General features: G+C 54.6%; 104 protein-coding genes, 4 tRNA genes and 1 pseudogene (1 of these 109 running past the window's edge). 43 read left to right on the top strand and 66 right to left on the bottom strand.

Features of this window, described 5'->3' with window-relative positions:
• From QRN24_RS11230 to syd, 6 genes are all read right to left on the bottom strand, one after another.
• On the bottom strand, window positions 1-1,244 hold the 5' portion of the coding sequence (locus tag QRN24_RS11230; RefSeq protein WP_284942714.1) for an enolase C-terminal domain-like protein. 97 nt of this gene lie to the left of the window's left edge; 1,244 of the gene's 1,341 nt are visible here — the first part of the coding sequence; its start codon is at window positions 1,242-1,244; its stop codon lies off the left edge, out of view.
• Window positions 1,244-2,599: an MFS transporter gene (locus tag QRN24_RS11225; RefSeq protein ID WP_020883799.1), complete on the bottom strand. Its 1,356-nt coding sequence runs from the start codon at window positions 2,597-2,599 to the stop codon at window positions 1,244-1,246. Before QRN24_RS11225 ends, QRN24_RS11230 begins: the two co-directional genes overlap by 1 nt.
• A gap of 372 nt (window positions 2,600-2,971) precedes the next feature.
• Complete coding sequence (locus QRN24_RS11220) at window positions 2,972-3,421, bottom strand: flavodoxin (RefSeq protein WP_014171421.1); 450 nt, start codon at window positions 3,419-3,421, stop codon at window positions 2,972-2,974.
• Between the two features lie 15 nt (window positions 3,422-3,436).
• Window positions 3,437-4,222, bottom strand: coding sequence for a tRNA pseudouridine(65) synthase TruC (gene truC, locus QRN24_RS11215; RefSeq protein WP_014171422.1), 786 nt, complete (start codon window positions 4,220-4,222; stop codon window positions 3,437-3,439).
• A complete protein-coding gene (locus tag QRN24_RS11210) occupies window positions 4,219-4,548 on the bottom strand; it encodes a YqcC family protein (RefSeq protein WP_047956040.1) in 330 nt (109 codons plus the stop codon). Before QRN24_RS11210 ends, truC begins: the two co-directional genes overlap by 4 nt.
• 630 nt (window positions 4,549-5,178) lie before the next feature.
• Window positions 5,179-5,724: a SecY-interacting protein gene (gene syd, locus QRN24_RS11205; RefSeq protein ID WP_032678878.1), complete on the bottom strand. Its 546-nt coding sequence runs from the start codon at window positions 5,722-5,724 to the stop codon at window positions 5,179-5,181.
• Between the two features lie 69 nt (window positions 5,725-5,793).
• On the opposite strand from syd, the gene queF reads away from it, so the two are divergent.
• The 5 genes from queF (at window position 5,794) to xni (ending at window position 12,229) form a co-directional block, all read left to right on the top strand.
• Entirely contained in the window at window positions 5,794-6,636 is an 843-nt protein-coding gene (queF, locus tag QRN24_RS11200) for an NADPH-dependent 7-cyano-7-deazaguanine reductase QueF (protein WP_020883795.1), read from the top strand.
• Window positions 6,637-6,752: 116 nt separating this feature from the next.
• Complete coding sequence (gene ppnN / locus QRN24_RS11195) at window positions 6,753-8,117, top strand: nucleotide 5'-monophosphate nucleosidase PpnN (RefSeq protein ID WP_014171428.1); 1,365 nt, start codon at window positions 6,753-6,755, stop codon at window positions 8,115-8,117.
• A gap of 515 nt (window positions 8,118-8,632) precedes the next feature.
• Window positions 8,633-9,928, top strand: a complete 1,296-nt coding sequence (locus QRN24_RS11190) for an HAAAP family serine/threonine permease (protein WP_020883794.1) — start codon at window positions 8,633-8,635, stop codon at window positions 9,926-9,928.
• Window positions 9,929-9,993: 65 nt separating this feature from the next.
• A complete protein-coding gene (locus tag QRN24_RS11185; protein ID WP_032680378.1) occupies window positions 9,994-11,361 on the top strand; it encodes an L-serine ammonia-lyase in 1,368 nt (455 codons plus the stop codon).
• Between the two features lie 112 nt (window positions 11,362-11,473).
• Window positions 11,474-12,229, top strand: coding sequence for a flap endonuclease Xni (gene xni, locus QRN24_RS11180; protein ID WP_284942713.1), 756 nt, complete (start codon window positions 11,474-11,476; stop codon window positions 12,227-12,229).
• A 57-nt stretch (window positions 12,230-12,286) separates the two neighbouring features.
• Here xni and rlmM read toward each other — a convergent pair whose 3' ends face one another.
• From rlmM to QRN24_RS11160, 4 genes are all read right to left on the bottom strand, one after another.
• Window positions 12,287-13,387 carry a 23S rRNA (cytidine(2498)-2'-O)-methyltransferase RlmM gene (rlmM, locus tag QRN24_RS11175; protein WP_025203351.1) on the bottom strand — a complete coding sequence of 367 codons (1,101 nt, stop codon included), beginning with the start codon at window positions 13,385-13,387 and terminating at the stop codon, window positions 12,287-12,289.
• Window positions 13,380-13,775, bottom strand: a complete 396-nt coding sequence (locus QRN24_RS11170) for a DUF423 domain-containing protein (protein WP_008499646.1) — start codon at window positions 13,773-13,775, stop codon at window positions 13,380-13,382. The genes rlmM and QRN24_RS11170 overlap by 8 nt, the downstream gene beginning before the upstream one ends.
• Before the next feature lie 39 nt (window positions 13,776-13,814).
• The gene (gcvA, locus tag QRN24_RS11165; RefSeq protein ID WP_014171433.1) at window positions 13,815-14,732 is read right to left on the bottom strand and encodes a glycine cleavage system transcriptional regulator GcvA; all 918 of its coding nucleotides are present in this window, start codon (window positions 14,730-14,732) and stop codon (window positions 13,815-13,817) included.
• Between the two features lie 349 nt (window positions 14,733-15,081).
• A complete protein-coding gene (locus tag QRN24_RS11160) occupies window positions 15,082-15,309 on the bottom strand; it encodes a YgdI/YgdR family lipoprotein (RefSeq protein ID WP_003862759.1) in 228 nt (75 codons plus the stop codon).
• Between the two features lie 202 nt (window positions 15,310-15,511).
• On the opposite strand from QRN24_RS11160, the gene csdA reads away from it, so the two are divergent.
• Complete coding sequence (gene csdA, locus QRN24_RS11155; protein ID WP_284942712.1) at window positions 15,512-16,717, top strand: cysteine desulfurase CsdA; 1,206 nt, start codon at window positions 15,512-15,514, stop codon at window positions 16,715-16,717.
• Complete coding sequence (gene csdE / locus QRN24_RS11150; protein WP_284942711.1) at window positions 16,717-17,163, top strand: cysteine desulfurase sulfur acceptor subunit CsdE; 447 nt, start codon at window positions 16,717-16,719, stop codon at window positions 17,161-17,163. The genes csdA and csdE overlap by 1 nt, the downstream gene beginning before the upstream one ends.
• On the opposite strand, the gene tcdA is transcribed toward csdE, so the two are convergent.
• Both tcdA and mltA read right to left on the bottom strand, forming a co-directional pair.
• Complete coding sequence (gene tcdA, locus QRN24_RS11145) at window positions 17,154-17,960, bottom strand: tRNA cyclic N6-threonylcarbamoyladenosine(37) synthase TcdA (RefSeq protein ID WP_006811804.1); 807 nt, start codon at window positions 17,958-17,960, stop codon at window positions 17,154-17,156. The genes csdE and tcdA overlap by 10 nt on opposite strands.
• A gap of 76 nt (window positions 17,961-18,036) precedes the next feature.
• On the bottom strand, window positions 18,037-19,134 hold the full coding sequence (gene mltA, locus QRN24_RS11140; protein ID WP_025203349.1) for a murein transglycosylase A: 1,098 nt from the start codon (window positions 19,132-19,134) through the stop codon (window positions 18,037-18,039).
• Between the two features lie 209 nt (window positions 19,135-19,343).
• Here mltA and QRN24_RS11135 point away from each other — a divergent pair.
• From QRN24_RS11135 to QRN24_RS11125, 3 genes are all read left to right on the top strand, one after another.
• Window positions 19,344-19,420: transfer RNA gene (locus QRN24_RS11135), tRNA-Met, on the top strand.
• 44 nt (window positions 19,421-19,464) lie between these two features.
• A tRNA-Met gene (locus QRN24_RS11130) sits at window positions 19,465-19,541 on the top strand.
• 43 nt (window positions 19,542-19,584) lie between these two features.
• Window positions 19,585-19,661, top strand: a tRNA-Met gene (locus tag QRN24_RS11125).
• Window positions 19,662-19,749: 88 nt separating this feature from the next.
• Here QRN24_RS11125 and amiC read toward each other — a convergent pair.
• Complete coding sequence (amiC, locus tag QRN24_RS11120; protein ID WP_020883787.1) at window positions 19,750-21,003, bottom strand: N-acetylmuramoyl-L-alanine amidase AmiC; 1,254 nt, start codon at window positions 21,001-21,003, stop codon at window positions 19,750-19,752.
• A gap of 227 nt (window positions 21,004-21,230) precedes the next feature.
• On the opposite strand from amiC, the gene argA reads away from it, so the two are divergent.
• Window positions 21,231-22,562, top strand: a complete 1,332-nt coding sequence (gene argA, locus QRN24_RS11115) for an amino-acid N-acetyltransferase (RefSeq protein WP_020883786.1) — start codon at window positions 21,231-21,233, stop codon at window positions 22,560-22,562.
• A 34-nt stretch (window positions 22,563-22,596) separates the two neighbouring features.
• Here argA and recD read toward each other — a convergent pair whose 3' ends face one another.
• From recD to rppH, 12 genes are all read right to left on the bottom strand, one after another.
• Window positions 22,597-24,417 (bottom strand): exodeoxyribonuclease V subunit alpha, encoded by a 1,821-nt coding sequence (recD, locus tag QRN24_RS11110; RefSeq protein ID WP_032680375.1) that lies wholly within the window; start codon window positions 24,415-24,417, stop codon window positions 22,597-22,599.
• Window positions 24,414-27,956, bottom strand: a complete 3,543-nt coding sequence (gene recB, locus QRN24_RS11105; protein ID WP_284942710.1) for an exodeoxyribonuclease V subunit beta — start codon at window positions 27,954-27,956, stop codon at window positions 24,414-24,416. Before recB ends, recD begins: the two co-directional genes overlap by 4 nt.
• Window positions 27,953-30,835 carry a pitrilysin gene (gene ptrA / locus QRN24_RS11100; RefSeq protein WP_020883783.1) on the bottom strand — a complete coding sequence of 961 codons (2,883 nt, stop codon included), beginning with the start codon at window positions 30,833-30,835 and terminating at the stop codon, window positions 27,953-27,955. Before ptrA ends, recB begins: the two co-directional genes overlap by 4 nt.
• A gap of 139 nt (window positions 30,836-30,974) precedes the next feature.
• Window positions 30,975-34,349 carry an exodeoxyribonuclease V subunit gamma gene (gene recC, locus QRN24_RS11095; RefSeq protein ID WP_150342949.1) on the bottom strand — a complete coding sequence of 1,125 codons (3,375 nt, stop codon included), beginning with the start codon at window positions 34,347-34,349 and terminating at the stop codon, window positions 30,975-30,977.
• Window positions 34,350-34,361: 12 nt separating this feature from the next.
• Window positions 34,362-34,685, bottom strand: coding sequence for a prepilin-type N-terminal cleavage/methylation domain-containing protein (locus tag QRN24_RS11090; protein ID WP_014171443.1), 324 nt, complete (start codon window positions 34,683-34,685; stop codon window positions 34,362-34,364).
• Window positions 34,670-35,071, bottom strand: coding sequence for a DUF2509 family protein (locus QRN24_RS11085; RefSeq protein WP_032680370.1), 402 nt, complete (start codon window positions 35,069-35,071; stop codon window positions 34,670-34,672). Before QRN24_RS11085 ends, QRN24_RS11090 begins: the two co-directional genes overlap by 16 nt.
• Window positions 35,068-35,628 (bottom strand): prepilin peptidase-dependent protein, encoded by a 561-nt coding sequence (locus tag QRN24_RS11080; protein ID WP_025203343.1) that lies wholly within the window; start codon window positions 35,626-35,628, stop codon window positions 35,068-35,070. The genes QRN24_RS11085 and QRN24_RS11080 overlap by 4 nt, the downstream gene beginning before the upstream one ends.
• Window positions 35,619-36,083, bottom strand: a complete 465-nt coding sequence (locus QRN24_RS11075) for a prepilin peptidase-dependent protein (RefSeq protein WP_032680368.1) — start codon at window positions 36,081-36,083, stop codon at window positions 35,619-35,621. Before QRN24_RS11075 ends, QRN24_RS11080 begins: the two co-directional genes overlap by 10 nt.
• A 184-nt stretch (window positions 36,084-36,267) precedes the next feature.
• A complete protein-coding gene (gene thyA / locus QRN24_RS11070) occupies window positions 36,268-37,062 on the bottom strand; it encodes a thymidylate synthase (RefSeq protein ID WP_014171447.1) in 795 nt (264 codons plus the stop codon).
• A 6-nt stretch (window positions 37,063-37,068) separates the two neighbouring features.
• Window positions 37,069-37,944, bottom strand: a complete 876-nt coding sequence (lgt, locus tag QRN24_RS11065) for a prolipoprotein diacylglyceryl transferase (RefSeq protein WP_284942709.1) — start codon at window positions 37,942-37,944, stop codon at window positions 37,069-37,071.
• 213 nt (window positions 37,945-38,157) lie between these two features.
• A complete protein-coding gene (ptsP, locus tag QRN24_RS11060) occupies window positions 38,158-40,404 on the bottom strand; it encodes a phosphoenolpyruvate--protein phosphotransferase (protein ID WP_014171450.1) in 2,247 nt (748 codons plus the stop codon).
• 12 nt (window positions 40,405-40,416) lie between these two features.
• On the bottom strand, window positions 40,417-40,947 hold the full coding sequence (rppH, locus tag QRN24_RS11055) for an RNA pyrophosphohydrolase (protein ID WP_013098553.1): 531 nt from the start codon (window positions 40,945-40,947) through the stop codon (window positions 40,417-40,419).
• Window positions 40,948-41,410: 463 nt separating this feature from the next.
• Here rppH and QRN24_RS11050 point away from each other — a divergent pair.
• The 4 genes and pseudogenes from QRN24_RS11050 to QRN24_RS11035 all read left to right on the top strand — a co-directional run.
• A pseudogene (locus QRN24_RS11050) lies at window positions 41,411-41,476 on the top strand (hypothetical protein); the annotation flags it as partial.
• Window positions 41,477-41,630: 154 nt separating this feature from the next.
• A complete protein-coding gene (gene mutH, locus QRN24_RS11045; RefSeq protein ID WP_032678891.1) occupies window positions 41,631-42,323 on the top strand; it encodes a DNA mismatch repair endonuclease MutH in 693 nt (230 codons plus the stop codon).
• 128 nt (window positions 42,324-42,451) lie between these two features.
• Window positions 42,452-42,670: a YgdI/YgdR family lipoprotein gene (locus tag QRN24_RS11040; protein WP_020883776.1), complete on the top strand. Its 219-nt coding sequence runs from the start codon at window positions 42,452-42,454 to the stop codon at window positions 42,668-42,670.
• 132 nt (window positions 42,671-42,802) lie between these two features.
• Window positions 42,803-43,843, top strand: a complete 1,041-nt coding sequence (locus tag QRN24_RS11035) for an NADP(H)-dependent aldo-keto reductase (RefSeq protein ID WP_284942708.1) — start codon at window positions 42,803-42,805, stop codon at window positions 43,841-43,843.
• A gap of 78 nt (window positions 43,844-43,921) precedes the next feature.
• Here QRN24_RS11035 and lplT read toward each other — a convergent pair whose 3' ends face one another.
• Window positions 43,922-45,115, bottom strand: a complete 1,194-nt coding sequence (gene lplT, locus QRN24_RS11030) for a lysophospholipid transporter LplT (RefSeq protein WP_025203340.1) — start codon at window positions 45,113-45,115, stop codon at window positions 43,922-43,924.
• Window positions 45,108-47,267 (bottom strand): bifunctional acyl-ACP--phospholipid O-acyltransferase/long-chain-fatty-acid--ACP ligase, encoded by a 2,160-nt coding sequence (gene aas, locus QRN24_RS11025; RefSeq protein ID WP_020883773.1) that lies wholly within the window; start codon window positions 47,265-47,267, stop codon window positions 45,108-45,110. Before aas ends, lplT begins: the two co-directional genes overlap by 8 nt.
• Window positions 47,268-47,691: 424 nt before the next feature.
• On the opposite strand from aas, the gene galR reads away from it, so the two are divergent.
• On the top strand, window positions 47,692-48,708 hold the full coding sequence (gene galR, locus QRN24_RS11020) for an HTH-type transcriptional regulator GalR (protein ID WP_020883772.1): 1,017 nt from the start codon (window positions 47,692-47,694) through the stop codon (window positions 48,706-48,708).
• Here the strand turns inward: galR and QRN24_RS11015 are convergent.
• The 4 genes from QRN24_RS11015 to QRN24_RS11000 all read right to left on the bottom strand — a co-directional run bounded on the left by QRN24_RS11015 (window position 48,669) and on the right by QRN24_RS11000 (window position 52,766).
• The gene (locus QRN24_RS11015; protein ID WP_025203338.1) at window positions 48,669-49,145 is read right to left on the bottom strand and encodes a GNAT family N-acetyltransferase; all 477 of its coding nucleotides are present in this window, start codon (window positions 49,143-49,145) and stop codon (window positions 48,669-48,671) included. The genes galR and QRN24_RS11015 overlap by 40 nt on opposite strands.
• A complete protein-coding gene (locus QRN24_RS11010; RefSeq protein ID WP_014171459.1) occupies window positions 49,142-49,915 on the bottom strand; it encodes a GntR family transcriptional regulator in 774 nt (257 codons plus the stop codon). The genes QRN24_RS11015 and QRN24_RS11010 overlap by 4 nt, the downstream gene beginning before the upstream one ends.
• Before the next feature lie 90 nt (window positions 49,916-50,005).
• Entirely contained in the window at window positions 50,006-51,433 is a 1,428-nt protein-coding gene (locus tag QRN24_RS11005) for a glycoside hydrolase family 1 protein (RefSeq protein WP_284942707.1), read from the bottom strand.
• A 7-nt stretch (window positions 51,434-51,440) separates the two neighbouring features.
• Window positions 51,441-52,766, bottom strand: coding sequence for a PTS sugar transporter subunit IIC (locus QRN24_RS11000; RefSeq protein WP_020883770.1), 1,326 nt, complete (start codon window positions 52,764-52,766; stop codon window positions 51,441-51,443).
• A 300-nt stretch (window positions 52,767-53,066) separates the two neighbouring features.
• Here QRN24_RS11000 and QRN24_RS10995 point away from each other — a divergent pair, with 300 nt between their 5' ends.
• Complete coding sequence (locus QRN24_RS10995; RefSeq protein WP_044858498.1) at window positions 53,067-54,104, top strand: LacI family DNA-binding transcriptional regulator; 1,038 nt, start codon at window positions 53,067-53,069, stop codon at window positions 54,102-54,104.
• Here the strand turns inward: QRN24_RS10995 and lysA are convergent.
• Window positions 54,074-55,336, bottom strand: coding sequence for a diaminopimelate decarboxylase (lysA, locus tag QRN24_RS10990; protein WP_284942706.1), 1,263 nt, complete (start codon window positions 55,334-55,336; stop codon window positions 54,074-54,076). The two genes, QRN24_RS10995 and lysA, sit on opposite strands and share 31 nt — an antisense overlap.
• Before the next feature lie 122 nt (window positions 55,337-55,458).
• On the opposite strand from lysA, the gene QRN24_RS10985 reads away from it, so the two are divergent.
• Window positions 55,459-56,382, top strand: a complete 924-nt coding sequence (locus QRN24_RS10985) for a LysR family transcriptional regulator (RefSeq protein WP_014171464.1) — start codon at window positions 55,459-55,461, stop codon at window positions 56,380-56,382.
• Here QRN24_RS10985 and QRN24_RS10980 read toward each other — a convergent pair.
• The gene (locus QRN24_RS10980) at window positions 56,377-57,069 is read right to left on the bottom strand and encodes an aspartate/glutamate racemase (protein ID WP_032678900.1); all 693 of its coding nucleotides are present in this window, start codon (window positions 57,067-57,069) and stop codon (window positions 56,377-56,379) included. The genes QRN24_RS10985 and QRN24_RS10980 overlap by 6 nt on opposite strands.
• 136 nt (window positions 57,070-57,205) lie before the next feature.
• Here QRN24_RS10980 and QRN24_RS10975 point away from each other — a divergent pair, with 136 nt between their 5' ends.
• Window positions 57,206-57,529, top strand: coding sequence for a cupin domain-containing protein (locus QRN24_RS10975; protein WP_020883766.1), 324 nt, complete (start codon window positions 57,206-57,208; stop codon window positions 57,527-57,529).
• Window positions 57,530-57,570: 41 nt separating this feature from the next.
• On the opposite strand, the gene wzz(fepE) is transcribed toward QRN24_RS10975, so the two are convergent.
• Window positions 57,571-58,695 (bottom strand): LPS O-antigen length regulator Wzz(fepE), encoded by a 1,125-nt coding sequence (gene wzz(fepE), locus QRN24_RS10970; RefSeq protein ID WP_032670189.1) that lies wholly within the window; start codon window positions 58,693-58,695, stop codon window positions 57,571-57,573.
• A 540-nt stretch (window positions 58,696-59,235) separates the two neighbouring features.
• On the opposite strand from wzz(fepE), the gene QRN24_RS10965 reads away from it, so the two are divergent.
• Genes QRN24_RS10965 through QRN24_RS10950 form a run of 4 tightly spaced genes read left to right on the top strand, consistent with a single transcriptional unit; the run spans window position 59,236 to window position 63,462 of the window.
• A complete protein-coding gene (locus QRN24_RS10965; RefSeq protein WP_014171468.1) occupies window positions 59,236-60,126 on the top strand; it encodes a carbohydrate ABC transporter permease in 891 nt (296 codons plus the stop codon).
• Window positions 60,119-61,021: a carbohydrate ABC transporter permease gene (locus QRN24_RS10960; RefSeq protein WP_025203331.1), complete on the top strand. Its 903-nt coding sequence runs from the start codon at window positions 60,119-60,121 to the stop codon at window positions 61,019-61,021. Before QRN24_RS10965 ends, QRN24_RS10960 begins: the two co-directional genes overlap by 8 nt.
• Window positions 61,022-61,033: 12 nt before the next feature.
• Complete coding sequence (locus tag QRN24_RS10955; protein WP_014171470.1) at window positions 61,034-62,161, top strand: ABC transporter ATP-binding protein; 1,128 nt, start codon at window positions 61,034-61,036, stop codon at window positions 62,159-62,161.
• 14 nt (window positions 62,162-62,175) lie between these two features.
• Window positions 62,176-63,462, top strand: a complete 1,287-nt coding sequence (locus QRN24_RS10950) for an ABC transporter substrate-binding protein (RefSeq protein ID WP_020883762.1) — start codon at window positions 62,176-62,178, stop codon at window positions 63,460-63,462.
• Window positions 63,463-63,500: 38 nt separating this feature from the next.
• Here the strand turns inward: QRN24_RS10950 and araE are convergent, their stop codons facing one another.
• From araE to kduI, 3 genes are all read right to left on the bottom strand, one after another.
• Complete coding sequence (gene araE / locus QRN24_RS10945) at window positions 63,501-64,934, bottom strand: arabinose-proton symporter AraE (RefSeq protein WP_223862521.1); 1,434 nt, start codon at window positions 64,932-64,934, stop codon at window positions 63,501-63,503.
• 295 nt (window positions 64,935-65,229) lie between these two features.
• Complete coding sequence (gene kduD / locus QRN24_RS10940) at window positions 65,230-65,991, bottom strand: 2-dehydro-3-deoxy-D-gluconate 5-dehydrogenase KduD (RefSeq protein ID WP_014171473.1); 762 nt, start codon at window positions 65,989-65,991, stop codon at window positions 65,230-65,232.
• 63 nt (window positions 65,992-66,054) lie between these two features.
• Entirely contained in the window at window positions 66,055-66,891 is an 837-nt protein-coding gene (gene kduI, locus QRN24_RS10935) for a 5-dehydro-4-deoxy-D-glucuronate isomerase (protein ID WP_020883761.1), read from the bottom strand.
• Window positions 66,892-67,189: 298 nt separating this feature from the next.
• On the opposite strand from kduI, the gene QRN24_RS10930 reads away from it, so the two are divergent.
• Entirely contained in the window at window positions 67,190-68,365 is a 1,176-nt protein-coding gene (locus QRN24_RS10930; protein WP_040018881.1) for an oligogalacturonate lyase family protein, read from the top strand.
• A gap of 152 nt (window positions 68,366-68,517) precedes the next feature.
• Here the strand turns inward: QRN24_RS10930 and QRN24_RS10925 are convergent, their stop codons facing one another.
• From QRN24_RS10925 to QRN24_RS10915, 3 genes are all read right to left on the bottom strand, one after another.
• Window positions 68,518-69,201 (bottom strand): porin, encoded by a 684-nt coding sequence (locus tag QRN24_RS10925; protein WP_014171477.1) that lies wholly within the window; start codon window positions 69,199-69,201, stop codon window positions 68,518-68,520.
• 316 nt (window positions 69,202-69,517) lie between these two features.
• Window positions 69,518-70,696: an acetyl-CoA C-acetyltransferase gene (locus tag QRN24_RS10920; protein WP_032680352.1), complete on the bottom strand. Its 1,179-nt coding sequence runs from the start codon at window positions 70,694-70,696 to the stop codon at window positions 69,518-69,520.
• A gap of 93 nt (window positions 70,697-70,789) precedes the next feature.
• A complete protein-coding gene (locus tag QRN24_RS10915) occupies window positions 70,790-71,656 on the bottom strand; it encodes a LysR family transcriptional regulator (RefSeq protein WP_032680351.1) in 867 nt (288 codons plus the stop codon).
• Window positions 71,657-71,759: 103 nt separating this feature from the next.
• On the opposite strand from QRN24_RS10915, the gene QRN24_RS10910 reads away from it, so the two are divergent.
• Window positions 71,760-72,221 (top strand): multidrug/biocide efflux PACE transporter, encoded by a 462-nt coding sequence (locus QRN24_RS10910; RefSeq protein ID WP_014171480.1) that lies wholly within the window; start codon window positions 71,760-71,762, stop codon window positions 72,219-72,221.
• A 118-nt stretch (window positions 72,222-72,339) separates the two neighbouring features.
• Window positions 72,340-73,569, top strand: coding sequence for an amino acid permease (locus tag QRN24_RS10905; protein WP_032678908.1), 1,230 nt, complete (start codon window positions 72,340-72,342; stop codon window positions 73,567-73,569).
• A 32-nt stretch (window positions 73,570-73,601) separates the two neighbouring features.
• Here QRN24_RS10905 and QRN24_RS10900 read toward each other — a convergent pair whose 3' ends face one another.
• Window positions 73,602-74,075 (bottom strand): Lrp/AsnC family transcriptional regulator, encoded by a 474-nt coding sequence (locus QRN24_RS10900; RefSeq protein WP_032670215.1) that lies wholly within the window; start codon window positions 74,073-74,075, stop codon window positions 73,602-73,604.
• Window positions 74,076-74,191: 116 nt separating this feature from the next.
• Between QRN24_RS10900 and QRN24_RS10895 the strand changes: the two genes are divergently transcribed.
• Window positions 74,192-74,803, top strand: coding sequence for a LysE family translocator (locus tag QRN24_RS10895; protein WP_020883757.1), 612 nt, complete (start codon window positions 74,192-74,194; stop codon window positions 74,801-74,803).
• Between the two features lie 28 nt (window positions 74,804-74,831).
• On the opposite strand, the gene QRN24_RS10890 is transcribed toward QRN24_RS10895, so the two are convergent.
• Entirely contained in the window at window positions 74,832-75,104 is a 273-nt protein-coding gene (locus tag QRN24_RS10890) for a GNAT family N-acetyltransferase (RefSeq protein WP_014171484.1), read from the bottom strand.
• A gap of 10 nt (window positions 75,105-75,114) precedes the next feature.
• Window positions 75,115-75,345: a 4Fe-4S mono-cluster protein YjdI gene (yjdI, locus tag QRN24_RS10885; protein WP_020883756.1), complete on the bottom strand. Its 231-nt coding sequence runs from the start codon at window positions 75,343-75,345 to the stop codon at window positions 75,115-75,117.
• A 178-nt stretch (window positions 75,346-75,523) separates the two neighbouring features.
• On the opposite strand from yjdI, the gene QRN24_RS10880 reads away from it, so the two are divergent.
• The 5 genes from QRN24_RS10880 to QRN24_RS10860 all read left to right on the top strand — a co-directional run bounded on the left by QRN24_RS10880 (window position 75,524) and on the right by QRN24_RS10860 (window position 82,034).
• Window positions 75,524-77,161, top strand: coding sequence for an ATP-binding protein (locus QRN24_RS10880; protein WP_284942705.1), 1,638 nt, complete (start codon window positions 75,524-75,526; stop codon window positions 77,159-77,161).
• A gap of 3 nt (window positions 77,162-77,164) precedes the next feature.
• Window positions 77,165-77,866, top strand: a complete 702-nt coding sequence (locus tag QRN24_RS10875) for a response regulator (RefSeq protein WP_014171487.1) — start codon at window positions 77,165-77,167, stop codon at window positions 77,864-77,866.
• A gap of 168 nt (window positions 77,867-78,034) precedes the next feature.
• Window positions 78,035-79,123: an ABC transporter substrate-binding protein gene (locus QRN24_RS10870; RefSeq protein WP_020883753.1), complete on the top strand. Its 1,089-nt coding sequence runs from the start codon at window positions 78,035-78,037 to the stop codon at window positions 79,121-79,123.
• A gap of 78 nt (window positions 79,124-79,201) precedes the next feature.
• Window positions 79,202-80,971, top strand: a complete 1,770-nt coding sequence (locus QRN24_RS10865; protein WP_284942704.1) for an ABC transporter permease — start codon at window positions 79,202-79,204, stop codon at window positions 80,969-80,971.
• Complete coding sequence (locus tag QRN24_RS10860) at window positions 80,964-82,034, top strand: ABC transporter ATP-binding protein (protein WP_104440347.1); 1,071 nt, start codon at window positions 80,964-80,966, stop codon at window positions 82,032-82,034. Before QRN24_RS10865 ends, QRN24_RS10860 begins: the two co-directional genes overlap by 8 nt.
• Window positions 82,035-82,111: 77 nt before the next feature.
• Here QRN24_RS10860 and manA read toward each other — a convergent pair whose 3' ends face one another.
• From manA to QRN24_RS10835, 5 genes are all read right to left on the bottom strand, one after another.
• The gene (manA, locus tag QRN24_RS10855) at window positions 82,112-83,278 is read right to left on the bottom strand and encodes a mannose-6-phosphate isomerase, class I (protein ID WP_284942703.1); all 1,167 of its coding nucleotides are present in this window, start codon (window positions 83,276-83,278) and stop codon (window positions 82,112-82,114) included.
• On the bottom strand, window positions 83,275-84,693 hold the full coding sequence (locus QRN24_RS10850; RefSeq protein WP_284942702.1) for a glycoside hydrolase family 1 protein: 1,419 nt from the start codon (window positions 84,691-84,693) through the stop codon (window positions 83,275-83,277). Before QRN24_RS10850 ends, manA begins: the two co-directional genes overlap by 4 nt.
• A gap of 51 nt (window positions 84,694-84,744) precedes the next feature.
• Window positions 84,745-86,940: a CBM35 domain-containing protein gene (locus tag QRN24_RS10845; RefSeq protein WP_284942701.1), complete on the bottom strand. Its 2,196-nt coding sequence runs from the start codon at window positions 86,938-86,940 to the stop codon at window positions 84,745-84,747.
• Between the two features lie 11 nt (window positions 86,941-86,951).
• Window positions 86,952-88,289, bottom strand: a complete 1,338-nt coding sequence (locus tag QRN24_RS10840; RefSeq protein WP_284942700.1) for a maltoporin — start codon at window positions 88,287-88,289, stop codon at window positions 86,952-86,954.
• Window positions 88,290-88,497: 208 nt separating this feature from the next.
• Window positions 88,498-89,769, bottom strand: coding sequence for a PTS sugar transporter subunit IIC (locus QRN24_RS10835; RefSeq protein ID WP_020883745.1), 1,272 nt, complete (start codon window positions 89,767-89,769; stop codon window positions 88,498-88,500).
• 169 nt (window positions 89,770-89,938) lie between these two features.
• Between QRN24_RS10835 and QRN24_RS10830 the strand changes: the two genes are divergently transcribed.
• The 6 genes from QRN24_RS10830 (at window position 89,939) to QRN24_RS10805 (ending at window position 94,185) form a co-directional block, all read left to right on the top strand.
• On the top strand, window positions 89,939-90,250 hold the full coding sequence (locus tag QRN24_RS10830) for a PTS sugar transporter subunit IIB (protein ID WP_014171497.1): 312 nt from the start codon (window positions 89,939-89,941) through the stop codon (window positions 90,248-90,250).
• 14 nt (window positions 90,251-90,264) lie between these two features.
• The gene (locus QRN24_RS10825; RefSeq protein WP_014171498.1) at window positions 90,265-91,587 is read left to right on the top strand and encodes a PTS sugar transporter subunit IIC; all 1,323 of its coding nucleotides are present in this window, start codon (window positions 90,265-90,267) and stop codon (window positions 91,585-91,587) included.
• The gene (locus tag QRN24_RS10820) at window positions 91,587-91,919 is read left to right on the top strand and encodes a PTS lactose/cellobiose transporter subunit IIA (protein WP_254915524.1); all 333 of its coding nucleotides are present in this window, start codon (window positions 91,587-91,589) and stop codon (window positions 91,917-91,919) included. Before QRN24_RS10825 ends, QRN24_RS10820 begins: the two co-directional genes overlap by 1 nt.
• A 41-nt stretch (window positions 91,920-91,960) precedes the next feature.
• Window positions 91,961-92,866 (top strand): ROK family protein, encoded by a 906-nt coding sequence (locus QRN24_RS10815; RefSeq protein WP_032678914.1) that lies wholly within the window; start codon window positions 91,961-91,963, stop codon window positions 92,864-92,866.
• A gap of 77 nt (window positions 92,867-92,943) precedes the next feature.
• Window positions 92,944-93,903 (top strand): LacI family DNA-binding transcriptional regulator, encoded by a 960-nt coding sequence (locus QRN24_RS10810; RefSeq protein WP_025203317.1) that lies wholly within the window; start codon window positions 92,944-92,946, stop codon window positions 93,901-93,903.
• A gap of 69 nt (window positions 93,904-93,972) precedes the next feature.
• Window positions 93,973-94,185 carry a hypothetical protein gene (locus QRN24_RS10805; RefSeq protein ID WP_080765218.1) on the top strand — a complete coding sequence of 71 codons (213 nt, stop codon included), beginning with the start codon at window positions 93,973-93,975 and terminating at the stop codon, window positions 94,183-94,185.
• A 571-nt stretch (window positions 94,186-94,756) separates the two neighbouring features.
• Here QRN24_RS10805 and QRN24_RS10800 read toward each other — a convergent pair.
• The 6 genes from QRN24_RS10800 to QRN24_RS10775 form a co-directional block, all read right to left on the bottom strand.
• Entirely contained in the window at window positions 94,757-95,113 is a 357-nt protein-coding gene (locus QRN24_RS10800) for a putative T6SS immunity periplasmic lipoprotein (RefSeq protein ID WP_025203316.1), read from the bottom strand.
• 2 nt (window positions 95,114-95,115) lie between these two features.
• Complete coding sequence (locus QRN24_RS10795; protein ID WP_284942699.1) at window positions 95,116-95,658, bottom strand: type IV secretion protein Rhs; 543 nt, start codon at window positions 95,656-95,658, stop codon at window positions 95,116-95,118.
• A 103-nt stretch (window positions 95,659-95,761) separates the two neighbouring features.
• Complete coding sequence (locus QRN24_RS10790) at window positions 95,762-95,995, bottom strand: hypothetical protein (protein WP_284942698.1); 234 nt, start codon at window positions 95,993-95,995, stop codon at window positions 95,762-95,764.
• A gap of 373 nt (window positions 95,996-96,368) precedes the next feature.
• Window positions 96,369-96,442 (bottom strand) — tRNA-Gly (locus tag QRN24_RS10785).
• Between the two features lie 80 nt (window positions 96,443-96,522).
• Entirely contained in the window at window positions 96,523-97,263 is a 741-nt protein-coding gene (gene actS / locus QRN24_RS10780; protein ID WP_204305437.1) for an amidase activator ActS, read from the bottom strand.
• The gene (locus tag QRN24_RS10775; protein WP_193162736.1) at window positions 97,245-97,400 is read right to left on the bottom strand and encodes a hypothetical protein; all 156 of its coding nucleotides are present in this window, start codon (window positions 97,398-97,400) and stop codon (window positions 97,245-97,247) included. The genes actS and QRN24_RS10775 overlap by 19 nt, the downstream gene beginning before the upstream one ends.
• Before the next feature lie 25 nt (window positions 97,401-97,425).
• On the opposite strand from QRN24_RS10775, the gene idi reads away from it, so the two are divergent.
• Window positions 97,426-97,968, top strand: a complete 543-nt coding sequence (gene idi / locus QRN24_RS10770; RefSeq protein WP_113656428.1) for an isopentenyl-diphosphate Delta-isomerase — start codon at window positions 97,426-97,428, stop codon at window positions 97,966-97,968.
• A gap of 39 nt (window positions 97,969-98,007) precedes the next feature.
• On the opposite strand, the gene lysS is transcribed toward idi, so the two are convergent.
• From lysS to xerD, 5 genes are all read right to left on the bottom strand, one after another.
• Complete coding sequence (lysS, locus tag QRN24_RS10765; protein ID WP_025203283.1) at window positions 98,008-99,525, bottom strand: lysine--tRNA ligase; 1,518 nt, start codon at window positions 99,523-99,525, stop codon at window positions 98,008-98,010.
• 9 nt (window positions 99,526-99,534) lie between these two features.
• Window positions 99,535-100,633 (bottom strand): peptide chain release factor 2 gene (prfB, locus tag QRN24_RS10760; protein ID WP_104440355.1). Its coding sequence is split into 2 segments (ribosomal slippage): window positions 99,535-100,557 and window positions 100,559-100,633, totalling 1,098 coding nucleotides; the frame shifts between segments, so codons are not numbered across the junction.
• A gap of 90 nt (window positions 100,634-100,723) precedes the next feature.
• Window positions 100,724-102,457 (bottom strand): single-stranded-DNA-specific exonuclease RecJ, encoded by a 1,734-nt coding sequence (recJ, locus tag QRN24_RS10755; protein WP_040018865.1) that lies wholly within the window; start codon window positions 102,455-102,457, stop codon window positions 100,724-100,726.
• A 5-nt stretch (window positions 102,458-102,462) separates the two neighbouring features.
• Complete coding sequence (gene dsbC / locus QRN24_RS10750) at window positions 102,463-103,176, bottom strand: bifunctional protein-disulfide isomerase/oxidoreductase DsbC (RefSeq protein WP_020883731.1); 714 nt, start codon at window positions 103,174-103,176, stop codon at window positions 102,463-102,465.
• A gap of 23 nt (window positions 103,177-103,199) precedes the next feature.
• On the bottom strand, window positions 103,200-104,096 hold the full coding sequence (gene xerD, locus QRN24_RS10745; protein WP_149376033.1) for a site-specific tyrosine recombinase XerD: 897 nt from the start codon (window positions 104,094-104,096) through the stop codon (window positions 103,200-103,202).
• Window positions 104,097-104,197: 101 nt separating this feature from the next.
• Between xerD and fldB the strand changes: the two genes are divergently transcribed.
• The gene (gene fldB, locus QRN24_RS10740) at window positions 104,198-104,719 is read left to right on the top strand and encodes a flavodoxin FldB (RefSeq protein ID WP_014171513.1); all 522 of its coding nucleotides are present in this window, start codon (window positions 104,198-104,200) and stop codon (window positions 104,717-104,719) included.
• A 6-nt stretch (window positions 104,720-104,725) separates the two neighbouring features.
• On the opposite strand, the gene QRN24_RS10735 is transcribed toward fldB, so the two are convergent.
• Together QRN24_RS10735 and sdhE are read right to left on the bottom strand one after the other, a co-directional pair.
• A complete protein-coding gene (locus QRN24_RS10735; RefSeq protein ID WP_014171514.1) occupies window positions 104,726-105,136 on the bottom strand; it encodes a protein YgfX in 411 nt (136 codons plus the stop codon).
• Window positions 105,117-105,383, bottom strand: coding sequence for an FAD assembly factor SdhE (gene sdhE, locus QRN24_RS10730; RefSeq protein WP_003863437.1), 267 nt, complete (start codon window positions 105,381-105,383; stop codon window positions 105,117-105,119). Before sdhE ends, QRN24_RS10735 begins: the two co-directional genes overlap by 20 nt.
• 294 nt (window positions 105,384-105,677) lie before the next feature.
• On the opposite strand from sdhE, the gene ygfZ reads away from it, so the two are divergent.
• Window positions 105,678-106,658 (top strand): tRNA-modifying protein YgfZ, encoded by a 981-nt coding sequence (gene ygfZ, locus QRN24_RS10725; protein ID WP_020883730.1) that lies wholly within the window; start codon window positions 105,678-105,680, stop codon window positions 106,656-106,658.
• A 110-nt stretch (window positions 106,659-106,768) separates the two neighbouring features.
• Here ygfZ and trhA read toward each other — a convergent pair whose 3' ends face one another.
• Window positions 106,769-107,428 carry a PAQR family membrane homeostasis protein TrhA gene (trhA, locus tag QRN24_RS10720; protein WP_014171517.1) on the bottom strand — a complete coding sequence of 220 codons (660 nt, stop codon included), beginning with the start codon at window positions 107,426-107,428 and terminating at the stop codon, window positions 106,769-106,771.
• Between the two features lie 266 nt (window positions 107,429-107,694).
• On the opposite strand from trhA, the gene QRN24_RS10715 reads away from it, so the two are divergent.
• Together QRN24_RS10715 and bglA are read left to right on the top strand one after the other, a co-directional pair.
• Window positions 107,695-108,426: a MurR/RpiR family transcriptional regulator gene (locus tag QRN24_RS10715; RefSeq protein ID WP_284942736.1), complete on the top strand. Its 732-nt coding sequence runs from the start codon at window positions 107,695-107,697 to the stop codon at window positions 108,424-108,426.
• Between the two features lie 116 nt (window positions 108,427-108,542).
• The gene (bglA, locus tag QRN24_RS10710; protein WP_032678925.1) at window positions 108,543-109,976 is read left to right on the top strand and encodes a 6-phospho-beta-glucosidase BglA; all 1,434 of its coding nucleotides are present in this window, start codon (window positions 108,543-108,545) and stop codon (window positions 109,974-109,976) included.
• A 36-nt stretch (window positions 109,977-110,012) separates the two neighbouring features.
• On the opposite strand, the gene QRN24_RS10705 is transcribed toward bglA, so the two are convergent.
• The 4 genes from QRN24_RS10705 to gcvT form a co-directional block, all read right to left on the bottom strand.
• Window positions 110,013-110,756: an SDR family oxidoreductase gene (locus QRN24_RS10705; RefSeq protein WP_014171520.1), complete on the bottom strand. Its 744-nt coding sequence runs from the start codon at window positions 110,754-110,756 to the stop codon at window positions 110,013-110,015.
• A 75-nt stretch (window positions 110,757-110,831) separates the two neighbouring features.
• Entirely contained in the window at window positions 110,832-113,705 is a 2,874-nt protein-coding gene (gene gcvP, locus QRN24_RS10700) for an aminomethyl-transferring glycine dehydrogenase (protein WP_138014143.1), read from the bottom strand.
• Window positions 113,706-113,830: 125 nt separating this feature from the next.
• The gene (gcvH, locus tag QRN24_RS10695; protein WP_014171522.1) at window positions 113,831-114,220 is read right to left on the bottom strand and encodes a glycine cleavage system protein GcvH; all 390 of its coding nucleotides are present in this window, start codon (window positions 114,218-114,220) and stop codon (window positions 113,831-113,833) included.
• Between the two features lie 23 nt (window positions 114,221-114,243).
• A complete protein-coding gene (gene gcvT, locus QRN24_RS10690) occupies window positions 114,244-115,338 on the bottom strand; it encodes a glycine cleavage system aminomethyltransferase GcvT (RefSeq protein ID WP_020883724.1) in 1,095 nt (364 codons plus the stop codon).
• Between the last annotated feature and the right edge of the window lie 5 nt (window positions 115,339-115,343).

Genomic DNA, 115,343 nt, shown 5'->3' with positions numbered 1-115,343 from the left:
TTTTTATACGCCTCATGCGCGTGATGAACCTGATCCCAGTCAAGCTCAACGCCCAGCCCCGGTGCATCTGGTACGGCAATCTTGCCATTTTTGATTACCAGCGGTTCTTTCGTCAGGCGGGCTTCTCCCTCCTGCCAAATCCAGTGGGTATCAATGGCGGTCGGGTTGCCCGGAGCCGCCGCGCCAACGTGCGTAAACATCGCCAGCGAAATGTCGAAATGGTTGTTGGAGTGACAACCCCAGGTCAGTCCCCAGTCGTCGCAGAGCTGTGCGACGCGAACGGCACCTGAGAGTGTCCAGAAATGCGGGTCCGCCAGCGGAATATCGACCGCGTTCAGCATCACCGCGTGGCCCATTTCACGCCAGTTGGTGGCGATCATATTGGTGGCCACCGGCAGACCGGTGGCACGCCGGAATTCCGCCATCACTTCACGACCGGAGAAGCCCTGCTCGGCCCCGCATGGGTCCTCCGCGTAGGTCAACACGTCGTCCAGCCCTTTGCATAAGGCAATGGCCTCATCCAGTAGCCATGCACCGTTCGGATCCACCGTGATGCGCGCATCCGGGAAGCGTTTTTTGAGCACGCGGGCAGTTTCAATCTCCTGCTCGCCGGGCAATACGCCGCCTTTCAGCTTGAAATCTTTAAATCCGTAGCGATCCTGCGCGGCTTCCGCCAGCCGAACCACCGCCTCACCGGAAAGCGCCTCCTGGTGACGCAGGTGATACCACTCGTGGTCGCCAGGGGAATGCGCCAGATAAGGCAGGTCGGTTTTGTTGCGATCGCCAACGTAAAACAGATAACCGAGCACCGTCACCGCGTCGCGCTGTTTTCCTGGCCCCAGCAGTTCGCAGACCGGGACCTTCAGCGCCTTACCCAGTAAATCAAGCAGAGCAGCCTCTAGCGCGGCGACAGCGTTGACGCGCAGTTCGAACGTCCAGGCGCCTTTACCGAACGTGTCAAAGTCTGCCGACTGATTGCCCTTATGCACCCGCTGCACCACGTTATTGAGGCGAGCGACCTCCTTCCCGACGACCAGCGGAATGGCGTCTACCAGCGTCTGGTGGATAACCTCGCCACCCGGCGCTTCCCCAACGCCGGTGTGGCCCGCGGAGTCCGTCAGCACCACGATATTACGGGTAAACCAGGCGTTATGTGCGCCACCGATGTTGAGCAGCATACTGTCCTGTCCGGCCACCGGTATGACCTTCATGTCGGTAATCACCGGGCTTGATTGAGTCGTCATCAGCCGCGCTCCACTACAGGTTTAAGTTCCACGCGCTTGATATCACCCACCAGAACCAGGTAGCTCAGGACCGCCACCAGCGCGTGTACGCCAACGTAAATCAGCGCGCCGTTGAAGGAGCCGGTGGTTCCCACGATGTAGCCGATGGCAATGGGGGTCACAATCCCGGAGATGTTGCCAAACATATTGAACAGTCCACCGCTCAGGCCGCTGATCTCTTTCGGTGCGGTATCCGCCATGACCGCCCAGCCGAGGGCACCGATCCCTTTACCGAAGAAGGCCATCGCCATAAAGCCAATAATCATCCACTCAGCGCTGACGTAGTTACAGAACACCATGGTCATGGAGAGCAGCATGCCGAGCACAATCGGCGTTTTACGCGCGATATTCAAAGAGCCTGTACGACGCATCAGCCAGTCGGAAATCACGCCCCCCAGCACACCCCCTACAAAACCGCAGATAGCCGGGACTGACGCCACAAAGCCCGCTTTCAGGATCGACATCCCGCGCGCCTGCACCAGGTAAACCGGGAACCAGGTGATGAAGAAGTAAGTTAAGGCGTTAATGCAATACTGGCCCAGATAGATGCCGATCATCATGCGCGAGCCGACGAGCTGTTTGATCTGCGCCCATTTCTGGCTGAACGGCACTTTTGCTTTTGCCGATTTCTGATCCATGTTGATCAGCGCCCCGCCTTCAGCAATGTACTCCAGCTCTTTTTTATTCACGCCGGGATGCTGGTTAGGTTCGTGGATCACTTTCAGCCAGACGAAGCTAATGATGATCCCAAGCCCACCCATAAAGAAGAAGACATGTGACCAGCCCACTTCATGCGTCAGCCAGCCCATAATGGGGGCAAAGATCACCGTCGCAAAGTATTGCGCAGAGTTAAAAATTGCCACCGCCGTTCCCCTCTCCTGCGCCGGGAACCACGCCGCCACAATACGGCTGTTACCGGGGAAGGAAGGTGCTTCGGCTAAGCCCACCAGGAAGCGCAGGGTGAAGAGCGCAACGATGATGCCAAATCCGTTGAACACATCGACGAAGCCCTGCAACAGGGTAAATGCCGACCAGATGAAGATGGACCAGAAATAGACGCGTTTGGAGCCAAAACGATCAAGCAGCCAGCCGCCAGGAATTTGGCCGATAACGTAGGCCCATGAAAATGCGGAGAAAACGTAGCCCATGCCAACCGGATCAAGACCGATGTCTTTTGCCATTTCAGAACCGGCAATCGACAGCGTGGCACGGTCACCATAGTTAAAGGATGTGACGATAAACAGCATCACCACTATCCAGTAGCGCGCATTTGTGCGCTTCTCAGCGCTGCTCGCCGCGTGGCTTAATGTACTCATTGTTGCACTCCTGAATCCAGGCTCTCGCCAGTTCATTCTGTACAGCACCGGTAGGGTAACCAGAATGAGGGTTAGTATTTGGCAGTTTTGGTACGGCTTGATGCCGTTTTATAGTGCGCACTGCCTTTTTGATGACTGACCGGAAAAGTATAGGGAGAAGTGCCTCTGTCCCTCACCGTGCATGAACACAACATTGAGGGGTCAATGAGAAGTTGTTTGGGGCATAAGCCCAAAGCAGTGGAAGGTAGTTCACGGAATTCGCCGGAAGGCGGGAGAAAAGCAAAACGGTAACCGACGTTACCGTTTTGTGTTTGCGCTCGCGCCACGTGGGCGCGGGGGCCCGGGTATGCGAAGGGCTGCCCGGCCAGAGGGTTATTTAAGCAGCGTGGCCCAGTGTTCAACCCACGGGTTCGATTCACTCTCTGGCTCAGGGTGTTCACCGGCATCAATCAGCAGCATTTCACCGACGCGTTGCGCGCTCTGTTCCTGCAAAAGCGCATCGAACTGCTTACCGCCACCACAGAAATTGGCGTAAGAACTGTCGCCCAGAGCAATGATGCCGTAGTGAACATCTGGCTGATAGCCAAGCTGATCCTTGATTGCCTGGAAAAGCGGCACGATGCTGTCCGGCAGATCGCCCTGCCCGGTAGTGGAGGTAACCACCAGAATGTATTTATCTTTGTACTTTTCCCAGTCTGCCAGTTCCGGGTCTTCATAGACCGTGGCTTTATGGCCCTGACCTGCGAGTATCGCCTCAGCCTCTTCTGCTACCAGCAGCGAGTTGCCGTACATTGTGCCGACAAAAATGCCCACTTCAGCCATGATGTATTTCCTTGATTATTGCGCTTGCTGTTCATCCTGAACGTTGCCCGATACAAACTCAACCCTTTCATTTTCGGGGAGTTGCCCCAGCCAGCCAAACTGTGACAGCGCCTGCATCCAGACGTTGTCCAGCCCCGCATGGAGAGTCAGCGGTTCGCCGGTAAACGGGTGCGTCAGGCTCAGTTCACTGGCATGCAGCATCAGGCGGTCGCAGCCAAAATGTTCGGCAGCACTGCGGTTCTGGCGCAAATCGCCGTGCTTGCTGTCACCAATAATCGGATGACGCAGGTGTTTCAGGTGACGGCGGAGCTGGTGTTTGCGCCCGGTTTTGGGCAACAGCTCAACCAGACTGTAGCGGGTGGTCGGAAACTTGCTGGTTGCCACCGGCATTTCCGTGGTCGCCATGCCGCGGTAATCCGTCACGGCAGGCTGCGGGCCTTTGTCATCGCGGGCAAATTTATCGGCAATCTTGTCCAGCTCTTCCACCAGCGGATAATCGAGCGTGGCGCTCTCCGTCAGCCAGCCACGAACGATCGCGTGGTAGCGTTTCTGGATCTGGTGCTGTTCAAACTGCTGCGACAGCAGGCGGCCCGCTTCGCTGGAAAGCCCCATCAGCAACACACCGGAGGTTGGCCTGTCGAGACGATGAGCCGTAAAGACGTGCTGACCAATCTGGTCGCGCACGGTTTGCATCACCACCACTTTTTCATCGCGGTCCAGCCAGCTTCGGTGCACCAGCCAGCCAGACGGTTTGTTTACCGCGACCAGCCACTCATCCTGATAGAGGATCTCAAGCGTCATGCATCTTCACCGGCAAACACAGCATCCAGCTTTTCCAGCTCAATCAGCATGACATCGCGCGTAGGGTGGGTCGCGTCCAGCGCCATTTCATAATAAGGCGCAACAGCGAACGCCTGCGGCAGCGGGTGGCCGCCGTCGAGCAGCGCGTGCATGCGCGGAATTAATACCCACTGGAGCCATTCGAACGGTGCCAGCGTATCCAGACAGAACGGCTGAGTGCTTGCGAAGGCTTCTGGCTGCGGCGCGGTCTCCTGCCACAGCTGATGTTGGCGCAATAATGCCTCGATGGCGTGCAACCGGGCACGAACGCTATCGTGTTGCGTCATAGTAACCTCAACTGAAAAAGTGAACGGCGCGCAGCATAGCATTGCAGGAGACAGAAATAAAAAAAGGGAGCACTGTAAAAACAGTGCTCCCGGTTCGTTCCGCAGCAATCCAGCTACAATTCGTGCTCCCTGCTCATCCGTGACAACTTTTCCTGAAGCCCGAAGGCCTGGTCATCCTTCACCTTGTGCATCCTGCTCACATCGTCCTGATGTGTTTGTTTCATCCTGAAACGTCCTGGCCATCCTGACCCACCGACCATCCTGACCGGCTCTCATTCTCCCTTCCTGGAGGTGTCCCTTACGCATCCTGCGCGATCCTTTTGCTTCATCCTGAAGCCTTCCTGCAGCGTCATCCTGACGTGTTCCTGGTGAGAAACGCCATCATCCTGATGTTCGTTTCTCGTGTCGGCATCCTGTCGACACAACTAGAATCCGCTATTCTGCTTCGTCTTACAACCCATGCTGGCAGCGCTGTAAGCCGTGCCGTGCCCCCCTGGACGCGGCGATAGCTCATTAACATATTGAAAAATAGAGTAATGTTAATCTTAATTAAATAAGGCAATACTGAATGATCCAGCGATCTCTCACAACTCTGTAAGAGATCTCTCACACGCGCGATAGCATCGTGGATTACAGAAGTGGCTCAAGTCGGGTGAGGAATTCCGCAAGTGAGGGGGCGAGAGTCTCGCGATTGCGGGTACCGATGGTCTCTTTAACCACTTCACCAGACAGGTTGCAGACTGAGATAACGTCCAGTTCACTGTCCAGCGTGGCAATAAAGAGCGTCGGAGAAAGCTTAAGGCGTTTTTGCGTGACCAGATGACCAATCAGGTTTTCCTGAACACGCTGCAGATCGTCTTCACTCCAGGTCTGCAACAGCGTCAGCGTGATACCAGCAAATCGCGCAGGCATATCCCCTGCAAATTGCGTGGTATAAAACGCGTGAACCGCTGGTTGTACCACAATGTCCATTGCCCGTTCAACCGCATTTACATTTTGCTCACCCGTCGGGGGTTGCGGTTGCCAGATAACGTAATCATCCGGAGAAGAGATAATACATGGCGAAGGTACACCATATAAGTCAGTGCTTTGCGGCCATGTGCCGTGCGTTTCATGCCATGCATCGCAATAGCGGGTCGTGAAGGCAGTGAGGGCATTTGCAGTTTCGATGTCCACCGATTTCTCTCTTCTTGTAAGACAGGATAAACTCAGCCCATAAGTGTACCTGTAAAGTGGCTATGAAACATGTCTTACGAAAATCATCAGGCGTTAACGGGCTTAACGCTGGGTAAATCGACCGATTACCGCGACACCTACGATGCAAGCCTGCTGCAGGGCGTACCGCGCAGTCTGAATCGCGATCCTCTGGGCCTGCGCGCTGACGCGCTGCCGTTTGTTGGCGGTGATATCTGGACGCTCTACGAGCTTTCCTGGCTCAACGCCCGCGGTCTGCCGCAGGTCGCAGTGGGCCATGTTGAACTGGATTATGCCAGCCAGAACCTGGTGGAATCCAAAAGCTTTAAGCTCTATCTCAACAGCTTTAACCAGACCAAATTCGACAGTCAGGAAGAAGTTCAGCATACCCTGGAGCGGGATTTAAGCGCCTGCGCACAGGGCAAGGTGAGCGTGTCACTCTATCGTCTGAATGAGCTGGAAGGGCAGCCTGTTGCCCACTTCAACGGCACCTGCATCGATGATCAGGATATCGCAGTGGATAATTACGAATTCAGTACCGATTACCTCGAAAATGCGGCAAGCGGAAAGACCGTTGAAGAGACGCTGGTAAGTCATTTACTGAAATCCAACTGCCTGATCACCCATCAGCCGGACTGGGGCTCCGTGCAGATCCAGTATCGCGGTCCGAAGATTGACCGGGAAAAACTGCTGCGCTACCTGGTGTCGTTCCGCCATCACAACGAATTCCACGAGCAGTGCGTGGAGCGCATCTTTAATGATATTCAGCGTTTCTGTCATCCCGAAACGTTAAGCGTTTATGCGCGCTACACCCGCCGTGGTGGTCTGGATATCAATCCATGGCGCACCAACACGGACTTTGTGCCTGCCACCGGCCGTCTTGTACGCCAGTAACCTAAATATTTTCGCAATATGCGCGGTCTATTCCGCGCTTTAGGTTGTGAAACGTCGTAAGCCAGGGCTATTGTAATCAACAGGGAAAGACGATAATCGTCCCGTAAGGAGCTCACTTGATTACACATATTAGCCCTCTTGGCTCAATGGATATGTTGTCGCAGCTGGAAGTGGACATGCTTAAACGCACGGCCAGCAGCGATCTTTATCAATTGTTTCGTAACTGTTCACTTGCCGTACTGAACTCCGGAAGCCTGACCGACAACAGTAAAGAGCTGCTGTCCCGCTTCGAAAGCTTTGATATCAACGTGCTGCGCCGCGAGCGTGGCGTGAAACTTGAAGTGATCAACCCGCCGGAAGAGGCCTTTGTGGACGGGCGCATCATTCGCTCCCTTCAGGCCAACCTGTTTGCCGTGCTGCGTGACATCCTGTTTGTTAACGGGCAGATCCACAACGCAGGCCGCTTCCAGCATCTCGACCTGGAAAGCTCGGTACATATCACCAATCTGGTGTTCTCCATTTTACGTAACGCCCGCGCCCTGCACGTGGGCGAAGCCCCTAATATGGTCGTCTGCTGGGGTGGTCACTCGATTAACGAAACCGAATATCTCTATGCCCGTCGGGTAGGAAACCAGCTCGGCCTGCGTGAGCTGAATATCTGTACCGGCTGTGGTCCCGGGGCGATGGAAGCGCCGATGAAAGGCGCGGCAGTGGGACACGCTCAGCAGCGTTACAAAGAAGGGCGCTTTATCGGCATGACCGAGCCGTCGATCATCGCCGCTGAGCCACCTAACCCGCTGGTTAACGAACTGATTATTATGCCGGATATCGAGAAGCGCCTTGAGGCGTTTGTCCGTATCGCCCACGGGATAATCATCTTCCCGGGCGGCGTGGGAACCGCAGAAGAGCTGCTCTACCTGCTGGGTATTCTGATGAACCCGGCTAACAAAGATCAGGTTCTGCCGTTGATCCTGACCGGGCCGAAAGAGAGCGCTGACTACTTCCGCGTACTGGACGAGTTTATCGTGCATACGCTGGGTGAAACCGCGCGTCGTCACTATCGCATCATCATTGACGATGCGGCAGAAGTGGCGCGTCAGATGAAAAAAGCGATGCCGCTGGTTAAAGAGAACCGTCGCGACACCGGAGATGCCTACAGCTTTAACTGGTCAATCCGCATCGCGCCGGACCTGCAGATCCCGTTCGAACCCTCGCACGAAAACATGGCCAACCTGAAACTGTACCCGGACCAGCCGGTAGAAGTCCTGGCTGCCGACCTGCGACGCGCCTTCTCCGGCATCGTGGCGGGTAACGTGAAAGAGATGGGTATCCGTGCTATCGAGAAGTATGGTCCGTATAAGATCCATGGCGATCGCGAAATGATGCGCCGCATGGATGACATGCTGCAGGGCTTTGTTGCCCAGCACCGCATGAAGCTACCCGGGTCGGCGTACATTCCTTGCTACGAAATCTGCACGTAACATTTTCACTCTCCTGATAAAAGCCGGGTCACGATGCTGTGGGGCCCGGCTTTTTTTATTACCGAAACCACTCATAGATATTGCTTATACCTTTTACAAACTCTGACGCCACGCAAACGATTACCTCGTTTTTACAACCGTAAATTATCAGCCTTAAACTAAATTACCTGCCAGAAAATCCTAAAAACCCATTTCTTTACAGCGTAAGACACCTATCTTCGCAGGTTCTCTTTTAGCTCACATGTTGTTGATGGTAGCCTTCGCGCCCGTAAATCCTATCCGATGTTTTTTTAATAGATAAATGGTCTAAAGATGCCCACATCAAAAGTGGATTATTGCAATTGGGATCGGGATCACTGATAGATTCATAACGAGAATGTATCTTTCCGCCCGCCAATAGTTACGGGCGAAAATTATTAAAAAACCGTCACTGAACGAATTTCATATTACCGTCAGGCACTTTTTCATCGGATTTGACTACAAACCTGACAATTTGCTTCCTCCAGGAGATACAGATGGAAACCACTCAAACCAGCACCGTTGCTTCGATTGAATCCCGAAGTGGTTGGCGCAAATCAGATACCATGTGGATGCTTGGCCTTTACGGCACAGCTATCGGCGCTGGTGTATTATTCCTTCCTATTAACGCAGGCGTCGGCGGTCTGATTCCGCTGATCATCATGGCTATCATTGCCTTCCCGATGACCTACTTTGCGCACCGCGGCCTGACCCGCTTCGTGCTGTCCGGTAAAAATCCTGGCGAAGACATTACTGAAGTCGTTGAAGAACATTTTGGCGTGGGCGCAGGTAAACTGATTACCCTGCTCTACTTCTTCGCGATTTACCCCATTTTGCTGGTTTACAGCGTTGCAATCACTAACACCGTTGAAAGCTTCATGCTGCACCAGCTGCACATGACGCCACCACCGCGTGCCATTCTGTCTCTGATCCTGATTGTGGGCATGATGACCATTGTCCGTTTCGGTGAGCAGATGATCGTGAAAGCGATGAGCATCCTGGTGTTCCCGTTTGTGGCTGCACTGATGGTACTGGCGCTGTATCTGATTCCACAGTGGCACGGTGCCGCGCTGGAAACGCTCTCCCTGAGCAGCGCATCTGCAACCGGTAACGGCCTGCTGATGACCCTGTGGCTGGCGATCCCGGTGATGGTATTCTCCTTTAACCACTCACCGATCATCTCCTCCTTCGCAGTGGCGAAGCGTGAAGAGTACGGCGACGGTGCAGAGAAGAAGTGCTCCAGCATCCTGGCGCGTGCACACATCATGATGGTGCTGACCGTTATGTTCTTCGTCTTCAGCTGTGTACTGAGCCTCTCCCCGGCGGATCTGGCGGCAGCGAAAGAGCAGAACATCACCATTCTGTCTTACCTGGCGAACCACTTTAACGCACCGGTCATCGCGTGGATGGCACCTATCATCGCGATCATCGCCATTACCAAATCCTTCCTCGGCCACTACCTGGGCGCACGTGAAGGCTTCAACGGTATGGTGATTAAATCTCTGCGCGGTAAAGGCAAGAGCATTGAAGTCAACAAACTGAACAAGATGACCGCGCTGTTCATGCTGGTCACCACCTGGGCAGTTGCCACGCTGAACCCAAGCATCCTGGGCATGATTGAAACCCTGGGCGGCCCGGTTATCGCGATGATTCTGTTCCTGATGCCGATGTACGCGATTCAGAAAGTACCTGCAATGCGCAAGTACAGCGGTCAGATTAGCAATATCTTCGTGGTTATCATGGGGCTTATCGCTATCTCCGCAATCTTCTACTCCCTGTACACCATGTTCTGATTATCACCCGCGCCGTCTCAGGACGGCGCACTCCTCCCCCTCTGACTGAAAGCAATGGACGCATCATGATTAGCGTATTCGATATTTTCAAAATCGGTATTGGTCCTTCCAGCTCTCACACCGTCGGACCAATGAAAGCCGGTAAGCAGTTCACGGATGACTTGATTGCGCGCGGCATTTTGCACGACGTAACCCGCGTGGTTGTCGATGTGTACGGCTCTCTCTCCCTGACAGGTAAGGGCCACCATACTGATATCGCCATTATCATGGGCCTGGCAGGAAACCTGCCGGATACCGTTGATATTGATGCGATCCCTGGTTTCATCCAGGACGTCAATACCCACGGTCGCCTGCTGCTGGCAAATGGCGAACATGAAGTGGAATTCCCGGTTGATCATTGCATGAATTTCCATGCTGACAACCTGTCACTGCACGAAAACGGAATGCGTATTACCGCGCTGGCAGGTGACAAAGCGGTATACAGCCAGACTTACTACTCTATCGGCGGCGGGTTTATCGTCGACGAAGACCACTTTGGTGAAACCAGCACATCCTCCGTTGACGTGCCTTATCCGTACAAAACCGCGGCGGATCTTCAGCGTCACTGCCAGGAAACGGGTCTCTCCCTTTCCGGCCTGATGATGAAAAACGAGCTGGCCTTGCACAGCAAAGCGGAACTGGAACAGCACTTCACCAACGTCTGGGAAGTCATGCGCGGCGGTATCGAACGTGGGATCACTACCGAAGGCGTTCTGCCCGGTAAGCTTCGCGTACCACGCCGTGCGGCAGCGCTGCGTCGTATGCTCGTGAGCACCGACAAAACGACCACGGACCCTATGGCGGTCGTTGACTGGATCAATATGTTCGCGCTGGCGGTAAACGAAGAGAACGCTGCGGGTGGCCGCGTGGTGACAGCACCGACTAACGGCGCCTGCGGTATCGTTCCGGCAGTACTGGCGTACTACGACAAGTTTATCCGCGAAGTGAACGCCAACTCGCTGGCACGCTACCTGCTGGTCGCCAGTGCGATTGGTTCACTGTACAAGATGAACGCCTCCATTTCCGGTGCAGAAGTAGGCTGTCAGGGTGAAGTTGGCGTCGCCTGCTCCATGGCTGCGGCGGGTCTGGCAGAACTGCTGGGCGCAAGCCCGACACAGGTCTGTATTGCGGCTGAAATCGGCATGGAACATAACCTGGGCTTGACCTGCGACCCGGTTGCCGGACAGGTACAGGTGCCTTGCATCGAGCGTAACGCCATCGCCTCCGTGAAGGCGGTCAACGCCGCACGTATGGCGCTGCGTCGTACCAGTGAACCGCGCGTTTGCCTCGATAAAGTTATCGAAACCATGTACGAAACAGGTAAAGATATGAACGCCAAATACCGCGAAACATCTCGCGGCGGCCTGGCGATGAAGATCGTGACCTGCGATTAAGCCTTTCAGGAAGCCTCGTTTTGCGAGGCTTCTTCCTGTTTTCCCCACCGCACATAGTTTCCCACCGCTGACAATGTTACCCTTCCCCCATTAAACAGAAGGGAGATTGTCTGTGGCTGTTCATTTGCTTATCGTCGATGCGCTCAACCTCATTCGCCGGATCCATGCGGTGCAAGGTACGCCCTGTAAGGACACGTGTCTGCACGCGCTGGAGCAACTTATCCGCCATAGCGAACCGACCCATGTGGTTGCCGTTTTTGATGACGAAGCGCGTAACAGCGGCTGGCGACACCAGCGCCTTCCCGACTATAAGGCCGGGCGCGCACCAATGCCTGACGATCTGCATGCCGAAATGCCGGCCATTCGCGCCGCCTTTGAACAGCGCGGCGTTCCCTGCTGGGGAGCCTATGGCAATGAAGCCGATGATCTGGCCGCCACGTTAGCCGTCAAGGTCGCGAGCGCCGGACATCAGGCCACCATCGTCTCAACCGATAAAGGCTACTGCCAGCTGCTTTCGCCCACCGTCCGCATCCGCGATTACTTCCAGAAGCGCTGGCTTGATACCCCCTTTATCGCCAGTGAGTTTGGCGTCTCGCCGGAACAACTTCCTGACTACTGGGGGCTGGCCGGAATAAGTAGCTCGAAGGTTCCGGGAGTGGCAGGCATCGGGCCGAAGAGTGCCGCCCAACTGCTGACGGATTTTCAGAGTCTGGAAGGGATTTACGCCAGGCTGGACGAGGTCCCGGAAAAATGGCGCAAAAAGCTGGAGGCGCATAAAGAGATGGCCTTTATCTGCCGGGATGTGGCGACGTTACAGACGGATTTACAGCTGGACGGGAACTTGCAGCAGTTGCGCTTAGAACGTTAAATCGTTTTCAGATGAATCGCCCGGCAAGCAAAACGCCACCGGGCAATGTAACGCGTATTATCGCTCGTCGCGACGTCCGCCGACAGCAGCCCACCAGCGACGAATATGCACCGTCACTTCTTCGCGGTCGTGATACAGCTGGCGCGCCTGAATCTCCACGTTAATGCCGTGCTCATCCATTTGCGCCTGGATATAGGCCAGGTTTTGCGAGACTTCCTCATAGCGCTTTTTCATCGGCAGCTTGAGGTTAAAGATAGTCTCACGGCACCAGCCGTTCACCAGCCAGGAGGCCATCAGCGCGGCCACTTTTGCCGGCTTCTCAACCATATCGCACACCATCCAGGAGATGTTGTTGCGGGTGGGACGATAGCGGAAACCATCTTCACGCAGCCAGGTGACCTGTCCGGTATCCATCAGGCTCTGGGCCATCGGGCCGTTATCAACCGAAGAGACCCACATGTTGCGTTTCACCAGTTGATAGGTCCAGCCGCCCGGACACGCGCCGAGATCGACCGCGTACATGCCGTTCGCCAGACGCTCATCCCACTCATCCGCCGGGATAAACACGTGGAACGCCTCTTCCAGCTTCAGGGTCGAACGGCTTGGCGCATCTGAAGGGAATTTCAGCCGCGGAATGCCCATGAAGAAGGGAGAATTGTTATTGGTGTAGGAGTAACCCGTATAGCAGCAGCCGGGGGCGATAAAGAATATATGCACCACCGGACGTTTTGGTGTTTCGTAGTTTGTCAGCACGCCTGCGTCACGCAGTGCAGCGCGCAGCGGTACGGTGAACTTACGGCAGAACTTCATCAGCTCTTTGCTTTCGTTGGTGTCCGCGACTTCAACACGCAGCTCGCCACCCTTTTCCACGACGCCCTGCAGCATACCCACAACCGGCGTGATGCGGTCTTCCGGCGGAAGATCTTTTAGCAGTTCACCGGCGACAAACATCTGGCGAGCGAAGATCAGTGAGCTGAACGGCAGCTCACGCGCCAGTTTATCCGCATCCTCAGGCTGATAGCACTCGAATACGACGTAGCCGGCATTATCTTTAACGCGTGCAAAGCCAAAGACTTCGCGCTTCGCCGCTTTATCAGTAATTTCCGCGGCGCACTCTTTCTCAAACCCCGGGCGACAATATAAAACAACCTTATTCATGAACAACGCCCTTGCGTTTCAGACGGATGGCTCCGATAAACATTAATACCCAACCTGCCAGGAAGCTGACGCCGCCGACAGGTGTAACAAACGCCCACAGGCGTAAATGCGAAAGCGCCAGGCAGTACAGACTACCGCTGAACAACACGGTGCCTAACGCCAGGAATACGCTGCTCCAGTAAAACCAGATGCTGATGCGGCGCTGCATTGCCACCGCCAGCCCAAAAATCGCCAGCGTGTGGAATGCCTGGTATTCAAGGCCGGTCTGGATCCAGCCCATTTCTACCGCCCCCAACGACTTGCTTAATACATGTGCGCCAAAGGCGCCCAGTGCAACAAAAATAAAGCCACTCACCGCGGCAAAAATCAGCATGAATCGGCTGGTCATGTTTAAATCCTAAAGTGATGCGTGCCCGGCACACAAAAGTTACTGTTCATACCTGAAGCGGAATTTTTCTTGCTCACTCGCCGCTTTCGCCAGAATCCACTGTCGGAAAGCGGCTATTTTACCCAGTTCTGCCTGACTGTCATGACAAACCAGATAAAACGCGTTCTTGCTGACCAGCACATCATTAAATGGACAAACCAGACGGCCTGCCTCAATTTCGGACTGCGCCATGACGTTATTTGCCAACGCCACGCCTTGCCCGTGAATGGCAGCCTGTAACACCATTGCGCTGTGGCTAAAAATGGGGCCCTGCTGCACGTTTATATGATTAAGACCTAATTGACGGGTATAAGTTTGCCAGTCACGGCGAGAAGCATCATGTAAAAGCGTATGTCGCGCCAGGTCAGCGGGGGTCTTCAGCGCCTTTTCGCCCGTTAAGAGCAGCGGTGAACAGACCGGCAGCAGATATTCTGCGTATAATTTTTCGACACGCAAGCCAGGCCAGTTACCGCGGCCATAAAAAATGGCGACGTCCACATCATCGGCCAGCTTGTCTTCCTGACGGTCCACCGCCTGGATTCGAACGTCGATTCCCGGATAAGCTGAGTTAAAGCTTGTGAGTCTTGGCACCAGCCACTGAATGGCAAAACTGGGTAATAAACTTACCGTCAGCGCGCCTTTTGCACTGCGGGCCTGCAGCTTGCGCGTGGCTTCCGTGAGCTGGGAAAAAATCTCTTTAATATCCTGAAAATAGCTCTGCCCCTCTTCGGTCAACAGTAACGAACGGTTGCGCCGACGGAACAGCTTAAGGCCCAGGAAATCCTCCAGAGACTTGATTTGGTGACTTACTGCGGCCTGTGTCACAAAAAGCTCATCGGCTGCGCGCGTGAAACTCAGGTGACGTGCTGCTGCATCAAAAACACGTAATGCATTTAGGGGTGGCAATCGCTTCGACATGGTTATCTGGCTTAGATGTTAACGAGATTTAACAAACAGGAAACAATGTTTAACCTATTAGTTTTTTTTATCTGAGCCATTATAATTTGTCCGTTGAGGAACTACCAGCAAATACCTATAGTGGCGGCACTTCCTGAGCCGGAACGAAGAGCTTTTTTCGGAATGCGTGTTCTGAAGGGCTTTTGGCTTACGGTTGTGATGTTGTGTTGTTGTGTTTGCAATTGGTCTGCGATTCAGACCACGGTAGCAACGCTACCAATTTTTCACTTCCTGTACATTTACCCTGTCTGTCCATAGTGATTAATGTAGCACCGCCAATTTGCGGTGCTTTTTTTTCGCCTGCGATCGATTAATGCTCGATTTCTTTCATTTCCTTCACGTCAGTGCGATTAATCTGCTGCTTGTTCCCGTTCGCATCTTTATACGAAATCATACCGGTGTCGTTATCGGTTGTCGGTTTCCCTTCAGAGACGATAGAACGGCCATCGTTAGTATGCATTACGTAGTTGTTACCGGAACAGGCGCTCAGGGCAAAGGTCAACGCACAGGCAGAGATAATGGCGGCTGTCTTTTTCATGCTTATTCTCCTTTAGCAATTAATGCTATTCAAACATCGATTTATAACAGGCTTAAACATTCACCTAACCTTATTTAGCATAACCTGCTTTTTCAGAGTCGCCAGGATAAGTGAGGATTAGCAGACAAATCTGATAGATATCAACCTCCTTGCCCTGCCGATGAAATTGCGCGACGATCTCACTATTGAGATGAGGAATTCCATGAACGCTTTCAGTCCCGCGCAGTTTCGCGCACAGTTCCCGGCGCTGGCCGATGCCGATATTTACCTTGATAGCGCTGCCACCGCCCTTAAGCCTCAGGCAGTCATTGAGGCGACGCAGCAGTTCTACAGCCTGAGCGCCGGGAACGTGCACCGTAGCCAGTTTGCCGAAGCACAGCGATTAACCGCGCGCTATGAAGCCGCACGCGATCAGGTCGCACGCCTGATCAACGCCGAAAGCGGGAAAAACATCGTCTGGACGCGAGGCACAACTGAAGCCATTAACATGGTAGCCCAGTGCTATGCGCGCCCGCGGCTTAAGCCCGGTGATGAAATTATTGTCAGCGAGGCAGAACACCACGCCAACCTGGTTCCGTGGCTGATGGTGGCTGAGCAAACGGGCGCGCGCATTGTGAAACTGCCGCTGGGTGCAGATCTTCTGCCAGACGTAGCGCGCTTATCTGAGTTCATTACCCCCCGCAGCCGCATTCTGGCTCTCGGACAAATGTCGAACGTCACAGGGGGTTGCCCGGATCTGGCTCTGGCTATCGACGTGGCCCACGCCAACGACATGGTGGTGATGGTCGACGGAGCCCAGGGCGTGGTGCATTTCCCCGCTGATGTACAAAAGCTGGGTATTGATTTTTATGCCTTCTCAGGACATAAGCTGTACGGCCCAACCGGGATCGGGGTGCTGTACGGAAAACCGGCCCTGCTGGCGCAAATGACGCCGTGGCTTGGGGGAGGCAAAATGATCACCGAAGTGACCTTTGAGGGCTTTAAAACTCAGGATGTCCCTTACCGTCTGGAAGCCGGAACGCCGAACGTCGCAGGCGTCATCGGCCTGAGTGCCGCGCTTGAATGGCTGGCTGAAACGGATATCGCTCAGGCAGAACGCTGGAGCCGGGGTCTGGCGACGCTTGCAGAAGAAGCGCTGCAGAAACGTCCGGGTTTTCGATCGTTCCGCGTGCAGGACTCAAGCCTGCTGGCCTTTGATTTTGCCGGCGTTCATCATAGCGATATGGTTACGCTGCTTGCCGGGTATGGCATTGCCCTGCGTGCCGGCCAGCACTGCGCGCAACCATTACTGGCCGCGCTGGGTGTTAGCGGTACGCTGCGTGCGTCGTTTGCGCCGTATAATACGCAAAGCGATGTGGATGCGCTGGTTGATGCCGTTGACCGCGCCCTTGAAATACTGGTGGATTAATGACGAGTTCAGCGTTAGCCGAACATCCGTTTGGCACGGTCATCACAGAAGAGACCTTAAAACAGACTTTCGCCCCGCTGTTGCAATGGGAAGACAAATATCGCCAGCTGATCCTGCTCGGCAAGCAGTTGCCGGCGCTGTCAGACGAACGCAAAGCGCAGGCGAAAGAGATTTCCGGCTGCGAGAACCGCGTCTGGCTGGGATGCACGGTATCCGGTGAAAAACTGCATTTCTTTGGCGACAGCGAAGGACGTATCGTTCGCGGGCTGCTGGCGGTACTGTTAACCGCCGTGGAAGGGAAAAGCGCGGCGGAGCTGCTGACGTACTCGCCGCTGGCATTGTTCGATGAGCTGGGGCTACGGGCGCAGCTCAGCGCCTCGCGCGGTCAGGGCCTGGTCGCACTCAGTGAGGCGGTACAGGATGCCGCGCGTCAGGCTCAGGCCTGACGTTCCGCCTTCGCCATCATTTTCTTCAGGGCGTGAGAGACGGCTACAAAGCCGAAAGAGGCGGTCACCATAGTGGCCGCGCCAAAGCCTGAGGCACAATCCATCCTTTTTGGCCCTTCCGCCGTGCTTTTCATCGCACACACCGAACCGTCAGCCTGCGGGTAGACTAAGGCTTCAGTCGAAAAGACACAGTCAACGCCCAGCTTGCCTTTACTGTTTTTCACGACGTTAAAATCGCTTTTTAAGCGCTCGCGCAGCTTGGCCGCCAGCGGGTCCTGAATCGTCTTTGCCAAATCGGCCACCTGAATCTGCGTGGGATCGATTTGCCCGCCAGCCCCCCCGGTGGTAACCAGAGGAACCTTGTAACGCCGACAGTAGGCAATCAACGCCGCTTTTGGACGCACGCTGTCGATCGCGTCGATGACATAGCTGTAGCCTTTACTCATGTATTCGGCGACGTTATCTGCCGTCACAAAGTCATCGATCACCGTCACGCGGCATTCCGGGTTAATCAGGCGAATACGCTCCGCCATCACCTCAGATTTCGCCAGCCCGACGTTATCGCGCAGGGCATGGATTTGACGGTTGGTGTTGGTGACGCAAACGTCATCCATATCAATCAGCGTGATCGCGCCAATGCCGGTTCTCGCCAGCGCTTCCGCCGCCCAGGAGCCAACACCGCCAATCCCCACGACGCAGACATGCGCATCCGCAAACAGCTGCAGGGCTTTTTCACCATATAGACGTGCCGTGCCGCCAAAACGCTGACGCCAGGCATCGCTGATTACTACAGACATAAAACCTCAGATGTCAAAAGGGTGAGGTTATTCCTCACCCTTCTCTGTTAATTCAGTACGACTCAGAATACCACAATCAGCCGCTGAATACGTTACCGCTGCCAGGGGCTGCCTTGAGCACCCATACGCGCCCATAGTGGTTATACCAGCCTGCACGGTGCCCCGCATCCGGGCCAATGCCCTGATAAATATCGAAGTGCTGACCTTTAATCGCACCGCCGACATCCAGCGCGACCATCAGACGTAGCTCGTACTGACCGTTAAATTTGCCGTTGTTATCCAGTAGAGGCACTTCCGCCAGCAGCGTGGTGCCCGCAGGAATAATAGAACGATCCGAAGCTACCGAGGCGCGGCCAATCAGTGGAACGGCACTCGCCCCTTTCACTGGCGCAAAGTTTTGCGGTTTAAAGAAGACAAACGACGGGTTCTGTTCCAGCAGCTCACGCACTTCGGCTTCGCTGTGTTTTTCACCCCACTCGCGGATCGCCTGCATCGACATGTCTTCTTTTTTCACTTCGCCTCTGTCGATCAGCACTTTACCAATGCTGCGATAGGCATGACCGTTTTTACCGGAATAACTGAAGAAGTTCAGGGGGGAGCCATCGCCAAAGTCGATATAGCCGCTGCCCTGAACATCCATGATGAAGTTGTCCATCAGCGAGTTGCTGTAGGCCAGAACGTAGTTTTCGCTCAGCGCACCGGAGTAGATCTCAGCGCGGGACGGCAGACGACCGCGTTTAGGCGGCATTCGGTAAATGGGATACTGGAACTCGCCCTGACGCGTGTGTCGCGCCTGGATAACCGGGGTGTAGTAGCCGGTAAACTGGACGTTGCCATAGTTGTCCGCCCCTTCCATCTGCCAGGCGTCGATACCAAACTGGCGCATATTGCGCGTATCACCGCCCGCGCGCAGCCAGTCCTGTACCGCGTTATAAACGCTGCTCTGTGAGCCATACAGACGTGGCGACGCGTTGCGGATCTGGTAAACCTGCTCGGAAAAGTCTCCGGCGTTGATCGGTGCGCCAACGGCATCAGGTTGATTAACTAAAGAGAAAGGCTGGGATAGCTTCCCGTCTTTATACTGTTGACCGCGATCGGTCGGTTTAGAAGAGCAGGCCGCAAGAATGGCTACCATTGCCCCTGTCATTAGATACTTCGCCCAACGTCCTTTCATTATATCTCGTCTTTAAGTTGCCCATTACCGCGTGATGAAGATAACAAACCCACTGTTCTAAAGAAACGGAATCACATGCCCTTTGGCAAATTCTGAGCAAAAAATAGTCCAAATATCGCAACGCCGTTCAATTTACATACAAAGTTAATGATTTATGTGAAAAAGGGGTTGCATCACAAACCTAACCGAGTATAGTGCGCTTCCACGGACGCGGGGTGGAGCAGCCTGGTAGCTCGTCGGGCTCATAACCCGAAGGTCGTCGGTTCAAATCCGGCCCCCGCAACCAATTAAAATTTGATGAAGTATCTTCTACGACAGTAGGAAGACGGACGCGGGGTGGAGCAGCCTGGTAGCTCGTCGGGCTCATAACCCGAAGGTCGTCGGTTCAAATCCGGCCCCCGCAACCAATCAAATTTGAAGAAGTATCTTCTACAAGAGTAGAAAGACGGACGCGGGGTGGAGCAGCCTGGTAGCTCGTCGGGCTCATAACCCGAAGGTCGTCGGTTCAAATCCGGCCCCCGCAACCAACACTTCTAAAAACAATAAACACCCTTCAGGGTGTTTTTTTGTATCTGCGGTGTGTGAAACTGCCGGGCGTTAACCCGGCGCACTCAACTACCCAAGCCTTGCCAGCGTCGCCCCATCTGAGAAATACGCCCGGATCCCTGCCAGAATCGACTCTGCCACTTCCTGCTGGAATTTTGCCGTCCTGAGCTTACGCTCCTCTTCCACGTTACTGATAAACGCGGTCTCGACCAGAATCGACGGAATATCCGGGGCCTTCAGCACCGCGAACCCGGCCTGTTCAACGCTGTTTTTGTGCAGCTTATTAACATTGCCTAGCTTGCCCAGCACCGCTTTACCAAATTTCAGGCTGTCGGTGATGGTCAGCGACTGCACCATATCAAACATGGTGTGGTCGACATAGCGGTCGCCACTTTTGCTCACGCCGCCGATCAGATCCGAGGCGTTCTGAGAGTCAGCCAGGAATCTTGCGGCGGTGCTGGTTGCCCCTTTAGTCGAGAGCGCAAACACCGACGAACCGCTCGGCTGGCGGCTGGTAAACGCATCGGCATGGATCGAGACGAACAAGTCTGCACGCTGCTTCTGGGCTTTCGCCACGCGGACTTTCAGTGGAATAAAGACATCTTCGTTTCGCGTCATATAGGCGCGCATATTGCCTTCTTTATCGATCAGCGCCTTCAGCCGGCGGGCGATTTGCAGCACCACATCTTTTTCCCGGGTACGATATTTCCCCACTGCGCCCGAGTCTTCGCCGCCATGACCAGGATCAAGCATGATCACAATCGGGCGATCGCGCCCTGCTTTTCCGGGCTGCGGACCGCTCTGGGCCGGTGGCACCTGCTTCTCCAGGTTGCCCTGGTTGTAGTCTTCCAGTAATGCCAGCAGCGGATCCTGAATATCCGTCGCATTCGCCGGATAGAGATCCATGACCAGACGCTCTTTGAACGTCGCAACAGGTGCCAGGGCAAACAGCTGCGGTTTAACGTTTTGCTTGAGCTCAAACACCATGCGCACGGTTTGCGGATCAAACTGACCCACGCGCGCCGATTTGATAAACGGATCGTCGCCGCGGATCTGCGCCGCCATTCCCTTAAGCACAGAGTTGAGGTTAACACCTTCGAGATCCACCACCACACGCTCAGGATTGCTGAGAGCAAATTGCTTATATTTCAGCACCCGATTGGATTCTACCGTGACGCGTGTATAGGTCGACGACGGCCAGACACGCACCGCCACCACCTGACTGGTGGCGGCAAGACCCACCTGGCTGACGCTAAGCAACCACATCGCCCCTGCCCCTTTTAACAACCGGCGGCGGCTTATTGCTGAATTGGATCCCGACATGCTTCTCCCGAGCAAGAAAAGTGATTGATTTACAAAATCGCTAAATTGACCGAAAACTTTAACGAATGACGCATAAACTGTCATCTATAAAAGGGTAAACATTCATACGCTAACGCACGGATTACTTATCAATTTCTGTGGGTCGCAGAAAATTTAGGCTTGCACACACGGCCACAATCGAATAAAAATACAGAAATTACGAATAAACATTCATTAAGGGTTGTGTCATGGTGAAGGAACGTAGAACCGAACTGGTCCAGGGATTCCGCCATTCTGTTCCCTATATCAACGCCCATCGGGGAAAAACGTTTGTCATCATGCTCGGCGGCGAAGCCATTGAGCATGAAAACTTTTCCAGCATCGTCAATGACATTGGCCTGCTGCACAGCCTCGGGATCCGCCTGGTTGTGGTGTATGGCGCGCGCCCGCAGATTGATGCCAACCTGGCCGCGCATCACCACGAGCCGATTTACCATAAACATACCCGCGTCACGGATGCGAAAACCCTTGAGCTGGTGAAACAGGCGGCGGGTCTGCTGCAGCTGGATATCACCGCTCGCCTGTCGATGAGCCTTAACAACACACCGCTGCAGGGCGCGCACATCAACGTTGTGAGCGGCAATTTTATCATCGCTCAGCCTCTCGGCGTGGACGATGGCGTGGACTATTGCCATAGCGGACGTATTCGTCGTATCGATGAAGAGGCCATTCACCGCCAGCTGGACAGCGGTGCCATCGTGCTGATGGGGCCTGTGGCAGTGTCCGTGACCGGTGAAAGCTTTAACCTCACCTCAGAAGAGATTGCCACTCAGTTGGCCATCAAGCTGAAGGCGGAGAAAATGATTGGGTTTTGCTCTTCCCAGGGCGTCGTGAATGATGAAGGGGTGATTGTGCCAGAGCTCTTCCCGAACGAGGCCCAGGCTCGCGTGGAAGCGCTGGAAGCCGAAGGGGATTACCACTCGGGTACCGTGCGTTTTTTGCGCGGTGCCGTGAAGGCCTGCCGCAGCGGCGTACGCCGTAGCCACCTGATCAGCTATCAGGAAGACGGTGCCCTGCTGCAGGAACTGTTCTCCCGCGATGGTATCGGCACCCAGATTGTGATGGAGAGCGCGGAGCAGATCCGTCGCGCCACCATCAATGATATCGGCGGAATTCTGGAGCTGATTCGCCCACTTGAACAGCAGGGCATTCTGGTTCGGCGCTCCCGCGAACAGCTGGAGATGGAGATCGACAAATTCACCATTATTCAGCGCGATAACCTGACCATTGCCTGCGCCGCTCTCTACCCGTTCCCGGAAGAGCAGATCGGAGAAATGGCCTGCGTGGCAGTGCATCCTGACTACCGGAGCTCTTCACGGGGTGAAATGCTGCTTGAGCGCGTGGCGGCTCAGGCGCGTCAGATGGGGCTGAACAAGCTGTTCGTGCTGACTACGCGCAGCATTCACTGGTTCCAGGAGCGCGGATTTACACCGGTGGACATTGAATCACTGCCGGAGAGTAAGAAAGAGATGTACAACTATCAGCGCCGGTCAAAAGTGCTGATGGCCGATCTGGGATAATACGAAGCCCTCACCACCCGGTGGGGGCTATCGCTTAAAGGGATTCAAATATCGCGCTCAGGCCGCTTCGACGTTCCGTGCGGGTGGCAATCGCCTGTAGCAGCACACGTTCATCGGCATACAGCGACAGGCGCTGACGCGCGCGCGTAATAGCGGTATAAATCAGTTCGCGGGTAATGACGGGCGAAAGCTGTGTCGGCAGGATCAGCGCCGCATGGTTGAACTCGGAGCCCTGAGACTTATGCACCGTCATTGCCCAGGCCGTTTCATGTTCAGGCAGACGGCTGGGCTGAACGGACTTCACGCTTCCATCCGGCATCTGGAACCAGACGCGCAGCCCCAGTCCACGATCGAGGGCAATCCCGATATCCCCGTTAAACAAGCCCAGCGCGCTATCGTTGCGGGCGATCATCACCGGGCGTCCCTCATACCAGCGCGAGTGCGGGGTGCGGTGGATTTTGCGTTTCTGGCCCAGCAGCTGTTCGAACCTGTCGTTCAGACCGCTTACGCCAAATGGCCCTTCCCTCAGTGCGCACAGTAGCTGATACTCCCCAAAGGCGGCGAGCGCCTGTGCCGGCGTGCATTGCTGTTGTACACCCGTCAGAAAATGCTGATACCCCTGCAGGGCGTCATCAAGCATCGCCTGATACTCTTCCCCGGTTTGCAGCGATTTTTTCTCGATATCGGTGAATTGACCGTCAAATACCGCACAGGTCGTGTGCCGGTCGCCTCTGTTCACAGCCGAAGCCAGCTGACCGATGCCCGAGTCGCTGCCGAAACGGTAGCTTTTTTGCAGCAGGCACAGGCTGTCGCGCAGCGCCCCCGCCAGGGAATGGTTTTCACTGGCGAGCGAACAGCCGGTCAGACGGGACAGCTCCTCAGCGCGTTCAGCGGTATATCCCAGGCTTGCATAAGTGCAGATATCTCCCAGCACCGCCCCGGCTTCCACCGAGGCAAGCTGGTCGCGATCGCCCAGGAAAATGACGCGGGCGTGCGCTGGCAGAGCATCAATCAACCGCGCCATCATCGTCAGGTCGATCATTGACGCCTCATCCACCACCAGCACATCCAGGTGCAACGGGTTACCGGCATGATAACGCAGACGCTGGCTTCCCGGCTGAGCACCCAGCAGCCGGTGCAGCGTGCTGGCTTCGTTTGGGAAAAGGGCAAGCTGCTCCCCGGTGAGTGGCAACTTCTGCAGCGCACCACCTAACGACTCGGTCAGGCGCGCCGCCGCTTTGCCGGTAGGGGCCGCCAGACGAATACGGCACTTTTGCTCACCTGATAACTGAATCAGGGCGGCAAGCAGTTTGGCCACGGTGGTGGTTTTACCGGTTCCCGGGCCGCCAGAGATGACGGAGATCCGCCGTGTTAAGGCCACGGCCGCCGCCACTTTCTGCCAGTCTGTCGCCTCAACAGAGGTAAACAAGGTATCCAGCGTTTGCCGCAGTTGGGCTTCATCGCAGGGAAGAGGCGCATTGGTCTCGCTGAAAAAACGCGCGACCGCCAGTTCATTACGCCACAGTCGGTTGAGATACAAACGATCGCCCGTCAGGATCATGGGTGTCTGGCTATCGGCTGCGCTGACGGCAGGCGAACGGTGCAACACCGTCGGCCAGTCCACGGATTCTCCCAGCAGAGCAAAGCAGGACTGCAGGGCCGCGGGCATTTTCTCATCCATCGCCAGACGCGAAAGCGGCAGGCAAACGTGCCCTTCCCCTGCGTCTTTACTCAGGATGGCAGCGGCGAGCATCACGGCAGGCTCATCACCTGACACCATCATGGCGAACTGTACGTCCAGGTGGCGCAGTAGTCGCTGTTCTACCGCTTCCAGCAACAATTCCTGCATCGTCATGCCACTTCCTCCGTGTTTGCTGCAAATAAGTTATCCATTTTCTCGATCAGTGCCGCATGCGGGCGTGTGCTAACGATGCCTGAACGCGGGTCAGCCGCATCCACACCGCGCAGGAAAAGGTAAATCACCCCACCAAAGTGCTCTTCGTAACGGTAGTCAGCAATGCGATGGCGCAGATAACGATGCAGCGCCAGAGTGTAGAGCTGGTACTGCAGATCGTAGCGATGCATTTGCATGGCGGATGCCATCGCCTGCTGGGTGTAGGCTTCGCTGTTCTCACCCAGCCAGTTTGATTTGTAATCCAGCAGGTAGTAGCGCCCTTCGTGACGGAAAACCAGGTCGATAAAGCCTTTTAACATCCCCTGCACCTGGCGGAAGTTCAGCGGCGGGCAACCGGCAGACAACGGGTCATACTCGCGGATCACCGCATCAAGCGCGTCAGCCCGCAGCGGGCTGGCGATGGGAAGGTAAAACTCCATCTCCACCTGTTTATCTTTGGCGGTCAACTGGCTGAGAGAGAGGCCCTCTGCCGTGAGCGGGGCGTGCAGAATAGCGCGGATCCACTCGGTGAGGACCGGCTGCCATTGTGCATCATAGCCCCCACTCTGTAACATCTTTAGGACCCATTCGTCAGAGACAGGCTGGGTAAAATCCAGCTCTTCAAACAGGCTATGCAAAAAGGTTCCCGGTGACGCGCCGCGTGGAAATTGATGCGGCGTAAGCGCAGGCTCAACCGGTACGCTACCGGCTCCGGCGGCATCAATATCCAGCTTTGGCATCAGGTCCTGCGCAATGCTCTGCCCGTGCTGCTGTAACCCGGAGTAGCTGGTAACGCGCCAGTCGTCGGCAATGGTGCGCAGAATCTGCCGGGCTTCCAGTTCAGATTCCCGCCAGTCCGGCATCTGCCAGCGGCTGTTATCGGGTGGCGACGGAATGTGCAGGGCAACATGCTCGCCGCACAGCGACTCGATGCACTGGCGCAATCCGGCAGCATCTTTGGGCTCGCCGAGCTGAATGAGTCGCCCCAGCGCGCTCAGGTGGAAATCGCTCTCCCCCGACTTGTCGCCACGACGGCGGAACAGCGGCGCCACGCCCAGGCTGCAGTGCCAGACCGAACGGGTCAATGCCACGTAGAGCAGGCGTAAATCTTCCGCCAGACGTTCGGCCTCGGCCAGCTCAACGCTGGACTCCGCTTTACTGAGATCGAGCACCGCGTCGAACGATTCGCGATCGTGGTAAAAGGCCTGATCCTGCACGCGGTAATTGGCGATAAACGGCAGCCAGACCAGCGGATACTCCAGTCCTTTCGACTTATGAATCGTGACGATCTGTACCAGATGTTTATCACTCTCAAGACGCATCTGCTGGCTGGAGGCGTTGCTGTTTGGGTCGGCAATCTGTTGCGCCAGCCAGCGCACCAGAGCATGTTCGCTTTCAAGCTGCGTGCCCGCCTCCTGCAACAGCTCACTGATATGTAAAATGTCGGTCAGACGGCGTTCACCGCCTGCTGTCGCGAGCATATTCTCCGCAAGGTGTCGCTTCGCCATGAGCTCGCGCACCATCGCCATCACACCGCGCTTCTGCCATCGCTCACGGTAGTGAACGAACTCTTCGACGACCGCATCCCATGCGGCTTCGTCATTATTGAGTGCATCAATGTCACGGGCGTTCAGACCGAGCATTGCGCTGGCTAGTGCGCTGCGAAGCGTACTTTCGCGCTCCGGGGACAGCACGGCCTGAAGCAGCCACAGCATTTCCTGTGCTTCCAGAGTTTCAAAAACGCTGTCACGGTTTGAGAGGTACACGGACGGGATGTTCAGCAGGGTAAGCGCATCGCGGATCAGCGACGCCTCCTGACGACTGCGCACCAGCACCGTGATATCAGACGCCTTCACGGGGGCTGACTCATTTTCCTTCCACAACAGCGCCTCGCCACGCGCACCAGCGCTGAGCCAGTCACGGATCTGCGCGGCACAATGCTGGGCCATGGCATTTTGATAGTCCGCGACGCCACAGCCTTCACCGTCAAGCAGCCAGAAGTTCATGGCTGGCTGCGTCACCCCGTTGAATTCGAAACGCAGCGAGCTGTTTTTTGCGGCAAACTTTACCGGCTGAAAGGGGATCTCACGGAACATAAACGCCGTATCCATGCGGCTAAACAGCGCATTGACGCTTTGCACCATGCCCGGGGAAGAGCGCCAGTTGGTATCCAGCGTATAGTGCGCCTCTACCTCACTGCGGGCCTTCATGTAGGTGAAAATATCCGCACCGCGGAAGGCGTAAATGGCCTGTTTCGGATCGCCGATTAGCAACAGCGCGGTGTCGGGCTGTTGTCGCCAGATGCGGCGGAAAATACGGTACTGCTGAGGGTCCGTATCCTGAAATTCGTCAATCATCGCTACCGGGAAGCGGGTGCGGATCGCGCAGGCAAGGGCTTCGCCGTTTTCACTGCACAGCGCCGCATCAAGGCGGCTCAGCATATCGTCAAAACCCAGTTCGCCACGGCGACGTTTCTCACGTGATACGGCTTCGCGAATTTCCGTCATGGCGCGGGTGATCATCAGGTCATTGAGCGTGAGTGGCTCAGCGAGCAGCGATTCAATCGCAACAAACAGAGGATGCTCAGGCACAATGCCGTCGGCTTTAGTCCGCTCAATCAAAAAACGCTGCGAGAATTTCTCCAGTGCATCCGGAAGCTGATAACCGCGCGTCTCTTCCTGCGCCCAGGCGCTGATCTTCTCGATCCATTTACCCTGGTTGCCGCGGTTAAATTTACGTCGGTCAATCCCGGAGTTTTCGATGATCGCCTCAATCTCACCGACAGACTCATTCCATTTTTGCTTGAGCGCAGCAATTTTTCCGACAATCTTTTCATGCCGTGAAGCCAGCGTTTCGTCAGCAGGTGGCGGAGATTTGATAACCGGCGCTTCGCCCTGAAGATAACGGTCGATAGCGCGAAGAAGCTCTTCGGGACCTTTCCACAACGCATGGACCGCTTCAGCGATATCGCGCGATAAAGGGTAGCAGTGGCGACGCCAGAAATCCGCACAGGCCTGATAGCGAAGCACTGATTCATCTTCAATGAGCTGCTGTTCAAACAGCATTCCGGATTCAAACGCATTCAGGCTCAGCATGCGCTGACAAAAACCATGAATGGTGAAAACGGACGCTTCGTCCATCTGCCGTTCCGCCAACAGCAGCCACTGGGCGGCCTGTTGCTTATCTGCAATCTCTTCAAGAAGGCTGGCGTAGAGAGGGTTATCCGTGGTCTGGCGCAGGCAGGCGATGCGCAGCTCATGAATATTGGCACGAATACGACCGCGCAGCTCAGCGGTAGCGGCCTCGGTGAAGGTGACCACCAGCAGCTCTTCCACGCTTAACGGACGTGGAAAAGCGGCGTTACCACCAAGCCCTAACAGAAGACGCAGATAGAGCGCGGCAATGGTGAAGGTTTTTCCCGTTCCCGCTGAGGCTTCAATCAATCGTTCACCCTGTAGAGGTAAACGTAAGGGATTAAGGGGCTCAGCGGTATCGGTCATTCTTTCTTACTCCAGGGCATAGATTGCTGCAGCGCGCTGACGCTCTTCCAGATCGTCCAGCCTTTCGGGTTAACGTAGTCCGTTTTCCCGTTCTGACTACCGGAAACCTGCGACAGAATCGCCATTCCCTGCGGTTTAACCACCGCCTGGTGGAAGAAATCAGCAACCTTCTGCGGCGTCAGCTGTTTTATCTCGGCCACTACTTTATCACGCGAATCAAATTTCAGATTACCGCGATCAAAATCTTTGCTCAGTTGTGATGCTTCTTCACCCAGCGTCTGCGGCGGTTGCATCACCTGCGCGATGACGGCCTGCTGAATCTGAGCAAACTCCTCCGGCTTCATCGCCCGCAGCTTCGCTTCCGCCTGTGGGAAGAATGCCTGATAACGCTGCCAGAGATAAGCAGGCTGTTTATCACTGCTTTGCAGCAGGAAGCCCAGCCCCCACTGGCGACCTACGTTCATGGAGAAGGCAAAGACCGCGTAACCAAGCTGCTCTTCTGTACGCAGTTGGTTGTAGAACCACGGCTGAATAATCTGCCCCAGCACCGCACTCTGCGCGGTACTGGTGAATTCATCATAACCCGTGGGTACAAACACAGCGGCCAGGGCAGAATCCGTGCTGTTACCCGCCTTTTCAAAAATCACATTCTGTTTTTTCTCAACCAGTACGTCCTGGTTGCGGCACCACTCGTCGCCTTTCGAACCAAGCTGCGTACGGACATTTTCTGCCAGTGTTTTAGCCTGTACGTCACTCATGTTTCCGACGATAAGGAACTCCGGACGCGTGTTCGTTTTCAGCGCATCACGATACGCCAGCACATCTTTTAAGGTGATAGAGGGCAGCAGCGCCCGGCGATCTTCGCGCTGGAAATAGGGAATTTGCGAAAGCATTTGCGTCGGCATGAGCGCCAGGTCATACGCTTTACCCTTCTCGGCAGAATCCATCATCTGCGCATACCAGGATTTGGCCTGCTCAAGTTGCTCTTCGGTCGGGGTATAACTGAAATAGCCTTCCAGTAACGCCTGGAACAGCTGCGGCAGACGCTGGGTGTAGCCGTTGGCATTGACCATCAGACCGTTATTGGCGTTGGTCGAGAAGCTTATCCCGCCGACGGCCGCCTGATTGCTAAGCTGATCGAGTGCGATACCGGCAAGATAGTCATTGAGCGCAAACATCACCTGATTTTTAGCGCTGTTCATTGCTTTTGGGTTACGCAGAACCACGCTCACATCGGCTTTCGGTTCACTCGCGAAATAGCGGCTTGGCGTATACACCACGCGCAGCGTCGGCTCATCAACGATAAGTTCCGGGTGCGGATAGGCTTTCGTGGTTTTAATCAGCGAGAAATCATCCGGAATGTAGGGGTTCAGCTCCGGCAATTTAAGCGCGATCTCACCGGCCTTTTTCTGCCAGTCGGCGAAGGTCTGGTCACTGATTTTATCCACCTGATAAGGGGCATCGACAAAATAGGCCATTTTGTTATGCGGTTCGTTCGGGCTGATATACCAGACGCGGGCATTCTGCGGCGTCATCATCGCCAGGCGGGCTTTTACCGCGTCGGCGTCATACTGGTCGGCAATATTGACCGCGTCGAGGGTATGTTCCACCGGTACACGGATCATGGTATCCGCCAGCCATTCAACGTAATCCATGTCGCGGGTAATGGACGGATAACGGAAATCGAGATCCAGCACGTGCGCCAGTTCATCAAAGTAACGTTTATCGACGCCTTTATCGCGCAGCAAAGAGAGGTAGCTGAAGATAGCCGCCACGACGTCATCACGGTGAGCCAGACCTTTGTCAGTCAGGGTGGCGGAGATCGCCAGCACGCCGCTGTTGCCGTTCACAACCGGATCGGAGTCGGCACGAATACCTTCCACCAGCCCTTGTTTTTGCAGCCAGTCAGAAAGTGTACCCGGGCTACGGTTGCCAATCAGGTAGGTGACCAGTTCATCGGTTTTGCTGCGAAACTGCGCCGTATTGTTATCAATGCGGAACTCAACGCGTAATACTTTACGCGGCAGTGCAGGAACGTAGTGGATAACGATCCCTTTTTGCGCGTCCGTGACCACAGGAACGTTTATCTGCGGCAGGTCGATATTTTTATTCGGTACCCGGCCAAACGTCTGTGCCGCCATGCTTGCCAGCTCAGGCAACGGTTTGTTGCTGTAGATGACCGCTTTCATCAGATTGGCGGAGTAGTATTTATCGCGAAAAGCATGCAGGGCATCCAGCACCGGGCTGTTCGGTTTATCGCTCAGCGTCTCCAGGTTACCACCGGAAAAACGCGATCCCGGGTGCGCCGGGTTAATGGTTTCTGCACTCACCTGCGCCATGCGCATCCCGTCTCGCGTACGGGCAAGGGTCAGTTCAGCATTAACGGCATTGCGTTCGCGGTCAGCGTATTTTTTATCCAGCAGGGGAGCCGCGATAGAATCCGCCAGACGATCCACTGCACCTCCCAGCGCATCATTCTCAACTTCGAGATAGAAGGCTGTACGGTACGGCGCCGTGCTGGCGTTGTGGCTGCCGCCATGCATTTTGAGAAATTCGGACAGGCTATCTGGCTGTGGGTATTTTTTGGAACCCATAAGCGTCATATGTTCCAGATAGTGTGCAAGCCCAGGGTGGGCTTCCGGATCTTCCAGCGACCCAACCGGCACCACCAGTGCCGACAGGGATTTTACCGCCTGCGGATCGGAAACCAGCAGCACAGTCATCCCGTTATCAAGGCGAATAGCCTGATACTGACGGGTATCTTTTTCGCTCTTACGGATAGTTTCCTGAATGGGTTGCCAACCGGAGCCTGCCTGAGTGAAAGGTGCCCAAAGGGCGACAAACAAAACAAACGCTTTGAACAAGGTGCTGCCTGGCATTACGACCTCTTTATCACGGCTACATCATTAACAAACTGCGTGCTGGACTCACCAACATCTCTTTCTTTGGGTACATCAGTCCGTGATAAGAAGTGCATCATAAATGAACACCCCATACTGCGCAATTTTTATACAGCGCTCAGGACTGATTAAATTTGAACAACGGTAACAGGTAGCGTTGTGCTTCTTCCGTGATAGCCTCGAAGTATTCAGGCTCAAGCGTTCGCCATAAACGTTGATACCAGACATCCTCACCTTCGCCGCGCACCATCATGTTACCTTCATACGCCTGCATGAATTTACTCCGTGCTTTCTGCAGTGAAGCGTCATCCGTTAACATGGCATCATTCTGTGCGTCATAACAAGCTTTTATCCAGGCGCCACCGCTCTCGGGCAGTAGCAGGAGCGGTTTATTCATTCCCCGCAGATAGCCTTCAACGTACAAGGATAAATAACGTAACGCCTGCTCTGCGTCCATCGGCGGAAAGCGCCATTCGCCCTCTTTGCGGACAAAAATACGGCTTTCGCCTTTATGGCCGCCAGCACTGTAGACAAGATGTTCGAGCCAGAGTTGCAAACCTTGTGAAACGCTAAGCATGGAAGGACGCCAGCGCAGGAGCCCATCCGGCTGTACCTGAGTTAGCCAGCCCGTGAGCTGCACACCCTGGCAGTTGAGATCGATTTCAAGACTGGTTCCGGGTTGCCGGCATTCCCTCACGCGTTCTGCCAGAGATTCCATCTCCTGGCGCTGCGCCTCCCAGACAATTTCTCCGAACGCCCCGTAGGGTAACTGCCCCGCAGCACGGTAGCGGCGGTAAAGCTTGTCGGCATCTTCCTCTTCAACCAGCGCGTTCAGCAACTGCAGGTTTAACTGATACCGCTCCAGCCCTTCCAGCGTAAACGGCTCTGCATCAGGAATTTCACTCTCTTCAGAACGGAAATTGACCTGCAACCGTTGCTGGAAGAAAGCGCGTACCGGATGCCCCCAAAACCGCTGAAGCTGTTCAAAGGTCAGGGTGTCTATCGGGCGAGGATCAAGCTCCTGAATGAAATCGGTATGCGCTCTCCCCTCTTTTTTCGCCGCAGGCAGCCATTCGTGGGCATAGCTCTGATGATCGCTGACCACGTAGTTCACCGGGTCAAACGGCATGCGGCTATGGAAGCGGGTGATATGCGCTTTCACTCGCTGCGCACTTTCATCACAGTTACGGGCTTCATCCCCCGCCAGATAGTGGCTCTGCCCGATATAATCCACCAGTTCCTGCACCAGAACAGAAGGAAAGCGCTCGCTGTTGTCCTGGATAGAGCGGCCGATATAGCTGATATACAGCTGACGTTGAGCCGAAATGAGCGCCTCAAGGAAGAGATAGCGGTCATCGTCACGACGGCTACGATCACCCCGCTTTGGATTCGCACTCATCAGATCAAAACCCAGCGGCGCCAGGGCGCGTGGATAAATACCGTCATTCATTCCGAGCAGGCACACCACTTTGAACGGGATAGAACGCATTGGCATCAGGGTGCAAATATTGATTGGGCCTGCCAGGAAACGCTGGCTAATTCGCTCCTGATCGAGCCGTTGCGTCAGCTCATCGCGCAGCAATGACAACGGGATAGCCTCGTTATAGTGGGAACTCACGCCCTCTTCGACGATTGCCTGCCACTGCGTTTCAATGAGCGCCATAGCGGCTTCGGTATCACTGTCCGGCAGGAAGAAATCATTGAGCAATGCCCTGCAAACCGGGAGCCACGCATCCAGCGGACGCGGCTGCATCAACTCAAGCCGCCAGCGGTTAAGTTGCATCAGCAGAGAAGCTAAATGACCGACCAGCTCAGCGATCAACCCGCTGGACTCATCGTAGGGCAGGACTTCATTCCACTCGCCCTGGCTGCTTTCCATCGCATAGCCCAGCAGCATACGCGTCAGGCCAAACCGCCAGGTGTGCTGGCCGGTGGGAGGAAGCTCGAACGCCTGAACGTTGTCATCATCAATGCCCCAGCGTACCCCGGACTCGTTAACCCACTGACGAAGGTAACGCAGCCCCTCTTCATTGATATTGAAACGTGCGGCCAGGACTGGGACATCAAGTAATGCCAGGACATCTTCGGAGATAAACCGGCTATCCGGTAATGAAAGCAAAGTAATAAAGGCCTGCAAGGCCGGATGAGACTGGCGGGCCCGTCGGTCAGAAATGGCGTACGGCAGGTAGCGTTCACCTGTCGCACTCCCAAAAACAGCCTGAATAAAAGGACTGTAACTGTCGATATCCGCCACCATCACCACAATGTCACGTGGCGTCAGCTCAGGATCGTCCTGCAGCATCGCCAGCAGTTGATCGTGAAGCACTTCAACCTCGCGCTGCGGGCTGTGGCAAACGTGGATCGTGACGCTGCGATCGTCGCCGTCCAGCTTGCGCTTACTGTCGCTGCGTTCAAATTCTTTCGCCGTAACGCCCATGACGGCGCGGTTTTCGAGATCCAGAATGTCGAGCTGGATATTATGCAGCAGGCTATCCGGAGCGATCTCGACGAAGGCATCCACATCCCCTTCGCCTGACGACGTGATGTCTGAGAGCATGTGAATGTAGTCACGGCCCAGCTTTCCCCAAGAGGCAAGCAGCGGGTTTGGCAGGTTTTGAATGCCGTGCTCATCAAATAGCTGTGCGGCAGACGCGCTGTCTTTAAACAGTGGCACGGTACGCTCTTCAAACAGGCGTCGTCTCTGGCGAGACACCAGCCGCGAAAGCCAGCGTTCATCCTGAATGTCGCCCCAGTACTGGCGACACGGATTGGTAAAGAGGATATGTATGTCGATGTGTTTACCCAGCGCACTCAGCGCCTGCAAATACACCGGTGGCAACGCCGAGATGCCGCAGATAAACACGCGAGAGGGCAGCCGGGCTGGTCGCTCAGCGCTGTTTTCCAGTATGGAGATAAACCGCTGGTAGAGGTTTGCACGGTGCCACTTCGGCTGGCCGAGTTTCTCAGTGTGTTCCACCAGCGCTTTCCAGAGCGGTGCCTGCCAGACTTGCGCCTCCGGTAACCCGTCGACCCGCTCGCCCGCTTCCCAGCGAGTCAGCCATTCCGGGCGATACACCAGATACTGGTCATAGAGATCGGCGGTGCGTGATGCCAGCTGGAACAGCTTGCGTTTATCGGTGTCGTCATTGAGGTAGTGGCGTAGCATGACGAATTCATCATGCTGCAGCATGTCCGGCAACAATGCCATCAGCTTCCAGCTCATGCTTTGCTTGTTGAAGGCACTCTGTTCCGGGATGTCCGGCAACACGCGGACAAACATCTCCCAGATAAAACTCGCGGGCAGCGGGAAATCGATATTTGCGGCAATGCCGAATTTACGCGAAAGCGACATCTGCAGCCACTGTGCCATACCGGTGCTCTGCACCAGCACCATTTCTGGCTCAAAAGGATCGTCAAGCCGCTCGCGCTCAACGATAAATTCCATCAGCGCTTCCAGCACATCCAGACGATTTGAGTGGTAGACCCTTAACATAGACGCTCCCGACTACTGGCTAACCGGGCAATGCAGACGCGTCATCTCGCCGCGCCGCCCCAGAGGAGAAATAAGTGTAACCGTGATGCTGACACATCCAGAGAGTGTTGTCTGCCCCCGACTGACCTGCCAGCCTGCCGGGAGAGCAATTGTTGAAAGCTGAGACTGATTCCAGGCATGATGCCAGAGCTGACGATACTGATTAAACATGGAGAACCGCGTCGCCAGTGCCCGCTGATAACCCGACAGTGCCGTGACAATCATCACCAGCAGCATCATCGCCAGTAATACCTCAACCATGCTAAAGCCTTTTTCTCTGCTCACGGCAGCTGGCATAACGCACTCTCCTTAAGCGGACAAAAATCACTCCAGCCGTGTGGCGAGAAATGGATCTTGCCGTCGATGATTTCGCCTCTGCGCCATAGCAGCAGGTCATCACTCCCGGCGATAAGCAGCACACGCGTTTCATTCAGTAGCCGCAGGCAAACTCGCCATGCCGATCCCTTTTTGCACTGGATCTCAGGCTCAGATAACCAGCTCTGAACGCGTCCCCATTCAAGCGCTGACTGCACGGATGCCTGCTGTTGAACCGAGCGGCTCTCACCGCCCACCAGTGCGCTAAACGTGGTCAGCTGCTGATTGAGGCCGGTGAGGATCAGCGTGCCCAACACCAGTAAAAGTAACACCAGCGCCAGCGAGGACATCCCGCGCTGCCGGTTCACAGGTTGTACCCCGTGACGCCATAAAAAGCCTGACAGGGGGCCCCCTGCTCGCCCTGACGAAGGGCGGTCATTTCAATATTCAGCTGGGGGGCAAACCCCGCATGCTCAACTTGACTCACCACAAAGTGCTGGATGAGAAGCCTGTTGGGGTCAGTGAGTTTCTCCCATCCTTTACCCTCACACGAGGTCGCCCCATGCAGGGTCTCCAGTGCACCTGATTCCAGACGAAAACCTGTGCTGTCGTTTTCCGAAGACGAGCTATCCCAGTTACCGTTACTGTTTGCATCCCACCGTACAATGACACAGCGACCTTGCCTGCCGATCGTCAGTCCCTGCCCCGCACAGTTTCCGGCGCAATACCCCGCACGCTGAAGCTGTTTGCCGAGGGAAAAAAGGCGTTGCCACACCTCCTCCTCAAGCTCCCGCTGACCGGATTGCTGTAAAACAGCCCGCTGCAAGCCCGGTAAAAAGCGCGAGGCGCTTATCAGTAACAGACTGCTGATCGCCGTGGCAATCAGAACTTCCATCAGTGAGAAACCCTGCTGGTTTAGGGACATGAACCTTCTCCTGTGACATTGCACATCCTGATTCGCCCTCCATTCGAGACAATGACGAGCCATTCTCCTGCACGACTTTGCAGGCGTATTCGCCCTGCCCATGCCGTATCCCTGAGTCCATAGAAGCCAAATAACGGCGTTATTTCACTTACCGTGACCTCCGGCCACAGGGGAATAAATACAAACGGACTGCCTTTATCACAGCCCTGCACGAATGCGCTCATCAGACAGGTGACGCCTCTGTCGCGCCGCAATGTGACCTGGTGGTCACGGTTGTGCCGGTTTGCGTCATTGCGCAGAAATACCAGGTAATCACGCACCTGCCCGGCAGTTTGCCAGAGCCGTTGCTGCCGTTGCCAGTTGTCCCAGCCGTATAGCCCGGAGGCGCTGAGAATGACCACCAGCGAGATAGCCACCAGGGTTTCGATAAGCGTAAAACCGTTCTCTTTTTTCATGCCGGGAGTGTGGCGAAATGGCCTGGAATTGACGAGCAACGGATGACCGTTTTACGAGCCCTTATCAAGGAAAGTTAAGCGGTTGCAGTGCGTTGCATACATTCTGGATAACGCGTCGGAAAGCGGGAAGAAGGCGAAAAAAAACCGGCGCTAAACAGCACCGGTTATGTCAGGATTGACAGCCTCAGATAGCGACGGGCGCTTTGATGCCTGGATGAGGGTCATAACCCTCAATCTCAAAATCGTCAAAGCGGTAATCAAAAATGGATTCCGGTTTGCGTTTGATAATCAGCTTAGGCAAGGCGCGCGGTTCGCGGGTCAGCTGGAGATGCGTCTGTTCCATATGGTTGCTGTAGAGATGGGTATCCCCACCGGTCCAGACGAAATCGCCCACGTCCAGATCGCACTGCTGCGCCATCATATGCACTAACAGCGCATAGCTGGCAATGTTGAACGGCAGGCCGAGGAACACGTCGCAGGAGCGCTGATAGAGCTGGCAGGAGAGCTTACCGTCTGCCACATAGAACTGGAAGAACGCATGGCACGGTGCCAGTGCCATTTTATCCAGCTCGCCGACGTTCCAGGCGGAAACGATAATACGGCGCGAGTCCGGATCGTTTTTCAGCTGGTTCATCACGGTGGTGATCTGGTCAATATGGCGGCCATCCGGCGTAGGCCATGCGCGCCACTGCTTCCCGTACACCGGGCCCAGGTTGCCGTTTTCATCTGCCCATTCGTCCCAGATAGAGACGTTGTTTTCATGCAGATATGCAACGTTGGTATCGCCTTGCAGGAACCAGAGCAGTTCATGAATGATCGAGCGCAGGTGGCAGCGCTTTGTCGTCACCAGCGGAAAACCTTCCTGCAGATTGAAGCGCATCTGGTGGCCAAAAATGGAGAGCGTGCCGGTACCGGTACGGTCATTTTTCGGCGTGCCCTCATCGAGCACTTTTTTCATCAGTTCAAGATACTGTTTCATGGTTCCTCAGGAAAGTTGTTGCTGTGGACGACGACGATACGCCCAAATCATCATAATGACACCCGCGACAATCATCGGAATGGAGAGGATCTGCCCCATGCTGATGTACTGTACCCATTCGCCGGTGAACTGTGCATCCGGCTGGCGGAAGAACTCGACGATGATACGGAATGCACCGTAGCCAATCAGGAACAGACCGGAGACAGACCCCATCGGACGCGGTTTACGGATAAACAGATTCAGGATGATAAACAGCACCACGCCTTCCAGCGCCAGCTCGTAAAGCTGAGACATGTGGCGCGGCAGAACACCGTAAGTATCGAACAGGGATTGCCACTCAGGATGAGACGGCAGCAGCGCCATGTCCTCTGCACGCGAGCCCGGGAACAGCATGGTAAAGGAGACACTCGGGTCGACACGCCCCCAGAGCTCACCATTGATAAAGTTGCCCAGACGTCCTGCTCCCAGACCAAACGGGATCAGTGGCGCGATAAAATCTGACACCTGGAAGAAGTTGCGTTTGGTGCGTTTGGCAAAAATCACCATCACCAGGATCACACCAATCAGCCCGCCGTGGAAGGACATGCCGCCATCCCAGACGCGGAACAGGTAGAGTGGATCGTTCAGGAATACCGGGAGGTTATAGAACAGAACATACCCAATACGGCCGCCCACGAACACGCCAAGGAAGCCTGCATACAGCAGGTTCTCGACTTCGTTTTTGGTCCAGCCACTGCCGGGACGACTGGCGCGACGGCCAGCAAGCCACATGGCAAAAATGAAGCCGACCAGGTACATCAGACCGTACCAGTGAAGCGAAACAGGTCCTATTGAGAAAATGACCGGATCAAATTCCGGAAAATGCAGATAACCACTGTTCATCTGTCACCACAAGATGTTGTTATTCCGCTGAAAGTGGACAGCGGTAGAAATGCGATTCTGCTGTTAGCAGAGGCTCCAAAGTTGCGAATCATAGCATAAGGCGGACGCGGAGGATGCGCCAGAGATGTAAAAGATGTGTATAGAGGAGTGTGTTATATCCTCACAGCCGCCCTGTCACAAAGGACGAGGACGGAGTGAGGGGAAAAGTACGTATTAGCGACCGCCGCGAATCAGGCCGCCCATACCGCGTCGTTCCATGAAAGCAGCCACCTGATGACGCACTTCAGCGGCCAGCTGCGCTTCAAGACTGCGTTCAGCCAGCTCGCGGGCATCCTCAATATCGATATGCCGCAGCAGGTACTTCACGCGGGCAACCGCACGGCCGTTCATGGAGAGGTGGCGGTACCCCAGCCCAATCAGGATTGCAACGCACATCGAATCTCCGGCCATTTCACCACACAGGCGCAAATCAATATCGTGCTGTTCGGCTTCTCGCGCGATCATCGCTAACGCCCGGATCATCGCAGGGTGCAGGCTGTCATAGATGCTGGCAACACGCGTGTTGTTACGGTCGACGGCCAGAATATACTGCGTCAGGTCATTGGTACCGACCGAGATAAAGTCGACACGGTTAGCCAGCTGCGGCAGCATAAAGACCATTGACGGCACTTCAAGCATCACCCCAATTCGTGGTTTGGGGATCGCATAGCCAATCATCTCTTCGACTTCACGGCCGGCACGCTCAATCAGACGCCGCGCCTCGTCAATCTCATCAATGCTGGTGACCATCGGCAGTAAAATGCTGAGGTTACCCGTCGCCGCATTCGCGCGCAGCATGGCACGCACCTGGATCAGGAAGATCTCAGGCTGATCGAGCGTAATGCGTATCCCACGCCAGCCCAGGCACGGGTTTTCCTCACTGATCGGCATGTACGGCAGCTGTTTATCTGCCCCGACATCAAGGGTGCGCAGGGTGACCGGTTTGTCGTTAAACATCTGCAGCATGCCCTGATACTGCGCGACCTGCTCCTCTTCAGAGGGAAAGCCACTTTGCAGCATGAACGGGATTTCGGTGCGGTATAAGCCGATACCGTCGATGCGGCTGCCGAGCTTCTCTTCATGCTCGGGGCTTAAACCTGCGTTGAGCATGACTTTGATTCGCTCGCCGCTTTTGAGCTGCGCGGGCAGATTAACGTCATCCTCTGCCAGCTTGCTTAATTCATTCTCTTCGCTGATAAGGCGCTGGTATTCCTGAAGCAGAACCGGCTCAGGATCAACCAACAGCTCACCGCGATAACCGTCGACCACCAGGGTGCGTCGGTGCAGCACCGATGGCTGGATATCCGCCCCCATAACGGTGGGAATTCCCAGCGCGCGCACCATAATGGCCGCGTGCGAGTTCGCCGCGCCATCGCGTACCACTACGCCCGCCAGGCGGTCATGAGGCAGTTCAGCCAGCGTTGTCGCGGAGAGTTCATCGGCAACCAGCACAAAACGTTTTGGCCAGGCATTCGCGCCCTGAATAGTGTCATCAAGATGGAACAGTAAACGCTGCCCCAGGGCGCGTAAATCACCGGCCCGCTCTTTCAGGTAACCGTCGGTCAGTGCCGCAAACTGCTCGGCAAATTTTTCGATGACCTTTTTAACCGCCCACTCCGCAACCGCACCTTTGTCGACTTCGTCAAAAAGCTCGCGGCGCAGACGTGCATCGGAGAGAAGGTGCGAGTAGAGGTCAAAAATGGCCGCTGTCTCTTTTTGCGCCCCAGCGGCAAAGCGCTTGCTGTAGCGACGAAACTCATTCGACGCCTCTTCCAGTGCGGCGGTGAGACGCTCGCGCTCAAGCGCTTCATCAAGCGTTGAGGCTTCGTACACTTGCTCCATCAACGGCAGAGTGGCGTCCATCCAGCCTTCGGCGATAGCGACGCCCGGCGACGCCGGAAGCGCGCGAATACGCGTATGGCGGTACTGACCAAACAGTGCCGTCAACTGGGACTGGGAGAGGATCGCGGCCATCTGCGTGGCCAGCGTGACGAGGAAAGACTCTTCGCTTTCATCGTACTGACGCAACTCACGCTGCTGTACCACCAGCACACCAAGCAGCTGACGGCGCTGAATAATCGGCACACCCAGGAAGGCGCGGAAACGATCTTCTTTTACGGAGGGGATATATTTAAAGCTGGGGTGTTTTTGCGCGTCGGCAAGGTTGATAGGTTCGGCGAGTCGCCCAACCAGACCAACAATACCTTCATCAAACGCGAGCGTTACGGTGCGTCCACGTGGCTTTTTCAAACCACGGGTCGCCATCAGGTAATAGCAACGCCGATCGTGGTCGGCCAGATACACCGAACAGACTTCGGTCTCCATCGCAAGACAGATGTCGGTAACCAGAATGTTCAGCGCCTCATTCAGACGCGGCGCACTGGCCACCTTCTCGACTATTTCTCGCAAGCGGGTGAGCATGATTTGCGTAGCTTAACCTCTTTTACGTCGCCAGGCAGGTGCGCTCTGCGGCTTAGGCGGGATCTCCTGAAGCTGCATGACAACACTTGCGAACTCTTTCATCACCCTACGGTAAACATCGCGTTTAAATGACACGACCTGACGAACAGGATACCAATAGCTCACCCAACGCCAGCCATCAAACTCCGGCGTACTGCTGGTTTGCATATTGATATCTGAATCGTTGCCCACCAACTGCAGTAGAAACCATTTTTGTTTCTGGCCGATACAAACCGGCTTTGTGTCCCAACGCACCAAACGTTTCGGTAACTTGTAACGCAACCAGTTGCGGGTCGAAGCCAGGATGCGAACATCTTTTCGGCTTAAACCAACCTCTTCAAACAGCTCCCGGTACATCGCTTGTTCTGGGGACTCTCCCGGGTTGATCCCGCCTTGCGGGAACTGCCAGGAGTGCTGACCATATCGACGGGCCCACATCACCTGGCCCTGACGATTACAAATTACTATTCCTACGTTCGGGCGGTAGCCATCGTCATCAATCACCGGACTACCCCAAACTAAACCTTATATATGAATGATTGTTTCACACTACAGGGAGGCGGTAAACCACTCTCTTACAGGGCTGCAACCTAATAACATTTGAATAACTCACAAATACAGGCAGAGTTATAAACAGATGAGCAGCTCTGAGGGGAATTTTATTCACCTTTTCTGTGGATATAGTTGTGAAGAAGTGTCTGATTACCGATGAACAACCTCAGCCGCCGTCAATCTCCTTCCATTACCAATAAAAAATAAAATCATTATTTTCATAAAGTTAATCGTAATAAAACCGACCCACACCGCTTAAGCGTGACGATCATCACATCAGGGATCGTTGTGCTGATGAAAGATCGAACAGCGTCGGTTTTATCCACAGATTGTGCCAATAAGTTAGGCACAATTTGTTTGAAAATTGGATTTTCGTCGCACGTCAAGGCTGTAAATTGAAACAGTAGTCAGGGTTATGCCCAGTTATCCCACTTTTCTGTGGATAACATGGTGTAAGATCCTGTTCATTGTCAGTGACCAGAATTGAACAACCGAATTTTTGTCCTTCGCCATCCATTTTTAGCGTGCTAAAAAAACCTATAAATCATACACATGGCATATTCGTACAGAAAAAGTTAAACTCTATCCACAGGGGACAATTTCTTAGTGTATTTTTTAATCAAAAGGTTACCTTCATGCATTCGCTTTTACCCTTGCTTTCACCGCCGTCCAGCGAAACCCAGTTGCTACAGCAGGCGCAGCGTCTGGCTGGCTTTTCGCTTGGCGAGCTGGCGGCAATGGCTGGCCTGCCGATCCCTCAGGATCTGAAGCGGGATAAAGGCTGGATCGGCATGCTGCTGGAGCTGTGGTTGGGTGCAAGCGCAGGGAGTAAACCGGAGCAGGATTTCGCCGCCCTGGGCGTAGAGTTAAAAACCATTCCCATCGATAGCCTTGGCAAGCCCCTGGAAACGACATTCGTCTGCGTTGCACCGTTAACCGGGAATACCGGTGTGACGTGGGAAACCAGTCACGTTCGGCATAAACTGAAGCGCGTGCTTTGGGTCCCCGTAGAAGGAGAACGTCAGATCCCGCTGGCTGAACGCCGGGTTGGCGCACCGCTGCTGTGGAGTCCGGATGAAGATGAAGAGCATCAGCTGCGTCTGGACTGGGAAGAGCTGATGGATATGATTGTCCTCGGTCAGGTTGAGCGCATCACCGCCCGACACGGAGAGGTGTTACAGCTGAGGCCAAAGGCGGCGAACAGTAAAGCGCTCACGGAAGCAATCGGTGCCCGGGGCGAGCCGATACTGACATTGCCACGCGGTTTTTATCTCAAAAAGAACTTTACCGGGGCGCTCCTTGCTCGCCATTTCTTACTCAAAACGTAGTTTTTTACTTATTTTGAGAGCTCTCAAACATAATCACCTGGTTTTTAAGATTTTACCGCTTCCTCCTGTCGAAATATCGGGTTATTACTACACTATGATTTGATACGAGCCAGGTGAGGACGATAACGATGAAAAAATGGGCAGTGTTAATTTCAGCAGTCGGATTAGCGTTTGCAGTATCGGGCTGTAGCAGCGATTACGTGATGGCGACAAAAGATGGCCGGATGATCCTGACAGACGGCAAGCCGGAAGTCGATGATGACACCGGTCTGGTCAGCTACCGCGATCAGTCCGGGAATAAAATGCAGATCAATCGCGACGAAGTCTCGCAAATTATCGAGCGATAAACAGAGAGAGGTCAGTACCTTGCTGGCCTTTTTGATTTTTTTCTTCCCCTTTTGCTTCCCCTCTGCCATGTTTATATTCCTTTGTCGGGAGGTTCCTGACGCGGTCTACATGTCTATTGAAGGAAGCCGGCTATGCATTATCACCGTATCCCCCACAGCTCTCTGGAGATAAGCCAACTGGGGTTGGGCACGATGACATTTGGTGAACAAAACAGCGAAGCCGATGCCCATGCACAACTCGATTATGCCGTCAGCCAGGGCATTAACCTGATTGATGTCGCAGAGATGTACCCTGTTCCTCCACGCCCGGAAACGCAGGGGCTTACCGAAACCTACGTCGGCAACTGGCTGGCAAAACGCGGCAACCGAGAAAAACTGGTTATCGCCTCGAAAGTCAGCGGCCCTGCGCGTAACAGCGATGCCGGGATCCGCCCAAACCAGATCCTCGATCGCAAGAATATCCGTGCCGCGCTGGATGCCAGCCTGAAGCGCCTGCAAACCGATTATCTTGATCTCTACCAGGTACACTGGCCGCAGCGTCCAACCAACTGCTTTGGTAAGCTCGGCTACAGCTGGAACGAAAGCGCTCCCGCCGTTACGCTGCTTGAAACGCTGGAAGCGCTGACCGAATGCCTGCGAGCGGGCAAAATCCGCTACATCGGCGTGTCTAACGAAACGGCTTTTGGCGTTATGCGCTACCTGCACCTGGCTGATAAACACGATCTGCCGCGCATTGTCACCATCCAGAACCCCTACAGCCTGCTCAACCGAAGTTACGAAGTGGGTCTGGCCGAAGTGACGCAATATGAAGAGGTTGAGCTGCTTGCCTATTCCTGCCTGGGCTTTGGTACGCTGACGGGTAAATACCTGAACGGTGCGAAGCCAGCCGGCGCGCGTAATACGCTCTTCAGCCGCTTTACCCGCTATAGCGGCGAGCAGACGCAGAAAGCCGTCGCGGCCTACGTTGATATTGCGAAGCGTCACGGGCTCGATCCTGCCCAGATGGCATTGGCCTTCGTACGCCGTCAGCCGTTTGTGGCCAGCACCCTGCTGGGCGCAACGACGATGGAACAGTTGAAAACCAACATTGAGAGTTTCCATCTGGACCTGAGCGAGGACGTGCTGGCGGAGATTGACGCGGTGCATCAGGTTTATACCTATCCGGCACCGTAAAAAAAGCAAAACGGCAACCTCTGTTGCCGTTTTTAATGTTTGCACCCGCTTGTGAAAAGGCGCTGAAGACGACCCGAATCAGCGGCGGCGCTGCCAGACCCACAAGCCGGCAATCGCCAGCGCGAACAATCCACCGAACCCGACGCCAATCCCTACCACAGGCGCACCGGCTTTAACCGCCAGCGAATACAGGCCCAGCATCAGCAGCATCGCCAGGTTTTCACCGAGGTTTTGCACCGCAATAGCATTGCCCGCCCCGACCGTCTGCTTGCCACGCTCCTGTAATAGCGCATTCAGTGGCACCACGAAGAAGCCTCCCAGAATACCAATCAGGATCAGCAGTACGTAGGCTGGCAATAACGCGTGTTGCAGCGCGAAAAAAAGCACCGCAACGCCAATCAGTATCCCTGCCGGCATGCAGCGAGCAACGGTGTCGAGCGTCACCAGTTTTGCCGCTGCCCCCGCGCCCACCACAATCCCGATCGCCACCATCGCATTAAGGTAGGTTGGCGTCGCGTTGTCCGTGATCCCCAGCGCCACCGGCACCCACAGCACCAGCAGGAAGCGCAGCGTAACGCCAGCGCCCCAGAACATGCTGGTGCCCATCAGAGAGAATCGCGTTTCACCGTTACGCCACAGTACGCGGCAGGCATTGAAGAAGCTGCCGGTCATCGGCTTAAAGCGCCAGGATTGCCCCGGACGCGCCACCGGCAGTTTCGGAATAAACAGGTTAGCGACTACCGCGCCACCGTACACCACGGCACACACGCCGAGGGCCGCCAGCACGTGCCAGTCAGCGAGGACACCGCCTGCGACGGAGCCAAGCAGGATTGCCGCAATGGTGGAGGACTCCATCAGCCCATTGGCTTTCACCAGCTTATCACCGGTGGTCAGCTCCCCGAGAATGCCATACTTCGCCGGGGAGTAGGCTGCGGCGCCAATGCCGACCAGCGTATAGCCAATAAACGGATTGAAACCAAAACAAATGCTGGCGGCTCCCAGCAGTTTCAGGCCGTTGGCAAACATCATTACCCGGCCTTTCGGGAAGCTGTCCGCAACCTGTCCGACAAACGGTGCAAAGATAATGTAAGCGCCCACAAACACCATCTGCAGAACCGGCTGACTCCAGTCGGGGTAAAACTCAGCCTTGAGCAGTGCCAGCGTGGCAAACAGCAGCGCGTTATCGCCAAAGGCGGAAAGGAACTGGGCGGCAATCACCGCCATCATGCCTTTTGAGCGCAGAGAGGTGTTAGTGTGTACTGACTCACGCATTATGTTGTTCCGCCTGTTCAACCATGCCCTTGAGGGTCACGAAGTCGGGCTTACCGCTGCCGAGCACCGGAAGCTGTTTCAGGTAGCGAATATCACGAGGTACCGCCAGCTCCGGAATGCCGTGCTCGCGGGCATAGCTGAGTAACTGGTCGCGCTTAAGCTCGCTGTCGGTGGTGAACAGCACCAGCGCCTCGCCTTTACTTGCATCACTCTTCACAACCGTGGCATGCATCTTGTCGGCGGAGACGCCCGATGCCAGCTGTTCAACCATCTCAAGCGAGACCATTTCACCCGCAATCTTGGCAAAGCGTTTTGCACGCCCCTGGATCTGCACAAAGCCTTGCTCATCGAAACGTACAATATCGCCGGTGTCGTACCAGCCCGTTTCAATCTCGCCATTAACGTTTTCTGCGGTCGGTGCTTCCAGCACGCCGGGGTTTTCCACGCGCAGATAGCCGTTCATCACGTTTGGCCCTTTCAGCTGCAGCCGGCCGCCGTCTTCAATACCAGGCACCGCCAGCAGACGAGCATCCAGCCCAGGCAGAATTCGGCCTACTGTCCCCGGCTTCGCCGCCATTGGCACGTTGATAGAAACCACCGGCGCACACTCTGTCACGCCATACCCCTCGAGGATGCGCAGACCAAATTTGTCCTGCCAGATCTGTCGCGTGCTCTCCTGCAGTTTTTCCGCGCCAGCAACCACGTAGCGCACGCGGAAGAAGTCATACGGATTGGCGAAACGCGCGTAGTTCCCGAGGAAGGTTGAGGTTCCAAACAACACGGTACAGTTACGGTCATACACCAGCTCCGGCACAATGCGGTAATGCAACGGGCTTGGATAAAGGAAGACTTCGGCACCGGTCAGCAGCGGCGTGAAAAGCCCCACCGTCAGACCAAAAGAGTGGAACAGCGGCAGCGCTGACATAAACCGGTCTTTCGCGGTAAAGTCGGCAATGCTTTTGATCTGCTCAACGTTCGCCAGAATACTCTTGTGACTGTGGACGACGCCTTTCGGGTTGCCTTCAGAGCCAGAGGTGAAGAGGATAATCGCGTCGTCTTCCGGCTGCTGTTTCACCTGGGCCAGACGCGGCATCAGCAGATGAGCAAAAATCCACAGTTTGTCGCCTGTCGTCACGTCCGCTTTAAGATCTTCCAGGAAGACCCAGCGTACCTGGGTAAGCTGTTCAGGAAGATGCCACAGTTTGCCTTTGTCGAGGAACTGGCGGGAGGTAAAGACGGTTTTGATTTGCGCTGCCGTGATGGCACTGGTCAGCCCTTTCACGCCCGCCGTGTAGTTCATCATCGCCGGAATACGGCCACGGGAAACGGCACCAAAAATCACCGCCGCACTGATGCCTGCGTTGGGCAGCATCAGGCCAATCTTTTCGCCCTGCTGGCTGTACTTCTCAAGAATACGGCCCACGAACAATGTTTTGGTCAGCAGCTTGCGATAGGTATCCGGGGTAAAGTTGATATCTTCGATGCAGTTTTTCTTCGCGCCGTAGCGGTGCTGTGCCGACAGCAGGGATTCATACAGCGTCTCGCGCGGGCGAACCGCCATACGCGCTTCCATCATAATCTGGTGCAGCATCTCTCCGGCAATTTTACGGCGATCGCGTGCACGGGGCGCGTCAGGCATCGGTAACGACGTTGGCGGCAGGATATGCAACGTAATTTTTGGGAACACGCGCTGCTTTACCAGCCCTTTCAGACGGCTGAAATAGGAGCGCTCCGCCCCTTCAATACGCAGTGGCACCACGGTCGCTTTTGACTTCGCCGCGACAAACCCGGCGCCGTCGTAGATTTTCATCAGTGAACCGGTCACCGAGATGCGACCTTCCGGGAAAATAACCACCGGACGCCCCTGCTCCACCAGACGCACCAGATGTTTAATCATCATCGGTTTGGTCGGGTCGAGCGGCACAAAATCAATCAGCGGCGTGAGCCAGCGCATGTACCACTGCTGGCTGATGGAGGTATAAACCGCAAACACCGGACGCACGGGCAGAAATAGTGCCAGCAGAATGCCGTCGATAAAGGAAACATGGTTTGGTGTGATAAGAACGCGTTCGCCGCGAAGCGCCTGAGCATCGCCAGTGACGCGAATGCGAAAGAGAATACGGAAGAGTGTACGGAAGAACCCAAAAAGCATCTCAACTCCCTTTGCCAGCCAGTGTGAAGGGTTGATAGTAAATGGTGGCAGATTACACGAGAAGTGATACGGGAGCGACTGCAAAGTTGAGGCGAAAAAAAACCTGCGCATCCGCGCAGGTTGGTGCAAGAGAAGAGTACGAAACCGTACTAAGAATTCTCACCAATCAATACCTCTGGGATCTCGACTCTATCAATCTCCCCCTCATCCTCGCCATCGGACAATCGCAACAGCCTGAGGCAAAGTGTAACTAAAGGTTCAGATTGACATTATTCAGACATGACTGGCCGTGTAACGATTACACGGTCAGGGTTGTGCTGCGTCACGTTTGTGGAGGGCGAACCCCCGCGCCCCTTGAATGCACGGCGCTTTTCCGCAACACTATTTCGTGTGTAAACGCTTACCCCCACTAAGAAGGTATGTAATGGCGACAATAAAGGATGTGGCCCGTCTGGCTGGTGTTTCCGTGGCGACCGTCTCGCGCGTGATTAATGACTCCCCTAAAGCCAGTGACGCATCACGCCAGGCGGTGCAAAACGCCATGGAATCATTGAATTATCATCCGAATGCCAACGCCCGCGCCCTTGCCCAACAGTCTACTGAAACCATCGGACTGGTGGTGGGCGATGTGTCTGACCCGTTTTTTGGCGCCATGGTAAAAGCGGTTGAACAGGTTTCTTATCAGACCGGCAATTTTCTGCTGATCGGCAATGGCTATCACAACGAACAAAAAGAACGCCAGGCTATCGAACAGCTGATGCGCCACCGCTGCGCTGCGCTGGTTGTTCACGCCAAAATGATCCCCGATGCTGAACTCATTCATCTGATGAAGCAGATCCCCGGCATGGTGATCATCAATCGAATTATTCCCGGTTTTGAGAAACGCTGCGTGGCACTCGACGACCGGTACGGCGCCTGGCTTGCTACCCGCCATTTGATTCAGCAGGGCCATACCCGCATTGGTTACCTCTGCTCCAATCACCCGATTTCCGATGCCGAAGATCGCCTGCAGGGCTACTACGATGCCCTGCGCGAAAACGGCTTGCCGTGTAATGACCGGCTGGTGGCCTACGGCGAGCCGGATGAGAGTGGCGGCGAACAGGCAATGACAGAGCTGCTGGGGCGTGGACGGAATTTCACGGCGGTTGCCAGCTATAACGACTCGATGGCCGCCGGGGCAATGGGGGTGTTAAATGACAACGGAATCGAAGTGCCGGGAGAAATTTCACTCATTGGCTTTGATGATGTGCTGGTGTCCCGCTACGTGCGTCCGCGCCTGACCACCGTACGTTACCCGATTATCACAATGGCAACGCAGGCTGCGGAGCTGGCACTGGCGCTGGCCGAACAACGCCAGCCACCGGATATCACTCACCTGTTCAGCCCCACCTTAGTCCGCCGTCACTCTGTAGGTTCGCCAGCAGAAGCGGGAGAGGAATAGCGATACAGATGTACCGTTTTGTTCGGGTATTCGAGCGCATCGCCAATGTACTGCCAGCCGTAACGTTCGTAGAAGTCGCGGCAGGCAGACCACAGATGCAGTTCGTGATACCCGGCCTGTGCGGCATAGGCGATAACATGCTGCTGCAGTTTTCCCGCCAGTCCCTTACCACGCGCCGCTTCATCAACGTACAGCGCAGCCAGCCACGGACAAAGATCCTGTCGGGTGATTAAATCGCAGCGCCAGATCCCGACCGTACCCAGAAGCTGTTCGCCCTCCAGAGCAATAAAGGTCAACGGTAACGCGCCCGGCGTCTGGCTATGTTCAACGATACTCTGGAAAAACGCCCGCGTAAGCCCGTCACCGAACGCCTGCCAGATCCAGTCAGTTACCTGTTCCGCATACTGAGGCGCGGCATAGAGAGGCAGAATAGTCACACCAGCTTCCCCTGAAACACGGGCACAGATTCAAAAAGATAACCGTCAAAATCCGGCGCATCTTCATCGGAGAGTTCAAGTAAGCTCTTTTTCACATTTTCCAGATGCTGGAACATCGCCTGCCAGGCGCCCATCACGTCACGACGACGAAGCGCCGCGAGGATAGTTTGCCTGTCGCCCAGCCATTTCAGGCGGTATGCACGGCTGGCGATATGCCCATTAAATTGCTGCCACAGCGGGCTGCTGTCCATGTGGTGCCAGATACTCTCTACCGTTGCCAGCAACATCTGGTTTTGCGTTGCCCCCGCCAGCACCAGGTGAAACATTTTATTGTTGTCCTGGCTGTTATCGTTGGCGGCAATAGCGCGCTGCTCCTGCTCAATAATACGGCGCAGATTGTCGATGTCTGCGCGTGTCGCCATTTTGGCAGCAAACGCGGCGATGTTGCTTTCGAGGAGCTGGCGCGCCTGCAGGATCTCAAAGGGGCCGACGTCGCTGTTCAGAAAACGCTCTTCTTCGTTTTCGTGTTCTTCAGGAATGCGCATCACATAAACGCCAGAACCCTGGCGGATATCCACCGTGCCCTGCAGCTCCAGCATCAGCAATGCCTCACGCACGATGGTACGACTTACGCCGTACTTCTCAGCAATATTACGCTCGGGCGGCAGACGGGAACCTACGGGATAGTGCCCCTGGATAATTTGCGCCCGTAAATCCTCGCCAATTTCCTGGTACTGTTTTTTTTCCGGCAGGATGACAGCCTTATCCACGTTTTCACCTGTTTTTTCAGTTAATGCGCAGGCCGGGCGTCCTCCCGGCCAGTTTGTGCGCTATTTTACCAGAACCAGCATGGTTTTCGCTTACTTCCATTCATCATCGACCGGGAGCGTGAGCACGCGCGCATCGCGCAGCTGCCGGAACCAGCTCGCCGACCTTTTCGCCCGCCTGGCGCGATTGTTATCGAGATCGATCTCAATCAGCCCGTAGCGGTTTTTGAAGGCGTTCATCGGCGATACGTTGTCCGTGAAGGCCCACAGCATATAGCCATGACAGTTTGCCCCCTCCTCCCGCGCCAGCAGCGTGTAATAGAGGTGCTCGCGAATGAACGCAATGCGGTATTCGTCGTCAATGACCCCGTCACTGTTGCGAAACTGCGCTTCGTTCTCCACGCCCATCCCGCTCTCCGCCACGAACCAGTCGATGTTGCGGTAGTCATTTTTTATCCGCATCGCCATATCGTAGATAATGCGGGGGTAGATTTCCCAGCCGCGGGATTTATTCATTCGCCGTCCTGGCAGTTCGAACGGTTCGTAGTAGTACGCCGGGTGGAACGGTGTCTCCGGGTGCCAGGCACGAGACGGCGCTTTCACCCGATGCGGGTAATAGAGGTTTATCCCCAGCTCATCGACGGTGTTCTGCGCAATCAGTTCCAGCTCTTCCGCGGTGTAGTCCCACGCCACCTGATGCTGTTCCAGCAGCGTAAACAGTTCTGGCGGGTAGCGCCCGTGCACCAGCGGATCGAGAAATACGCGGTTATAGAACAGATCGTACTTCTCTGCGGCGTTAACATCGTGCGGTGCGCACGATCGAGGATAGGTGACTTCGGGGTTGAGAATACAGCCAACCGAGCCAGGGTACCCTTTGGCGCGAAACAGCTGCACAACCTTTGCCGTCGCCAGAACCTTATGGTGGTTCCACTGCATCCATTTACCGGTATTCTGCTCGTAAGGCCAGCGCAGCGCATCGAGATAAACGCGGGTCTGTACCACGATCGGTTCATTGAAGGTAAACCAGCGGGTGACTTTACCGTGGTAGCGTTCAAAGACTTTTTCCGCATAGCGGACAAACTGGGCAACAACCTGCTTTGAAGCCCAGCCGCCGTAAGTGTCAAGCAGCACGCCCGGCAGCTCGTAATGCTCGAGGCAGATCATCGGCTCAATGCCCTGACGGTGCATCTCATCGAATAACGCGTCGTAATAGGCGGCGTACTCCTCGTCCACCGTCACTTTTTCATAGTCGGTTAAAAAACGTGACCAGTTAATCGAGGTTCGGTAGTGCGTCAGCCCCGCCTGCTTCATCAGCGCCACATCCTCACGAAAGCGGTTGATAAAGTCGGTCGCCACCGCCGGGCCATAGCCGTTGTGCCAGACGTGACGATCGTTTTTGTACCAGAGATCGATCCACGAATCCTGTCCCGCCTTTTTGCCGCTCCAGCCTTCGGTTTGCCAGGCTGACGCGGCCGCGCCCAGAATGAAATCCTGCGGAATGGTTATCTGTTTTGTCGTCATCACATCCTCATGCATTGTCGGTCGCCTGTTGCAGCGCGGCCTGTTCGGCACGTCGTGAAGCAATCTTCACAAACGGCAGGTAGATAATGACGGCAGTCACGATGCAGATAAGCTGAGTGATGACCGCCCCCATCGATCCGGCAGTGGAGAGCCAGGCGTTGATCAGCGGCGGCGTGGTCCACGGCACCATCACCACGGCTTTACCGGCAAAGCCGGTCACAGTGGCAAAGTAACCGATAGAGCCGGTCACCAGCGGCGTGATAATGAAAGGAATGGCGAGGATCGGGTTAAGCATGATTGGCATGCCGAAGATCACCGGCTCGTTGATGTTAAAGAGCCCCGGACCAATGGAAAGCTTGGCGATCTCTTTCATCTCTTTGCGTTTGGTGGCAATCATGACCGCGATCAGCAGGCCAATGGTCAGCCCCGACCCGCCGATGCTCATGTACACATCCCAGAACGGCATGGTGATGATATTCGGCACCTCTTTGCCCTGCTCAAAGGCGCTCATATTAACGGTGATGGCGCCTAACAGCAGCGGCTCGCGGATCGGCTTGATCATCTGGTTGCCGTGAATACCAATCACCCAGAAAAGCTGTGCGACAAACATCAGCAGCAGAATGCCCGGCAGGCTTTGCACCACGCGCTCCAGCGGCTGTTGCACCACCTGATAGACCGCGTCATAGAGATACATGCCGGTGAGTTGATGGAAGACGAAACCCAATGTGGCAATCGCGGTAGTGGTGATGATCGCCGGGATCAGCGCGGAGAACGATGCCGCCACGTTTGGCGGTACGGTGTCCGGCATCCTGATCTTCAGCCCCTTGCGGTTTTCCAGCCAGCAGTAAATTTCAACCGACAGAATCGCGATAAACATGCCGAGGAACAGGCTGCGGGTATCAGAGAACTGACGCAGCAGCACGTCTTTCACCACGTGCATTTCACCATCCACCAGCATCTCAACGGTTGTCGGCGTCACGCAGATAAAGCAGATCACCGCCAGCAGGCCAGGGAATAACGATTTGATCCCATTGATGCGGCCCAGTTCGATACCGATTAAGAACACCGCGCCAATGTTAAGGAAATTCAGGGTGGCGTAATTGAGCGCGCTGGTGATGGGTTTTAGCGTGGCGAGAAAAGAGAGGGACTGGAAGCTCGCCAGGCCATTTTTCGGATCCAGTACCATATTGGAGATCAAGACAGAGAATGCCCCAACGATGATGACCGGCATTAAGGTAATAAAGGCAGACTTGATCGCCATGATATAGCGATAACTGTTGAATTTTGTGGCAAAACTGCCCAGAGCGTCGATCAGTTTTTCCTGTAATGCCATAGGGTAATACCTCAGTAAAAGGGCTTTTATTGGATAAGGTGTACAGCCGGATACTATTGGCATACCAAAAATAGCTTCATGTCGGGTTTTGTTCTGTGATTAAGCTCTCAACGACGTAACAGGTATTCCAAAATGCGGTTTATATCGATTTTGGCATACCACTTAAAATCCTGTATTTCGAACTGACCGATCGTTACCTAAAAGCGTGATCGTGCTGGAAGTTTTGCCCTTCCCGCATCGCTTATGCACCGGATGGTCTGTGTTAAACTGCAGATCGTTACGTGGAATCAGGAATGTCTAATGGCAACAATGCTGGATGTCTCATTGCGCGCGGGCGTGTCGAAAGCCACGGTATCGCGCGTGCTGAACGGCACAGGTCAGGTTAAAGAGAGTACGCGTCAGCAGGTGTTTAATGCGATGGAAGAGCTGGGCTACCGCCCGAATTTTCTCGCGCGTTCGCTGGCAAACCAGACCAGCAACAGCATTGGCCTGGTGGTCTCTACCTTTGATGGTTTTTACTTTGGTCGTCTTCTTCAGCAGGCCTCCCGGCAGACGGAAACCCACGGCAAGCAGCTGATCGTCACGGATGGTCACGACGCCCCGGAGCAGGAAGAGCAGGCGGTACAAATGCTGGCCGATCGCAAATGCGATGCCATCGTGCTTTACACCCGCTACATGAGCGAAAAAGCGATCATGAAGCTGATCCATTCGGTGCAAACCCCGCTGGTGGTCATCAACCGTGAAGTCAGCCAGGCGCCCGATCGCTGCGTGTTCTTCGAACAGCAGGATGCCGCCTTTAAGGCCGTGGATTACCTGATCAACCAGGGCCACCGGGAGATCGCCTGTATCACCGTCCCGATCCACACGCCAACCGGGAAAGCGAGGCTAATGGGCTACCGTAAGGCGCTGGAAAAGCACGGCATTCGTCTGGACGAGCGGCGGATAAAGTATGGCGATGCGGGAATGACGCGAGGATATGAGCTCTGCAAAGAGCTGATTGCCGACGGTATAGCGTTTAGCGCTCTGTTTGCCTGTAACGATGATATGGCGCTGGGTGCGTCCAAGGCGCTACACCAGGCGGGGCTGCGGATCCCACAGGATATTTCCCTGTTTGGCTTTGACGATGCCCCAAGCGCGAAATGGCTGGAGCCAGCGCTCTCGTCGGTTTACCTGCCTATCGACAATATGATCGTTACGGCTATCGATCAGGCGATCCGGCTGGCAAAAAACCAACCGGTCGACGCGATCCCGCCGTTCACCGGTACGCTGGTATTACGCGACTCGGTCACGACGGGGCCGTACTTCACTCAGACGAGTTCCAGCGCCAGCAGTTCCTGAATGGTCTGGCGGCGGCGGATCAGCCGCGCCTTGCCGTTATCAAACAACACTTCTGGCAGCAGCGGGCGGCTGTTGTAGTTTGAGGACATTGACGCCCCGTAGGCACCGGTATCGTGCAGCACCAGATAGTCGCCAGGTTTAACTTCCGGCAGCGCGCGGGTTTCCACTTTCCCCCCTTCCTGCTGGGTAAAGACATCACCAGACTCACACAGCGGGCCCGCGACAACCGTCTCGATACGCGGCGCGTGAGTTAAATCGCGGCCATCGGCAGGCAGAGCCGAAATGTGGTGATAGCTGCCGTACATTGACGGGCGCATCAGATCGTTAAAGCCGGCGTCAATCAGCACAAAGTGGCGCGAGCCCATCTCTTTCACGCTGCGAACCTGCGCCACCAGCACCCCGGATTCAGCCACCAGGAAACGACCCGGCTCAATTTCCAGCTTCACGGCATGACCAAGATGCGCGGCGACCTGGTCACGCGCGGCGCTCCACAGGCCGTAATAGTGATCGGTATCGATCGCCTCTTCCCCTTCACGGTAAGGAATGGAAAGACCGCCCCCGGCGGAGATCGCCTCCAGATCCTGACCACACTCGATCACCTGGCGCACCATTGCGCCACAAACCTGCTCAAGGTGCGCGTAATCCACGCCGGAGCCGATGTGCATATGAATGCCCACCAGCTTCAGATTGTAACGCTGCAGTACGTCCAGGGCAGCGGGCATATCGGCATACCAGATACCGTGCTTGCTGTTTTCGCCGCCGGTATTGGTTTTTTGGCTATGACCGTGACCAAAGCCAGGGTTCACGCGCAGCCAGACGCGGTGGCCCGGAGAAACTTGCCCAAGCTGTTCCAGCATATCCACGGACCCGGCGTTTACCGGCACCTGTAGCTCATGGACGCGAGCAAGCGTGGCGTCGTCGATCACATCGGCGGTAAACACAATCGCGTCAGGATCGGCTTTCGGATCAAACCCGGCCGCCAGCGCGCGCTCAATCTCCCCCAGGGAGACGGAGTCGACCTTCACACCCTGCTCACGCATCAGACGCAGAATGTGGATATTGGAGCACGCCTTCTGGGCAAAACGCACCACGTCAAACTGATGCAGGGCAGCAATCTTCTCGCGAACAATCTGCGCGTCGTAGACCCACACCGGACAGCCAAACTCGGCAGGCAGGCGTAGCAGGTTTTCGGCATTCAAATCGGTATCAGTCTGGTTAAGCGGGCGTGGCATGGTCTTTCTCCGGGGTGACATTTTTTTATGATTACGCCACAGCAGGAAGAGAATAAAAAATATCGTTTTATCGCGAGTCTATGCAAAAATGATATGGACAGTTCTTTGTATTCAGGTGACCTATGCCCGCCGTCAATTTACGCCATATCGAGATTTTTCACGCCGTGATGACCACGGGCAACCTCACCGAGGCTGCGCAGATGCTCCATACCTCGCAGCCAACGGTCAGCCGCGAGCTGGCGCGATTCGAGAAAGTGCTGGGACTGAAGCTGTTCGAACGCACCCGGGGCAGGCTTCACCCGACGGTACAGGGGCTGCGCCTGTTCGAGGAAGTGCAGCGCTCATGGTACGGGCTGGACCGCATTGTCAGTGCGGCGGAAAGCCTGCGCGAGTTTCGGCAGGGCGAGCTATCGATTGTCTGCCTGCCCGTCTTTTCACAGTCTTTTTTGCCGACGCTGCTCCAGCCTTTTCTGGCCCGATATCCGGAGGTGAATCTCACGATTGTCCCGCAGGAGTCACCGCTGCTCGAGGAGTGGCTCTCCGCACAGCGCCATGATTTAGGCCTGACCGAAACCCTCTCTACGCCCGCGGGAACGGAACGCACGGAACTGCTCTCTTTAGATGAGGTGTGCGTGCTGCCAGCCGGGCATCCGCTTGCCCGCAAGCAGATTCTGACGCCAGCGGATTTTCACGGTGAGAACTACATTAGCCTGTCACAAACCGACAGCTACCGGCAGCTGCTGGATTCACTGTTTGCCGAGCATCAGGTGAAGCGCAGGATGGTGGTCGAGACCCACAGTGCGGCCTCCATTTGCGCCATGGTGCGCGCCGGGGTGGGCGTTTCGGTGGTGAATCCACTGACGGCGCTGGATTACGCCGGGCGCGATATTGTCATCCGCCCGTTTAGCCTGTCAGTCCCGTTCACCGTGAGCCTGATCCGCCCCCTCCATCGCCCGGTCTCAGCGCTGGTGGAGGCGTTTACGGAACACCTGATAGCCCATGCCCGTCAGGTGGCGCTTCGTTTATCCGATCGGCAAAGTTTATGACAGCATAAACTCCACGGCATCGGCGGCATGAATCGCGGCGGTATCGAAGACCGGAATCGGGCTTTGCTCAACCGGCACCAGTAAACCGATTTCCGTACAGCCGAAGATCACCCCTTCCGCCCCCTGCTGCGCGAGTTTTTCAATCACGCTGACGTAATATGCCCGGGATGATTCGCTAAAGGTCCCGAGGCAGAGTTCATCAAAGATAATCTGGTTGATGCGGGCCCGGTCTGCCTCATCCGGGATCAGGCTTTCAATGCCAAACTGGCTGCTCAACCGACCGCGGTAAAAATCCTGCTCCATGGTGTAGCGCGTTCCCAGCAGCGCCACACGACGTAATCCGGTTGCGGTGATGGCCCGCCCGGTTGCATCAGCAATGTGCAGGAAGGGCAGCGAACAGCGCGCTTCGATATGGGACGCGACTTTATGCATGGTGTTGGTACAGAGCAAAATCCCCTCTGCTCCCGCACGCTCCAGCCCCAGCGCGGCCTCGGCCAGTATTTCCCCGGCTTTATCCCATTCACCGCTCGACTGGCAGGCTTCGATTTCATGGAAATCTACGCTGTGCAGCAGCAGGCTGGCAGAATGCAGGCCCCCCAGACGTTGCTTCACCCCTTCATTAATCAGGCGGTAATAGGGGATTGTCGATTCCCAGCTCATCCCCCCTAACAGGCCGATCGTTTTCATCATCCCTCCTTATGTGTTTATCCCAGTGAAGCAAACTTGTGATCGTGTTTCCAGTTCTTTATCACGTCGTTTCTTTTTAACCCCTGGTGATATAAATTAAATGAAACATTGTTTTAATAAATTCTGGGGTGACGATATGTTTATTTTCCACAACGAGACCACGCTTGACGATCTGGGGAACGGCGTGACGCGCCGTATTCTTGCCCATGGCGGTAAAATGATGGCGGTGGAGGTGAATTTTGAACAGGGCGCGACAGGCCCACTGCATAACCATCCTCATGAACAGTTAACCTATGTGCTGTCCGGCGAGTTTGAGTTCACGATTGGAGATGAAAAACATGTGGTGACGGCTGGGGATACCCTCTACAAAAAGCCACATGTGATGCACGGCTGCGTGTGTCTTAAACCCGGCACGCTGCTGGATACCTTCACGCCGGTACGTGAGGATTTTTTGAAATAAAAAAAGGGCGCTGATGACAGCGCCCTTCTCGTCTGCGTTTTTTATTCCGTTACAGGCTCGACCAGAGGATTGCGGCTGAGCATGGCCTCACGCAGTAATACGCTGCCACAGGCAAATAGCCCGCCCAGCAGTCCCGCCAGGATCACAATCAGGGCTTTGCCCGGACCGTCTTTTTTCACCGGCATGGATGGAGAGAGCTGATACTTGAACGGTTCAAGTTTGACGTCTTCGACAGACAGCTTTTTCAGCTGCGCCAGGTAGTATTCCCGGTTCTGGAAGTCCGCGTTCAGCTCAGCGATATCCTTGAGATTTTTTTCAATCTGCAGTTTTTGCGCGATACCGTCGGCACCGAGCGCGACGGAGTAATCCGGATCGTCTTTAACCGCCTGACCGTTGCTGTAGACCGGCTTTTTGATACCCGCCGCGTTGGCCACTTCCAGAGAATAGTTAAGACGCTGCAGATTGGTGTTGTGAACATTCGTCAGACGTACCCGATCCAGCTCCAGCTGCTGCTCCACCACTTTGGTTTTCAGGGTAATCTGGTTACGGATATTCTCCATGGTTTCCTGCTCAACAATCTGCGAGATGTAATCCACGTAACCTTTAAGAACCGTTTGCGCATCCCCCGCCGTCGGCGCGGTGAAGCTCAATGTCCACGAGACGTACGGCGCTTTATCCGCGTCTTTTGCCAGGGTGTTATCTACCGCTTTCATCTTTTCGGAGATATTGACCACCGCACGATGCAGCTCAAGCGGATCCACGTCAGTGCCTTCCAGCTGTGCCATCACGTAAGGTGAGGATTTCATGTACTCCTCAAGCAACGACTGCGACTGGAACTTTTTAATAAACTGGTTAAACACGTCCGGACGGGTAATTTTCACGTCCACGTCGAGCACCTGCAGGGCGACCATCATCTGGCGCAGCGGGTTCCACTGCGTCTGTTCCGCCGGTGTGATCACCGCTTTACTGGTCCATTTTTGTGGCAGTAAGAACGCGATGGCCAGTCCAACCAGTGCGAATGCGAAGGCAATCACGACGATACGTTTTTTTGCCGCCAGAAGAACTTCTAACAGTCCCAGAAGGTCAATTTCTTTGGAACTGACTGCCGGGGCCGCGTAATGGGGGAAGTCGAGATCCGTATTTTTTTTGAAATCCATTGCTGACATAGCCATTCTTCTTTTGAGGGTGCAGACCATTTCTGCCTGATTGGTTACAGTGGTCCGATGATACAAGAAAGTAAGAATTATCTGAACGAAAGAATGATCCAGCTGTAGACCTGCTATCAGAATTAGTAGTTAGTTTCTCCACGGTATTGTCTTTATTAATCATCCGGTTCTTTCCGCCCGACCTCCTCTCTCTTCTTTGAACGCCTGAAATAGCGCAAAAATGCCATCCTCATCACCTTATTGAAACACCGTTTCGACTTTGATCACATTTCCGCTATTAAGCGAATGACGCAGAAACAAATAGCAATAATATAAAATAAAACGGCGTTTTATTATCCAGGAACACGAGTTCTACCGTATTGAAACCCAGGCGTTTCGCTCAACGATGAAATCGGAAAAAGTCTTATAAAACAAAGTTAAATGAAGTAACCGTGACACGTATTACCCAGAACATTGCCGTTCAGGCTCGGTTTCGACAGCCTGAAAGGTTGTTACAGACGCAGATTCCGTTGTAAACCATTGATTACCAGGTAGGTAAGTATGAATGAAAACAAGCTGCTGGGGCTCGCGTGGATATCACCCTACATCATTGGGTTGATACTCTTTACGGCTTTCCCCTTCGTCTCATCGTTTTTCCTGAGTTTTACGGATTACGACCTGATGAGCCCGCCGGTATTTAACGGCATTGAAAATTACCGCTACATGTTTACGGAAGACACGCTCTTCTGGACATCAATGGGAGTGACGTTTGCGTATGTATTTCTGACCATCCCCCTGAAGCTGGCCTTTGCATTAGGGATTGCGTTTGTTCTGAACTTTAAATTACGCGGTATTGGATTCTTCCGTACCGCCTACTATATTCCGTCGATCCTCGGCAGCTCCGTGGCCATTGCTGTTTTGTGGCGCGCGCTCTTTGCCATTGATGGTCTGCTGAACAGCTTTATTGGCGTATTTGGTTTTGACCCGGTGAACTGGCTGGGTGAGCCCTCGCTGGCCCTGATGTCGGTCACCCTGCTGCGCGTCTGGCAGTTCGGTTCCGCGATGGTCATCTTCCTGGCCGCGCTGCAAAACGTTCCGCAGTCGCAGTATGAAGCTGCGATGATCGATGGGGCATCCAAATGGCAGATGTTCACGAAAGTGACCGTGCCGCTGATCACGCCGGTAATTTTCTTCAACTTCATTATGCAGACCACCCAGGCGTTCCAGGAATTTACCGGACCGTATGTCATTACCGGCGGCGGGCCAACGTATTCCACTTACCTGTTCTCACTCTACATCTACGACACCGCGTTCAAATACTTTGACATGGGTTACGGCGCAGCACTGGCGTGGATCCTGTTCCTGGTGGTGGCCATTTTTGCCGGTATCGCCTTTAAGTCATCGAAATATTGGGTGTTCTACTCCGCCGATAAAGGAGGCAAAAATGGCTGATATCCAACAACTTTCCACGGCGAGGACGATTGCCGAGCGTGAAGTCGCCCGCACGCTGCGCAGAGAGAAAATTAACGCCGCAGTGCGCTACGTGATCCTGCTGTTTGTCGGCCTGCTGATGCTTTATCCGCTGGTGTGGATGTTCTCGGCGTCGTTCAAACCGAACCACGAGATTTTCACCACTCTCAGCCTGTGGCCTGCCCATGCGACCTGGGACGGTTTTGTGAATGGCTGGAAAACCGGTACCGAATACAACTTCGGCCATTACATGCTGAACACCTTTAAGTATGTGATTCCGAAAGTGATCCTGACCATTATCTCCTCCACCATCGTGGCGTACGGCTTTGCGCGCTTTGAAATCCCGTGGAAGAAATTCTGGTTCGCCACCCTCATCACCACCATGCTGCTCCCCAGCACCGTGCTGCTGATCCCGCAGTACCTGATGTTCCGTGAAATGGGCATGCTCAACAGCTATATGCCGCTGTACCTGCCGCTGGCCTTCGCCACCCAGGGGTTCTTCGTCTTCATGCTTATCCAGTTCCTGCGCGGCGTGCCGCGTGACATGGAGGAGGCGGCGCAAATTGACGGTTGTAACTCGCTTCAGGTGCTGTGGTACGTGGTGGTGCCGATCCTGAAACCGGCCATTATCTCCGTCGCCCTGTTCCAGTTCATGTGGTCAATGAACGACTTTATCGGGCCGCTGATTTATGTCTACAGCGTGGATAAATACCCGATTGCACTGGCGCTGAAAATGTCCATCGACGTCACCGAAGGGGCGCCGTGGAACGAAATTCTGGCAATGGCGAGCATCTCCATTCTGCCATCCATCATTGTCTTCTTCCTGGCACAGCGCTACTTCGTCCAGGGCGTCACCAGCAGCGGAATTAAAGGTTAAGAGGGAAATATTATGGCTGAAGTTATCTTCAACAAACTGGAAAAGGTCTACTCCAACGGCTTTAAAGCGGTACATGCCATTGACCTGAAAATCGCTGAAGGAGAGTTCATGGTGATCGTTGGCCCCTCCGGCTGCGCCAAATCCACCACCCTGCGCATGCTGGCCGGCCTGGAAACCATCAGCGGGGGTGAAGTCCGCATCGGCGATAAGATTGTGAACAACCTCGCGCCGAAAGAGCGCGGGATTGCGATGGTGTTCCAGAACTACGCGCTCTATCCCCACATGACGGTGCGCGAAAACCTGGCCTTTGGTCTGAAGCTGAGCAAACTGCCAAAAGATCAGATTGAATCTCAGGTCAACGAAGCGGCCAAAATCCTTGAGCTGGAAGAGTTACTCGACCGCCTGCCACGCCAGCTTTCCGGCGGCCAGGCACAGCGCGTGGCGGTAGGCCGTGCGATTGTGAAAAAGCCGGATGTATTCCTGTTCGACGAACCGCTGTCAAACCTCGACGCCAAACTACGCGCCTCAATGCGCATTCGTATTTCCGACCTGCACAAGCAGTTGAAGAAATCCGGTAAACCGGCGACCACCGTCTACGTCACCCACGACCAGACCGAAGCGATGACCATGGGCGACCGCATCTGCGTGATGAAGCTCGGCCACATCATGCAGGTTGATACCCCTGACAACCTCTACCACAAGCCGAAAAACATGTTCGTGGCAGGCTTTATCGGCGCGCCGGAGATGAACATTCGTCAAAGCCAGCTGGTGGAAAGCGCCGGGAAACTGCACATCGCCATCGGCAATGAAACCATGCCGCTGAATGCCGGGATGCAGGAGAAAGTCTCCGCTTATGCCGGGCAGGCCATTTACTACGGCGTACGTCCGGAATTCGTTTCCCTCTCCGACGCACCATTCGTTGACGGGGGCTGCAGTGGCGAAATGGTTCGCGTGGAAAACATGGGCCACGAATTCTTCGTCTATCTGAAGGTTGCGGACTACGAACTGACCGCCAGAATTCCATCCGATGAAGCTAAGCCAATGATTGATAAAGGCCTTCATCGCAAGGTGTATTTCAAATTTGATATGAATAAATGTCATATTTTTGACGCAAAAACTGAACAGAACCTCTCTCTCTGATGGAGTTTATAAAAATGAAAAAAGTGCTTTTAAGCGCAGCAATCTCCGCGACGCTGGGCCTTACCGCTTTGCCATCGATGGCGCAAGATGTCGAATTACGCATGTCCTGGTGGGGCGGTAATGGCCGCCATCAGGTGACGTTGAAAGCGCTGGAGGAATTCCATAAGCAGAACCCGGATATCAACGTTAAAGCAGAGTACACCGGCTGGGATGGGCACCTCTCCCGCCTGACCACTCAAATTGCGGGCGGCACCGAGCCGGATGTGATGCAGACCAACTGGAACTGGCTGCCAATCTTCTCGAAAACCGGCGACGGGTTCTACGACCTGAACAAAATGAAAGACGTGATCGACCTGACCCAGTTCGATCCCAAAGAACTTCAGTCCACCACCATCAACGGCAAGCTGAACGGCATTCCGATCTCCGTCACCGCACGCGTGTTCTACTTCAACGACGAGACCTGGAAAAAAGCCGGTATTGCATACCCGAAAACCTGGGACGAGCTGATGGCGGCGGGTAAAACCTTCGAGAGTAAACTCGGCAAGCAGTACTACCCGGTCGTGCTGGAGCATCAGGACACGCTGGCGTTGCTGAACTCGTACATGATTCAGAAGTACAACATCCCTGCCGTGGACGAGAAAACCAAGAAGTTCGCCTACAGCAAAGCGCAGTGGGTGGAATTCTTCCAGACCTACAAAACGCTGGTGGATAGCCACGTCATGCCGGACACCAAATACTATGCGTCGTTTGGTAAGAGCAACATGTATGAGATGAAGCCGTGGATCCAGGGGGAATGGGCGGGAACCTACATGTGGAACTCCACCATCAACAAGTATTCCGACAACCTGAAGCCACCGGCAAAACTGGTGCTGGGCAGTTACCCGATGCTGCCGGGCGCAACCGATGCGGGCCTTTTCTTCAAACCGGCGCAGATGCTCTCGATTGGTAAATCCACCAAAAACCCGGAAGCGGCGGCGAAACTGATTAACTTCCTGCTGAACAGCAAAGAGGGAGTAGACACGCTGGGTCTGGAGCGTGGCGTGCCGCTGAGTAAAGCCGCGGTGCAGTTCCTGACCGAAGACGGCACCATCAAAGAGAGCGATCCGTCGGTCGCGGGGCTGCGTCTGGCGCAGTCTCTGCCGGCCAAACTTTCCGTGTCACCTTACTTTGACGATCCGCAGATTGTGGCCCAGTTCGGCACCTCTCTGCAGTACATCGATTATGGACAGAAATCCGTGGAAGAGACCGCCGCTGACTTCCAGCGTCAGGCTGAACGTATTCTGAAACGCGCGATGCGCTAACAAAAAGCCGGGTGGCCTCTTCGCCACCCGGCAACAGATTACACGCCAATATTACGCAGCTTCTCGCCGGACATCAGCCTGCGCTCGATATGCTCCAGCGTGACGCCTTTGGTTTCAGGGATCAGCCAGAACGTGACCCCGATAAACGCGACGTTGAGAACCGTATAGAGCCAGAAGGTTCCTGCCGCGCCAATTGAATCCAGCAGCGTCAGGAAGGTCGCGCCGATGATCATGTTCGACACCCAGTTGGTGGTCGTGGAACAGGTGATGCCAAAGTCACGGCATTTGAGCGGCTGAATTTCGGAACACAGGATCCACACGACGGGCGCAGCGCTCATCGCATATCCGGCAATACACATCATGGTCATGCCAACAGAGAGCCAGGAAAGACCGCTTGAGGCCGTGCCGTTATCAAACTGCATCAGGCAGTAGCCAAGGATCAGCGTACCGAGCGCCATGACGCTAAAGCCAATCTTGAGTGCCGGTTTACGTCCGGCTTTATCCACGGTGAACACCGCGATAAAGGTGGCGAACATAAAGGTCAGCCCCACCACCAGCGTGGCAACCATTTGTTGTTCCGTGGTGGTGAACCCCGCCATTTTGAAGATACGTGGCGCGTAGTACATGATGATGTTCATCCCGGTGAACTGCTGCATCGCCTGCAGCAACATGCCGAGGAACACCGCGCGACGTACGTTGCGGTTGATCTTAAACAGCGCCCAGCCCCCCTGCTTCAGCTTCAGGCTTTCGCGGATCTCGTTCAGCTCTTCACGTGCTTTTTCTGAGGTATCACGCAGCATCCGCAGCACCTCTTCCGCTTCCACATGACGGCCCTTTTGCGCCAGCCAGCGCGGACTGTTTGGCAGGAAAACCACCAGAACAATCAGCACCAGCGCCGGGAGCGCCAGCACGCCCAGCATCGCGCGCCAGTTGCCGCTGTAGCTGAAATAAGTGTCAGACAGAAACGCCAGCACGATACCCAGCGTTACCATCAGCTGGTACATACTGATCATCTTGCCGCGCACGTTCTCGCTCGCCATTTCGGAGAGGTACAACGGCGCAGTGTAAGAGGCAATCCCCACCGCCACGCCGAGCAGCACGCGGGAGAGCAGCAGCATTTCCACGTTTGTGGCAAATGCTGACCCAATAGAGCCGGCGACAAACAGAATCGCCCCCACCATCAGGCTGTATTTTCGCCCGAGGCGGAACGAAAGCCAGCCGTTAAACAGCGCGCCGATGGCCGCACCCAGCATCATGCTGCTGACCACCCACTCCTGCAGGCGGTTACTCAACGTAAAGTGATCGGTGATAAAGGGCAGCGCCCCGGCGATCACGCCAATATCCAGACCGAACAGTAAACCGGCCACTGCAGCCGCGATGGAGACAAACTGATTCATGCGTCGGGTATCACGCAACGCGGCGGGCATAAGGGTAGAGTCATTTATAGATGTCATATTTTCCTGCCTGAACAGCGAAATTCGTTAACTGAAATTACGAGATAGCGCGGAAAAGTGTCAGGCCGTAATTCGCGAAGATATGGATTATTTCGCTGTGGCATAGCGATCTGTGATGGACATTACAATTTCAACTAACGATGAAATACCGCCAGTTTTTATTAATCATTTAATTTTTAAGCAATAAAACTGTGATGCATATCATTTATGATTTTTTAGTATGGATTTTTCGTCTTGAGCCATATGGATAATGGCAATTTTTGGGCAAAAAAAACCTCCACCCACCGGCAGAGGTTTAAGACGGAATACGCAATTAACGCGCCAGCCAGCCGCCATCGACCGCCACGGTATAGCCGTTGATGTAATCGGATGCCGGAGAGGCCAGGAACACGATAGGTCCCTTGAGATCGTCCGGAAGGCCCCAGCGGCCTGCCGGGATACGGTCGAGGATTTCCGCGCTACGCTGTTCGTCAGCACGCAACTGTTGAGTGTTATTCGTCGCCATGTACCCCGGCGCAATCGCGTTGACGTTGATGTTGTGCTTCGCCCACTCGTTTGCCAGCAGACGGGTAACGCCCATCACCGCGCTCTTGGATGCGGTATAAGACGGCACGCGGATACCGCCCTGGAAGGAGAGCATAGAGGCGATATTAATGATCTTGCCGCCTTTCCCCTGGGCAATGAAATGTTTCGCCGCCGCCTGGGACATAAAGAACACGCTCTTAATGTTCAGGTTCATCACGTCGTCCCAGTCGCGCTCGCTGAAATTAATCGCGTCTTCACGGCGAATCAGTCCGGCATTGTTCACCAGAATGTCGATATGGCCGAATTCCGCCACCGCGCGATCCAGCAGTTCAGGGATGGCGTCAATTTTACGCAGATCGGCGGTCAGGCTCAGAAAACGACGACCCAGCGCGGTGACGCGCTCGATGGTTTCAGTAGGCTCAACAATGTTAATCCCGACGATATCGCAGCCCGCTTCCGCCAGCCCTAACGCCATACCCTGGCCCAGTCCGGTGTCACAACCGGACACCACAGCCACTTTACCCTGCAGAGAAAATGCATCCAGAATCATGTTTGTTCCTTAATCTTTCAGCGCCTGTCACCAACAGGCAGGTTTATGCTTAACTGCCTGCGGCTAGCGCAGCTCGTTAACCGCGACGTGGTCCATGTCATCAAAGACCTGGTTTTCACCGACCATACCCCAGATGAAGGTGTACGCTTTCGTGCCTACGCCCGAATGAATAGACCAGCTCGGCGAAATAACCGCCTGCTCGTTATGCATCACAATATGGCGCGTTTCCTGCGGTTGCCCCATCATGTGGAACACGCAGGCGTCCTCGTCCATGTTGAAGTAGAAATACACTTCCATACGGCGCTCGTGGGTATGGCACGGCATGGTGTTCCACAGGTTGCCCGGAGCAAGCTCGGTCAGCCCCATGCTGAGCTGGCAGGTTTCCAGCACATCCGGAACAAAGTATTTATTGATGGTGCGACGGTTGCTGGTGAGGTTGTCACCCAGCGTCACCGGGGCGACATCCGCCGGGGTCACTTTTTTGGTGGGATACGGGGTATGTGCGGGCGCACAGTTGTAGTAAAACTTCGCCGGTTTACCGCTGTCGATGCTGGCGAACACGACCTCTTTCGCCCCTTTACCGACATACAACGCGTCGCGATGACCTATCTCATAGCACTGTCCGTCTACGGTGATGGTGCCGGGGCCACCGATGTTAATCACGCCCAGCTCGCGACGCTCAAGGAAATAGCTCACACCAAGCTGTTTACCCACTTCACCGCCCACGGAGACGGTCTGCGTCACCGGCATAATCCCGCCAATGATAATACGGTCGATATGGCTGTAGACCATGGTGTACTTATCGGCCTCGAACACCTGCTCGACTAAAAACTCATTGCGCAGCCCCTGAGTATCCAGCGTTTTGGCGTGCGCACTGTGGATGCTTTGTCTGACGTCCACCGTAACCTCCAGAAATGATCGTGCCCGCAGGCAGAAAATTAACGAAACGACGTTCCGTTTTCATGATGAGCACAGTCTAGCCCCAGAGAAGGGGGTTTTCAATTACATTTAAAACAACGTTTCATTTTTTCTGTTTGTTTATACCAGAAATGGCGTTCGGATCACGATAAAGAGAGCCAGACATTAATCTCACCAATGAAACAGACAAAGTGCGCCATCAGTCACACATAATGAAACATTGTTTTGATAATTTAATACTCACTTTTTAATCTACTTTTATCGTTCAAAGGAGTGCATTATGGCTAAAGGTATGCGGGTCAAGCTGAACTACGCGGTCAGCCACGATCCGGATACAGGCGTGGAAGTCACCCGCCTGACCCCACCCGACGTGACCTGTCACCGCAACTACTTCTATCAGAAGTGCTTCTTTAATGATGGCAGCCACCTGCTGTTTGCAGGGGCGTTTGACGGTCACTGGAACTACTACCTGCTGGATCTGCAGAAGGCCGAAGCGGTACAGCTGACGGAAGGCGCAGGGGATAATACCTTTGGCGGGTTCCTCTCTCCGGATGATAAATCCTTCTACTATGTGAAGAACGACCGCACGCTGCTGGAGGTGGATCTCCATACCCTGGTAGAACGCGAGGTGTACCGTGTCCCCGATGACTGGGTCGGTTACGGTACCTGGGTCGCCAACAGCGACTGCACCAAACTGGTTGGGATAGAAATCGCCCGACGTGACTGGACGCCGCTCAACGACTGGAAAATTTTCCACGACTTCTTCCATAAGGGGCCGCACTGTCGACTGCTGCGGGTGGATCTGAAAACCGGTTTAAGCACCACAATCCACGAAGAGAAAAACTGGCTTGGCCACCCTATCTATCGTCCGTTCGATGACAACACGGTGGCGTTTTGCCATGAAGGGCCACACGACCTGGTCGACGCCCGCATGTGGCTGGTCAACGAAGATGGTACGCACGTGCGCAAAGTGAAAACGCATGCGGAAGGCGAAAGCTGTACCCATGAATTCTGGGTGCCGAACGGTTCTGCCCTTGTGTATGTCTCTTATCTGAAGGGCCAAAAGGGCCGCACCATCTGCAGCTTCAATCCGGATACGGGCGTCAATGACGCAGTCATGCCAATGCCCGCCTGTTCCCATCTGATGAGCAACGTTGACGGCTCCCTGCTGGTGGGCGACGGTTCAGGCACGCCGGTTGATGTGAAGGATACGCACGGTTACACCATCGATAACGATCCGTATCTGTACGCCTTTGACGTGGCGAAAAAAAGCTACTTCCGCATTGCCCGTCACGACACCTCCTGGGCAACGGTGGCAAATAGCCGCCAGGTCACCCACCCGCATCCCTCCTTTACTCCGGACGAGAAAGCGGTGCTGTTCAGTTCCGATAAAGACGGTCAACCCGCCCTCTATATCGCGAAACTTCCTGAGCAACCTGAAATGTTGCATGCATGATTTGAGTTTGTGTTTCTGTAACTGGCCTTGCCCTCCGTTTCGGAGGGCTTTTTTTTCAGTGGGCTTTTGCCCGTTGGGCGGCGCTTATCAGGCATGGGAAAGCCGGGTAGGCACTGGCGCTACCCGGCAATGTTCAGCGGAATAACGTGATATCAGAAAGAATAGGCCACGCCCAAACGAAGGCGGGTCTGGCGTTCATCGGTGTCTTTCACGCCGATGTTACCCACTTCAACATACGGTGCCCAGTTTTTATCCCATTTATACGCCAGCTTGGCGTTATATTCGTTGGAATAATCTTTGTTATTATTACGAACCATACCTTCAGAACTCTTCGCATAAACATAATTGAGTTCGGTACGCCAGTCACCCATTACCCAGCCAACCCAGGCATCACCACGGTTAACTTTGTCGTCATCTTTATTCGAGCTTGACGGGTAGCGGGTATATTCATAACGATAACGCGCGGCAACGTAGAAGCCATTGTCGAAACTATATTGCAGATGCAGATTCGGTTTATATATTGTGCGGCTGTCGTTACTTTCAAGGGTAAACGCCGGCGTCAGTGCAATATTCTCAGTCGCTTTCCAGCGCCAGCTAATTTGATCTTCATGCCCGTTACCCACCACATCCGCAAACGGCTGGTCGGCTTTATCACCGCCGGATTTCCATTTAGCTTCTACAGAAAAACCGACCCCGTTAGCAAAACGATGTGAGACCGAGACACGGTCAGCATTGGCACCACTGTCGATATATTCATGGCGCAGATCGACGGTAACGGCCTGAGCCATGAAGGACGTACCGATAAGGGAAGTAAGGACCAGAGATTTCTTAAACATGAAAAAACCCTCAACTGAAATAATGTTTCTTATTTATGAAACTGCAGTTTATTTTTTAAAGAACATTATTTTAGTGATAAAGATCGTAATTATTTGTTTCATTTTTTTTGGCAAAGATGGACGTGACACCCATCAACAAACAGGGTGTATTAACGTGAAATTATCGGAGGGGGATCACACTAAGACGTTAACAACGATAATAATTAAGGCCGTAATTATTCAATACCAGAGTGAGAATGTGCTAATAACGGTTAATTCGTCATACGTTATGTAAAAAAAACCTCCTGAAGGGAGGCTCTTTTATGCGGGCGGGATTTTAGCGTTCAATGGCGAGGGCGACACCTTGTCCACCACCGATACAGAGCGTCGCAATGCCTTTGCGGGCATTGCGTTTTTTCATCTCATGCACCAGCGATACCAGAATTCGACAACCGGACGCGCCGATAGGATGACCCAGTGCGATTGCCCCACCGTTCACGTTTACCCGCAGGGGATCCCATTCCAGCATTTTGCCAACCGAGATTGCCTGTGCGGCAAAGGCCTCGTTGACTTCAATCAGATCCACATCAGAGAGCTGCCACCCTGCGCGTTCCAGGCAGCGACGGGTAGCATAAACCGGGGCGATACCCATTAACGCAGGATCAACACCCACGCTGGCAAATGCCTTAATGCGGGCCAGGACGGGCAGATCCAGCTCGAGGGCTTTGCTTTCACTCATCATCATCACGGCCGCAGCGCCATCATTAATGGAGGAGGCGTTTCCCGCCGTCACTGAGCCCTGAGTTTCAAACGCAGGATTGAGCCTCGCCAGCCCTTCAGCGCTGGCGTCGGTGCGCGGCTGCTCATCGGTATCCACCACGGCAACCTCACCGTTCTGACGCTGCGTGCTGACCGGGACGATTTCATCCCTAAAGCGCCCGGCATCAATCGCCGCGCGCGCTTTTTGCTGCGAGCTTAACGCGTAAGCGTCCTGCAACTCACGGCTGATACCATACTCACGTGCCAGATTTTCCGCCGTCACGCCCATATGATAGTCATTGAACGCATCCCACAGACCGTCATGCACCAGACTGTCGAGCAACTGGCTGTTGCCCAGCTGCGCGCCGGTACGGCTGTCGGTCAGCACGTGTGGTGCCCGGCTCATATTTTCTTGTCCGCCGGCAATCACGACATCCGCTTCACCACACTGAATGGCCTGCGTCGCCAGATGCAGCGCTTTTAACCCTGAGCCACAGACGTCGTTGATGGTGATAGCGGAGACGGTATTGGGCAGGCCACCCTTGAGCGCCGCCTGACGGGCAGGGTTTTGCCCGGCACCGGCGGTCAGCACCTGTCCCAGGATCACCTCATCAATTTCATGTGCTGCAATCCCGCTGCGTTCCACCAGCGCTTTCACCACTACGCTGCCCAAATCAACAGCCGAGTGGCGTGAAAGCGCCCCCTGAAAACAGCCGATAGCCGTACGCAACGCACCCACTATAACGACATCTTTCATCACAACCTCTGTGTTAAATGACATGACGATAGTAGTGGATTGTTATTGGCAATTATCTTAATTGTTTAAAAATAGTGAGTTTAATCACAAGGATTAGCGCGCATCCTGCAGATACTGCCGCAGCCAGCTTCCGGCAACGCCGGGAGGGGATCGCTTATTCCAGAGCAGATCGATACCGATCGCCCGTGGCCAGCCGGGGACATTCAGCTGCACCAGCGATTTCGCGGCGGCAAATTCATCCACCAGCGCGCACGGCAGCACGCACCAGCCAAATCCCTGCACGGCCATACTCAGCAGTAACAGGTAGTTGGGTGCCGACCAGACGGGTCCGCGTGCGAGCGTTGCCTCCCGCTCCAGATAGGTGCTGAGCCGCAATTCCCGCCAGCCGTGCAGCTCTTCGGCCTGGATTTCTTGCTGCCCGGCCAGAGGATGGTTGGTCGCGACATAGATTGCCATCCGGGTCTGTATCGGCAACCGGGTAAAACCAATATCGGTCGGATAACTGTCACGCGCTTCCGTGAGACCAACCTGCGCACGCGACTTCTGCAGCAGATCGATAACGTCCTCTTCCTCGCCAATCAGGCATTCAAATTCGGTATGGGGAAAGCGCTGGTCGAACTGGTTCATCAGGTCTTCCAGCACGTCCGGGTTGAGGGTATCGGAAAGAACAAACGTCAGGCGCGCCTCCGTTTGTGCCGTTAACGACACCGCCAGTTCGTCAAGCCGCGTGCTGGCCGCGAGGATCGCCTGCACATAACCCAGCACCTGTTCACCCTGGGCGGTTAACACCGGCTGACGGGCCGAACGGTCAAACAGATCAAAGCCCAGATCGGCTTCAAGATTGGCGATGGATGTGCTCACGGTCGACTGGCTTTTACGTAACCGACGCGCGGCGGCAGAAAAAGAGCCCGCCGCGACGGTCTCAACGAATGCGGTAAGGGCTTCAGGAGAATAACGCATGCACTATCTACTTTATCGATGGATACCATCTTTAATATATCACCTTTAGCGATAACAATAGGCCGCATCAACGCCAAAATGCGTATTCACGAGGTCTAAAACTATGCAACATCAGGATGCACTCCAACGTAAACTGCCGGAGCGGATCTTTCATGCCGTCTGTTTCGAAGGGATTGCCACGGCGATCCTCGCCCCGACGGCGGCGTGGCTTATGCAACGTTCCGTGGTGGAGATGGGTGGGTTGACCATTATCCTGGCAACCACGGCCATGCTCTGGAACATTATCTATAACGTCGGCTTCGACCGTTTCTGGCCGGTTCACCGCATCACACGCACGGCAAAAATCCGCGCACTGCATGCGCTGGGATTCGAGTGCGGGTTTATTGTGATCGGCGTGTCGATAGTCGCCGCGGTGCTGGGCGTCACGCTGCTGCAGGCATTCACACTGGAAATTGGTTTCTTCCTGTTCTTCCTGCCGTACACCATGTTCTATAACTGGGCTTACGATACGCTGCGCGAGAAATTCCTTAAACGTCGCCAGCAGCGACGCGCCCTCGCAGGCTAATTCCCTCTGGCCGGACGCCCGCTCCGGCCAAACTCCTTCGAAGCAACTGCGCTCTCAACCCATAATTATGGTAAATTGCGCTCCATTCTGTTGGTTTGATAGTTGATACGTTGCTCTAATGTCGAAAATTTGGTCAAAAGATGAGACTCTCTGGAGTTTCGCTCTCTATGGCACGGCCGTGGGCGCAGGAACGCTGTTCTTGCCCATACAGCTGGGCTCCGCAGGCGCTATCGTCCTGTTTATCACTGCCCTTGTGGCCTACCCATTAACCTACTGGCCGCACCGCGCGCTGGCACAATTCATCCTGTCGTCGAAAACAAAAGGCAATGAAGGGATCACCGGCGCCGTCTCCCATTATTACGGCAGGAAGATAGGCAACCTGATCACCACGCTCTATTTCATCGCCTTCTTCGTGGTGGTGCAGATTTATGCAGTGGCCATCACCAACTCGTTAACTGAGCAGCTGGCAAAACACATGACGGTGGATACCGCCGTTCGCGTGCTGGTCAGTTTTGGCGTGGTGCTGGTGTTAAATCTGATCTTCCTGATGGGACGGCATATCACCATAAAAGTGATGGGCTTCCTGGTGTTTCCGCTGATCGCCTACTTTCTGTTTGTCTCGCTCTATCTGACCGGAAGCTGGCAACCCGCGCTGCTCACAAGCCAGATGGCATTTGACCGCCATACGCTGCATCAGGTCTGGATTTCGATCCCGGTGATGGTATTCGCTTTCAGCCATACGCCGATTATCTCGACGTTTGCCGTTGACCGCCGTGAGAAGTTTGGCGACGCCGCCATGGACAAGTGCAAGAAAATCATGAAGGTGGCGTACCTGATTATCTGCCTGAGCGTGCTGTTCTTCGTGTTCAGCTGCCTGCTCTCAATTCCACCGTCCTATATCGTTTCGGCAAAACAGGAAGGGGTAACCATTCTGTCGGCGCTGTCGATGATGCCCTCTTCTCCGGCATGGCTGGGGATTTCCGGGATAATTGTGGCGATTATCGCCATGTCGAAATCGTTCCTCGGCACCTATTTTGGGGTGATCGAAGGGGCGACGGAGATTGTGAAGTCATCGCTGAACCAGGTGGGCGTGAAAAAGAGCCGCGCCTTTAACCGCGCGATCTCCATCATGGGGGTGTCGTTAATCACCTTTGCGGTGTGCTGCATTAACCCGAATGCCATTTCGATGATTTATGCCATCAGCGGTCCGCTTATCGCCATGATCCTGTTTATCATGCCGACGCTGTCGACGTACCTGATCCCGTCCCTGAAACCGTACCGATCTGTCGGCAACCTGCTGACGCTGATCGTTGGCGTACTGTGCGTGTCAGTGATGTTTGTAGGCTAAACGCCCCTGCGCCCGGCGTTCTGCCGGGCGCGTTATTCGTCACGCCCTGAGATGTCGAGCGGAAACGGCCTGTCCTGCACGACCGTTTTCATGACCAGCGTTGAGCGAAGATGCTGAACGCCGGGCATCGCAGAGAGCTTCTCATCATAAAGTTTCTGAAAAGCCGGCAGGTCGCGGGTCACGACGTGCATCAGATAATCAGGATCGCCAAATAAACGCTGCGCCAGCACAATTTGCGGGATCTCTTCCACCGCCTCCTCAAATGCGCTCACCGCCTTTCTGTCGCCCTCTTTTAGCGTCGCAAACACGATCGCCAGAAAGTTAAACCCCATTTTGGCGGGATCGAGACTGGCCCGGTATCCCGTAATGGCCCCGCTCTGCTCCAGTGCCCGCACGCGCCGGTGACACGGCGAGAGGCTCAGGTTCACCCGTTCAGCCAGCTCCGTAAGAGATAAACGGCCATCAGCCTGCAACTGCGCAAGAATTTTTCGATCAATGCTGTCCATGTGGAAGATTTTGTCAATTTCACCGTCTTTTGAGCATAACATTGAAAACTCATTTCGTCCGGATACCGATATGCTTTCTCTCTGTTGACGGGTGAAATTCTGGAGTTTTACAGACGATGGAAATGAGTATTGTGGCCGGGTTTTGGGTGGTGTCTTTCCTGCTCATCATGACGCCGGGCGCCGACTGGGCTTACGCCATTAGCGCCGGCATCCACGGGCGGCGCGTGGTACCCGCAGTGATGGGCCTCATGTCCGGGCATCTGCTGGCGACACTGATTGTGGTCGCGGGCGTGGGCGTCATGATGGCGCAACATCCGCTGGCATTATCCGGGCTGACGATAGCGGGAGCACTTTACTTGCTGTGGCTTGGTATCTCACTGTTACGCGCTCCTGGCGCACCGGAAAGCGCCACAACCTCGGCGGCAAACTGGAAACAGTGGGCGGTGAAGGGATTATGTATCAGCGGCCTTAACCCGAAAGTTTTTTTGCTGTTCCTGGCCCTGCTTCCACAATTTACTGACCCGACGGGAAGCTGGTCGGTTGCGATGCAGATGTCCGCGCTGGGCTTGCTACACCTCATCACCTGTACGCTGGTCTATCTGCTGGTGGGATACGGTTCAAAAGCCATCCTGGCCACCCGCCCGCAGGCCGCGCGTCTGGTGAGCAGAGCATCAGGAGGAATGATGGTAGTGATTGCGGTGGTGCTGCTGTTTGAACAGATCAGATAAAAAAACACCGGCCATTGCCGGTGTGTTTCTACGCCCGAATATCGTCATATTCCCGCGTATTATCAAACTCATGTTTGGCAAACGGGCATAGCGGAATAATTTTTCGATTTTCACCGCGCATCTTTGCGACCACTTTTGCCACCAGCTGTTTACCCACACCTTGCCCTTTCAGGCTCGGATCCACATCGGTGTGCTCGATAATGCTCAGATGCTCACCGGTCGGTACGAAGACAATCTCTGCAACCTGGTTACCGTCAGCATCGTTGACGTAAAACTTGTTATGGCCTTCCAGAATATCCATGGTTCCTCGCTTATTTTTGGCGATACTTCAGCGCACCGCTCGGGCAGGTATCAATCACATGTACAACCGTTTCGACGTCCACTTCATCCGGTATAATCCACGGTTTACGTTTCAGGTTGAAGAGCTTAGCGCTCCCGCGCACGCAATTTCCTGAGTGTTTGCAGATCGCGGTGTTGAAGTAAACGTCAATTTTCTCTCCGGTATAGGCCCGGTAGCCTGCATCCAGTAGCGCTTTATCCACGACATTGCCTCTGTAATTATTCGGGTGCTGGATGAAGCATAGCCTTACGCGATCCTGATAGCTATAATCCCCAAAACGAAAAGCCAGGTCACAACTCTGTTTTCGCCAGATTGCATCCCCCATTTCCTCATGTCAGTCTGCGCAGACCGCTCTAATCAGACTCCCCGCGTCAGGTCGTATGAAACGCAGACTCTCTTTTCAGGTAAAACTTTTTTTAGCGCTGGTGTGCTTCTCCTGCCTGCTGTTAGTTCTGCTGGGAACCATCCTGTTTCATTTTATTGACCGGCAATTGCATCACGATCTCGGCCAGCGCGCCCGGGTTCAGGCCAGCGAAATCGCGTTGATGCCGGGGCTGGCGGAAAACGTCGCGGCCAGAAATATCCCCGCCATCGCCCGTTTAATTCAGCCTATACGGGCCGAAAGTGATGCCAGTTATATTGTCATTGGCGATACCCGGGAACAGCATCTTTATCATTCAGAATCACCGGAACGCATCAATTTACCGATGATCGGCGGGGATAATGCGGAGGTATTACAAGGCAAAACAATTATTTCGGTGCGTAAGGGTGGGATTGGGGTTTCACTGCGCAGCAAAGCGCCCATCTTTAATGCGCAGCATCAGGTGATTGGGATTGTCTCGGTCGGTTATTTGACGTCGTACATTGCGAATATCAATGCGCGTATTCTCTGGCAGTCCGGGTTATACGGCATGGGTCTGTTGCTGTTACTGTTTATTTTTTCCTGGTTGTTTACCCGCAACCTTAAAAAGCAGATGTTCCGCCTTGAGCCAAAAGATATTGCGCAACTGGTCTTACAGCAACGCGCGCTGCTGGAAGCAATATATGAAGGGGTATTTGCCGTCAATGAAGAAAAGCAGCTGATTTTAATTAACCGTGCCGCCAGAGAGATGCTGGATATTCATCAAAGTGAGAAAGCGCTTATCGGCAAACCGCTGGAAGACGTTCTGCAAACATCCCCCGGTTTTTTATCTCAGCGCTACGCCTCGGTTAGCCGCGGCAGCCACGACCAGATTGCGGTGCTTAACCAGCGCGAGGTGATAGTGAACCGCGTGGCGATTGAGGTTGAACCTGGTGTTGAAAGCGGTTGGGTTTATAGCTTTCGCGACAAGAATGATATCAACACTCTCAGCAGCCAGCTAAGCCAGATTAAACGCTATGCGGATAACCTGCGCATTATGCGTCATGAACAGCTGAACTGGACCGCCACGCTGGTGGGGTTGCTGCAGATGAAACACTATGACGAGGCGATCCGTTACATCCAGGCACAGTCAGAAGGGGCGCAGCGCGTGCTGGACTTCGTCTCAGCCCATTTTGTCTCGCCGGCCCTGTGCGGATTGCTGCTAGGGAAATATGTCAGCGCCCGGGAAAAGGGCGTTGAACTGCAGTTTGATCCCGCCTGCCAGCTCACCCGCATGCCTGCCAGCATCACGGAAATGGAGCTGGTGTCGGTGATTGGCAACCTGCTGGATAACGCCGTTGACGCCACCCTGAAAGCCCCGGTTCACGCACCTGTAGAGCTTTACATTTCCGATCGCAACCAGGAGTTGCTGATAGAGGTGGCCGATCGGGGTTGCGGGGTGGATGAGGCGATGAAACCGCATCTTTTCCGCCAGGGATTCAGCAGCAAGCCGGAAAGCGAGAACGACATTGTGGGCACAGAGCACGGTATTGGCCTGTTTCTGGTGGCAGGCTATATCAACAAGGCGGGCGGCAGCATTGAGATAACGGATAATGCTCCTCAAGGCACGATATTCTCTGTGTTTATTCCCAATCCACTCCCCGTTCGACAGGGCTAACGCATGACCACGACCCGAGCACTTGATGTTGTGATTGTTGAGGATGAGCCGCACCTGGCAGAACTGCATCGCGAGTATATCGAGCAAAATTTCCATTTGCGCGTGGTGGGCATTGCCGCGTCGATTGAGCAGGCGTGTAACCTGATACGCCAGCATCAGCCGAGGCTGATACTGCTGGATAATTATCTCCCGGACGGTAAAGGCGTGGCGTTAATCGATAACCCGCTCCTGAAAAGCTATGAATGCTCGGTGATCTTTATCACCGCAGCCAGCGATATGCAGACCTGTAGCCATGCCATGCGCAGCGGCGCGTTTGACTACCTGATTAAGCCTGTTTTTTTCCAGCGTCTGCACGCCTCGCTGGAGCGTTTTATGCGTTTCATCCACACCGTGCAGCAGGTGAAGGTTGTCGACCAGCATGCGCTGGATCGCCTGTTTAACCTCCCCGCTGCGGACACCTCGCAGACCCCGTCCACAAAGGGTATTGAGCCCCACACCCTGGACCGTATTAAGCGTTTATTTGCGGAACACCCCGAAAAAACAATGTCGGTGGAAGAGGTGGTGGAATACGTCGGGATCAGCAAAACCACGGGCCGCCGTTATCTGGAATACTGCGTGGAAAGTGGGTTAATCAGCATCGAAATGCTGTATGGCAATATCGGACATCCCAGAAGGCTTTACCGCAAAGCGGCAGAGAAAACGTAATCCGTAACCGTTCGTTTGCTAAGCGTCGCGGATTTTATGGTGTTAATTGCTGAAACGACGCCGACAATCACACTTCGGAACCGCAACCCGCGCCCCCCTATTGTCGGCGCGGAGCCATGCGCTATGTTGACAATTAGTTCCTCAAATGTAACTAAAAGGTTAACTATAATGTCGAACATTTTCCGAATTTCTCTGATTACCGCTACCGTACTGTGTTCTGCTTCCGCACTGTCTGCTTTGCCGCAGGGCTACCCTGCTGACTATCAAAAAATGGTCGATGCCGCGACCAAAGAGGGCAAAGTGGTGATCTACTCCACCACCGACACCAAAGCTGCCGGGCCGCTGATTGAGGGCTTCGAAAAAACCTATCCGGGCATCAAAGTTGAATATAACGACATGAACAGCACCGAGCTGTACAACCGTTTTATCAGCGAACAGGCCTCGGGTGGCGGAAGCGGCGATGTGGTCTGGAGCTCCTCCATGGACACCGGGCTGAAGCTCGCTACCGACTACGCCATGGAGTACAAATCACCGGAGCAAAGCCAGCTGCCGAAATGGGCGGTCTGGAAAGATAAAGCCTACGGTACCACCTATGAGCCCGTCGTGTTTATCTACAACAAACGGCTGATCCCGGCGGGCGACGTGCCTGATTCCCATGCGGCGCTGGCTAAGCTTATTGCCAGCCAGACGGATAAATTCAAGAGCAAAGTCACTACCTACGACATCGAAAAATCGGGTCTGGGCTTTATGCTCTCGGTGCAGGATCACAAGGCCGATCCTAACTACTTCAAAACCCTGGCCGATATCGCCAAAGGGGGCCTAGCCGTTCAGTCTTCAACCGGCACCATGATGGAGAGGGTGTCATCAGGGGAAAACCTGATCGGTTTTAATATCCTCGGATCCTACGCGGAAGCGCGTGCGAAGAACGATCCGTCGCTGGGGATCGCCTATCCAAAAGATTACACCCTGGTGTTATCACGCGTGTCGTTCATCAGCCAGCAGGCGCAAAACAGCAATGCCGCGAAACTGTGGCTGGACTACGTCCTGTCTGAAAAAGGACAAAGTATTCTGGCAAGCCAGGCGGATATCCCGTCCATTCGTAACGATATCGACGGCAAAAATGATATCGACGGCCTGACGAAAGTGCTCGGCAATGCGCTGAAACCTATCCCGGTTGATGAAAGCCTGCTGGAGTATCTGCAGCCGAAAAAACGCCTGGAGTACATCAAACAGTGGCGTACCGCCGCCGCCAAATAAGCGTCTGAGCGCGACGCGGGTCGTCGCGCTCCTGTTATCTGAGTTCGTTTTGCTGGGCTGCAACACCAGGGATACCCCATGAATACATTACGCAGAAAGTGGCAAAGCCTGCCGCGCGGTATTGTCGTGTTGATAACCGCCCTGGTTATCTACACGCCGCTGTCGTTTATCGTGATACAGAGCTTCTTGTCCGCCCCGTTCTTTTCACCGGCAAAAGAGTGGAGCCTTGAATCATTTGGTTTTATCTTCACCGACCCTGATTTCTATAAGGCGCTGAAAAGCGGTTTTATTCTCGCTTTCGGGCTGGTCATCATCGCCATTCCGTTAGGGGGCGTGCTGGCCTTTCTGATGGTGCGCACCGACCTGCCCGGCCGCCGCCTGATTGAACCGCTGATCCTCGTGCCGGTTTTCGTGTCGCCAATGGTGCTGGGATTCGGCTACGTGGTGGCCGCCGGTCCGGTGGGTTTTTTATCCCTCTGGGCGCAGGCGCTGATTGGTTTCGTACCGTGGAATATCTACGACATGTCGAGCATCGTGGTCATTGCTGGCCTGACGCATGTTCCGCATGCCTATCTCTATATTTCGTCCGCGCTGCGAAGCGTCGGTTCCGATGTGGAAGAGGCCGCACGTACCGCGGGTGCGTCGCCGTTACAGGTGATGACCTCGGTCAGCCTGCCGATGGTGCGACCGTCCATTTTGTACGCCATCGTTCTGCTGTTCTTCCTCGGTCTTGAAGTGTTTGGTCTGATGCTGGTCCTCGGCGATCCGGAAGGCAACATGGTGCTGGCAACCTACCTGTACCAGCTGACCAACAAGCTTGGTACCCCTTCCTACCACCTGATGGCGGCGGTTGCGGTGGTGCTTATCTGTATCACCATTCCGCTGGTCATGCTGCAGCGTCGCCTGATGCGTACCGCCAACCGATTCGTGACCATGAAAGGCAAAGCGTCTCAGGCCCGGGCCTTACCTCTGGGTAAATGGCGCTGGGTGGCGGGCGCGGTGGTCGCCTTCTGGCTTACCGTCACGATCGGCGTTCCCCTGCTCGGCGTGGTATTGCGCGCGTTTATCTCAAACTGGGGCGTGGGCGTTTCGCTGTGGAACGAGCTTTCCCTGAGTACTTTTCGCACGATATGGGCGCAGCCGAACCTGCTGCGCGCCATCGTCAACTCCATGTCCATTGGGGTCATTGGCGGCGCGCTGGCCGTGGCGTGCTACCTGTTTGTCGGTATCGCCATGCACCGCAAACCGGACAATACCACGCGTTTCCTGGATTACAGCGTCCTGGTGCCGCGCGCCGTGCCTGGCCTGCTCGCGGGTCTGGCCTTTCTCTGGGTGTTCCTGTTCCTGCCAATGTGGCTGGATAACTCGCTGAAATCGGGCTGGCTTTCCGGGTTCGCCTGGAGCGACTGGATGCGTGAAAACCTGATTGTCTGGCTACGTTCGCTGCGCAGCACCATTTTCAGCGTCTGGCTGGCCTATACGGTGGTCTGGATGGCGTACGGGCTGAGACTCATCTCGTCCACCCTGCTGCAGGTCGCGCCGGAGCTTGAAGAGGCCGCCCGCAGTACGGGGGCTACGCGTGGCCAGATCACCCGCCATGTCACGATCCCGCTCTCCCGCTACGGCCTTATCGGTTCGTGGCTGCTGATGTTCCTGATTTTTGAACGCGAATATTCAACGGGTGTGTACCTGCTTTCACCCGGCACGGAAACCATCGGCTCGATGCTAGTATCCCTCTGGGCCGCAGGAGCCATTGATATTGTGGCGGCGCTCTCTTTTATTAACATCCTGCTGGTGGTGGTAGGTCTGGGCATTGCCCTTCGTTTCGGAGTCAAAATACATGATTGAATTAGCGGTTAACGATCTGCACCTGACCTACGGCGACAATCCTGTTTTAAAAGGGGTCTCCATGAACCTCAACCGCGGCGAAGTGGTCTCCCTGCTGGGGCCTTCCGGCAGCGGGAAAACCACCCTGCTGCGTGCGGTGGCGGGACTGGAAAAACCGACTCAGGGCTCGATTATCATTGGCAAAAACAAAGTCTATGACGGCACGCCGCGCAGTGAGATCCCGGCGGAAGAGCGTAACCTGGGCCTGGTGTTTCAGTCTTATGCGCTGTGGCCGCACAAAACCGTTTTTGAAAACGTGGCCTATCCGCTCAAGCTGCGCAAGATTCCGGCCAAAGAGATCCAGCAGCGCGTACAGGACGTACTGGACCAGCTCGGGCTGGGCCATCTGGGCAAACGCCACCCGCACCAGCTCTCCGGTGGACAACAGCAGCGCGTGGCAATTGGCCGGGCGCTGGTCTACAACCCGCCGGTCATTTTACTGGATGAACCGCTCTCTAACCTCGACGCTAAGCTGCGTGAAGAGGCTCGCGTATTCCTGCGTGAGCTGATTATCAAGCTGGGCTTATCCGCATTGATGGTAACGCACGACCAGAATGAGGCGATGTCGATTTCCGACCGTATCCTGCTGCTTAACAACGGTAAAATCGAGCAACAGGGCACACCGCAGGAGATGTACGGCTCGCCGAAAACGCTGTTTACCGCTGAGTTTATGGGTAGCAATAATCGCCTGCACGGCAAAGTTACGGAAGTACGTGACGGTAAAGCGCGTATCGAAGGCAAAGGCTGGGTGCTGTGGGGTCAGGCCGGTGAAGGGGTACGAAGCGGTGAAGACGCCACCGCGGTGATCCGCGTCGAGCGCGTGGCGGTGGTCGAGGGGCCGGGTGAAAACCAGCTGGCGCTCCCGTTACTGACCAGCATGTATCTCGGTGACCGCTGGGAATACCTGTTCCGCACGCCGGGGGATGATTTTGTCATTCGCGCCTATGGTCACGAGGCCCGGGACCCGCTGCACTGCCACCTTTCGCTGCCTGAAAAGCACGTGTGGATCTTCCCGAAAAACTAAATGTAAAAAGGCTGCGATAAGCAGCCTTTTTTATGCCCGACATACTGCCTGCACTCGGCAGTGAAAGCCTTACGTCATCAGCTTACCAGGCAAGACTGCCCGCGCTGAGTCAACGTCCATAAGGTTGTGACCGCCGGGATGAACGCGGACTGACCGGCGTTCAGCGTCATGTTGGCACCCTCGGCGTGGCTGAGCGTGGCACTCCCCTTCAGCACCAGCAGAATTTGCGCACGGTCTGTCCGGATGTTTTGCTGCTCGCAATGTTCAATGACGCTAAAGCGAAAATCCGTTACCGGGATCGGGTATTGCTGCATCCCCTCTTCCCGCTGCGGATGCATCCTGAGGCGGTCGGCTGGGGTTTCGTCAAACACCGTACAGCGCACCAATTCTGCCACGTTGATGTTCTTGGGGGTTAAGCCCGCCCGCAGCACGTTGTCAGAACTGGCCATGACCTCTACCGCCGTACCGTTCACATAGGCATGTAGCGTACCGGCGCGCAGGAACATCGCCTCACCCGGCGCAAGCGTAATGCAGTGCAGATACAGCGGGGCCAGAGCCCCGATGTCCCCCGGGTAGTCTCGCAGTAGCCGTTCGATAAAGGGCGCTACCGGAGCAAACACCCCGCATGCAAGTCGCGCTTCAAGGCACGTCAGCACGCCCTCTTTTTCCGTCGGCTCAAGCGCCATCAGACGCGTAAAAAAGGCCTTAAGCCCTTCAGCATGCAGGTTGTTGCGAAACAGCGACAGCGCGGACGTCAGGGCCGGGACATCCAGGCGCAAAAAGTGATTAGCAATCTCCTGATACGGCCGGAAGCCGTTCATGGCCATAAAAGGCGTCAGGGCAAAAACCAGCTCGGGCTTATGGTTCGCATCGGTGTAATCCTCTCCGGGCAGATTGCCCTGACGGGCGAACCCGTCTTCTGCCTGGCGCTTATTGGGATGTACCTGCAGCGACAGTGCGCGCTCCGCTGACAGCAACTTCAGCAGGTAAGGCAACTGCCCCGCAGTTTCTCCCTCGCACGCGCCCAACATCTCTGCCGGCCTCTGTGAAATAAGGTCCTGTAAAGAGCGTAACCCTGTATCGGTTTCAATCTCCGAGCAGCCTGCGGGGTGGCTTCCCATCCAGACCTCGGCCTGGGGTTGATCGTCAGGGTTGAGCAGGCCAAAAAGATGATTAAGCGCTACGCGACTGCCCCAGGCGTAATTTTTGATGCCGTTACGCATCCGGTAAAAAGGCTGACTCATTGCGTATCCTTTTCACATTCGCCAGGGGTGAAGCCATTTTCAGCCGCCAGCTGCGCAAACCACAATGCGTTACGTTTGATTTGTCGCTCCCCGGTGGCTAAATCCAGACGCCAGAAGCCATATCGCCGCTTGAAGCTGTTGATCCAGGACCAGTTATCAATGAAGGTCCACTGATGAACACCAAAACAGTTGGCGCCGTCAGCGATACCACGATGCAGCTGAGCCAGATGTTCCTCCATCAGAGCGATACGGAAGGTGTCATCTATCACGCCATCGGCCTGCACCGGCCCTTCGGACTGCAGATCCATCGCGATGCCAATTTCCGCCAGATACCATTTGATATTGCCGTAGTTATCGCGAATATTGCAGGCAATGTCATAGATAGCTTCCGGGTAGATCTCGTTATTGTCGCGATAAGGGTTAAACCGTCCCTGAGGATCGATGTAATTTTCGAAATAGACTTCCGGTGTGAAGTAATCGAGCGCGTAAACGCTTTCCCGCGCTTTCACCCTTCTCGGCACATAATAATTCACCCCCAGAAAATCAATTCTCGACTGCAGGATCGTCTCCACATCCTGCCGTGAAACCTCTGGCAAGCAGCCGTTTGCGGTTAAGATTTCGCACAGTTCTTTGGGGAATTCATGTTTAACCAGCGGGTCGAGGAAGCTGCGGTTAAACAGCAGGTCGGCATACCAGGCCGCTTTTTTATCGGCCTCGCTGTCGCTGCGGGTATAAGAAGGCGTGAGGTTGAGCACGACACCAATCTCACCCGGCAAGCCCATTTCACGGTAGACATTCACCGCCCTGGCGTGCGCCAGCATAATATTAAAGGCGACCTGAGCCGCCAGTTTGCCATCTTTTTTACACGGATAATGGAAGTCATATAAATAACCGCCTTCCACCGGCACGATCGGCTCATTAAAGGTTATCCAGTATTTCACCTTATGGCCAAATAGCTCGAACGCGGTGCGGGCGAAGCGGGCAAAAAGCTCGGTTACGTAGGATGACTCAAATCCGCCATATGCTTTTTGCAGCGCCTCGGGCATATCAAAATGGTAAAGATTGATGATGGGCTCGATGCCGTTGGCAATCATTTCATCGAAGTAATCGTTATAGAAGCGGACGGCGTCGCGGTTTGGCTGTCCGGTTTTGAAATCATCGATCAGACGCGACCACTGAATAGAGGTTCGAAACGAGTTAAACCCCGTTTGCTTCATCAGGGCTACGTCTTCTTTATATTTACTGTAGGTTTCACAAACGTGCTGCGGACCAATCTGCTGAAAAAAACGCTCCGGTTGTTCGGCAAACCAGCTGTCCCAGACAGAACGGTGCGGCTTATTGGCTATGCCTTCCGTCTGCGGACCTGATGCCGCTGCGCCCCAAAAAAAACCTTCCGGGAATTGATACCAGTTCATAACGCCTCCTGAATGAAAAAAAGGGCTGCCCCGAACAGGGCAGCCAAATAACTACTCTGCAGTGACTTCAATTGATTTGATGAACATATATCCCCAGTCGCCAGAGAACTTGCCAAAGCTAATGGTGTTGTCCCCTGCCCTGAGCGTGACCGGTACGATCATCGTCTGGCCTTTCTCATCCGTTTGCGGGAATTCAATGCTCACCGGCGTTCCGTCGTTCACAATGAACGAGTTTTTCTTACTCCCCCATTTGCCGTTAAATTTCACGTGCAGGGCAAACTTACCGTCCCAGGGGGCGTTAACCTGCCAGGTCACGCTGTCTCCGTCATTGGCAAAAGGACCAAGGAAACCGTCTTCACCAATCGCTAACGTATCTTTATCGCTCTTGGTGATGTTCATTTTCCCCTTGCTGACGTCCAGCGTTCCGCCGCCAAAATGACAGTAGTCCGCCGGCACGGGCCCCGCCGCGGCCTTCACGCTAACGTTTACCGTCTTGCTGCTTTTCAGCAGTCCATCGTCAGCGGTAAAGGTCAACGCATAGTCACCGGGAGTCGAGAACCAGGCACGGGTTTCCGCTTTGGTGCTGTCACAAAAGTGGACGTTATCCTTGCCTTCGTGATGCCATGCCACGCTGACCTTCGGCTCCGGCAGATTGTCATCCTGCCAGGCCGCGGTGAGCTGAACGCCTTTATCCACGGTGGTAGAGAGCGCCTCCTGCAGAGTGATGACCGGCGGCAGGTTTTTCTGCGTATGCTCAAGGCGAATCACGTTTGAAGGCGCAGACTGACCGCTTTCGTTCTTTGCGATCACCCGGTAGTAGTAAGTCTGGCCCAGCGTCAGGCTGCGATAGTCATCACGGAAGAGATCCATTTTTGCCGGATCCCACTCATTTTTGCCGTCAGAGATATCCTGACCAACGCGTGTCCACGGGCCGTGTGGCTGAGTCGCTCTCTCCACATCGTAATAACGCCCGACGGGGGACCCCATCCAGTTAATGGCAAACGGTGAGTTGCTCTCGCGCAGCTTAGGCGCTTCCGGGACCGGCAGAGCCGGCGCCTGGCTCAGCCCCGCCATTTGCGCCGAGGCGGTTCGCACCAGATTGACAACCTCCATCTCCTGGTTTGCTTTGCCCTCGACCGGGAAGCCAGGCAGATGGTAGCTGTAGTGCCCGGTAAACTCTTTGTGCCAGTAAAAACCACCATCATGGCGATGACCACGGAAGCCCCAGATAAAGCCCCCCGCCGCCTGTGCGCCGTTGACCTCGGTATGCACAATGGCCTGCATGATAGTGTTAAGGTCTTGTTGATCGAGCAGACCAAATTCGCCAACCAGATAGACCTTTTTGCCGCCAATCGCCTCCAGATCGTTGCGAACCTGCTCGGGGTGGTTGTTCTCGGCATTGGTGTAATAGTGGTTACTGATGATGTCGACGTTCGGATCGTTGAGCGCGAAATCATTCACCTTTTTATAGGTACCATCGACGACAAGCTGATGGGGCGCCCACTTGCGGATCCAGGCCGACGTTTTCTGCAGGAAATCAGCGTTGGTGTTTTCCAGCTCATTACCCGTTTCCCAGGCCATGATCGCCTTTTCATCGTAGTAATGGCGTCCCGTAATGGTGTTGGTACGGGTAATCACCTGACGGATCACATCCTGATAAGCACGGTAGGTTTTACTGTCGGTTCGATAAAAATCTTCCGGCTTTTCATGATAAAACGCGGCCAGCTGTTCGCGTCCTCCCCACCACCACCAGTGGTCAATAAACGGCAGAATCAGGCGCAGCCCCTGCTTATCCGCCTCGGCAATCATGTTGTCATACACTTTCATGGCCGTTTCATTCAGCCGCGGCATGCCGTCCGGCGTTGCCGGTGCCAGAATATGTGTCTCACGTCCGCAGGCAGCATCATTTTCCTGCTGCACGGAAAGCACATATACGCGCTGTGCTTTAGCACCGGTTTGCACCAGCGCTTTGATCCAGTTCTCCTGCTCTTCAGCAGTCGGCCATCTAAAGTATTGCCCCCAGCCGCGCGGATCCGCCTTACAGGTTCCGCGCGCGTCATCTTCTATACGATGCAGCTCCGGGGCGTGGATCCCGGCGAAGCGAAAGACGCGATCGCCATCTTTTAACGCTGCGCCATCACGAGTAATAAAGTGTTCAAAATGGGATTGCTCGGCCGCCAGAGCCCCCGCGCTTCCCAGCGCGGAGAGTAAGGAGACGAGAAGCAGTTTTCGAATCGGGAAAGCCATCTCTTTTCTCCTCAGAACCAGACTTCAGCCTGCACACCAAAATTCAGCGTATCGGTATCGCCGCTACGTGAATATCCCCCCGGAGTCAGGGTGCCAGTGCTCCAGTCGTAATTTCTGTCCATCGCATCCGAGACGCCTTTATCCCATTTTGCGTAGGTGGCAAAGAAGCGCAGTTGCGGACGGCTCCAGAAACCTGAATCAAAGGTCAGGGTCGGCGCAATGGTCACCTTGGTCAGGCCACCTTTCCCTTTACCGTTTACGCCCATGTAGTTTTTATCATCCAGATATTCGTAGCCCACCTCATATTGCATGGCGAAGTTTTTGGTTATCTGATGATACGGACGGATACCCGCGACCCACATGGAACGTCCCCAGCCGTCATCGTCGTTGGTCCACCAGCGGTAGTTTTTGTCTTTCTGATAAAACGCAAAGGTCGATACTTCCACGTCACCCAGGTTGGCCATGCTGTCCAGCACGACGCGCCAGGATTGCGTATCCTCAAGGTTTGCCCAGCCCCAGCCGTTTTTACCCAGCGAATCCGCGGCGGCCAGGCCTTTGCCATACTGGAAAGCGATGCGGGAGTACCCGTTGGTCAGGCCGTAGAAGCTGTCAAAGTTGTACAGCGCCGTCACGCCGTACCCCTTCTCAGCCGAGGTAGGATGGTTTTCATTGCGGTTCATGTGGTGGCCGATAAGTTCGACGTCGAGCCCGGTGCCGCCGATCTTTTTAAACCACAGGTTAAGCGAATAGTCGTCCGGATAGCCCTGATCCCCCAGATCTACCGGATAAGCTTTGGCTTCGTCGGTGGTCGAGAAGGCATACACACCCGCATCAAAGCGCGCAAAGCCTAAGTCCAGGTTATCGAACCCGCCCCCGGTTCCGTTGTACTGAATGTACTCCCAGTCGAACTGGTGGCTGGAAAGGTTGGAGCTGCTGTAGCGTTTACCGGCCCAGAAGGTCATGTCCGGGGCAAAATCGAGATTCGTTAATTCAGCAAACCCTTCGCGGAACTGGGTCTCTTTGCCGTCATCGTCAGTACAGTTCCAGTCGGCGGTACATTTGGTCTGGTGCGTCAGGTTAGCCTGAATCCGTGCGACTGCGCCTGAATCCGACTTCAGCGTCACCGTCGGGATCAGCTCAATTTTGGTATCTTCTTCGTTACCCAGACGCCATTTCCCGTCAGGCATCAGCCCCACCGAATCGACCCGGTTGCCATCGCTATTGGCAAGAATACCCGAGCGTAAATAGCCGTGGAGGGCGAAATCATATTTCTCATCGGCGCTGGCATAACCGCTGATGACAGTAAGAGCAATCAAGGACAGAGGTATTGATTTCATTAACGTTTGCATAGGTTCCCTTTGAATTTTTATTTTCACGGTTAAACGTGCAGGGGAAATGTAAGGATCAAATCTGGAAATGTACATCCACAAACGGAAAGCGCTCTCCATGTTTGCCGGATTGAATCACAAATTTAAGATCAAAGAGAAAATTTTTGTGAAGAATGTCACGAAATAATCTTCTGCCCATCAGGAACGGGCAGAAGCAGGGAGGCGGGGATTATTTTTCCAGCTGCATCAACTGGCGTTCATGAACCTTGAAGAAGGGGCGATAGAGCATCCATGCATTAAAAAAGGCGAACAGGCACATGCACATATTTTTCCAGCTGCCGTTCGCCGACCAGGCTGCGCCCAGCGGTGAAGGCATAGACCAGGGCAGCATGGCGACGGCTCTGTCGAGCACGCCAAGCTGGGTTAAATACCAAGCTATACAAGCATTTATCAGCGGTACAAACACAAAGGGCAGTAAAAAAACCGGGTTCATGATGACGGGAAAACCAAATAATATCGGCTCGTTAATGTTGAACAGCGACGGCAGAAGGCCAATTTTCCCGACGCTCTTCAACTGCCGGGATCGGCTTCGCATCGCCATAAAGACCAGCGGCAGCGTAGAGCCGATACCGCCAATCAGCAGATAAAAATCCCAGAATCCCTGCAGATAAATATGGGGCAGCACGGCTTCCCCGGCGGCCAGGGCCCGCTGGTTTTCAAACAGATAGGTGAGCCAGAACGGGTTCATGATGCCCGTAATGATCAGGGCGCCATGAATACCGACGAACCATAAAAGATTACACAGAAACAAGGAGATAAGCACCGCCGTAAGGGTATCGGATGCCACGATAAGCGGGCGTAACGCCTCGCCAATCAGCTGTGGCAAAATTTGTCCGGTCGTCTGCAGCATCACGGCATTCATTACGCTAATGGAGAGCATGATCACCAGCAGCGGCATCAGCAGCTGGAAACCATTTCGCGTCATCACCGGTACCTCCTCCGGCAGACGAATGCACCACCCTCTCTTGTAGAAAAACCTTATTATTTCAATAGAGTAAGCGCTTGAAATGAGCGCAGTAAAAAGCCCCATCCCGCCCAGAAAAATATTCGTTGCACCGTTATCCCGAAAGCCAATGAACAGCAAAAAGGAGAGGCAACCGGTGAGTCCACACAGCCGTTCCGGCAGTTGATACTGCTTGGCCAGACTGGCGCTGGCACCAAACGCGACAATCAGCGCGACCAGTCCGAGCGTCAGCTCAAAGGTTGGCAACAGCATCGGACGCAGCAGCAAATAGACGTGTCCGAGGCGCGATGCACTTGAAATGGCGAACGGTGGAAACAGCAGCGGCACCATCAGGCTTCCCACAATCACAAAAGGCATGGCGAGGGAAAAGCCGTCCCGCATCGCGGTAATATGTTGATTTCTGGTGATTATATTGGCTGCTGGCGTGAGACGTTGCTCAATCAAATCCACAGCAACATTCATCAAATGAATGTTCATAACTCGACCTTAATAGTTCGTGAATAGCCGCGATGATCTCGCACATCCGGACAAAGTGAAAGATTCCCTCAGGTGATCGCGGTCACAATTACCTTATCCACCAATGGAAAGCGCTTTCCGTTTTGTTCCATGATGACTATATTCCAGCCATAAGTTCAAAGGAGACGTTATGAAAAAAATCATGTTGTGTTGTTCTGCCGGGATGTCCACCAGCCTGCTGGTGAAAAAAATGGTCGACGAAGCGCAAAAGCGTGGCCTGGAAGCGGAGATCAAAGCGTTTGGCGTGGCCGAATTCGCCGAGCAGGTCGGTCACTATCAGGTAGTGCTGCTTGGACCGCAGGTGAAGTACATGCAAAGCGATCTTCAGAAACAAGCTGATAAATACGGGATCCGTGTTGAGCCTATCAACATGATGGATTACGGCATGCAAAAAGGGGGCGCCGTTCTCGATTTCGCCCTCTCCCTGATAGATAACAAATAACGAAGGGAAAACCCATGAGCTCTCTGTACGCGAAACTTATCCAGGTCATTGAACAGAAAATTACCCCGATGGCAGGCGCCGTCGGGCAGCAGAAGTATGTGACCTCGATTCGTGACGGCTTTATCACCGCCCTGCCGTTCATGATCGTCGGTTCCTTTATGCTGGTGTTTATTTTCCCGCCCTTCTCACCCGACACGTCCTGGGGTTTCGCCCGGGCATGGCTGCAATTCTCGTTGGATCACCGTGAAGCCCTGATGCTGCCGTTCAACTTCAGCATGGGGATCATGACGATCTTCATTTCAGTCGGGATCGCCGCGAGCCTGGCCAAACATCACGATCTGGATGCCCTTACCGCCGGCATGCTGTCGCTGATGGCATTTCTGCTGGTGGCTGCGCCGTTAAAAGACGGGCAGATTTCTACCGCCTATTTCTCCGGGCAAGGGATCTTCACGGCCATTCTGGTGGCTATCTACTCTACCGAGCTGTATGCCTTCCTGAAGCGTCACAATATTACCATCCGCCTGCCGCCAGAAGTGCCTACGGGCGTTGCGCGTTCGTTCGAAATTCTGATCCCGGTGCTGGCAATTGTTGTCACTCTGCACCCGCTCAACCTCTTCATTGAGGCCCAGCTCGGCATGATTATTCCGGAAGCGATTATGTCGCTGGTGAAACCGCTGGTTGCCGCCTCCGATACGCTGCCTGCCATTCTGCTCTCGGTGCTGGTGTGCCAGGTTCTGTGGTTTGCGGGCATCCACGGCGCGCTGATTGTCACCGGAATTATGAACCCGTTCTGGATGGCGAACTTGTCGGTTAACCAGGCAGCAATGGCTGCCGGTCAGGCGATCCCGCACATTTACGTTCAGGGATTCTGGGATCACTACCTGCTGATTGGCGGGGTCGGCTCCACGCTGCCGCTGGCGTTACTGCTGCTGCGCAGCAAAGCAGTGCATCTGCGTACCATTGGGCGTATGGGCGTGGTGCCGGGGATGTTTAATATCAACGAACCGATTTTATTCGGTGCCCCTATCATCATGAATCCGCTCTTTTTCCTGCCGTTCGTGCTGGTTCCGATGGTCAATGCCACCCTCGCCTACTTTGCCCTTGATTTCGACCTGGTCAGTCGCGTGGTCTCGATGACACCGTGGACAACGCCTGCCCCTATCGGCGCATCCTGGGCGGCCAACTGGAGCTTTAGCCCGGTGATCCTCTGCCTGCTGTGCATGGTTACCTCAGCGGCCATGTACTTCCCGTTCCTCAAAGCGTACGAGAAGCAGCTGCTGGAACAAGAGCATGAAAATGCGGTTGAACAATCTGAAGAAGCGGCACAGTCCGCCTGATAGTAAAAACACAGAGGTTACTGATGGAATTAGAAGAACAGGTCATGGGCATTATTATCAATGCCGGTCAGTCACGCAGTCTCTGCTACGAAGCGCTTGGCTTCGCAAAAAAAGGTGACTTTGCTTCAGCCGACGCGCGAATGAAAGAGGCGGCGCACTTCGCCCGTGAAGCGCATCTGGTGCAAACCCAACTGATCGAAGCTGACGAAGGGGAAGGCAAAACCAAAATGACGCTGGTGATGGTGCACGCTCAGGATCATTTGATGACCTCGATTCTGGCGAAAGAACTGGTGACGGAGCTGATCGAACTGTACCGCACTCGTCAGGCATAACCATTCAGAAGAGGCGCTGGCCTCTCCTTTTCGAGGAACGTATGCACTATCTTGGACTCGATATTGGCGGCACAAAAATGGAAGCCATCCTGCTTTCGCCTCAGGGCGAATGCCTTTGGCGTGAGCGTCGTCCGACGCAAAAAAAAAGTTATGACGCCTTTATGCACCATCTGCTGGCGTTTATCGGCGAAGCGCGCGCGGTAAGTGAAGTGCCATTCAGTATCGGTATTGGCCTGCCGGGGGCCATCGACCCACAGAGCGGGCTAATTAAAAACTGCAACTGCCTGGTACTCAACGGTCACGACCTGAAGCATGATTTAGCACAGCAGCTCAATCAGCCCGTGTGGATAGCCAATGACGCGGATTGCTTCACGCTGTCTGAAGCGGTTGATGGCGCAGGCGCAGAAGCAGATACCGTCTTTGGCGTAATTGTCGGTACCGGATGCGGCGGTGGCGTGGCGGTACATAAGCGTCTGCTTCAGGGGCCAAACGCCATCGCTGGCGAATGGGGACATAACCCGTTGCCTGGCTATGCCCCCGAGACGGATGGTCCGGCGCAGCCCTGCTATTGCGGGAAACATAACTGTATCGAAACCTTTATCTCTGGCACCGGCTTTGCCCGCCGTTATCCCAGCGAACTGAGCGCGCAGGCCATCATTGAAGCGGCGGCCCAGGGAGACCTGACCGCGCGGGCCCACTGGCGACACTTTATCGACGCCTTTGCCCGCAGTCTGGCCTCGGTGATCAATATTCTTGATCCGCAGGTTATTGTCTTGGGCGGTGGGTTATCAAATGTCAGCCAGCTGTACGACGAACTTCCGGCCGCCATCAGGCCCTACATCTTCTCGGAAAGCTGCCGTACCCGTATCGTCCCGGCCCGTTACGGCGACGCCAGTGGCGTGCGTGGCGCGGCGTGGCTACCGGGTTTGCACGCCGCGCAGACGTGAAACCGCCTGTGGGGGGCGCTAAGATTCTTAAGGTGGGTTATGTTAAGATAACCAAAACCCACCACGCAGAAAATGCTATGCCAACGATTGACGATGTATCACGATTAGCCAATGTCTCACGAGCAACCGTCTCACGCGTGTTGACGGGGACGCGCGGCGTGCGCGAAGAGAGCCGTGAAGCCGTGCTGCGCGCCGTAGAAGAGCTTAATTATCGCCCAAGCTTTGCCGCGCAAAACCTGGCAAGTCAGTCATCAAGCTACGTTGGTCTGGTTCTCTCTGCGAAGGATGAAAGCAGCGGAGCACGTTTGCTGCCTGCGCTCTCCCGCGCCATGAAAGCGTTGAATAAAACGCTCATCGTAGAGTACGTAAACGATCCTGTTGAGCAGGCTGTCACCGTCGATGATCTTCAGCGCCAGTGCGTTGCTGTCGTAGTCTTTGGGCCGGTTGCGGCCGGTAGCGCAGAGAATGTCATCTCCTTCGATCGTCCCGTGGTGGATGCGAAACCTCAGGGATATGACTTTGCCTTTGCGACGGAAAGCGCCTGTCGCTACATGACGGGCAAGGGCCATCGCAATATCGCACTGGTGATTGACAGCGAACACGATGACAACAGTAAAAAGATGGTGGAAGGCTATCGCAACGTCCTGCAAAACTACTCTTTGCCGTTTAATCGCCAGCTGGTGTTAACGGCGAATGAAGATGTTGAACAGGCGCTGCTGACGCTTATCAACAGCCTGAGCAAATTTTCCGCCATTGTGGTTAAACGTGATGCCTATGCCGCTGAAGCGATGCGTCTGTTCCGGGAATTTGGCATTTCCGTTCCGCAGGAAGTGTCGCTGCTAAGTCTGGAAGATTCGCCTCTGGCAACCCAGCTCTATCCACAGCTGACCTGTATCTCGTGGCCAATGGATCAGTTGCTCACTCAGTGCGTTGAGCGCATTAAAAGCCTGGTGGATGGCCGACCTGTTCGCACGTCAGAGCTCTCCCCCGTGATTGGTAAACTCACACCTCGCCAGTCGGTGATGGAAAAAAGCTAGCGGGTACGCAACGATTGCCGGCTTAAGGGTGTGATAACACAATAAACGTTATCCCTGTTCTGGAGCGAGATGATGAAAACCTTTCTGTTCATAAGTGCCCTCACCCTTTTCCCGGCGCTCTCCTGCTATGCCATCGCCCAGGAAACGTCCCTGCCGCTGAAAGAGCAAATTCATACCGATGAAGGTACGTTATGCGTGTATGGCGATGCTTCGCGCAGTGAAAAAGTTGTGATGCAGGGCGGCAACGATTGCCCACAGAGTAAAGCGGCAAAACAGTCCTGATTTTTTTGAAGGGGTGGAGTTATTACCAGGCGGTAAGAATTTACCCCCTATTTTTTTTGATTAAAAATCAGTCCTGCGACAAATTAAGATGGAGTCTGGTCATTAAGCGATAAATGAAGTCTGTACTCGTTATAGCCCTGCCGCAAGCCATTTATGATTTTCCGGGCATGAAAATATCGCTGAATCCGTGCTCACTCAGACATAACGCCCACGGCTTCCCGCTTCACTTCGGGTACTTCCATACCGCCAGACTTCTTGCATCAGTTCCAGAAGATGGCGTCTTAAATAGCATCCTTAAGACAGCGTTTCAATGCAAAACCCCGGTTCGGCCTGGCGGAGGATACAGATGATGTATTTGTTAAAAAACACTTTTTTAAGGGGATGTCCTCATGTGGTTTATACAGATATAACTTACATTGTGATGTGTTAATGAATGGGGGGCAGGTCACGGCGGTTATACCTGAGTTTGTTCTCAACCATCCTCAAGCGGATGTATGGAAACAATAGTCACAATGGAATATCAATATACTGGTGACTTGAAGAAGTAAGATCTTGGGGGCATTCTGCCCCCTTATCCTTTGGGATACGAAAATTCTGCGGTGACTAAATGCGATTCTGACTTATCAGATTGGACGTCATACGCGAAGTTATATCGTTTTCCAGATGTAAACTTAAATCCAAATACTGGAAGACACTCACCCTTCGGTACATAAACAGGCTTGTCATCGAAAATCTTGTGAAGAGAGTCGCTATTATCGCTATTGATTTGAATAGCAGTGATCCGTTCCTGCGGCTCCAGTGGTGACACCACACAAACTTGATTATCTTTGATTAATGCCGTTGTAGATTCGCGATCTACCATTCGATCACCAGGCCCAGGGCATCCCGTTAAGAGGAATACAACACCCAGCAATATTTTATTCTTCATGTTTAACGCCCCTTCCCTGTTACGATTTTCTGATAAAGCGAGGGGACATCCTGCAACATATTAACGCCCCTGTACATCCCCATGCGCCCTGGTCTCTGATAGTAAGACCAATTATTGATACCATAAACCAGCAGTAACCAGTAATCAGCCAAAATAGAGGCTTGCTGTTCAAGAGAGTAATCAGTGAGCTTTTCTTTATCCAGCTTGTAGGTATATTCAGCAGCCCAGCTAAAAGCCCCCCTCACTCTCACCCATTGCCCATGTTGGTGTTGCCACACATGCCCCAGTTCATGGATGAAAACGTATTTATCTTCGATAAAAACAGAGTTTGCGGAAAAATCTTCTCTGTACATCGACTTTCTGTACCATAACTCTCCGTTGGGAGTCATCGCATAGTTTTGTTTCTGTAGTCCGAAGGGTAAATAGCTGTCGCAATGAATCCAGACACGGCTATAAACTATTGAATCTCCGAACACCCTACGAGCCATTGCAATCTCGCCTAACGTCATCCGGCGTAATGTACCTTCCTCCGCCTGCGCGCTCATAAACTGCCCTCCTTGTATGATTTATCTACATCGTAAAATCATAATTCGAAATAGTCTATACGCGAACTTTAGCCATTCATCAAACGCAGTGACGGTGCAAACACTACTCCCCGTTGCTTTTATCCCCCTCCTCTTGCCGCATGGATTCTATAAACTCTCGTTGCTCCTGCGTGAGTTCAAGATCATCCAGCAAGCGATCTAACTCTTCTTCAGGTGATTCCTTTTGGTTCTGTCTCTTCCCGCTAGCCATGCTCACCCTTGAGTTAATAGGATTAATCTCAGGGTATCCAGGGTGCATAAAATGCGCAACTAACAGATTTTGGACAATAGCAGTCATAAAGCCCCGTTAGCGGTACAAGCAACAAGCAGAGCGTAGCGACTTCATCATATTGTCAGAAGGATCACACCTTATCAGGGTGCTCGTATATCTGTCGAAGCGCTGGAAGAGCCTGTATATCGGGCTTTAATGCGAGTGATCAATCTGTCGATGTCATAACAATGCCAGGATAGGTTTTTTTCACGTTTTACTATCGCGGTGTGAGGATGCAACTGCCGCCAACGCTGAGTTATCCTGTCATCTCACCGTGTAACTTAGCGTGACAGTTACCAGGGGCGGATCATAATGGTAGAACCCATAGGCGACTAAAACAGGTAACTATTTAATTTGCTGATAGAGAAGGATTTAAAGGCTTCTTCAGAAAGGGAGAGACTGGAGCGGGCGAAGGGAATCGAACCCTCGTATAGAGCTTGGGAAGCTCTCGTTCTACCATTGAACTACGCCCGCTTTGAGGTGCGTAAGGCATTATAGACCTTACGCCTCTTCATACAAGCCTCTTTGCAACTAAATGGCGATTATATAATCACTTAGCACTTTGGCTTACTGCCTGGCGCCGGAAGATAACGCTGCGGATCGATGGCTGTGGCGCGATAGCGGATCTGGAAGTGTAACTTCACCGAGTCCGTGCCGGTACTGCCCATGGTGGCAATCTTCTGCCCAGCCTTCACATTCTGCCCGTTGTTCACCAGCATCGTATCGTTGTGGGCATAGGCAGTGATGTAATCTTCCCCATGTTTAATCATGATCAGGTTACCGTAACCGCGCAGCTGGTTGCCGACGTAGACCACCTTCCCTGCCCCTGATGCATAGACTGGCGTGCCGCGCGCAGCAGCGATATCAATGCCTTTATTGCCCCCCTCAGACAAGGAGTAAGGCAACACGACCTTGCCGCTGGCAGGCCAGATCCAGCAACGCTGGCCGACCGGAGGCCATGAGGACTGCGGCACCGCGTAAGACGGCGTCACTTTGGCTGTTTTGCCTTTAGAGGATTTCTTCGTTGAAGACGCGCCACCGTTAACCTTCAGTTTCTGCCCCACCTCGATGGTGTAGGGTGGAGAGATGTTATTCAGACGCGCCAGATCCTTCACGCTAGTCCCCGTTGCGCGCGAAATCCGATACAGCGTATCCCCGCGCTTAACGGTATAGACCGCACCGGAATAGCTGCCCATATCCGACGACTTGCTTCCTGAACAGCCTGCCAGTAATAGCGTCAGCGTCAGACAAAAAACGGCGGTAATGGGATTTCTCGTCAGGCTTCCTGCAAACAAAACAGATCCTCGGTCAGCGTGAATGGCGCACTATGATACCAGTCCAGACTGATATGGGTCAGCCCTTTTCCGCTCTTGAGAGCAAACGGCGCATGGAGGAATGCAGTATAATGCAGCTGCTGATGGTGCTGAGCCATCCGCATCGTTGGCACTGGAGCATCAATGAGTATTCAAGAACACGTTATTTTGGTAAATGACCAGGGAATGGTGATTGGCACTCAGGAAAAGTACGCCGCGCACACCGCCCACACCCCGCTGCACCTGGCTTTCTCATCGTGGCTTTTTAACGCCAGAGGTGAGTGTCTGGTTACCCGACGTGCCTTAAGCAAAAAAGCCTGGCCAGGCGTCTGGACCAACTCCGTTTGCGGACATCCTCAGTCTGGTGAAAAGACGGAACAGGCTATCATCCGCCGTTGCCGCTTTGAGGTTGGCGCGGAGATCGCCAATATCACCCCCATCGCCGCTGAATTCCGTTACCGTGAAGCCGATCCTTCGGGGATCGTGGAGAATGAGATTTGCCCGGTATTCGCAGCACGCGTCACCAGCGAACTGCATATTAATCACGATGAAGTGATGGAGTATGAATGGGTCGAACTGGAAGCGTTGTTCCGCGCACTGGACGCTGCCCCCTGGAGCTTTAGCCCGTGGATGGTGCAGGAAGCGACGGTCGCCCGCGACGCGCTCAGGGCCTTCTCGGCGCAATAAAAAAGCCCCTTTCGGGGCTTTTTTTACTGTCTTAACGGCTTACTTCACCGGGCGCATCGCCGGGAACAGGATCACATCACGGATGGTGTGGCTGTTAGTGAACAGCATAACCATACGGTCGATACCAATCCCCAGACCTGCGGTTGGTGGCAGACCGTGCTCCAGCGCAGTCACATAGTCTTCGTCGAAGAACATCGCTTCGTCATCGCCCGCCGCTTTCGCGTTAACCTGATCCTGGAAGCGCTGAGCCTGATCTTCTGCATCGTTCAGCTCGCTAAAGCCGTTGCCGATTTCGCGGCCACCGATGAAGAACTCAAAGCGGTCAGTGATTTCCGGGTTCACATCATTACGACGTGCCAGCGGAGAAACTTCTGCCGGGTATTCGGTGATGAAGGTCGGCTGAATCAGGTGCGCTTCGGCCACTTCTTCGAAGATCTCGGTCACAATACGGCCCAGACCCCAGCTCTTCTCAACGTTGATACCGATGCTTTCCGCGATCGCTTTCGCAGAGTCGAAGTTATCCAGATCGGCCATGTTGGTTTCTGGACGGTATTTCATGATCGCTTCGCGCATGGTCAGTTTTTCGAACGGCTTGCCGAAGTCGAAGACTTCTTCACCGTAAGGCACTTTAGTGGTGCCCAGAATGTCCTGCGCCAGGGTACGGAACAGAGATTCGGTCAGCTCGATCAAATCTTTATAATCCGCATACGCCATATAGAGTTCCATCATGGTGAACTCTGGGTTATGACGCACGGAGATGCCTTCATTACGGAAGTTACGGTTGATTTCGAACACGCGGTCAAAACCACCGACGACCAGACGCTTCAGGTACAGTTCCGGCGCGATACGCAGGTACATGTCCAGATCGAGGGCGTTGTGATGGGTGATGAACGGACGTGCAGACGCACCGCCTGGGATCACCTGCATCATTGGAGTTTCCACTTCCATAAAGTCGCGGTTAACCATGAACTGGCGGATACCGGCCATGATCTGAGAGCGAATCTTGAAGGTCTTACGGGATTCATCGTTGGAGATGAGATCCAGGTAACGCTGACGGTAGCGCGCTTCCTGATCCTGCAGGCCATGGAATTTGTCCGGCAACGGGCGCAGGGCTTTGGTCAGCAGACGCAGTTCGGTGCAGTGGATAGACAGCTCACCGGTCTTGGTTTTGAACAGCTTACCTTTCGCCCCCAGGATATCGCCCAGGTCCCACTTCTTGAACTGCTCGTTGTAGATGCCTTCCGGCAGGTCGTCACGGGAGACGTACAGCTGAATACGGCCGCCAACGTCCTGCAGCGTCACGAAGGAGGCTTTACCCATGATACGACGGGTCATCATGCGGCCAGCAACGGCCACTTCAATGTTCAGCGCTTCCAGCTCTTCGTTCTCTTTACCGTCGAAGTCAGCGTGCAGTTGGTCTGAGGTATGGTCACGACGAAAATCGTTCGGGAACGGCACGCCCTGCTCGCGCAGTGCTGCCAGCTTCTCGCGGCGGGTTTTCAGTTCGTTATTAAGATCGACTACCGCGTCAGCGCCCTGTGCTTGTTGTTCAGACATGTTGGTTCCTCATAACCCTGCTTTCAAACTTGCTTCGATAAATTGGTCCAGGCTGCCGTCCAGCACCGCCTGCGTGTTACGGGTTTCAACCCCGGTACGCAGGTCTTTGATGCGGGAGTCATCAAGGACGTAAGAACGGATCTGGCTGCCCCAACCGATGTCAGATTTGTTATCTTCCATCGCCTGTTTCTCAGCATTTTTCTTCTGCATCTCCAGCTCATAAAGCTTCGCTTTCATCTGCTTCATGGCCTGGTCTTTGTTCTTATGCTGGGAACGGTCGTTCTGGCATTGCGTCACCAGCCCGGTTGGAATGTGGGTGATACGCACCGCAGATTCCGTACGGTTAACGTGCTGACCACCCGCGCCGGATGCGCGGTAAACGTCGATACGCAGATCCGCCGGGTTGATGTCGATATCGATATCTTCGTCAACTTCCGGATAGACAAACGCGGAGCTGAAGGAGGTGTGACGACGGCCGCCGGAGTCGAACGGGCTCTTACGCACCAGGCGGTGAACCCCCGTCTCGGTACGCAGCCAGCCGTAGGCGTAATCGCCAATAATCTTGATGGTGACAGATTTAATACCGGCCACTTCACCTTCAGACTCTTCGATGATTTCGGTTTTGAAGCCGCGGGCTTCCGCCCAGCGCAGATACATGCGCATCAGCATGCTGGCCCAGTCCTGGGCTTCGGTACCGCCAGAACCTGCCTGAATATCGAGATAGCAGTCAGCGTTATCGTATTCACCGGAGAACATGCGACGGAATTCAAGCTGTGCCAGCTTCTCTTCGAGCACGTCGAGTTCAGCCACGGCTTCGTTAAAGGTTTCTTCGTCGTCAGCTTCGACGGCCAGCTCCAGTAAACCGGAAACATCTTCCAGCCCCTGAGCCATTTGATCCAGCGTATCTACGATAGCTTCGAGAGAGGAACGCTCTTTACCCAGCGCCTGCGCGCGTTCAGGTTCGTTCCAGACGTCCGGCTGTTCCAGCTCGGCGTTTACTTCTTCAAGACGCTCTTTCTTGGCATCGTAGTCAAAGATACCCCCTAAGAACGTCAGAGCGCTCCGTGAGGTCCTGAATACGGTTTTTTACCGGATTAATTTCAAACATGGTCTGTTTTCTTTTATGGACTTGTCAAAATGCGGTGATAAGAGCGGGATTGTACCGAATCCACGCCCTTTTTTATAGAGATTACTGCCGCTAAATTGGCCAGATATTGTCGATGATGATCTGAAGGGTGCGGTTACCGCGGAACTCGTTTATATCCAGTTTGTATGCCAGCTCAACTTCGCGCACGCCGTTGTCCGGCCAGACAGCGGTATCGACGTTAAAGGCAATACCGTCCAGCAGCGGGCCACCGCCTACAGGCTCGACCATCACTTTCAGATGACGCTCACCGACAATGCGCTGTTGCAGCAGACGGAAGCGGCCATCGAACAGGGGTTCCGGGAACATCTGCCCCCACGGCCCTGCATCCCGGAGCATCTGTGCCACTTCCATCGTCATCTCAACCGGCGTGAGTTCGCCGTCGGAAACCACTTCGCCCTGCAGCAGGGCCGGGTCAATCCAGTCGGTGACCAGCTCGCCGAACAGACGCTGGAATTCGTCGAACTTCGCCTCTTCCAGCGACAAACCTGCCGCCATGGCATGACCGCCGAACTTGAGCATCAGACCCGGGTAGAGGGTATCCAGACGCTCCAGCGCATCGCGCATGTGCAGCCCCTGAATCGAACGCCCGGAGCCTTTAAGGGTGCCATCACCAGCCGGTGCAAACGCAATGACCGGACGGTGGAAACGCTCTTTAATACGCGAAGCCAGAATGCCCACCACGCCCTGATGCCACTCAGGGTGATACATCGCCAGGCCGCCCGGCAGCGTATCGCCGCTGCGTTCCAGTTTTTCGCACAGGGTCAGCGCTTCAACCTGCATTCCCTGTTCAATTTCTTTACGGGTCTGGTTCAGGGCGTCCAGCTCATTAGCCAGCACGCGCGCTTCACCAATGTTGTCGCACAGCAGCAACGCGACGCCAACGGACATGTCGTCCAGTCTGCCGGCCGCGTTCAGGCGAGGCCCCAGGGCGAAGCCTAGATCGCTTGCCGCCAACTTGAGCGGATCGCGGTTAGCAATCTCAAGCAGCGCTTTGATACCGGGACGGCATTTGCCCGCCCGGATGCGGCTTAAGCCCTGCCAGGTCAGAATACGGTTATTGGTATCGAGCGGCACCACGTCTGCGACGGTCCCCAGTGCGACCAGGTCGAGATACTCGGCCAGGTTCGGCACGGCAATACCGCGGGCGTCGAACCAGCCCTTATCACGCAGCAGCGTGCGTAACGCCAGCATCAGATAAAATGCCACGCCGACGCCTGCGAGTGATTTCGACGGGAAATCGCAGTCGCGCAGGTTCGGGTTGATGATCGCTTCCGCGGCAGGCAGCGTTTCACCCGGCAGGTGGTGATCGGTAACCAGCACCGGGATCCCCAGCTGATGCGCATGATCGACGCCCGCATGGGAAGAGATCCCGTTGTCTACGGTCAGGATCAGCTGTGCGCCGCGGGCATGGGCCTGATCGACCACTTCCGGGCTGAGGCCGTAACCATCTTCAAACCGGTTCGGCACCAGATATGTCACGTTGTCGCAACCCAGCGCGCGCAGGCTCAACACGCTCAGCGCGGTACTGGTTGCGCCATCAGCATCAAAATCCCCCACCACCACAATACGCGTACCTTCACACAGCGCGTTGTAGAGTATTTCTGTGGCTTTTTCGATGCCGTTTAACTGCTGCCATGGCAACATCCCTCTAACGCTGCGCTCAAGGTCGGCGGCGGTACGCACGCCACGGCTGGCGTATAGCCGCTTTAGCAGCGGCGGGAGGTCGTCAGGCAAATCAGCATGTTCAACCGCCTCGCGGCGGCGCAGTTTTATTGGGGCTTTCACGCGAATTATTTACCACCAAACTGTTTCTGGTGCGCGTCGAGGAACTCTTTCATCTCTTTAGGTCCCTGATAACCCGGAACAACATAGCCGTTGCTCAGGACAATCGCTGGCGTACCGTTCACGCCAAACTGCACACCCAGCGCGTAGTGGTTAGCGATATCAATGTCGCAGGATGCAGGCTGCACGCCTTTGCCATTCATCGCGTCATCAAAGGCTTTGTTGCGGTCTTTCGCACACCAGATAGCTTTCATATCCTGCTCTGGCTTGCTCTCAACGCCCGCGCGCGGGAAGGCCAGATAACGCACGGTGATCCCCAGCGCGTTGTAATCTTTCATCTCTTCATGCAGCTTATGGCAGTAGCCACAGGTGATGTCGGTGAAGACGGTAATGACGTGTTTTTCCTGCGCCGCTTTATAAACGATCATCTCTTTTTCGAGCGCGTTCAGGTTTTTCATCAGCAGCTGGTTGGTTACGTTGACCGGCTGTGCACCGCTCACGTCGTACATTGGCCCCTGAATAATGTGTTTTCCGTCCTCGGTCACGTACAGCACGCCGCTGTTCGTCAGAACCGTTTTCATGCCGGCAACCGGTGCAGACTGGATATCACTGCTGGTGACGCCAAGCTTCGCCAGAGACTGTTTGATAGCGGCGTCATCCGCATGGGCAAAACCGGTAAATGAGGCTGCCAGCAGGGTGAACAGCGCGAAAGACTTTTTCATATAAGATCCTAATTCGTCGGCACTCACGCTCGTGGGTGGTGCTGTTGGTGTAGCTGCCGCAGCCGTTCCGTCGCGACATGGGTATAAATTTGGGTCGTGGAAAGATCGCTGTGTCCCAGCAGCATCTGCACCACGCGCAGGTCGGCGCCGTGGTTCAGCAGATGCGTCGCAAAGGCATGACGCAAAACGTGTGGCGAAAGCTTTTCACTGTCGATACCCGCCAGTGTGGCGTAATGTTTGATGCGATGCCAGAACGTTTGCCGCGTCATCTGTTGTGCGCGCTGGCTGGGGAACAAGACGTCGATTGAAGCGCCATTAAGCAACCATGGACGACCGTGCTCCAGATACGTTTCCAGCCAGTACACCGCCTCTTCACCCAGCGGCACCAGCCTTTCCTTGTTTCCTTTACCGATTACACGAACCACGCCCTGACGAAGGCTAATGTCGCTCATCGTCAGGCCGACCAGTTCAGAAACACGCAAACCGGTAGCATACAATAGCTCAAGCATGGCTTTATCGCGTAACTCCAGCGGCAGGTCAACTGCGGGTGACTGTAATAATCTCTCAACTTGTGCTTCGCTGAGATCTTTCGGCAGCCGCTGCGGGAGTTTCGGGGAGGCCAGGACCGCGCTGGGATCGTCTTCGCGAATTTTCTCACGGTTGAGGTGCTGGAACAGCCGACGCATTGCGCTGAGCAAACGTGCGGAACTGGTGGCCTTGTAGCCCCCTTCCATCCGCTCGCCCAGCAGCGCCTGCAGGTCGTCGCTTTGGGCGTTCGCCAGCGACAGCCCACGGTGCGCCAGCCACTCCACCAGCATGGTGAGATCGCGCCGGTAGGCACTGAGCGTATTCTCGGCCAGGTTCTTCTCCAGCCACAGAGCATCGAGAAACTGTTCGATGAGTGCGAGATCCTTTTCCACATCAGCCCCTTTGATTCTGCAGTCAGGCCATTATGCCTGATTGCGATCGGTTTCTGGTACACTACGCGCAAAGTCAAAGCAAGAATTGAGATAGTCACGCGATGAATATTGGTCTGTTCTATGGTTCCAGCACCTGCTACACCGAAATGGCGGCAGAGAAAATTCGGGACATCATTGGCCCGGAACTGGTGACGTTGCATAACCTGAAAGATGACGCGCTTACGCTGATGGAGCAGTACGACGTGCTGATCCTCGGCATCCCGACCTGGGATTTCGGCGAAATACAGGAAGACTGGGAAGCCATCTGGGACCAGCTTGATACGCTTAACCTCGACGGCAAAATCATTGCCATGTACGGCATGGGAGATCAGCTGGGTTACGGTGAGTGGTTCCTGGACGCACTCGGCATGCTGCACGACAAACTGGCACCGAAGGGCGTCACGTTTATCGGTTACTGGCCAACCGAAGGGTACGAGTTCACCAGTAAGAAACCGATTATTGCCGATGGGCAGCTGTTTGTCGGGCTGGCACTGGATGAAACCAACCAGTACGATCTCAGCGATGAGCGCCTGCAAAGCTGGTGTGAGCAGATTCTGGGCGAAATGGCAGAACAGTTCAGCTAACGCGAATTACTCCTGCGTCAGTTGCTGTAATAACATCCGACGCAGGTCCCGCCACTCAGCGCTATCCATACTGTCCGCGGCCAGCCACAGATGCTGGCGACGCCCGCTGTCCACGCTACGTAGCCGCAGCATCATGCCGGAAGCGATCATCCAGGGCATACCGAGAATTTCCCACTCTTTTCCCTGCCAGCGCAGGCGGGAATCCATCAGTAATTTGATCTCCCCCTGACGGGCATGAATGCGGCGCTGGCTGCGCACGCTGTCAAACACCACAAACGACAGCAACAGCAGCCACAGAGGCGTATAGCTAAGCGGCCACGGCATCAGTAACACAAAGGCCGCGACCAGGCCGTGGAGCAACAACGACATCCACTGCGAGCGCCACGAGACGCGAAGGTCAGATTGCCACAGGACCACGTTCCTGATTCCGTGTTTGAATTAATTGCACCATCCGTTGCAACTCGGTGTCGGCGGGTTTGCCGTGATTCATCAGCCAGTTAAATAAATCAGGATCGTCAGACTCAAGCAGGCGAACAAACAGACGCTTATCATCATCGCTTAAGCTGTCATACTCATATTCGAAGAAAGGCATGATGGAAATATCAAGTTCACGCATGCCGCGACGGCACGCCCAGTGAATACGGGCCTTGTTGTTAATATCCATGTTCTGTTTCCTGCATTACGTTTGGCACAGTCGGCACCCCGTCCAGTGTTCTTGATTTCTCTGCGGGGACACCAGCTAGTGTAACGTGTTTTTGACCGTTTCTTTACTGGAATATTGCGAACCACGAGCGCGCTTCCACAATAAACCCTATAAAGACAGCGGATTACACTATTTTGCGTGGCGCTACGCATAACCGGGTTATGGCACAAATGGCCTGTTGAAAGCGCTTGCAATGCCAGCAGGCTCTTTTACCATTAGGCATTATCAAAGCGTTAAGCAATTCAGGATATCGTTATGGCCTTTACACCATTTTCTCCTCGCCAGCCCGCCGCCTCTGCGCGTCTGCCGCTGACGCTTATTACTCTTGATGACTGGGCGCTGGCGACACTCACCGGTGCAGACAGCGAAAAATACCTGCAGGGCCAGGTAACCGCCGACGTCAGCCAGATGGACGAACATCAGCATCTGTTGGTCGCACACTGCGATCCAAAAGGGAAGATGTGGAGCAACCTGCGCCTGTTCCGTCGCCAGGAGGGTTTTGCCTTTATTGAGCGCCGCAGCCTGCGGGACGCGCAGCTCACCGAGCTGAAAAAATACGCGGTCTTCTCAAAAGTCACTATTGCCGCGGATGATGAACACGTTCTGCTGGGCGTGGCAGGCTTCCAGGCCCGTGCGGCGCTGAAAAATCTGTTCAGTGAACTCCCGGATGCCCAGAAACAGGTCGTCAGCGAAGGCGCAACGTCTATCCTGTGGTTTGAACACCCGGCGGAACGCTTTCTGTTAGTCACGGATACCGCGACCGCCGAACGCGTCACCGAGGCGCTGCGCGGTGAAGCCCAGTTTAATAACAGCCAACAGTGGCTGGCGCTGAACATTGAAGCCGGTCTGCCGGTGATTGACGCCGCAAACAGCGGGCAGTTCATTCCTCAGGCCACCAACCTGCAGGCGCTGGGTGGCATTAGCTTTAAGAAAGGGTGCTATACCGGCCAGGAGATGGTGGCACGCGCCAAATTCCGCGGAGCCAACAAACGCGCACTGTGGACCCTGGCGGGCCACGCCAGCCGCGTGCCTGACGCTGGTGAAGATTTAGAACTGAAGATGGGCGAGAACTGGCGCCGTACCGGCACGGTGTTAGCCGCAGTTCAACTGGATGATGGCCGCCTTCTGGTTCAGGCCGTCATGAACAACGATATGGAAGCCGACAGCGTGTTCCGCGTGCGTGACGATGCCAATACGCTGAGCATTGAGCCACTGCCGTATTCGCTGGAAGAGTAAGGCGTCATTGCCCGGCGACGAGATAAAAAAACGGTAACCTGACGGTTACCGTTTTTTTTTGCTTACTCTCACGAAGAAAGGGCGGAGGCAAGAAGATCAACGTTCTGAAATTAAACCTGCCCCACATAGAGATAAATCGCTAAAAAGTGGCACACGCTACCGCCCAGCACAAACCCATGCCAGATAGCATGATTGTACGGGATACGCTTGCAGACATAGAAAATGACGCCCAGCGAGTAGACGATGCCCCCAACGGCCAGAAGCGTCACGCCCCCTACCGCCAGCTTGATCGCCAGTTGATAAACCACAATCAGCGAAAGCCAGCCCATCGTGAGATAGGTCACCAGCGACAGCACCTTAAACCGGTGGGCAATGGTCAGCTTAAACAGGATCCCCAGCAGCGCCAGGCTCCAGATAACAATCATCAGGCCACGCGACAGCGGCGAGTTAAGACCCACCAGCAGGAAAGGCGTGTAGGTACCTGCAATAAGAAGATAGATAGCGCAGTGGTCGAATTTCTTGAGCCAGATCTTGGCCCGTTGATGCGGGATAGCGTGGTACAGCGTCGACGCCAGGAACAGCAGGATCATACTCCCGCCATACAGACTGTAGCTGGTAATGGCCATTGCGCTGGCATTCGTATCCACCGCCTGCACCAGCAATAACACTAAACCGACAATCCCAAAAACCAGGCCAATACCGTGGCTAATACTGTTGGCTATTTCCTCAGCCAGCGAATATCCCTGTGCAATTAATGGTCTGCTCACCATACAAAACTCCGGGAAAACTAACGATGAATATTCATCACCTGTCTATGCTAACTGAGAATGATTCCAGTGAACACCTGTTAGCTAAAATAATTTCACAAACATAATTTTTATCTATAAATCATGAACATAAACAAATTATTCACCTAACGTTTGTTCACATTAAAATTTAATCATTAAGAATCAAGGGCATAAAATTGGATCCTGCCGACTTGCTGCATGTTATGATGGATAAATGATGTCTGAATGAGAGTTTCGCCATTGTGAGTATGTTCACCCACGCCGCCATTGCCAGTCTCAATAATCTGGAAATGATGGTCTACAACTATGTCATTAAAAATCGTGACAAAGTCATGTACATGACCATCCGCGAGCTGGCGGATGCGGCTGGCGTCTCAACGACCACTATCCTGCGCTTTTGCCGCAAACTCAACTGCGAAGGCTACTCTGAATTCCGCGTGCGCTTTAAGCTCTATTTAGAGCAGAACGAACCTCAGCAGGCAAATTTTGGTGCCAGTGAAATTATCAGCTTCTTTAAAGGCGTTAATAACGAAGAGTTCGATGCTTTATTAGATGAGGCGGTCGATATTATTTTATATTCCGAACGTATTATATTTGTCGGTGCGGGCACGTCTGGCTCGCTGGCAAAATATGGCGCACGCTTCTTTTCGAATATCGGTAAATTCAGCAACCACATCGACGATCCTTATTTCCCGGTCACCAATGATATGGCTAAAAACGCGCTGGCGATTGTGCTGTCGGTATCCGGTGAAACTGAAGAGATCCTGCGCTTTGCCAGCCAGTTTAGCCTGCATCGCTGCAAAGTGCTCTCCATAACCAGCCACGAGCACTCGCGCCTGGCAAAGCTCGCGGACTTTAACCTCTCCTGGCATGTCCCTCAGACGCGGATAGGCGGCGTGTACGATATCACCACACAAATACCCGTCATCTATATTCTCGAATCGCTTGGCCGGAAACTGGCGAAGAAATTGACAGAATAAAACACCCTGTTTTTTCGATGTGACAAATTACATTTTCAGCGAATTGTTATATCGTGACATTTAATTCCGCTTTGCTAGACTCGAACGCAATATGTCATTTACTGAGAATAGCAGCGATGAAAAAACTTACCCTACCAAAAGACTTTTTATGGGGCGGCGCAGTGGCCGCTCACCAGGTTGAAGGCGGCTGGAACAAAGGCGGTAAAGGGCCGAGCATCTGCGATGTCTTAACGGGCGGTGCGCACGGCGTGCCGCGCGAAATCACGCAGGAAGTCGTGCCGGGGAAATACTATCCGAACCACGAAGCTATCGACTTCCATGGCCATTACAAAGAAGACATCAAACTGTTTGCTGAGATGGGCTTCAAATGTTTCCGCACCTCTATCGCCTGGACGCGTATCTTCCCGAAAGGGGATGAAACACAGCCGAATGAAGAAGGCCTGAAGTTCTACGACGACATGTTCGATGAGCTGCTGAAATACAATATTGAACCGGTCATCACCCTCTCCCACTTCGAAATGCCGCTCCACCTGGTGCAGGAGTACGGCGGCTGGACCAACCGTAAAGTGGTGGATTTCTTTGTGCGCTTCGCGGAAGTGGTGTTTGAGCGTTACAAAAATAAGGTCAAATACTGGATGACCTTTAACGAGATCAACAACCAGCGTAACTGGCGTGCGCCGCTGTTTGGCTACTGCTGCTCAGGCGTGGTTTATACCGAGCATGACAATCCGGAAGAGACCATGTACCAGGTGCTGCACCACCAGTTCGTTGCCAGCGCGCTGGCGGTGAAAGCGGCGCGTCGCATTAACCCGGAAATGAAAGTCGGCTGTATGCTGGCAATGGTGGCGCTCTACCCGTTCTCCTGTAAACCAGAGGACGTGATGTTTGCACAGGAATCCATGCGTGAACGCTATGTCTTTACCGATGTCCAGCTGCGCGGTTACTACCCATCCTATGTGCTTAATGAATGGGAACGCCGTGGCTTCACCATCCATATGGAAGCGGGTGACGAGCAGATCCTGCGTGAAGGCACCTGTGACTATCTGGGCTTCAGCTATTACATGACCAACGCTGTGAAAGCGGAAGGCGGTACTGGCGATGCTATCTCAGGCTTTGAAGGCAGCGTACCGAACCCGCATGTGAAAGCCTCTGACTGGGGCTGGCAGATTGACCCGGTGGGTCTGCGCTATTCCCTGTGCGAATTGTACGAGCGTTATCAGAAACCGCTGTTTATCGTGGAAAACGGCTTTGGCGCCTACGACAAAGTAGAAGAAGACGGCAGCATCAACGATGACTACCGCATCGACTACCTGCGTGCGCACGTGGAAGAGATGATGAAAGCCGTCACGTATGATGGCGTGGATCTGATGGGTTATACCCCGTGGGGCTGCATCGACTGCGTGTCGTTCACTACCGGCCAGTACAGCAAGCGCTACGGCTTTATTTATGTGAACAAGCACGACGACGGTACCGGCGATATGTCACGCTCGCGGAAAAAGAGCTTTAACTGGTACAAAGACGTGATTGCCAGCAACGGCGAGACGCTTTAACGCTTTTCTCCTCTCCCCGATGGGGAGAGGAGATGTTTATTTCCCACCCGCCAGTTCAATAAAACTTCCCGTCACATACGAGGCTTTCTCGCTCAGCAGCCAGACAATCGCCTGCGCCACCTCTTCCGGCTGACCGCCACGCTGCATAGGCAGCATGGATTTGACCCTATCCACCCGGCCCGGCTCACCGCCAGATGCATGAATCTCGGTGTAAATCAGCCCGGGACGCACGCAGTTTACGCGGATCCCTTGCGCTGCCACTTCCAGCGATAATCCCGTCGTCAACGAATCGACAGCACCTTTGGACGCGGCGTAATCCACATATTCACCCGGAGCACCGAGGCGCGATGCCGCGGATGACACGTTCACGATCGCGCCGCCTTTGCCACCATGTCTGAACGACATGCGTTTTACCGCTTCGCGGCAGCAGAGGAAATAACCGGTCACGTTCGTGGCTAACACGCGGTTGATCCGTTCAGCGGAGAGGTGTTCAATCGTGGATTGTTCAAACAGGATCCCGGCGTTGTTCACCAGTGCGGTAAGCGGTCCGGCTTCACGATCGATACTGTCGAACATTGCCAGCACCTGAGCTTCATCACTGATATCTGCGCGCACGGCAAACGCGTTACCCCCCGCGTCGGTAATCATCGTGATCACATCCGTCGCGGCTTTAATGTTGTGGTGATAGTTCACCGCTACGGTGTAGCCTTCGCGCGCCAGCTGCAGCGCGGTGGCTTTACCAATACCGCGGCTGGCGCCGGTGACCAGTGCAATTGCCATCTATGTCTCCTTATAAAAAAAGCCGGGTAGCGTTAACGCTGACCCGGCCTGTAACACGTTATAACCGCGGAACGATTACTGGTATTCGCTCATTGGCACACAAGAGCAGAACAGATTACGGTCACCGTAGACGTCATCGAGACGTTTCACGGTCGGCCAGTATTTGTTTGCTATGCCGGCCGGGAACACCGCCTGCTCACGGGTATAATCGTGCTCCCACCCGGAGACCAGCTCATTCTGGGTGTGCGGTGCGTTAACCAGCGGGTTATCAGCCAGCGTCCACTCACCGGCTTTCACGCGGTCGATTTCAGCGCGGATAGCCAGCATCGCGTCAATAAAGCGGTCCAGCTCAACTTTGCTTTCAGACTCGGTGGGTTCAACCATCAGCGTACCCGCCACCGGGAACGACATGGTTGGCGCATGGAATCCGTAGTCAATCAGACGCTTAGCAATATCCAGCTCGCTGATACCTGTCTCTTCTTTCAAAGGACGGATATCGAGGATGCACTCGTGCGCCACACGACCATCACGGCCCGTGTAGAGCACCGGATACGCTTCTTTCAGACGCGTTGCGATGTAGTTAGCGTTGAGGATAGCCACCTGGCTTGCCTGCTTCAGCCCTTCCGCGCCCATCATGCGGATATACATCCAGCTAATGGGCAGGATTGAGGCGCTACCGAACGGTGCCGCAGAGACCGCGCCCTGACGGGTCAACATGCCTTCAATCTGCACTACGCTGTGGCCTGGGACAAACGGCGCCAGGTGTGCTTTCACACCGATTGGGCCCATACCTGGACCACCACCGCCGTGTGGAATGCAGAAGGTTTTGTGCAGGTTCAGGTGCGACACATCCGCGCCGATAAAGCCCGGAGAGGTAATGCCAACCTGTGCGTTCATGTTCGCACCGTCGAGATAAACCTGACCGCCGAACTGATGGACCACTTCACACACTTCACGGATGGTCTCTTCGTACACACCGTGGGTGGACGGGTAGGTCACCATGATGCAGGAGAGTTTTTCACCCGCCTGCTCGGCTTTCGCACGCAGATCGGCCAGGTCAATGTTGCCATTCTTGTCGCAGGCCACCACCACCACTTCCATACCCGCCATCTGGGCAGACGCCGGGTTGGTGCCATGCGCAGAACTCGGGATCAGGCAGATATCGCGATGCCCTTCATTGCGGCTTTCGTGATAGTGACGAATTGCCAGCAGGCCCGCGTATTCCCCCTGCGCCCCGGAGTTTGGCTGCATGCAGAGTGCATCGTAACCGGTCAGCTTCACCAGCCAGTCGGAGAGCTGGTTGATCATCAGATGGTAACCTTCCGCCTGCTCTGGTGGGCAGAACGGGTGCAGCTCGGAAAATTCAGGCCAGGTGATTGGGATCATCTCTGCCGCAGCGTTCAGCTTCATGGTGCAGGAGCCCAGCGGGATCATCGCCTGATTCAGCGCCAGGTCTTTGCGCTCCAGAGAGTGCATATAGCGCATCATCTCGGTTTCGCTGTGGTAGCGATTGAACACCGGGTGAGTCAGGATCGCATCATCACGCAGCATGCTTTCCTGGATAGAGCGGCTGTCGAGCGCGACATCTTTATCGAGCGTATCAATATCCAGGCCGTGTGCATCGCCCAGCAAGACGTTAAACAGGTTAACGATATCTTCGCGGGTAGTGCTTTCATCCAGGGTAATGCCTACCGCGTTATGGATGTCGCTACGCAGGTTGATCTCTGCCGCGTCAGCACGAGCCAGCACCGCGGCTTTGTCAGCCACTTCAACGCACAGCGTGTCAAAGTAATGGGCGTGGCGCAGTTTCAGGCCTTTCTGCTGCAGACCACAGGCCAGAATATCCGCCAGACGGTGAATACGGCTGGCAATGCGTTTCAGGCCAACCGGACCGTGGAAGACAGCGTACAGGCTGGCGATATTGGCCAGCAGGACCTGCGAGGTACAGATGTTGGAGTTCGCTTTCTCGCGACGAATATGCTGCTCGCGAGTCTGCATTGCCATGCGCAGCGCGGTGTTACCGGCGGCATCTTTTGAAACGCCGATGATACGGCCAGGCATGGAGCGTTTGAATTCATCTTTTGCGGCAAAGAACGCCGCATGTGGGCCACCGTAGCCCATCGGGACACCAAAGCGTTGTGCAGAACCGAAAACAATGTCCGCGCCCTGTTTACCTGGAGCCGTCAGCAGGACCAGCGCCATAAAATCAGCCGCGACGCTGACAACCACTTTGCGGGCTTTCAGCTCAGCAATCAGTGCGCTGTAGTCGTGAACGTCACCGGTGGTGCCGACCTGTTGCAGCAGCACGCCAAACACATCCTGATGATCGAGGACTTTGTCGGCGTCGTCGACAATCACGTCAAAACCAAAGGTTTCGGCACGGGTACGAACCACATCAAGCGTTTGCGGATGCACGTCCGCTGCCACGAAGAAGCGGTTGGCATTTTTCAGTTTGCTCACGCGCTTCGCCATTGCCATTGCTTCGGCGGCGGCGGTGGCTTCATCCAGCAGTGAAGCGGACGCGATATCCAGGCCGGTCAAATCCAGCGTAACCTGCTGGAAGTTCAGCAGCGCTTCCAGACGGCCCTGAGAAACTTCTGGCTGATACGGGGTGTAGGCGGTGTACCAGCCCGGATTTTCCAGCATATTACGCAGAATAACCGGGGGTAACTGCACGTTGGTGTAGCCCATGCCAATGTAAGACTTATAGCGCTTGTTCAGGCCGGCAATCGCCTTCAGCTCCGCCAGAGCGGCGAATTCAGTGGTGGCTTCACCCACCTGAGGCGGCGTGGCAAGCTGGATGTCTTTTGGCACAATCTGGCCGATCAGTGCATTTAATGAATCCGCGCCAACTGTCTTCAGCATCTCCTGCTGTTGCTGAGCATCCGGCCCAATGTGACGTTCAATGAAGGCGCCACGGTTTTCAAGCTGGCTTAAAGTCTGTGTCATGAGCGATGGTTCCTGAAACGTGCAGTGAATGTGTTTTCTCCCTCTCCCGGAGGGAAAGGGCTGGGGTGAGGGTGTCGTCTGTTCCCCTCACCCTACCCTCCCCCCAAAGGGGAGAGGGTTAAGGCTTACTCGTTTTCTAACAGCGCTTCGTACGCGGTGGCATCCAGCAGCGCGGCGACCTGCGATTCGTCGCTGGCTTTGATTTTGAAGATCCAGCCGCCTTCATAAGGCTCGCTGTTCACCAGCTCCGGGGAGTCGCTCAGGGCGTCGTTCACGGCAACAATTTCACCGCTTACCGGGGCGTAGATATCAGAAGCCGCTTTTACGGACTCGGCCACGGCGCAGTCATCGCCTGCTTCCACGGATGCGCCGACTTCAGGCAGGTCAACAAACACCATGTCGCCCAGCAGCTCCTGCGCATGCTCGGTGATCCCTACGGTGTAAGTGCCGTCCGCCTCTTTGCGCAGCCACTCGTGTTCTTTGCTGTATTTCAGTTCTGCTGGCACATTGCTCATTGAAGTTCTCCTGATAAAAATGATTAGGCGACCGGCTTACCGGCGCGAACAAAAATCGGTTTGGTCACGTTGACCGGCATTTCACGGTTGCGGATTTGCACCACTGCCGTTTCGCCAATGCCCGCCGGAACACGCGCCAGTGCAATACTGTAGCCCAGCGTCGGGGAGAAGGTACCGCTGGTGATCACGCCTTCACGCGGGTTGCCGTCAGCATCTGTAAAACGCACCGGCAGCTCGCCGCGCAGCACGCCTTTCTCGGTCATCACCAGGCCAACCAGCTGTTCAGTGCCCTTTTCACGCTGCATTTCCAGCGCTTCACGGCCAATAAACTCACGGTCAGCCGGTTCCCAGGCGATGGTCCAGCCCATGTTGGCCGCCAGCGGTGACACGCCTTCATCCATCTCTTGCCCGTAGAGGTTCATACCGGCTTCCAGACGCAGCGTATCGCGCGCGCCCAGACCTGCCGGCTTAACGCCGGCTTCCACCAGCGCACGCCAGAAATCGGCGGCTTTCTCATTCGGCATGGCAATTTCATAGCCCGCTTCACCGGTGTAGCCGGTGGTCGCGATAAACAGATCGCCTGCCTGTACGCCGAAGAACGGCTTCATGCCGTCGGTGGCTTTACGCTGCTCATCGCTGAACAGAGAGGCGGCTTTAGACTGCGCGTTCGGCCCCTGTACGGCGATCAGCGACAGATCATCGCGGACGGTGATGTCGATGGCGTAAGGCTCAGCGTGTTGGGTAATCCAGGAGAGGTCTTTTTCGCGGGTGGCGGAGTTTACAACGAGGCGGAAGAAATCTTCAGAGAAGTAATAGACGATGAGGTCATCAATTACGCCGCCGGAGGCATTTAGCATGCCGGTGTAGAGCGCTTTGCCTGGCGTCTTCAGTTTGGCGACGTCGTTTGCCAGCAGATAACGTAAAAACTCCCGGGTGCGGCTGCCATGCAGGTCGACAATCGTCATGTGTGACACGTCGAACATACCGGCATCGGTGCGCACCGCGTGGTGCTCATCAATCTGCGAGCCGTAGTGCAGCGGCATCATCCAGCCATGGAAGTCCACCATGCGTGCGCCGCATAACACGTGTTGTTCGTACAAAGGAGTCTGTTGAGCCATCTTTT

Origin of the sequence: Enterobacter sp. MEB024, assembly GCF_030209635.1 — a bacterium.
GTDB classification, from domain to species: domain Bacteria; phylum Pseudomonadota; class Gammaproteobacteria; order Enterobacterales; family Enterobacteriaceae; genus Enterobacter; species Enterobacter ludwigii.
This window is presented reverse-complemented; position numbering and strand designations above follow the sequence as displayed.

Bases quoted from the DNA above. Each gene is read 5' to 3' on its own strand.
- QRN24_RS11225 (WP_020883799.1), bottom strand. From the start codon at position 2,599: ATGAGTACATTAAGCCACGCGGCGAGCAGCGCTGAGAAGCGCACAAAT.
- QRN24_RS11220 (WP_014171421.1), bottom strand. From the start codon at position 3,421: ATGGCTGAAGTGGGCATTTTTGTCGGCACAATGTACGGCAACTCGCTG.
- truC (WP_014171422.1), bottom strand. From the start codon at position 4,222: ATGACGCTTGAGATCCTCTATCAGGATGAGTGGCTGGTCGCGGTAAAC.
- QRN24_RS11210 (WP_047956040.1), bottom strand. From the start codon at position 4,548: ATGACGCAACACGATAGCGTTCGTGCCCGGTTGCACGCCATCGAGGCA.
- queF (WP_020883795.1), top strand. From the start codon at position 5,794: ATGTCTTACGAAAATCATCAGGCGTTAACGGGCTTAACGCTGGGTAAA.
- QRN24_RS11190 (WP_020883794.1), top strand. From the start codon at position 8,633: ATGGAAACCACTCAAACCAGCACCGTTGCTTCGATTGAATCCCGAAGT.
- QRN24_RS11185 (WP_032680378.1), top strand. From the start codon at position 9,994: ATGATTAGCGTATTCGATATTTTCAAAATCGGTATTGGTCCTTCCAGC.
- rlmM (WP_025203351.1), bottom strand. From the start codon at position 13,387: ATGAATAAGGTTGTTTTATATTGTCGCCCGGGGTTTGAGAAAGAGTGC.
- QRN24_RS11170 (WP_008499646.1), bottom strand. From the start codon at position 13,775: ATGACCAGCCGATTCATGCTGATTTTTGCCGCGGTGAGTGGCTTTATT.
- gcvA (WP_014171433.1), bottom strand. From the start codon at position 14,732: ATGTCGAAGCGATTGCCACCCCTAAATGCATTACGTGTTTTTGATGCA.
- QRN24_RS11160 (WP_003862759.1), bottom strand. From the start codon at position 15,309: ATGAAAAAGACAGCCGCCATTATCTCTGCCTGTGCGTTGACCTTTGCC.
- csdA (WP_284942712.1), top strand. From the start codon at position 15,512: ATGAACGCTTTCAGTCCCGCGCAGTTTCGCGCACAGTTCCCGGCGCTG.
- csdE (WP_284942711.1), top strand. From the start codon at position 16,717: ATGACGAGTTCAGCGTTAGCCGAACATCCGTTTGGCACGGTCATCACA.
- tcdA (WP_006811804.1), bottom strand. From the start codon at position 17,960: ATGTCTGTAGTAATCAGCGATGCCTGGCGTCAGCGTTTTGGCGGCACG.
- mltA (WP_025203349.1), bottom strand. From the start codon at position 19,134: ATGAAAGGACGTTGGGCGAAGTATCTAATGACAGGGGCAATGGTAGCC.
- amiC (WP_020883787.1), bottom strand. From the start codon at position 21,003: ATGTCGGGATCCAATTCAGCAATAAGCCGCCGCCGGTTGTTAAAAGGG.
- argA (WP_020883786.1), top strand. From the start codon at position 21,231: ATGGTGAAGGAACGTAGAACCGAACTGGTCCAGGGATTCCGCCATTCT.
- recD (WP_032680375.1), bottom strand. From the start codon at position 24,417: ATGACGATGCAGGAATTGTTGCTGGAAGCGGTAGAACAGCGACTACTG.
- recB (WP_284942710.1), bottom strand. From the start codon at position 27,956: ATGACCGATACCGCTGAGCCCCTTAATCCCTTACGTTTACCTCTACAG.
- ptrA (WP_020883783.1), bottom strand. From the start codon at position 30,835: ATGCCAGGCAGCACCTTGTTCAAAGCGTTTGTTTTGTTTGTCGCCCTT.
- recC (WP_150342949.1), bottom strand. From the start codon at position 34,349: ATGTTAAGGGTCTACCACTCAAATCGTCTGGATGTGCTGGAAGCGCTG.
- QRN24_RS11090 (WP_014171443.1), bottom strand. From the start codon at position 34,685: ATGCCAGCTGCCGTGAGCAGAGAAAAAGGCTTTAGCATGGTTGAGGTA.
- QRN24_RS11080 (WP_025203343.1), bottom strand. From the start codon at position 35,628: ATGTCCCTAAACCAGCAGGGTTTCTCACTGATGGAAGTTCTGATTGCC.
- QRN24_RS11075 (WP_032680368.1), bottom strand. From the start codon at position 36,083: ATGAAAAAAGAGAACGGTTTTACGCTTATCGAAACCCTGGTGGCTATC.
- thyA (WP_014171447.1), bottom strand. From the start codon at position 37,062: ATGAAACAGTATCTTGAACTGATGAAAAAAGTGCTCGATGAGGGCACG.
- lgt (WP_284942709.1), bottom strand. From the start codon at position 37,944: ATGAACAGTGGTTATCTGCATTTTCCGGAATTTGATCCGGTCATTTTC.
- ptsP (WP_014171450.1), bottom strand. From the start codon at position 40,404: ATGCTCACCCGCTTGCGAGAAATAGTCGAGAAGGTGGCCAGTGCGCCG.
- mutH (WP_032678891.1), top strand. From the start codon at position 41,631: ATGCATTCGCTTTTACCCTTGCTTTCACCGCCGTCCAGCGAAACCCAG.
- QRN24_RS11040 (WP_020883776.1), top strand. From the start codon at position 42,452: ATGAAAAAATGGGCAGTGTTAATTTCAGCAGTCGGATTAGCGTTTGCA.
- QRN24_RS11035 (WP_284942708.1), top strand. From the start codon at position 42,803: ATGCATTATCACCGTATCCCCCACAGCTCTCTGGAGATAAGCCAACTG.
- lplT (WP_025203340.1), bottom strand. From the start codon at position 45,115: ATGCGTGAGTCAGTACACACTAACACCTCTCTGCGCTCAAAAGGCATG.
- aas (WP_020883773.1), bottom strand. From the start codon at position 47,267: ATGCTTTTTGGGTTCTTCCGTACACTCTTCCGTATTCTCTTTCGCATT.
- galR (WP_020883772.1), top strand. From the start codon at position 47,692: ATGGCGACAATAAAGGATGTGGCCCGTCTGGCTGGTGTTTCCGTGGCG.
- QRN24_RS11005 (WP_284942707.1), bottom strand. From the start codon at position 51,433: ATGACGACAAAACAGATAACCATTCCGCAGGATTTCATTCTGGGCGCG.
- QRN24_RS11000 (WP_020883770.1), bottom strand. From the start codon at position 52,766: ATGGCATTACAGGAAAAACTGATCGACGCTCTGGGCAGTTTTGCCACA.
- QRN24_RS10995 (WP_044858498.1), top strand. From the start codon at position 53,067: ATGGCAACAATGCTGGATGTCTCATTGCGCGCGGGCGTGTCGAAAGCC.
- lysA (WP_284942706.1), bottom strand. From the start codon at position 55,336: ATGCCACGCCCGCTTAACCAGACTGATACCGATTTGAATGCCGAAAAC.
- QRN24_RS10985 (WP_014171464.1), top strand. From the start codon at position 55,459: ATGCCCGCCGTCAATTTACGCCATATCGAGATTTTTCACGCCGTGATG.
- QRN24_RS10980 (WP_032678900.1), bottom strand. From the start codon at position 57,069: ATGAAAACGATCGGCCTGTTAGGGGGGATGAGCTGGGAATCGACAATC.
- QRN24_RS10975 (WP_020883766.1), top strand. From the start codon at position 57,206: ATGTTTATTTTCCACAACGAGACCACGCTTGACGATCTGGGGAACGGC.
- QRN24_RS10965 (WP_014171468.1), top strand. From the start codon at position 59,236: ATGAATGAAAACAAGCTGCTGGGGCTCGCGTGGATATCACCCTACATC.
- QRN24_RS10960 (WP_025203331.1), top strand. From the start codon at position 60,119: ATGGCTGATATCCAACAACTTTCCACGGCGAGGACGATTGCCGAGCGT.
- QRN24_RS10955 (WP_014171470.1), top strand. From the start codon at position 61,034: ATGGCTGAAGTTATCTTCAACAAACTGGAAAAGGTCTACTCCAACGGC.
- QRN24_RS10950 (WP_020883762.1), top strand. From the start codon at position 62,176: ATGAAAAAAGTGCTTTTAAGCGCAGCAATCTCCGCGACGCTGGGCCTT.
- kduD (WP_014171473.1), bottom strand. From the start codon at position 65,991: ATGATTCTGGATGCATTTTCTCTGCAGGGTAAAGTGGCTGTGGTGTCC.
- QRN24_RS10930 (WP_040018881.1), top strand. From the start codon at position 67,190: ATGGCTAAAGGTATGCGGGTCAAGCTGAACTACGCGGTCAGCCACGAT.
- QRN24_RS10925 (WP_014171477.1), bottom strand. From the start codon at position 69,201: ATGTTTAAGAAATCTCTGGTCCTTACTTCCCTTATCGGTACGTCCTTC.
- QRN24_RS10920 (WP_032680352.1), bottom strand. From the start codon at position 70,696: ATGAAAGATGTCGTTATAGTGGGTGCGTTGCGTACGGCTATCGGCTGT.
- QRN24_RS10915 (WP_032680351.1), bottom strand. From the start codon at position 71,656: ATGCGTTATTCTCCTGAAGCCCTTACCGCATTCGTTGAGACCGTCGCG.
- QRN24_RS10910 (WP_014171480.1), top strand. From the start codon at position 71,760: ATGCAACATCAGGATGCACTCCAACGTAAACTGCCGGAGCGGATCTTT.
- QRN24_RS10905 (WP_032678908.1), top strand. From the start codon at position 72,340: ATGTCGAAAATTTGGTCAAAAGATGAGACTCTCTGGAGTTTCGCTCTC.
- QRN24_RS10900 (WP_032670215.1), bottom strand. From the start codon at position 74,075: ATGGACAGCATTGATCGAAAAATTCTTGCGCAGTTGCAGGCTGATGGC.
- QRN24_RS10895 (WP_020883757.1), top strand. From the start codon at position 74,192: ATGGAAATGAGTATTGTGGCCGGGTTTTGGGTGGTGTCTTTCCTGCTC.
- QRN24_RS10890 (WP_014171484.1), bottom strand. From the start codon at position 75,104: ATGGATATTCTGGAAGGCCATAACAAGTTTTACGTCAACGATGCTGAC.
- QRN24_RS10880 (WP_284942705.1), top strand. From the start codon at position 75,524: ATGAAACGCAGACTCTCTTTTCAGGTAAAACTTTTTTTAGCGCTGGTG.
- QRN24_RS10875 (WP_014171487.1), top strand. From the start codon at position 77,165: ATGACCACGACCCGAGCACTTGATGTTGTGATTGTTGAGGATGAGCCG.
- QRN24_RS10870 (WP_020883753.1), top strand. From the start codon at position 78,035: ATGTCGAACATTTTCCGAATTTCTCTGATTACCGCTACCGTACTGTGT.
- QRN24_RS10865 (WP_284942704.1), top strand. From the start codon at position 79,202: ATGAATACATTACGCAGAAAGTGGCAAAGCCTGCCGCGCGGTATTGTC.
- QRN24_RS10860 (WP_104440347.1), top strand. From the start codon at position 80,964: ATGATTGAATTAGCGGTTAACGATCTGCACCTGACCTACGGCGACAAT.
- manA (WP_284942703.1), bottom strand. From the start codon at position 83,278: ATGAGTCAGCCTTTTTACCGGATGCGTAACGGCATCAAAAATTACGCC.
- QRN24_RS10850 (WP_284942702.1), bottom strand. From the start codon at position 84,693: ATGAACTGGTATCAATTCCCGGAAGGTTTTTTTTGGGGCGCAGCGGCA.
- QRN24_RS10845 (WP_284942701.1), bottom strand. From the start codon at position 86,940: ATGGCTTTCCCGATTCGAAAACTGCTTCTCGTCTCCTTACTCTCCGCG.
- QRN24_RS10840 (WP_284942700.1), bottom strand. From the start codon at position 88,289: ATGCAAACGTTAATGAAATCAATACCTCTGTCCTTGATTGCTCTTACT.
- QRN24_RS10835 (WP_020883745.1), bottom strand. From the start codon at position 89,769: ATGAACATTCATTTGATGAATGTTGCTGTGGATTTGATTGAGCAACGT.
- QRN24_RS10830 (WP_014171497.1), top strand. From the start codon at position 89,939: ATGAAAAAAATCATGTTGTGTTGTTCTGCCGGGATGTCCACCAGCCTG.
- QRN24_RS10825 (WP_014171498.1), top strand. From the start codon at position 90,265: ATGAGCTCTCTGTACGCGAAACTTATCCAGGTCATTGAACAGAAAATT.
- QRN24_RS10815 (WP_032678914.1), top strand. From the start codon at position 91,961: ATGCACTATCTTGGACTCGATATTGGCGGCACAAAAATGGAAGCCATC.
- QRN24_RS10810 (WP_025203317.1), top strand. From the start codon at position 92,944: ATGCCAACGATTGACGATGTATCACGATTAGCCAATGTCTCACGAGCA.
- QRN24_RS10805 (WP_080765218.1), top strand. From the start codon at position 93,973: ATGATGAAAACCTTTCTGTTCATAAGTGCCCTCACCCTTTTCCCGGCG.
- QRN24_RS10800 (WP_025203316.1), bottom strand. From the start codon at position 95,113: ATGAAGAATAAAATATTGCTGGGTGTTGTATTCCTCTTAACGGGATGC.
- QRN24_RS10795 (WP_284942699.1), bottom strand. From the start codon at position 95,658: ATGAGCGCGCAGGCGGAGGAAGGTACATTACGCCGGATGACGTTAGGC.
- QRN24_RS10790 (WP_284942698.1), bottom strand. From the start codon at position 95,995: ATGACTGCTATTGTCCAAAATCTGTTAGTTGCGCATTTTATGCACCCT.
- QRN24_RS10775 (WP_193162736.1), bottom strand. From the start codon at position 97,400: ATGGCTCAGCACCATCAGCAGCTGCATTATACTGCATTCCTCCATGCG.
- idi (WP_113656428.1), top strand. From the start codon at position 97,426: ATGAGTATTCAAGAACACGTTATTTTGGTAAATGACCAGGGAATGGTG.
- lysS (WP_025203283.1), bottom strand. From the start codon at position 99,525: ATGTCTGAACAACAAGCACAGGGCGCTGACGCGGTAGTCGATCTTAAT.
- dsbC (WP_020883731.1), bottom strand. From the start codon at position 103,176: ATGAAAAAGTCTTTCGCGCTGTTCACCCTGCTGGCAGCCTCATTTACC.
- fldB (WP_014171513.1), top strand. From the start codon at position 104,198: ATGAATATTGGTCTGTTCTATGGTTCCAGCACCTGCTACACCGAAATG.
- sdhE (WP_003863437.1), bottom strand. From the start codon at position 105,383: ATGGATATTAACAACAAGGCCCGTATTCACTGGGCGTGCCGTCGCGGC.
- ygfZ (WP_020883730.1), top strand. From the start codon at position 105,678: ATGGCCTTTACACCATTTTCTCCTCGCCAGCCCGCCGCCTCTGCGCGT.
- trhA (WP_014171517.1), bottom strand. From the start codon at position 107,428: ATGGTGAGCAGACCATTAATTGCACAGGGATATTCGCTGGCTGAGGAA.
- QRN24_RS10715 (WP_284942736.1), top strand. From the start codon at position 107,695: ATGTTCACCCACGCCGCCATTGCCAGTCTCAATAATCTGGAAATGATG.
- bglA (WP_032678925.1), top strand. From the start codon at position 108,543: ATGAAAAAACTTACCCTACCAAAAGACTTTTTATGGGGCGGCGCAGTG.
- QRN24_RS10705 (WP_014171520.1), bottom strand. From the start codon at position 110,756: ATGGCAATTGCACTGGTCACCGGCGCCAGCCGCGGTATTGGTAAAGCC.
- gcvP (WP_138014143.1), bottom strand. From the start codon at position 113,705: ATGACACAGACTTTAAGCCAGCTTGAAAACCGTGGCGCCTTCATTGAA.
- gcvH (WP_014171522.1), bottom strand. From the start codon at position 114,220: ATGAGCAATGTGCCAGCAGAACTGAAATACAGCAAAGAACACGAGTGG.
- gcvT (WP_020883724.1), bottom strand. From the start codon at position 115,338: ATGGCTCAACAGACTCCTTTGTACGAACAACACGTGTTATGCGGCGCA.